Below are 84,903 nucleotides of genomic sequence, written 5' to 3' on the forward strand. Positions count from 1 at the left end.
CAACATTCGATTTCTTTGATCATTCCTTTGGGTAAGCGGGAGACATGGACGAGGATCGGTTCTTCCCTTGTTCCATCATGGATGCCCATCGATAAGGCAATGGTTCCATTTTCGTACACTTTGAACCCATCTTTCGCCCATTTCGTGTTGAAGAATTTCTTTTGTTTGTATGGGTAGCGAGCATGATGAAGTCCTTTTTGAATGGCGGCGTGTGCCGATTGTCGTGCGAAGAGATACTTGTGGCAAACGGCTTGAATCGACTGGCTGTGAAGATGAAAGCGGCCTTTTGTTTGCTTTTGCAGCTCGCTTTTCGAGATGCTGCGCTGCGGCCGTATTGTAAGGAAGTATTCTTTCGCGAGCCGAAGACACTCATTCCAAACGCGGGCTGACTCCCGGTTGCAGGTCAACAGCCGCTCGAGATCCCTTTTCGATGCACGAAAGGAGATTTTTTGACCGCGAAGCATCGAGATTCCTCCCTTTCCTTCCAGCTTGTCTAAGACGATTATAGCACATATGTTCTATTTTAAAAAGCCCAACACCCGATTCATCCCCCACCTACACGTCGCTTAGAGGTGGGAGACTTCTCGGTGAATGTGTTAAATATGCAGTTCCCACTTTTCCTCTATTAGCTCTTTGTTAGACAATATTTGTCTTCTCGTTTCATTTAAGCGAAAACCATTCTTTTCATACAACATTCTTGCGGACTTCAACTCGCTATTTGTCCAAAGGATGATCGTTTCGTAGCCTTTTTCCTTGCAGAAATCGATGGCTCTTTGCAGCAATTGCTGTCCGTAACCACCACCTCTAACGCCTGGCTCAACAAGAAACAATCCGAGCTGCGCAACTTGGTCGCTTACTTTTTTGATGCTGATCGAACCTTTTGGTTTTCCCTTCACCTCTAAAATCCAAATGTTTTCTTTACTGTCAGACCAGTTAATAAACAGACAGCAGCAACATTCTCTTGAAATATCTATTCCGTAAACGGATCACACAATGCAAACTTTATCCAATTCATCCTCCCAATCACTGCTTTGGACCCTCTTTTTTAAGTACCGTTTTCACTTGTTCCTATCCTTTAAGTTCAAACCAGAGCGGCTCGTGTCAACTACATCTCGAATCCCAGAACTCTATAGAGATACTAAACAATTAAGCTAACGACGCGATTAACTATATAAATGATTAACTTTTTCAACATAACAATGATTCTTCAATGTACAAAAACGGTATTGCGTCAGTTTGGTATCACCTAGGTTCCATGTCGAAAAAATGAACCTCCCCCACCTACACTTCGCTTAGAGGTGGGAGACTTCTCGGTTGATATGTTAAATCAGTTTTGTATAGTCTGTTCTATCAATTTTAAAAATTATGTAAAAACAGGTATCTGTCTTCTAACGTTTGTCCATCCGCAAACATTTTTAGAGAATATACTGCACAGTAAGAACGCAAGAAAGGAGGGAACAAAATGAGAAGAAGAAACCAAAACGAAAACACCAATGTGAACGTCGACGTTACTACTGATTTAGAAAATGACGTGCGAAATCGCTCTGAAGCAGACGCAGATGCAGATGTACGCAATACCGATCGAAATACAAATATTGCTCGTGCAACTGTAACCAATTCCGGAAACGCTAGAGTGGACATTCGATTAAACAGCAGAAGCAATGCCCGCACGACATCTGCTCAAGACCAAGATAATGATCAAAATCAAAACACGGATGTTGATGTAGATCTTTAAACGCTAATGTAGCTTGAATTAGTAAAACAAATGGGGGTAGGGTATCAAAATCCTACCCTTAAATTAGGGGAGGTGAAAATAAAATATGGAAGAGAAAAAAGGAAAAAAGGAAAAAAAACGATATACCCTCCATAGTTGGGAATCTGCTCTAAAAAATAGAAGTGAAGAGCGAGTAAACAGCCAAAATGTTTCTGATTCCCGTGCTCTTGATGAAAATCAAATCAAAATAAAGAATGGAAGTATTAGTTCCATTGGTCAAAGCGGGAACTCAGATGTCGATATTCACTTAAACGTACATGTGGACACAACTGCGATCGCGTTTGCAATTTTATGCTCATTACTTGCAACTAAACAGATGAATATTGGGGAATTTAATGAGGCAGTTAGGAAACTTGAACATCTTATTAAGAGAAGAGATTCTTTTATTATACATTCCCAATGATATTTCTAAACGTACACTCATTGCATGTGATTTTGTTTCTATTAAAAAACATATTAGTTCCATCCCAGTAAGAAAGCTTGAAGTTAATAAATGGGGATATAACTATTCAACATAAAACCCAACAACGTGAAACAAGTGAATGGGGAGCATACACTATGTTAAATGAGCGTTTACGTAAAATCCCCTCCAAAACTAGGAGGGGATTTTCATGTTACTTCACATCGTACCCTTGCTCTTCAATCGCCTCTTTCAGTTGTTCGACGCTTACTTTTGTTTCGTCATAATCGACATCGACTGTGCCTTCTTGTAAATGTACTTCGACATGTTTAACTCCTTCTAGTTCCGTTAAAGCGTTCGTTACAGCCATTTTGCAGTGCCCGCATGTCATTCCTTGCACATTTAATGTAATGGTCATCATTTATTCCTCCTTTGTTTTCTTCGTGATTATATTTTCACGCGTTTCAAACGAAGCGCGTTCGTTACAACGGAAACAGAGCTGAATGCCATCGCAGCACCGGCAACCCAAGGTTCCAATAGTCCCATAGCGGCAACTGGTATGCCAATAATATTATAAAATAGTGCCCAGAACAGGTTTTGCCGAATGTTTTTCATTGTTCGCCGGCTCAGCTCAATCGCTTTCGGAATGTGCGCCAAATCGCCACCGACGAGTGTCACATCGGCCGTTTCGATCGCAACATCCGCCCCTGTGCCAATCGCCATGCCAATATCCGCCTTCGCGAGAGCGGGAGCGTCGTTAATGCCATCGCCAACCATTGCTACTCGTTTTCCCTGTTTTTGCAGTTCCTCCACGATATTTGCTTTGTCTTCCGGAAGCACTTCGGCATAGATACGATCTATATGCACTTGTTTCGCAATAGCTTCTGCCGTACGCTGATTGTCTCCTGTCACCATATACACGTCGATTCCCATTTGTTTTAATGTTTGAATCGCTTCTTTAGAGCTTGCTTTGACGGTATCGGCCACAGCGATGATGCCGACCAATTGTCCCTCAACGGCCACAAGCATCGCCGTTTTCCCTTGTTTTTCAAGCGATACCATTTGATCTTCATGCATGTCAATGTGAATCAAACGTTCCTTCATTAGTTTTCTTGTTCCGACAAGAACGGTTTTGCCGTCGATCGTCGCTTCGATGCCATGCCCCGTAATGGCTGAAAAATACTCTATCGGTTTCAGAGAAATTCCTTGCTTTTTCCCATATTCCACAATCGCATGAGCCAATGGATGCTCTGATGCACTTTCAGCCGAAACCGCATAACTTAACATCCCTTCTTGGAACTCTAACACATCGGTCACTTCCGGCTTTCCTTTTGTTACCGTTCCGGTTTTATCGAGCAGAACAGCATTGATTTTATACGTCCCCTCTAGATATTCACCCCCTTTAAAAAGAATTCCTTTTTCCGCCCCTTTACCCGTACCGACCATAATCGATGTCGGCGTCGCAAGTCCAAGCGCACAAGGACACGCAATGACAAGAACAGCAATGGCCACCTCGAGCGCCTTTGGCAAATCGCCCGGTGCGACAAAGAAATACCATGCAATAAATGCAACGCAGGCAATTCCTACGACAATCGGAACAAAAATGCTGGAAATGACATCAGCCATCCGTTGAATCGGTGCTTTCGATCCTTGCGCTTCTTCGACAATTTTAATAATATTAGCAAGCGCCGTATCTTTCCCCACTTTTTCTGCCCGAACGGTCAGCACCCCATTTTGATTCATCGTAGCTCCGATGACGGAATCCCCTTCTTTCTTATCTACTGGAATCGATTCACCCGTAATCATCGATTCATCTACTGTGGAAGCTCCAGCAATGACAATACCGTCTACCGGTATTTTTTCACCTGGTTTGACAACAACCGTATCACCGATTGCCACTTCCTCAAGTGCAACCCTTACTTCTTGCCCATTGCGAATAACAAGCGCTTCTTTGGCCTGCAGGCTCAACAGCTTGGAAATCGCTTCAGTTGTCCGCCCTTTTGCCAGCGATTCAAAGTATTTGCCGACAAGGACAAGCGTAATAAGTACGGCGCTTGTTTCGAAATACAATCTCGGCATATAGTCCGGATTTCCTAAAGCTTTGAACGCTTCATACAAGCTATAAAAGTAGGCCGCTGACGTTCCAAGCGACACTAACACGTCCATGTTCGCACTTTTGTTCCTTAGCGCCCGATATGCTCCGACATAAAAAGGACCGCCAATATAAAACTGGACAGGTGTTGCTAATAGAAGTTGAAACCAAGGATTCATTAAAATGTGCGGCATTGGTAAACCTATACGAAACGGCATATGGGCCACCATCGTATAAAGCAAAGGAAGCGATAAAATGATGGAAATAGCCAATCGCCGTTGTTTTTGTTTCAGACCCGCTTCCCTTCGACGCGACTGATCATCTCCTTCGTTGCGAATGTGTCCCTTGTACCCAAGTTTGTTGATTTTCTGTAAGATGTCTTCGATATGCACAAGACCTTCGTTGTATTCGACAACAGCGCTGTTCGTCGCTAAGTTGACAACGGCACTCGCCACACCTTCCACGCGGTTTAACCCTTTTTCAATCCTTGTCGCACAGGCGGCACACGTCATCCCTTCAATATCAAGCGTCACTTTTTCCGTTGCCACACCGTAACCTAACTTTTCAATTTTCTCTTGAATACTGCTGATGTTTTGTTTCGCTGGATCGTATTGGATCGTCGCTTTTTCCATCGCTAAATTGACGCTCGCTTCCACTCCGTCCATTTTGTTTAATACTTTCTCAATCCGGTTAGAACAAGCCGCGCACGTCATCCCTGTCACCTTTAGCGTCACCAATTTTTGTTCGCTCATAAAGCTTTTCTCTCCTTTACTTCGAGAACTGTTTAATGACATCCATCAGCTCACGAATCGATTCTTCTCCATTTCCTTCACGGATCGCCTTGGCGAAACAATGATTGACATGGCGTTCTAGCAAGTTCAATCCGACTTTATTTAGAGCGGCTTGGATCGCAGAAATTTGCACTAAAATATCAATGCAATACCGGTTATCTTCAACCATCTTCTGCACGCCGCGCACTTGTCCTTCAATTCGCCTTAAGCGTTTGATGAGACTTTCAATCTCCTCTTCCGTTCTTGGAACCATTTTTGCATTTACATTATTATCTTCACAGTGGTTCACTGGTATCACTCCTCTTAATCGTTCTAATTACATTATACCGGTAATGGGTATGTAAATGCAAATCGAACAAACTCAAAATACGATCCAGGGGTATCTTACTTTTAAGAAACCCAATAAAAACTTTTTCACATGAGTAGGCTGAGGCAACGTCCACATCTTTTTGAGAAAGTTTGATAACGCAAATCTTGTGTACTCCTGTTCATCATGTCTGATTATTTTTGACCTTTTGCCAAACAAAAGCCAATAAAAAAATAGACAACATGCTCATAACAGCTTTTCCTTGCCACGTCCAGTTCATCACTTGATAGACCGAATATGCCTCTAAAAGCAATGCCGGCACTTTTCCGAGCGAACTAGCAACCAGAAAGATTAGCCAAGACGTTTGACCGATGGCGGCCACAAACGTCACCACTCCCGACGGCACAAACGGAAGGAGCCGCAGCGATAAAATGAGGAAAAACGCTTCTCTCCCTTTTGCCTCAAGCAGCTTTCTTCCTTTCGGATAGGAACACAGCTTCGCGTCGGCCGCTTTCTGAAAACCTTTCCGATATATCCAAAAGGAAACAAGCGCGCCCACTGCCTCGCCAAGAAAAGAGACAAATGTGCCTTTCCAAAAGCCGAATGCCGCTAAATTGGCGGCCGTTAGAAAAACGCTCGGGACAACCCCTAAAACGCTAATAACAATATTGAGCAAGATACTAATGAGGAATGCGCTGTTTTCATATGTTTCAAATAGTGAAACGAGTTGCTCTTTCATTCTTTCGTTCCCCCATACGTTCATCTTCTGCAATCTTTGTTGCATCGAGCTTTGACCTTGAAAACAAGCTTCTTTCACGATATCGGATAGAACCATCCTTAGTTGCTTCGATTTCAGTTACAAAAAGCAATATCCAATTAATGGTTTTTATGCTAAAGTAGAAGTATAACACCACAAGACAATTGAGATCAGTCATCCCATTTTCCCAACGGACACTCCACAAAATTACGGGTTTAAAAAGCTTCATTTCCATTTTAGCGCAAAAATCCTTTACACGTCCGATGCACAGCGTAGGCAAAAAGTCATCATTTTTCAAACATTGGGGGTACAAAATGAGACTCATATTGTATTGGGGCGTCATCGTCCTTTCATTCGGCATATCGTTGTCGGTCGGTCTTTTGCAACTGAAAAGAAAGCAACAACTTTTCCGCTCCTTTTTCTTGGCGTTTTTCGTCAACACGGCAATTTTGGCAGGTGGGGGCATTTGGTGGTTTTTCACCGAGACGGACGGGCTCAGCCAAGGCCTTGGGGTGCTGTATTATGGTGCCGCAGCAGCCATCATTGCGGTTGTCGACTTGATTGTGTTATCCGCCCTTAGAAAAACATCCACCTAAACTTCAAGCTCTTTTCATGACATTAGTTTACAAAACTTTATATTTCTTTATAGACAGCTTTTCATTTTTACTTGGAGTTCCGACCCCTAAAGCAATGGCGGCTCCGACACAGCTAAGTAAGCAGCCTGCCACCAAATAAATGGATGGATTGGATTCACCAATTACCACTGAAGCAATCCCGCCAACGGCCGGAAACAATGCCACCATATATCCGCTTTTTGCTGCACCCTTTTTCTCTACAAGTTTTAAATAAAACAACCAAGCCATAAACGAAGCGATGAAAGCCAAATATAGCAAAGCAGCCAAATAAGTAGCGGTTGTTGGCAGTATTAATTTTTGACCTTGAAATAGAACAATCCCCCCCATTAATACACTGCCAGCCGTAAAACCGATCGCATTCGCATAGATAGGATTAACTTTGAGTTTAGCATTTCTTGCCGAACTCGCATCACCGATCGCTGTAAGAATCGTACCTAAAAAGGCGAGCGCCATTCCTTTTAAATAGTTCTGTGCTTGAAAATGATGTAAGGTCGGGTAAAGGACGACACATACGCCTAATATCCCCAGCATTCCTCCAAGAAAAATCCGCACATGCAGCTTTTCTTTTAAAAAAATACGAAGAGCGATTGGAGTTAATATCACTTTTAATGAAAAGATTAATGTAACCATAGCGGCAGAACTCAAAATGGTGGCGTAATAAAGACATAAATAACTTAATGCAAAGTTACATATACCAAACACGATAATAAATAGAATATCTTTTCTTCGAGGTCTTCCTTTTGGGTTAACAAACAAAACAAGAATTAAAAATAAAAAAGCCGCTATCACTAAACGATATGTCAATGATAGCTCTAAACTGACTGGTGTCCCTTGAATTTTTACGGCAATAAAATTAAGTCCCCATACTATTAAGCAAAATATATACATAAAATACGTCATGTCGCTCCCCCTCCCTGTTTCGTTTTCCTTTGTTTATAATCCCCATAATCCCCCTCTTCAGTCACAACGACTTTTCCTCACTCCTGAATAAATAACACATTTCTTACCAAAAATAAATACTTCCTTTTCTTTCGTAAAACCGATCTTCTCCGCGACACGAATTGATGGTATATTATTCGGGTCAATAATGCTGATAAGCTTATTTAAGCCAAGTTGACCAAATCCATACTCTCGGCACGCTTTTGCCGCCTCGGTTGCGAGCCCTCTTGACCAATATCGTTTATCGATGTGATATCCAATTTCTACTTCTAGCCGGCTATTGACTTGTTGGTTCACAAGCCCGCAATCGCCAATTACCTCGTTCGTTTCTTTCAAACAAACCGCCCATAACCCGTAGCCGTCACTCTGATACCTTTCTTGATTTCGGCGAATCCACTCTCGTGTTTGTTCAATGGTAAAAGGCGCCGGATAAAATTTCATCGTTTCCTCGTCGGAAAAAATGCTATGTAGGCTTGAAAGATCGTCATCCTTAAACGGTCGCAATCTTAGTCGCGATGTTTCGAGTATAAACATGTTTAATTATCCTCCTCTTATCTCCATTTTATAACAATTAATCTCCTTTATTAAACACATAAAATACAGAAGATTAAAAAAGTGAAGCAGAGGTCTTTATCTACAAAACCCGCAACAACCGCACGATTTTTCTGTTTTTTTGTCACATTATGCGCTTTCCGAGGAAATAGGAAATTTTCTACTCTCTCTGTCTACGAGGCTGTTTAGGTATTCTCGACTTCCCTTGCAAAAAATAAAGATTATAGATTACTTTTATGAGCGAGACATATATAATGATGTATGAAGAAGCAAGCATCCGCTCCAAGTAATGGAGCCGGCTCTGCGCGTTGGACTTCTTCATCGTTGGTGGGCAACGATCTTGCTTTCTAGGGTTCGAATCCCTAATAACGCATCTCTGTCCTAAAGAGCAACGCGCAAACCGATGGCCTTGCGGGTTCAGACCTCCGCCATTGGATTGCTGCTCTTTAGGGCGGACACATCATGAAAGGGGGACGCCTCGTGATTCAAAGTATATTCGCTATCATCGGTCTCATTGCCATATTAGTTTTCATCGTATCACTTCTGCGAAAAATATTTGTGAAAACTACCATTTACGAGTATGAGCGGGGGTTAAAATACTATAAAGGGAAATTTCAAGAAGTGCTTCAACCTGGACAATATTGGAGCAACAGCTTGACCACTTCGATCGAGGTGATCGACATCCGGCCGGCTGTACTCACGATTGCATCTCAAGAAGTGGCGACACAAGACAATATTTCGGTAAAAATCAGCCTCGTGTCCAGCTATGAAGTTGTGGACCCTTATGCGGCTACGATTAAAGTTCATAACTATTATGAGAACTTATATTTGACATTGCAGCTTTCTCTCCGGCAAATAGTCGGTTCGATAAAGCTGGATGAGCTTTTGGAAAAAAGAACGGCCATCGGCGAGCAGTTACTAGAATTGAGCCGCTCCAAGGTAGCTGAACTCGGCTTACAGCTTCATTCTGTCACTGTCAAGGATCTCGTCCTTCCGTCTGACCTAAAAAAAGCTTATATGCAAGTAATCAAGTCACAAAAAGAAGGGCTGGCTGTGCTGGAGAAAGCCAGAGGCGAAACCGCGGCATTGCGAAATCTTGCCAACGCCGCCAAAATGATAGAAAACAATCCAATGCTTCTGCAGCTTCGATTGCTACAGACTGTTGGCGAATCTTCAGGCAATACAGTCGTCATGAGCGCTCCGAATGTTCCGTTTCTTGTCAACGGGAAAAAAGAAAAAACGATGACGGACCAAAACGAATAAGCGAATGACATAGCACTTCAAAAACAGTCGCCATCCTGTTTCGGTGATGGCGATTGTCATTGAATTTTAGTAATATGCGTCGCTTGCCCCCAAACTTCCACAAAAAACGATTCGTTCGATGCCATGAGCAATTCTTCCATAAATGGCAGGCGCGGCGCATAAATAAAACTCCCGCCCACTTTGAGCGATGTCAATATTTCCATATACTTCTGAGCGTACGTCGTAAAATCTCCATCCACTCTTAAGTGATGGTGCATAAAGTGGTTCGAAAACGCCATATGGGAAATAATCGTACCCCACGTATCTGGCTCTAACACACACTCCAGCCAATTCACATTGAACAAATAGCCCCCTTCTTCCACATTGCGGTCGGCCCCGTACGCCTCATATCCATTCTCCCTAAGGAAATGAACGAGATGGGCTTGTGAACCGCATCCTAAATCTAAAATGGGCTGCTCGATGCTTTCAAGGTCGATATGCAACAATTCGATTTGAAACTCTGGACTGTATTCCGCGCATTTCACCTCAAACAAATAAGGTGCGTCCATATATTTTTTGAATATTTCCGTCCCGTTCGACGCGAATAAAAATGACCGCAAGTTTCGGTAATGGGAACGAAACAATTCGCGAATGTCACGATCGGAAATGTCCTGTTTTCTTGCTAGCAAACTCATCCGGTCAAATAAATCGTCATAAATATGTTCCAGCTCGCGGCAATCCTCGAAGCGAAAATTTAAATATTGATTCACATCGGTAAACAATTTAACGGTTTTGTCGGCAGCGTATTGGAGTAACCGCTCATACGTACCGTTTTTCTTTGCCTCTTGAATGAACATCGCAATCTCTCCAGCCCGATGCTTTAAAAGCTTCGCCGTTTCCGGGGAAGGCGACAATATAGGCTCTCCTTGCATCGACTCGTAAAAAAGGCTTTTATTCCGATTATGAAGCAGTTGCTGATCGATCGCATTTTGAAAATCAGAAAAAGTAAACATGTTTTTTCCTCCTATGTCAAACTAACACAATTCTCAAACTACATTAGTCTATCTTGATCAGTATTGCTAACTTTCATTCTTCTCTCTACTACTTTTCTAGTTGGAACTATGCGATTTGAGAATGCCTGTCTCACAAAAAAAGCAATACGTGCCGAGTATCTTCTATGTATTCACTAAAACATTGTTGATCACTAATGTTTCCTCCTTCTTAGACCCCTTAATTATTTGTGACACTCTCCTAATTTATATACTTTTGCTCAAGGTACTCGCGGTATCGAGTAAAATAAATAAAGCATTGAAAGATCAAAGCTTTCAATGCCTTCAACAGAGAATGCGACTAAGGAACAAATTCATTGGAAAATGATCATGATGATCGAAATAAATAAAACCACCAACGCCATTCCCGCGGCAACGAACCACGCCCGATAGTTGCGATTCGTTGTTTTTCGAAAGTGTCCCGCTAAAACACCCGCCACAAAAACAAACCAATGCCAAGGAAGGTACAACATTAACAACATCCCTAACGCGTAATCGTTTGGGTCGTTGAACATCGGTATTTTCAGTATACCAATGAGAGGAATACATAAAAGAAACACAGCTATATTTATAAGCGGAACATAAAGCATAAAAATCCATTTTCCCGTTTCGCTTTTGTGTACAAGGTTCATTGTAATCCAAAAATGAAGGGCGCTTGTCAACAAGAGACTAACTATAAAAACAATGCCCAATAAATCCCCATAATCATTTGATGAATAGCGGGATCCATTGTCCACATATACCCACACGTAGTAGAAACATAACGATACAAATAAAAATCCTGCAGAAATAAAAGCAATGTAAAACGTCCGGACAAAATTCATGGGACACCTCTTCTGCTTCTTCTTGTTGCTGTATGTACTTTATTTATACTATAAACTTCCTGGTCGCAAAAGACGATATTTTGTGCTAATCCAACATCTTCAATAACCTCTCTTACTACCTCAGCAACCGGAAATCCCATGTACTTACAAACTGTTCCTAAGATGCGGCCAATCATACATGCAGAAACATAAAACCGCACAAACTAGATATCGGAGGTGTTGTCCATGGAAAAAAATGCTTTTAAAAGCGATGTGAAAGAATGTGAACTGCCTACAGAAAGAAAGACACAATTTCAGTCGAATTCAAGCGATGATAAAGAAATGCAAGGAGATTATTACGATTTATACGAGGATGACCGCCTCTAAACACTGTGCTCCATTTTTCATGATAGCCGCCTTTCAAAAAAGGCGGCTTTGTTTATCCTTTATCAGCACGGCGCATAATTAGGATTGCCATGTCGCTTGCAGCCAAACAAATAGCAGTCGCTCTCGATAATCGGTTCATACTTCCATACAGGTTGTTCCCCCTCCATGATTCGCTCCACCAAATTCTCCAATACAGCGATGTCTTCTTTTAGTTCATTGATATACTCTTCTTTTCTTCCATATTCCCATTCTCCGTCATCAGCGAGGGTCGCTTTCATTTCATCTAATTTATGATGAATGATAGATTGGGCGATTTCCTTCATTTCATCGCAACGGTCCAACTGCTTGAGCGCAAAAAAATAGGGCGCTATATCGTCTATTGTATAATAAAGCAACTGGAGTTTGTCGTAAATGGCGCGAAGAGAAACATAATCCCCCATGATATAATAAATATGGGCGACTTCAACCTCTACACCTTCCTCCACTTCTTCATTCATATCCAATAGGCGTTTTGCGAGTTGCCGGGCCTCCTCGCGTCTTCCTAGTTGAGCTAAAGTGACACCATAATTCAACAACGGATACAAGCTTAAGTCCGCTTCCTTTCTTTCCAAGTTCGACAAACTAAAATGCTCCGCTGCTTTTTCTAAAAAGCCTGTTTTATAATAACAAACTCCTAAGTTGTTCAAGTTTTGCCAAGTTGGTTGAATGGCGACCGCCGTTTGCAGCACTTTTTTAGCTTCGCGATAACGGCCGCTGGCTGCATAAATTTCACCTAATAAACTGTATGGAATGTGCGATGACGGACGATATTGAATCGCTTTTTGCAGAAGTCTAATCGCTTCTTTTTCTTTCTTCCGCCATACGCCTTCTCCTAACGACTCCCCTTCATAATAATAAAAATACGCCAAATTATTGAGTGATTGTATATGAGGTTGAATGGCAGCCGCTTTTTCAAGTTGGAAAAACGCACCCGCAAAATCGTTGATTTCCATTAATGCAATCGCAAGTTCGTTTCGTAAGCAAGCATTGTCAGGCTCGTTCTGAAGTTGTTTCTGTAATCGTTTAACTAGTTCGTTAAAGTTAGTCACTCGCATTTCTCCCCATTTGCATATTTCTAAAAATGTCAAGCCTATCTCTAGATTATTGCCACATAAAACAACAAGTTCAGCTATGTGCCGAACTTGTTGTTTTCATTTAGATACTTGTTAGCAACATCATTGTTTCAGCCATATAATCCAAAACGACATCCGCTACGAAATCGAAAGGCTTTCCCCCTTCTCTTTTCGATACAATGGCTTTCCAGCTGCTTTTGCGATGGCTGATAGTATACGTCTTTCATTGTTTAATATAACGATAGTTGTATTCGTTATAGCTCCTTCGAATGTTCTTGCATACTTTTCATACAATTGCTCTTCGATTTCTTCTGCATAGTTTTCAACGACGAGCGCCAAAATATAATACGGCCTTTCCGGCATCGCCTTTATCGTTTTTTTCACCAAATACGCTTCCATAATTTCTTCATGCTTCTCTATCTGCTCCAAGCACGCTGCGATTTCCTCTTGCGATTGATCGTGTGAAACAAAATGGTCATCTACCGATATACGTTCCATCTCCTGTTCCACTTCTTCTAATGTTTCCAACCAGCGCACATATCTTTCTCTCGCTCGTTCAAAGTTCTTTTCGTCGTCGCTCATGTCATAATACCAACAAATCGTTTCTAAAGCGGGCTCACGGCACTCCCAACTTAGTTCTGCTGCTCGTTCCAGCAATTTCAGTCCTTCTTCTTTCTTGTCTTCCACCAAGATTTTTCCTAACGCTAAATAAGCGAGCGCGGTGTCTTCATTAGCCGGAAATGAATGAATAATCTTCTCGTACATTGGAATTGCTTCGGTTGTGCTCTTAAACTTCTCAGTCAAAACCGCTTTTTCTAGCAACGCATTTAAATCGTCTACTTCTGTTGCGGCTAATTCCTCTAATCGCTTTCTTTCATCGCGATATTGCGCCACCTGTTCTTGCCATTCTTCTTCATTATACTCTTTCCACATTTGATCAAAATGTTCCAGAATTTGCTCGGCATTATTGAAATAAAAATGGAGCGCTTGTTCTTTGCCAATTTCCACAAGCTGTGGCTCGACATGTAAAGAGGCGAGACGGTCTTTTAAGCTCGGATGTGTATCCGTCACGCTGCTCTCTTCGGCCAATTCTTCGTTTAAGTAGCTTAAATACCTTTCTTTGTTTATCTCCCGTATTTTTCGAGCGAAATCCGAATATGGGTGCGGTACTGATCCATCGATGACGGATTGTTCAAATAATTCATCATAAAAATCCCGATAATAGTAAGGGCCCGTCATTGCTAAAACGCACAGCGCCTCAGCTTTGTCTTTATAGCTTGTTACTTGAGCCGCTGCTCGGTCCGCTTCATATTCTTGCTGCCTAGCTAATACAAACGTGTAAGCGTCATAACGCGGACAGTACCACTTGAAGAACCACCGGAACAAAAACGTACCGAACTGTTCATTTTTCTCTAGCGAATATAAAAGCCTTTCCCACGTATACCGAACCCGATATATTTTGGCGCCAAAAGCCGTATCCGCATGCGAAATATGAGCCAGCTCGTGGGCTAACACCGCTTTAAGCTGTGCAGGAGTCAATGTTAACAATAAAGGAAGCCCTAGTATGAGCACGTTTTGTTTAGGACCGAATAAACCAAATTTCGGAATTTGCGTTACCGCTGCATTCAATTCGCTAGTAAGTACGACCGCATGGATTTTAGGAGTTTTCATTTTTACGCGTAAATCTTCCAAAATGCGAAACAGCTCGATGGCTTCCTGTTTTTGTACATAATATCCTGCTGGCATCTCCATTCTAAACAGCAACGCTTTTAAAATGAAAAACGATAAAGACAGTGTTAGCACGAGTAGCTTTAGTCCTCCAAACGTGAATCCGTCTTCTAAAAACATCGATATCGAAACGCCAAATAAAAAAATAAAGATGCCTAAAAACACGAGAACGTAGCCATAACCTAGACCCGTAAGTCCAAGCACTTTAAGACGGTATAAATTCGGTCGACGAGACGCCTCCTTTTCGAGTTCGTTTACTAAAGCTATAAACCTTTCTTTTGTCATTATTTCCTCCCCCGCCATTGAGTATTTCAGTTAATATTATATATGACTTCAACTTGACGATAATAGACTACCTTTATTGGTAATCATTTGAATAACACGCTTCTAAAAGTTGAAGCGTCATACATGTATCAATAAGCTTAAGAAGCAGGGTGTTTCTTATCTATTTTCAAACCATTGTTGAACCGCTTGGAACAATGCGACCCCATTTTCGATTAAGTTCAAAACGTCTTCGATGGAAGTTTCGTCAGGATCACAGCGCTGCACATGCTTATAAAATCTTCTCCGACATGCTTGGTGTACATTTCAACAGTCCGCTGAACGGTGGATTTCGCTTCTTCTTTTACATTCAAGACATCGATTACCATTTCATCCCTCCCAAAAAAAGCAACATACCTTTTGTACAATGTAAAACCCCGCTCTTATCGGAGCAGGGGTAATCTTATATTTTCTATTCTTTTTTCTATTGTTTCTTTTCTTTCTCCTCTTTTTTCTCTTTTGTCTTGTTCTCCTTTCAATTGCCTTTTCTCATTTCTTCCTTTGCAATCTTTTGTGTCCTCTTTCTCTATTTTTGAATGTTCTTTCGGCCAACGACTCCTCTTTTCTTTTTCACGATTGCCCCGCTGTAGATACTTTTTTTCGGATTCAAAATCAAAAATGCCCCTTTTTGTTTTTTCGTGATGATCGTTATGACTGTGTTGTCGCTGTTGAAATTTTGGCAGTTCTACTTCTTTAGCATTGTGCTTCTTCTCCATTTCTGTTTGCATCTTCGTTTCGTTTTTCTCCACTTCCGGCTTCTTCTCATTCATCGGTTTTTTATTATGTTCCATTTGTTGTTTATTATTTTGCTGTAGTTGCTGATTTTGCTTCGGGTGTTGTTTATTTTGTTCTGACTGTTGTTTGTTTTGGTCTGGCTGTTGTTTATTTTGTTCTAATTGCTGTTTGTTTTGGTCTGGCGACGGTTCAATCATTTTTTTAATTTCTGCAGCTGATTTCTCTTTAATTTCTGCAACAGGCACTCCTTTGTTTTCGGCAATCGCTAATTTATTTGGAGAAACCCCTAATTTTTTCGCCTCATCATGCGTTCGTTTATTCATTTGAATAACTGCGACGGTCAAGTTCCTTTTTTGCTCGACGGTATGAATGGTTTTATCGATCTGTTCGTCGACCATTTTGCTTCTTTTGTTGAGAGGAGTGACGGAAATGATAACATCTCGCTCGTTCTTTAAATAGCCGTGCTCTTCACTTCGATCAATGATGTCTTCCATCACATCAACCAATTTTTTGTCTTTCCAATGTTTGAGTAAACGAATGATCGTTTTCCCATCTTCGTTATATGCTCTGATGTCTGTAACCGTTTGCATATTGTCAATCGACATTTCAATGCTTGGATTAATGTCGAGCGCTACATAAGCGTAAGCACTGTTTGTACTAAAGTTCATTAAGAACGGAATAACTATTAATAACAAAACTAGTGCGAAAGCAAATCGAGGGGTTTTTCGAACCCATAATATTCGTCCTACGCTTCTCTTTTCCTCTTGATGTGGTGAAAATGAAATCTCTTCACCGACTTGGTGCTCTTTATCTTTTTTCACCTTCAAAAACTCGCCATCAGAGGTCATAACGATGTAATAACGTTTACCCGCTTCCATAACAATTCCATTTTTCATTTTTTCACCCCCTTTAAATATTCTTTCAAATAAATATAATCTTCTGAAAGAAGAACGACGAGCGCAATTAAATATTTTCGGTTTCTCTCAAGTGTTTTCCGACTTACATCAACTAAATCGGACACTTCCTTAATAGGAAGCTTTTTTTTATCAAATAATTGCCGTTTTAAATTTTCATGCTGTAAAATCGTTTTCGCAATCTGTAACGTTGTCTCCCTCGTGTCTTTATGCTTTGGAGAATGTTCGGTTAAATCAAGCATTGTAATCCCAAATTCCTTTAGCTTTTCAGCATAGTGGCGGATTTCTTCTTTTCGCTGCTCTATTTCAATTTGTTTTTGATATTGTTCGCTCGTTGCTTTAATTTCATATGGATTTTCCATATCCTCTTCCCGTTCATCGAGCGAATAATTGTCATTCCTTTTTTCTTTTCGAATGTAATCAATAACACGGCGTTTAATGACCAAGCTTGCGAAAGATAAAAAACGGCTCCCTTTATCAGGTGTATATTTTTCAATCGCTTCGTTAAAAGCAATTAATCCGATACTAAACTCGTCATCATATTTCGGTTCAATTTTCCTTTTGCATACTTCTGAAACCTTCGTTGCGATAAACGGTTTGTATTGCTCAATAAAATCATCTAATTGATCGACGTCTCCATTTTGGAATTGCTCAATGACCTGTTCGATTTCATTGTCTTTTCTCTTTCTAAACAAACTGCGAAGCATTTCTTCACCCCTTGCCTTCCTTATGATATTCGTAACGCCAGCCATTTTTATGGGGGTGTCGCCATCAACTTTCATAAAATCAGTATACATCAAAAAAGCCCTCTTTGAGAGAGGGCTTGCTTGGTAATTATTTGTCATGTTTGTTTTCTTTATGGTTACCGTGCTCTTCGCTTTCGTGTTTATTTGTTTTTTTATTCTTAAACTCCGTTTTTTCTTGAGGTTGGCGTTGCTTCGCATGTTGTGTTTGAACTTCTTTGTGCGTTTGTTGACTATGTTTTGGTGCTTCTTCACGCGTTTTTTCACCGCGTTTTTCAACTTCTTCTTTTGCTTTTACCTCGCGTTTTTTAGCTTCCTCTGAGGCTTGCTCTTTATGCGTGTTTGCCCCTTTGTGCTGTTTTTCTACTTTTCGAACAGGTTCTTTGCTTACTTCTTTTACATCTACAGCAGTTTCAATCGTTGTTTCCTTTTGAGCATCTTCTGCATCCGTTTTTTCGCTAGTTTCTGTTGCTTCTTTATCCTCTTTCACTTGGTCTTGCTTCTTATTCGAAAATTCCGTCTTTTTCTCTTCTAACTTCGCTAGCTTTTTCTCAAACTGCTCTACTTTTTTATCATCGCCGTTTGTTTTCGCTTCTTCTAACGCCGCCGTTAAACGTTTTTCTTTAATCATTGTGGCAATTTGTTTAGGGTGAAGACCGTTTTCTTTCGCTAATTCTCCAAAGCCTTTTCCATCTTTTACAGCAGCAGAGATTTCCTCTACCGTTTTTCCCGTTGCTTCCGCTAATGCGACAATTTTGGCGATTTCGCCATATCCAAATCCTTGATCGCGCAAAGATTGAACAACCTTTTCATCGATACCTTTGACAACATTTGCGACCGCTTTCGTTGTTTCTTGCGTTTCCTCTAATGCTTCTTTTGTTTTTTCATCTAAGTCTTCAGAAATCGCTTCCTCTGACTTCTCATCGACATTTGCTGTTTCCTCTAACTTATCCGTTAAATCTTCTTGTTTTTCACCTGTTAATTCGTCTTCATGAACCGCTTCAGATACCTTTTCTTGCGATTGCGCAAGTAATTTCATATATTCTTCCACTGCTTCTTTCACAAATTCTTGCTTTTCTGCCTCTGTCATCACTTTCGCTTCCGCAAGTCGCTCTTTGGCAAATTGAAGCAATAGCTCACTTTCTTTCTCAGAATCGCCTGTCATCGCTAACTGCAAATCTTCTAAAATCTTGTCAAACGTATACAGAAAGCTGTCAGGCGTTGTTCCTGCTTCAGATGCAGAAATTGTTGTCGCAGTTTGTTGTTCCGTGCTGACATTTGATCCTGTTGCCGTATCGTTGCCATCGGCAAACGCATGGGTTCCGCCTAAAATGGATGTGAGTAGCACACTTGTTGCTAAAACATTTTTTACTTTTAGCATTTTATTCACCTTGTTTCCCTCCTTGTTTGTTTCCGAGAATATACTTCGCATGCGTTTTATCGTTTTGTGAGGGCCAAGCCAAAAAAAAATTTGTGGATGATGTCGAATCTCGCAACAACCTGCATGTCGCTAGTAATATTGTCGGTTTCGTGCTTCTTCAAGGAACTTATAGATGCGAGTATGTAGAAGCTTTTAACTATATTAAGGCAAAATAGAGGGAACTTTTTAGAGGAACATCATCAATGGGGGGATTTCTCGATTACCAGTCTCTTCAATACGGTAGAAATACTGCTCATCTTCATTTAGTTTACAACATGAAAACAATCGGAAAAAGATGGCCGTCCCTTAAGCGAGCAACACTATTTGTCGCTTGCTCAAGGAACGATACGTAATAATTAAAGATCTTTAAAAACAAATTCACGGTATTTTACAAACCCGTGCTTTTTATAAAAGGCTTTCGCTACCTCATTATCGACCCAATAGTCTAATTCAATTTTGTCAATTCCGTTGGCTTTGGCCATTTCATATATCGCCTCCATCAATCGGGAGCCGTACCCTTTTCCTTGATGGCTTGTGACAATGCTGATTTGATGCACATATATGGATTTACGGGGCTTCCAAAACGGGTTGTCGTCGTAATCTCTCATTTCCAGCCAAGCGTAGCCTACCGGTTCATCGTCCTCTAATAAAAGAAAAACGAAATTCGGTTGGTCAATAACAGCTTTAAAGAAATTTTTCATACTTTCGTAATCATATTCTTTAAAATAGTTCGGATATAGATTTACATGTAGATCGTGTACATGTTTATTCAATGCGGCAATTAGCTTGTAATCGTTAGTCCGGCTTATTTTCATTATTTCTCCCCCCTTTTTCTAAGTTATTACTTAAGATTGCGTTGTAACATGGCAAGAAAAGACTAAAAATATTCTTTTGCCTTGCATCAACCTTATCCTATTCATAAAACTCCTTCATCTTTCTTCCATGGTCTTTTCTTTTGTGTTAGGCTAAGTACAAACCTATACAAAAAAACAACAAGCGCGGATGCTTTGTTGCACAGTTTGTGTATCATTCCGCTTCTTGATAGCGAAACGACCCATAGCAACATCCACATCTTGTTGTCTTTTTTGCGTTTATTCTTCAATAGGCTCCGCTTCTTTTTTCATATACCCCATCGCAAGCCAAGCGTAAACTAATGCAATAACAAAATAGATAAAGCCGGAAAGTTTCAAATGGAATAGCTTAAAGATGATATCAAGTATCATCGGCAACGACAGAGAATAAATGCTTAAGCTGTATAACCGGCCAAAAGATAGACGAATTTTTCGAATGCTAGAAATAATGGAGTTAATGATTGCTAAAAACAGCGCGCTAACCATTTTTCCGATAAAAAATGCAATCCAAGCAACCACCGCAATAATTGGGGCCAACCATTTTAAATGTGGGAGAAAATTAACGACATCTTGCTTAGTAAAAGCTACATCTTGAAATTCATTAAACGAAATAATCCTTGTTTCCGCCGAGTTTCTCTTGACAATCATGCGATCCTTTAAAATAAGCATGGCCGATTCGTATTGATTTAAGGCATCCTCCGTCGTTTTTCCCGTCGTGTCAATAATCGTTACTTCATCTTTCGAACCGCGCAAGATGATCGGCATTTTCCCCTTTACGTCTAACTCGCCATTTTGAAATGTAAAATCAGGCATATTGTTGGATAAATCGGTCGTAAAATTTCCAATGCTTCGATTGAGTTGGTACCCAATAATCACACTGTTGAGCGTTCCGAAAAGCAACGTAAATAAAAACAAATATAAAAAGGCTCTCCCTACCCCTTGCGCGATCATATCTGGATAACGCCTTATATCTACCACACTATAGCTCAGTTTTTTAAAAAAGTTCATATGATGCCCTCCTTCAAATTCGCTGCCATAATAATTTCAATTCTTCTTTTCAACATTCATTTTTGTCCTTCCGTTTATTGCGCTATTTTTGTCCGGAATAATCGCATGCCTAACGCTTTGAACCTCCTTTTTCAACTTGGTTTGATTTACCAATAGAATAACATGAAACCACTACTGTTGATACAGTAAATACTAACGGACAAAAATGAAAAAAGTTTCATCAAAGTTGGTAGTGCATTGCCCCCATCTAGCCGTTTATATATAATGTGCGCACCCAACCGGCTCGAACGCATAATATGGCCGCTGTTGCACAGCCTAAACATAAAAGGAAAGGTTTGATATATGAGAAAGTGGCTGATGATTTTATTGATTTTTAGTTTATGGACTGTTGAATCCTTAAGCACCCCTCTCTATACGGCCAAAGCTGAAACCACGCCCCCTCTATATGCCAAATGGGGCCGGTTAGCCGTTCAGAAAACAAAAGAAAAATACCCAAACGCCAAAATAGTCGACTATCTTCACGTAGGCCGCAAGCAAGGAGCGAATGTGACAAGCGAAAAATTTAAGCTATGGCTGAAAACAGATCGTAAAGAATTTGGCGTATTTGTCACGATTACTTTCAACACCGCCACTGAACAAGTGATTGGCATCACCTTCCAAGAAACGCCAAGATAAACGGCGCGGTCAAATCGCCGCGCCGTTTTCGGTTCGCTCAATACGAATAAATAAAATCATTTACTCTGATACTTGCGATTGGAATGAACCTCCCCCACCTACACTTCGCTTAGAGGCGGGAGACTTCTCGGCGGGTTATGTTAATTGTCAATTTTGTGCAAATTTTATTTATTAATGGACAATATCGACGTTCTTTTCCCGTTTTATAGCCCAAATATAAAGAAGAATACCAATTAATATGATCACGCTGTAAGCCGCGGGCCCGAAATAGATCGGCATACTGATCTCTGTAATTCGGACTACTAAGTAATCGATGCCGAATTTTAAAAACAAAATTACTAACGGAACTTGAAAGCCAACGAGCGATATATAATTAGAAACAAAGTTGGACAATACGCCAACAATAATCGTCAACACAAAAGCGAGTATATAAATACAGCCGACCGTCAACAAAATATATTGGAGAAACGTAAGGTGAAACCAGAATATTTCGTAAGAGAAAACGGAACTGATATCCGCTTTAAAAAACAAATGGACATCATTTCCTCGATACAACATAAAAAATAGAGCGAGTTCAAGCGATGTTACCAATCCCGCTGCGATCAATGCAGCCCATAGCTTTAGGTGAAATAAGCGGCGGCCTGTCTTGCTTGCATATTGCAACAACACGATATGCTGGCGGCGATCTCTTAGAAAGATCGGCGACACAACAAACATAACACTAACCGTAATCAAAATCGCCATGTTTCCTATAAGCGATTGATAATTGTCTAACACTTCACTAGACATGATATGCCCAGATGTTACAACTTCTTTTGTTCTTTTATATTCCTCTTGCGTTAGTGGCTTGTCGAAAGGCCAATCCCATTTATGCTCATAATATTCTATTAAACTTTCCCGCGCTTGAAGCTCCCAAAATAAATCTCCCTGATCTGCAAACATGATTCGCCCCACAAGTTCGCCTATCTTCGGATTTTCCCGGTCCACTTCACGAAATTTCGCATACGTACCGATCCCCGCTTGCACGTACTCGGGCCGCGCCTGCAAATAGGCGTCCGCTTCTTTTTTCCTTTTTTCATACACCGCTTTAAAATGGGCAAATTCTTGATCGTTCATCATATATCCGTATTGCCGGATCATCTCCTTGGTCACTCGATAAGAATCCAGAGCTGGCCGGCCGTTTGGAAAATGGGTAAAGTCAAATTGAAGAAATAGATAATAAAAGAGAAGGCAAATAAGAAAAAGCAAGCAAACGATTTTCCATTGAAATAGTTTTTTGAGTTCATATAAGATGATTCGCATACAATCTCTCCTTAATGAATGGGTTCTTTTTTAAATTTGAGCAAAGTAATAGCCATTGCCGCTGTCAGCAAGACGATCCATACAATAATTGTCATTGGAACATAATTTTTAGGAAAGAACACATTCCAGCCCATGAACCAAAGATGCGGATTTAAAACTAGAGAAAAAGGGGTGTATATTGTCCAAAATAATGCTAAGGACGACTTAGGCATGATACCCGGTACAAAAACAGCAACGCCAAATCCGATGGCAAATAAAGCATAAGCGACATAGTTGTTTTTGCACCACATAGAAATCACATAGGCGACCATTGCGAAAAAAAGCTGGCAAATTATAAAAACGACGACAATCAATCCAAGGTAGGCAGCAAACGGTAATTTCCACCAGGAAATATACGGAAACGAAAACTCACGGTTAAAAAAGCTGCTAACTGGCACATGCCAAAGACCGCTATAGTCAAACAGAAGAAAATAGACGGATAAACTAGGTCCGACAATGGTGGTGCTCACACATAAGGCGGCGACTAAGCTGGCGGCTAACTTATCAACCATGAGTCTTCTTCCTCTTTTTGAACTATACGCCGTCAAATGGGTGCGGTTTTGAAATTCGTATGTCACGATATGCGCTGTTATCAGTACGACTAAAACCATCGTCTGAAAAATCATGGACCGCATCAAGTCTTTAAACAAAAGCGCATGCATCCGATATATCATGCCGAAGAAAAACAATGTTTTATGCTCTCCGTTTTGAACCAGTTCGTCAAGACGCTCGCCCAATTTTCTATAATAGTGCCTCGTATGTTCTGCCGCGGCTCCTTTTAAACCGTACCCGCGAATATCAGACAGCGCATTTTTTGACAAATCTAGCTTGCGATAAAAGTCGTCAATGTTCGAGATCGACTCATAATAGTTTTCAATCATTGCCGTCTCCATCATTACATGAAACTCAGCCTTGTTGAAATTCTCCCTATTTTTATATTCAGACGGCGCAAAGAAGTCGTTCGCGCGTTTGTATGTTTTACCGATTTTTTTGTTTGTCAGTTCGTTCATTTTTTCTAACTTCGCTAAATAGTAAACTCTCAGTTTCGCAAACATTTTTTCATCAATTTGATAGCCAAACTTGTCTACTAGTTCGTTTGTCACCTTTAATTCGTCGCGAATACCGGCATGTTTATAGAGAAGCGAAAAGTTTAGAAATAAAAACAGCGATATTAATACATAGACAACTGGCGACCGAAATGCTTTTTTCAACTCCAGCTGCCAAAGGCTCATAGCGCGCCCTCCCCTCGCATCTCGTCGCGATATACATACAAAAACACATCTTCAAGATTCGGCTTCACCGCAGTCCATGCAGGTTCCGGCGCTCCTTTAGCAACAAAGCGAACTTTTAATAAACCGTCCTCTTGTCTTTCGGATAACGGAAAAACGCGTTGTTTCAATGTAGCGACTTGTTCGTACGAAATGACCGTTTCATATACGACGCCTTCCATCATTTTACAAATATGCAGGATCCGATCTTTGTATAAAATTTTTTGATCTTTAAGCATAATCACTTCATTGGCAATCGACTCGACGTCAGATACGATATGCGTTGATAAAATCACGATGCGGTCCCTTCCTAATTCCGACAGCAAATTGCGAAAGCGCACGCGCTCCTTTGGGTCAAGCCCCGCCGTCGGCTCGTCCAATATTAATATTTTTGGGTCATTGAGCATCGCCTGTGCAATCCCGACACGCTGAATCATTCCGCCGGAAAACTTTTTCATTTTTTTGGTTGCTACATCGTCAAGGGCGACTAGTTTTAATAATCGATCGATTCGTTGCTCGAGCGTTTCTGGATCAATCCCCTTCAGCGCCCCGATATACGATAAAAATTGCTTGGGGCTAAAGTTTTTATAATAGCCGAACTCTTGCGGCAAATACCCTAAAATTTCCCGATATGATTCGCCTAATGTGCTAATGTTTGTTCCGTTATATAAAATCTCTCCTTTGCTCGGAAAAATTAGCGTCGCCAATAGCTTGATCAACGTCGTTTTTCCCGCCCCGTTCGGCGCGAGCAGCCCGTAGATTCCGCTCGAAAACTCTAAATCAATATCTTTCAGCGCTTCAAAGTTACCATAGTTTTTACTAACATGATTGACGACTAGCATATTACACCACTCCTTCTGTTGTTCTTACTTGCATCATGTTTTTCAATTGTTGAATGTAGACAAAAATAAGGGTAATCACAACGACGAGATAGATCGAAATAGAGATCTGATTTAAAATGAACAAATAAAAATGTTTGCTCCAAATAAACGCGCTGCTATTCAGGAGCACCCAACCGGTTAGCAACAATAGCCTCACGATTCGCAAGCGGCGACCGAGTAAAATAAATAACGCCAACACGGCAAACAGAAACAGGCCTGTTGCTGATATGAGAAATGCTTTAATGAATGAAATATAGTTATAAGCCATGACGGTTGCCGCAATCATCAATGTATTGACGGCAAAACAAAACACGCTAAAAATCAGCATTCGAAGCGAGGAAAGTTGAAAAATATCGTATTTGCACGTCATTTCAAGCTCGTATGTGCGATTGTCCCACATGCGATAAAAAGAGACGGAACAAACGAGCAAATACAGAAGCGGCGATGCGACAAAAATAAACGTATATATATTTTCCGCTTCGATATGCTCACGGGCGTGCAGCCCCATCGCTAAAAGCAGCGCCGTCCCCAAAATAACGAGAAAGAATAGCTCTGTATAATTCGGCAATAAAGTATAAAATCCAAGCTGTCGATAGAGCGTATATACTTTGCGAAAAAACGGCTCTTTATCAGGCATTCCCTTTTGCACAATAAAATGGACATGTTTGGCAATCTCTTCATCGCTCGGAAAGTCCAATTGAAATCGTTCTTTATTCATGGGCATCACCTATCAATTTTTTTATTTTTCTTATCGTGCTATAAAATTTTGTTTTTACCGTCGATTCGGTTAAACCAGTAGCCTCGGCAATCTCTGCAAAAGTATATTCACCAAACAGCTTAAGGCGGAACACTTGCTGGGCAGACGCTTCCAACGCATTCAAAGCCGCCAAAATCCGCTCCACTTCCTCCTTGTATTCTAATTTCAGCGTAAAATCTTCTTCTTTTCCCAGTTCGCCATCGATCTGCACCGATGTTTGATGCTGCCGATAGTATTTGGAACGGTAATAGTTAACGATTTGATAAGTCGCAATACGGTATAGCCACGTTCGAAATGACGATTTTTTCTCGTCATACGAATGGATTGAACGCAACATACTAATAAACGTCTCTTGTGTTAAATCCATTGCCAACTCTTTGTTTAACGTTTGCTTGTAAAGATAAGTGTACAAATCCTTATAATAAAAGCTGACGAGTTGGTTAGCGGCATCACGATCCGATTTTTTTACTTTGGCAATCCATTTCTGTACTTGGTCCATTTGTTTCGACTCCCACTTCTTCCCTTGGCAAAGCTTTCATTCATATATTCGCAATTTGTTAGAAAATAGTTTTAGAGTTTAAAAAATTTGTTTAAAATACATCAAAAATCTCTATAAAACTCCAACATCCCTTTTTAAAAAAATGTGATCATTTTGATAATATAACCAAACTATATTTGTTTGCTCATTGAGTCACTACGATTAAGGAAGCCAACTGCTACTTTTTCTAAGATGTGACTTCGCTTTCTGTACAATATAAAAATAACCTAGCAAACAGAAGAGCCACAGTTTCAATAACGAACACACGTGCTATAATATAGTAAAGCAAACTCTTACAACACTGAAACAAGTGTATAATTGTATCGCTGCAAGGAGGAGAACGGATGAACCACAAAATGATTGAAAAAGACCCATTTCAAGTAGTCGGAGTCAAACGAACCTTCTCATCAAGCAACGGAGAACACGTGACAGGCATTCCGAAACTGTGGGAAGAAGTTCATCAAGATGGAACGATTGATTTATTATTAACGCTGAACAACGGCTCGTTAAAAGGAGTGCTTGGCGTATGCGCTTCAAGCGGCGATGCGGAGCAAACGATCGATTATTGGATTGCTGTTGAACACAACGGAGATGCCCTGCCCGATGGACTAGCCAAATTTGAAATCCCGTCATCCAAATGGGTCGTGTTCGAGGTGCGCGGCCCGATGCCAGAGGCGATGCAAAAAGCGTGATGCCAGAGGCGATGCAAAAAGCGTGGGCGTATATTTTTTCCGAATGGTTTCCGACACAACCTTACCAATATGCGGGAACGCCGCAACTCGAGGTATATCCGGACGGGGACCCGTCGAGTCATGATTATCGTTCAGAAATATGGGTGCCGATTCGATAAATAAGCATTCAACTAGAAAAAATGAAAGGGGCTTCTTTGTCAAAGCGGCTCCTTCATTTATTACGCGCCCGTTTTGCTAGGTGACACACGCATAAAATCGCTTACCTCCTTCCCATACTATCAGCAAGGAGGTGAGCGTAATGGCGGAAAAAGTCGTAGCGGTCCGCAAAAACGGCGATGGCGATATTGTAGAATTGAAGCTGTCTTCGGGGCGGGTTGTCGATTACAAGCAGGCGCAAGTGATGGCACAAAACGGTGAAATTGAAGGTGTGAATACGTTTAGAGGAAAGGACGGCGACTTGCATCTTCGCAGCAACGCCGACGGAGACCCAAGCAACAACCTCGACAATTTGCCGACGTTTTAACAGAAAAGAGCCTATAACGGCTCTTTTCTTACAACTTATTTGTCTGGGCTAACTGGGATTGAATATACGTTCTCGTTTCTTCCACGTCCTCCACATCCCTTTTTGGAATAATACATGCGCTCACCGCGCTATTGTACAAATAAAAGTAACCTTCACTTTCCTTAAAATCTTTTATGCCCGACCAGCTTACTTTCGTTTCGCCGCACGAGGTTGAATCAACAACTCCCTCCTCTGTCATGACGAGGTGATGTTCCCCTACCAATCCTTCGTTATTTCCATCCCGGATCATTCTTTTGGCGTTGCGGGCTACAACTCTATAAAAGTAATTCGGATAAAACACGATCCACAAAAGTCCCATAATAAAAAATGTGGTTAGCAATCCTAACAAAGAAAGGTTTCCGATTTTGGAAAATACGTAGGCAAGCAAAGGAAAAATAATCGGTGTCACAAACCGCTGCATATTCAATGTCCTCTGAGCGGCTTTAGAGTTTCTTACATGAAACAAATTAAAGTTGATATAGTCTTCTTCTGTTAGTCGATAACGAATTTCCATTTTGTAGTTTCCTCCATGATACTTAATGTTCAACGACAGTCCAAACGGTCACGTTCGGCCAGGTGTTTTGCCAATTTTTTTTGCATAGGCGTTCCTCGTAAATTTGCATCAGTTTTTCGGATGCGCGGAAATGTGGAGTGGGTCGAATGCGCATGTTGATGGCATCATCTACTCCCCACGGGGCGGCCAGCACAACGTCGCCATTTTCGTTGAGCGCTACCCCTAGCGCTGTCGCGGTTTCAGGAAATTTTGCCATTGCATCAATCGATGAAAAATAAGGAGCCGAGCCATTGACGATGTGCATTCTTGCTTGATTTTTTACCGACCATGGGAGGCCGGGAATCAGATTTCGCAACTGCCTTTCCCATTTCTTTTCCTTCTCTTCTTCCGTATGGATGCGATCAAAATAAATGACATCGATATCGGGAAGCGGCGTTCTTTTTGGAAAGCCGTGCAACACATCCCAAATTTTTGCGCGGACAAAGCCGGCACACACCCACCAATCGGGCAAATGCAACGATTGTACCGTCCGCAATATTTCCAGCATCCACTCGTCTTGCCGAATCAATTTAATAATGTCCTCTTCATTTTTTAATACTGTCAATGGATCTCCTCTCCCTAAAAGCAAAAAAACATTCACGCCCGCACTTACTTGTTCAACTAAGCATTTCTTATGTTTTTCAATTTTAGAAATGAAACGAGTACATATAACAAGCAAGCAGCCATAAAAAGAACAGTAAAATAACGGCCCCCTGTCGTTGGAGAATTAGCTACTACAGCCCCCAACCCAAAAAGCAGTACACCAAACACGAAATAAAACACGATCAGTTTTTTGACGTTATATCGAAACAGCAAATAACCTGTTAAAGTTACAAGGTAAATCAAACTTAGCACCATCAATATAGGAAAAATCGGTTTGAATTTGGCCGCATATATAAAATGATCAAGCTGCGAGATGTCCTTGCTGTTTTTGATGGAACCGTGAAGCATTTGCGAAAAAATCGCCGAATACTTCCATTCCCAAGGCAAATCTCTCAATGCACTTCCTTCATACCACGAAGCCAAGGATGAAAACACAAAAAGGAAAAAAGCAAGAACGTACTGTAAAATAAACCGCACTGCACCGTTCCCCCTTCTGATACAATTCGCTGGCGAACCGTAACCAATTTTTCAATCCACTACCATTTAAACATAAATGCATAAAAATCGGCAAGGAGATTTGATGTATACAGCTTGCGATCTAAAAGAACACATATTTTTTACTATAACCTTTTCTTTTGGAAATACTGTAAATAATCATATAAAAATGAAAATTGGACACCTATGAGAAAGGAGCAGCAAGCGATGAACTCTTTCGAAAATTCTTCTGTACAAGAGACCATGGAACGGATTTGGCGCAACACGTGCGGAACATGGGAAAACTGCAATGTATCAAACGTTCAATCATTTTTATCTGAGTGTTTCGAGCACAACATTGACCCGCAATACTGCATGGATTGGATTACACAACATACGAATGAAATTCCAAATGCATCAGCAATTTTAGACGAAGCGCAAGAATGGGTGAATGAACATACATCAACCGGCTCGCCTCTCTCTGGCCGTGGCCAAGCAACAAATGAAGCATAACGGGCATTATAATGGGAGCAGGACGCATCTGCTCCCTTCCGTTCACTAAAACGCAAATGATGTCTAACAGCAAAGGCAATGAAAACAAGGAGGAGGAATGTTTATGTGGATTATCAAGACACAACATAAAAGTGGAGACGGGACCACAGTAGCGCTCGAACTCGAAAGTGAAGACGGCCAGTTCGATGTGAACGTAAGATGGGACGGATATACGGAAGTGCACATCTATTCCTTAACTGAAGAGAATCGGGAGCTTCAAGACACTTTTCACACATGTGACTTAAATGAATTAATCGAAAGGTTGCGATCCTTAAACCAAGTGTGTGATGTATTTTTTAATCAAAGTGAAGCGAAATAAATCAAAGGATAGAGTTCATATATGCCATGTCTCTATCCCTCTTTATTTATTCTAATAATAGTTCTTGTCCTTTTCTTCTAACTTTCAAAACAAACTCTTTCGCTTACGTTTTAAATATGTACACTCTCTTCATTTCACACACCTTTTACAACAATCAAGCTACCCGTTTATCACTATCACTTGTATCACGATTCCCGAAATGCTCAGGCTATGACAACAATTTGGCCATGTAGTATTCGTCGACATATTGTCCATTGATGTTCAATGAATGACGTTTCACTCCTTCTTGTTCAAACCCCATTTTTTGTACAAGGAAACCGCCTGGTGATTGTCTGCCACAACAGTCAGCTCTAAGCGATGAATCCCTTTCGTGCGCGCCCATCGCTCCAATTCCGTAAACAGCATTGTCCCGATTCCTTTTCCTCGATAAGAAGCAAGCACACCAATGACAATATATACGATATGTTGATTCCGCCTTGCGCGCCCGCCTCTTGCCACTAAATAGCCGGCTAATTCTCCCTCTTCTGTCTCGGCTAGCAGAATCGTTGTATTTTCCTCATTTTCGATCGCCTCGAGCTGGCCGCGCTGTTCTTTCAGAGTGAGCCGCCGTTCGCTCGGCTCAAATAACAAATAGTCCGATTCGCGCTCTACTTGTAAAATCAAAGCTGTCAAACGTTCAGCATCATCAACCGTTGCATGGCGGATGTTCAAGTTCCTCCCCTCCCTCCAAATATTCTTTTGCCAACTCCGCGCTGCGATAGCGGGCTAACGCCGTCTTCGCCTTTCGGAATCCCGCTTGGATATAAAACGGTTCGTTTTCCTGTTGTCGAAATGAGATGGACACATGAGACCGATTGAAGCTGCGCTAGCAAATCTCCCACAATCGCCTTCCCAATTCCCTTACCTTGATAATCACGATGAACGATTACATCATAAATCGCCGCATTAAACACCCCATCGGAAAGAGCGCGTCCAAATCCGACGAGAAGACCATCGAAAAATGCCAGCGCTACAATATTGCTTGCTTGAAAAACGCGCTGAATGATCGTTTCCGTATGCCTCATCCAACCAACCGATTCGTATATTTCTTTCATTCGTGTCCAATTCACATCCGTTAAATCACGTTCTATATGTACTTTACCCGGCATATCCTCACTCCCCATCTTTATTCGAATCAAGCAGTTGCGTCATTCTTTCTAACTTTCTTTCTATGCTTTTCAATGTTCGATTTTGAATGATGATGTTTACAAAGAAAAGTAGCAGTAGTCCTGTAAGCAACATAATGAAAACAATAGGTAATAGCGAAAACTAAAAATCAGCAGCCATTCCTTCGTTCGCCATTAGCTCGTTCCTCCTTCACATATCATTGTGTCTTTCAAAAAATTCGACATCATTCGTTTATTCCCTCCCTTTTTGGTTGCATCTTCCAATGGGGACTCGTATTATTCTATATAAAATACATAAGAAAGGATGTTGTACAATGGCAAAACAATTGCCGCCTGGTCAATTCGAAACAGACAAATGGCCGATTCTCCATGAAGGAGATGTATATGAATTTGATGAAACAACATGGTCATTTCGCCTCTTTGGCGACGTAAAAGAGGAGAGCGTTCTTTCATACAAACAAGTAATGGAGTTGCCTAAAACAATCGCAACGATTGATATGCATTGTGTCACCACTTGGTCGAAGTTTGAAACAACGTTTGAAGGAATTGCATTTCGCGAATTTTTACAGTTTGTAGAGCTTCATCCAGACGTAAAATATGTAAAACTGTATGGCTATTTGAATGGCGATCCTTTTGGTTACTCGGCGAACTTACCCCTTGAAGCGCTCATGGGAGATGATGCGCTCTTTGTTTACCGCTGGAAAGACAATCATTATGATTGGCAACATATTTCGCCCAAGCACGGCTATCCACTTCGCTTTATTCCACCGGCATCCTTTTACTTATGGAAAGGAACAAAGTGGACTTCAGGGATTCGCTTCATGAAAAAAGACGAACCGGGCTACTGGGAGGAACGCGGATATTCGATGACAGCAAATCCATTCAAAGAAGAAAGATTTTCTGTATAACTCTTGGCGAACCCCTCCTTTAGGTGCGGGGGACTTCTCGGTAAATACGCTAAATAATAAAAGGGACCGCATTTTCAAACAGCGGTCCCTTTCGCTATGCTCATACATGATTGGTTGTCGTTTGCTTTTGCAGCCACGGACGTAACCGGAGAAACAGAAGCATAAAAACGAGGGTGATGATCGCACCTTTTATTGCGTTGAACGGCAAGATCGCTGAAACGATGAGCGCTTTCGCTTCTGGCGCACTCATTGCCGGCATGCCGAGAAAAATCGTATAAGCCGGCAAAAAGATGTAATAGTTTAACACGCTCATCGCGACAGCCATCACAATCGTGCCGCCGACCAAGCCAGCCATCATTCCTTTTTTTGACGTCATTTTACGGTAAAGATAGTATGTTGGTAAAATAAATGTCATTCCAGCAACAAAGTTGGCAATATGTCCGACCGGAACACCGGTAGCGCTGCCAACAAGAAAATAGTTTAACACGTTTTTCAGTAATTCTACGAGCGCCCCAGCGAGCGGTCCATATAGCAAAGCAGCTACTAACGCCGGCACATCGCTAAAATCAACGAGTAAAAAGTTAGGAAATGCCGGAAGCGGAAAGTTTAGCAGCATCAGCACATAGGAGATGGCGCTAAACACTCCAATAGACACAAAGGCGCGTACATTCATTGCTTTCATATTCATTCTCCTCTCCTTCTCGTGATCCATCCCCACAAGAAGAAGGCTGCCGACTTGAGCATAGAGCCATGGCTACCATAAACGAAAATCTTCACATTAGTAGTGAAACAACACGAATTTTTTAATAAAAAACCCTTAAGCGTGAATGCTTAAGGGAGAAAAATAGGCATGCTCAAATAGACGTTCAAGCGCCTGACCGAACGCCGGCAAACCTTCATCTTCTCCCATCCAGACTATACTGTCGGCTCCGGACTCGCACCGGATCCTGCCTTTTCGGCTCGCGGGCTAAGAAGCGTGAGCGCTTCATCACCGCCGGTCGGGAATTTCACCCTGCCCCGAAGATGAATCGTATATTTTACATATTTACTATACAATTTTCCTATCGTTCCTGTCTATTGAAAAGTTTTTAACCCGAAAAAACTGTATTACAACAAAATTTTTCCTGTATGCGATAGTTTTGTGATAAAATAAATCCGGAAAAATTTAGCGAATCGTAAGGAGATGGAAAGAATGAAACAAGAAATTATAGAGCGTTTTACCAAATATGTGAAAGTCAATACGCAATCCAATCCCGCTAGCGATACGTGCCCTTCTACTCCTGGCCAGCTTGAACTGGCACATATGCTAGTCGAAGAGTTAAAAGCCATCGGCATGGAAGAAGTGACGATGGACGAAAACGGGTATGTGATGGCAACATTGCCGGCAAATACGGATAAAGAGGTGCCGACGATCGGATTTTTAGCGCATCTCGATACGGCGACCGATTTTACCGGTGCGAATGTCAATCCGCAAATCGTCGAAGCCTATGACGGCGGCGACATCGTATTGAACGAATCGTTACATATCGTTCTATCTCCCGCTGATTTTCCTGAGCTCGCTAATTACAAAGGCCATACGCTCATTACAACAGACGGCACAACGCTTTTAGGGGCCGATAATAAAGCGGGCATTGCCGAAATTATGACAGCGATGGCCTACTTAATTCAACACCCGGAAATTAAGCACGGCAAAATTCGCGTTGCCTTTACGCCTGATGAAGAAATCGGCAGAGGACCACACAAATTTGATGTCGCTGCTTTCGGAGCAAAATATGCTTACACCGTCGACGGCGGTCCGCTTGGAGAGTTAGAATATGAGAGTTTTAACGCGGCGCAGGCAAAACTCACATTTAAGGGGAAAAACGTCCATCCTGGTACAGCGAAAGGAAAAATGATCAACTCGATGAAAATGGCGATGGAATTTCATGAACAATTGCCAAAAACGGAAGCGCCAGAGCATACAGACGGTTATGAAGGGTTTTACCACTTGCTATCTTTTGAAGGTAATGTAGAACAAACAACACTTCATTACATTATCCGCGACTTCGACCGCGGGACATTTGAGGAAAGAAAAGAAAAAATGGAAGAGATCGTCGCACAGTTGCGAGAAAAATATGGGGCAGAACGAATTGCGCTTGATATTAGTGACCAATATTACAACATGCGCGAAAAAATTGAGCCTGTAAAAGAAGTGGTAGATATTGCGTACGAGGCGATGAACAATTTAGGCATTGAACCAATTATCAAACCGATTCGCGGTGGTACGGACGGTTCGCAGCTTTCATATATGGGACTGCCTACTCCTAACATTTTTACAGGCGGCGAAAACTTCCACGGCCGCTATGAATATATTTCCGTTGATAACATGGTCAAAGCCGTAAATGTTATTATTGAAATCGCCAAACTGTTCGAACAGAAAGCATAACAAATCCCTTCTCTCTTCGCCCCTTGCTTACCGACAGCGAAAGCGGGGGATTTGTTGACCGATCAATCATCCCCCGTTTCAAAGGAGGAATCTTCTCACGCAAAATGATAAATTTCTTGTGATTCCCCTTTATTTAGGATTATAATGAAAGTGAATGACATAGAATAAAGGTAGGACATTGGCCGCTACCAATGTCCTATTCATACACAGCTGCTGCAAGAAGCGCAGTGGCCCAAAATGCGGATAGTAACCTACCCTTACTTAGGCCGAGCGGGGTGGGTTACTTTTTGTCTTTTGATACAGAAATAATGGTTACCACTAATGATGCAAACGCAATCATTAACGTTAAAGCATCGGTAATGGTCATCATCAAAGCCACCCCCTTTCTATAAGGGAGTGACCACCGCCCACCCTACAATAGCCGTGCATGTTTATTATATCATAGATTACCAAAATAGGAACATATATTCTTATTTTAGTTTCAATTACTTAACTGTACTATTCCTAAAAAAGCCGCTTCGTCACAAAGCTTGCATGTTCCCCTCATATTATCATCTTCCGTTCAATACAGCCTTTTTGTATAACTTTCCTGAAGCCGTTCCGTGATTTGTTCCGCTGTCATATCGGGCAGCTTCGCATGTGCATGCAGCATATTCGCCGCTAGCGGCAACGTTTCCCGCTCCGGCCAAGAATCCGCATCCCAAAGCCTTGAACGGATTAAAGATTTAGCACAATGAATAAAGCATTCCTCCACTTCAACGCCAATCCCTATTAAAGGATTTCGACCTTTTACCGCCATTTGTGCAAGCAAATGTTCATCCCGCACTAAACAAGCATTCCCATTCACCCGAAGCGTTTCCCCTAAACCAGGAATGAAAAACAGCAGACCGACTTTCGGATTGGACAAAATATTGCGCATCGAATCCATTCGCTTATTGCCGGGACGTTCCGGGATGATCAAATGCTTTTTATCTATTACCTTTACAAACCCTGGCATATCGCCGCGCGGAGAAGCATCGCAGCATCCCGATTGATCAGAAGTCGCGATGACGATAAAGGGAGAAAGCGATATAAAACGCCGGCAGTGCTCGTCTAAATACGAAATCACCTTTCGCTTCACCAATTCGCTCGGTTGGCCGATCAATGAACGCAGCTCTTCCTCCGTTGTCACTTTATGCTCAAACAACATTCTCACTCCTTGCCGAATTATGAGATTAACTTTTTTACTTCAACAAAGAATCATCATTTCCTACCCGATATATTTCAATGGTTACAGAATTGGTATATAATGTATTTGGAAACATTTACTATTACTACAGGGAGGCGGGGATTTTTTGCGTGACGAGCAACTGAATCAATTAGAACAAAAAATGAAAACGTTAGAAGCAGAAGTGATTTTCTTAAAAAAGCAAAACCAAGAAATTTTAGATCAGCTTTCGGCCCTTCGGCAACGAACGAAAACGCCGACAGAAGTAACCGTCAACAAGCAGAAGCGTCGTCCTGCTTCAGCTCATTCTAAAAAGGAGAAAAAACCAGTCGATTGGGAAGTGCTTATTGGCCAAGTATGGCTTCCGCGTATTTTCGTTTTTGTTCTTCTTTTAGGCATCGTTTGGGCGTTTAAAGTGGCGAGCACTATCGGATTGTTCGGTCCGGGGATAAGATCATTGTTAGGATTTATTGCCGGAGGCGCTCTCATTGTATTGGCTGAAAAACAAATAAAGCAAAATAGGCGTGCGTTAGGTCTCGTTCTTTATGGCGGCTCGGTTTCCATTTTCATGTTAACCACTTTCGCCGTCCATGTGTTGTATCATTTTATCCCTGCATCCATTGCTTTTATTTTAAACATTATATGGATTGCGCTCGGCATCTTCTTATCAAATAAACATCGTTCACAAGTTTTAGCGATTTTTGTAGGGATCGGCGGCTATTTAATTCCATTTTTATTAGAAAGCCAGCATCATAATTTATATTTGTTCGCTTCTTACGAAGTGCTGCTTTATTTCAGTTTGCTGCTCTTTTCTTTGCAAAAACGCTTTGTTTGGCTATATATCGCTTCTGCCGGATTGTTACACGCCGCATTTTTTGCTTATATTGTGATTGGTTCATTTAGCGCTCACTCAAATGCCTTGGCGCTTAAAATATTTGCTGTGGCCATTTTAATTCAGCATTTGCTGCTATTTGTTGCCTTTCTAAAGAAAACATTATATATTCGCGAGCAAATGTCCACGCTGTTTGCGAGTTTCGTCTTGTCTATTATGTGGGTGTTTGCCGCATTTGATCACAATGACGGGATCATCAATTTATCTCTAACACTCTTTTTGGCGATTTACGCTTATATTGCTTATTTATTTCATCAAAAAGATTCCGATAGGCAGAGCATTGCCCTGTCAATTGCCACTTTTTCGCTGCTAACTCTCTTTATTCATCTGTTTGATTCGGAATATATCGCTTCTTTCGTATTATTAGAGGGGGCTATCGCTCTTTTCCTAGGAATCAAATTGAAATCGGTTCTGCAGCAAATTTCCGGTGGATTTGTTTGTATCATTGGTTCTGTTTCGGTATTGAGCGATTGGATTCACGAAATCGTTTCTATTGAAACGCTGCATTGGACCGTTGAACTAGCAACTCTAGGGTTTCTTATGAACGTGTTCAAACGGTTCCCTTTGAAAAATGATCTGCAAAAAATTCCGTTCGCTTCGTTTATAGCGGTGCTATTTTTATTCGTTTCCCAAATCAGCGTGGTTTTAACCCAATCGTTTAGCAGTCATATACAACAAATGGCCCTGTCTTTTACTTGGGCTGTCTTTGCTGTTCTCAGCGTTGTTTTTGGAACGATGCGAGCGAAAAGATCGATGCGCCTGTTAGGGGTAGTGCTGCTTTTCTTAACATTGCTGAAATTAATTTTTATTGATCTTCCGATCGTTTCTTTACTGATACGTTCCATCCTATTTATTGGACTTGGCGGCATCGGAATCTTAATGTCTCGCATGTTTTACAGAAAAAGCTGATCTCCTTCCCCGCTTTCCTATAGCGAAAGTGGGGATTTTTTTAATTCCCTTACCAGCACTGCCGAATTCCTTTTTGCACCGATAAAAGCAAAAATCTCTCATCATATTTCCCGTATGGAAATCTCTTTTTTTCTAATAATAAAAATATCAAAATGTTTCTTACGAGGAGTGTATAACGTGAGAAAGCATCTGCATTGGAAGGCTCACCTCTTTTTACTGTTGATCGTCATTGCTGCTTTTATTTGGTCAGCAATCAAGCCTACAAATTACGGAACATGGATACTCGAAGTCAGTCCAGCGGTTGCTGGTTTAATTATTGTAATTGCCGTATACAATCGCTTTCCGATGACTACGCTTTCCTATACCATCATTTCTGTTTTGGCGATCAGCATGTTCATCGGTGGACACTATGTATATTCCAACGTCCCCCTTTTCAACTGGATTAAAGATGCTTTTCATCTAGAGCGAAACAATTACGACCGATTTGGCCATTTTCTAAAGGGCTTGTTTGCCATCGTTCTGCGAGAAATTTTACTGCGTAAAACACCGCTGACCAAAGGCCTATGGCTATCGACGATCGCTGTCAGCATAACCCTTTCAATTGCTGCTTTATATGAAATCATTGAATGGGCAGTAGCCAAGATCGTGAAGCAAGCGAGAACCGTTCACGATTTCCTAGGAACACAAGGCGACCCTTGGGATACCCAATGGGACATGTTATTTTGCCTCGTTGGCTCGATTGTAGCGTTGTTTATTTTCTCAAAGTGGCACAACAAGCTTTTAAAAAATATGGACAAAAAATGATTCTTCCCGCAAATCCCAATTTCTTATCTGGCGTTTTTTTCGATGCGTGGTAAAATAAAATCATGCACGAATTTGACTAGTAAAGGGTGTATGAAGATTGGTGACAAAAATATTGATTGTAATCGCTGCCTACCTTCTCGGCTCGATTCCGTTCGCGCTTGTGGTCGGAAAAGTCGGGTATGGCATCGATATTCGCGAACACGGCAGCGGAAATTTGGGAGGCACGAACACCTTTCGCGTATTAGGAGTCAAAGCGGGGCTAATTGTAACGATTGGTGACATTTTGAAAGGAACGTTGGCAGCAAGCCTCCCTGTATTGTTTGCCGCGGACATTCATCCGCTCCTTGTAGGAGCATTTGCGGTCATTGGACATACATACCCGATTTTTGCCGGTTTCCGCGGCGGAAAAGCGGTTGCCACTTCTGGGGGAATCTTATTGTCTTATTCGCCATTTTTATTTTTCACTCTCTTGGCGGTTTTCTTTATTGTTCTGTATCTTTCAAAGTATGTATCTCTTTCTTCGATGCTTGCGGGAGTGTATTCCATCATCTATAGCGTTTTCTTTACCGATGATGTCCCGTTAATGATTGCTGTTTCTTTATTGACTGCATTCGTTTTTTACCGCCACCGCGCCAATATTAAGCGAATTATCAATAAAACAGAGCCGAAAGTAAAATGGTTATAATGGCAAAGGCTGTCTTCATATAGACAGCCTCTTTTGACGCATTAATAGAATCAAATTACCATATTTGAGGAAAGGAGTTTCACTGTTGCAATTACCTGATGCATTCGTTGAAAAAATGAGCAAGCTCTTACAAGAAGAGGCGTCTCGCTTTTTCGCAACCTACCAGGAAGAAAAAGAAAACGGGTTGCGCTTCAACCCGCTAAAAATGGACCGGGACACATTTTTAAAGCTCGTTCCGTTTGCGCTGTCTCCTGTTCCGTTTTGTCCAACCGGCTTTTATTATGGTGCCGAAGCGCAGCCGGGAAAGCATCCGTACCATGCAGCCGGCCTTTATTATATTCAAGAGCCAAGCGCTATGTTCGTCGCCGAGACGCTGCGGCCTAAGCCCGGAGAAAAAGTGCTTGATCTTTGCGCCGCACCGGGCGGCAAAACGACACAACTGGCGGCAATGATGGAGAACAAAGGATTTCTGCTCGCCAATGAAATTCATCCGAAGCGCGTCAAAGCTTTATCGGAGAATATAGAGCGATTCGGCATCACAAATGCGCTTGTGACAAACGAGACACCGGAAAAGTTAGCGGACCGTTTCGAAGGATATTTCGATAAAATTTTAGTCGATGCCCCTTGCTCGGGGGAAGGAATGTTTCGAAAGGACGAGGAAGCGATTCAGTATTGGAGCGAAGAACACGTTCAACAATGTTCCGTCAAACAACGGCACATTTTAGATTGCGCCTACCGCATGTTAAAGCAAGGCGGTATTCTCGTTTACTCGACATGCACATTTTCTCCAGAAGAAAATGAGCAAACGGTCGAAGCCTTCCTGCAGAAATATAGCGATCTTAAATTAATATCGATTGAAAAATCAAACGGCATCCAATCTGGAAAGCCAGAATGGACGATAACTGGTATTAATGAAATCAAAAGTACGGCGCGGCTTTGGCCTCATCACCTAAAGGGGGAAGGCCATTTTGTTGCTAAAATCCAAAAAACCGCTCCTTCGGCCCATTGGAATGGAAAAAATGCCATATCCAACGTTTCGAAACAATCGTTGCGCGATTATCGGACGTTTGAAAAAACCATTTTAAAAACGGAAATCGCAAATACGATTTATGCATTCCAACAGCATCTCTTCGCCTTGCCCGATGATTGTCCGAATTTTGACGGATTAAAGGTTGTGCGGGCTGGCTTGCATTTAGGCGAATTGAAAAAACAGCGGTTTGAGCCAAACCACGCGCTCGCCTTGGCGTTAAAAATAGAAGACGTGTTGCATACCGTCGATTTACAAAGCAGCAGCGCTGAATGGAATAAATATTTGCGCGGCGAAACGCTCATAACGAATGGTGACCGCGGCTGGGTCGTTGTCACAATCGACGGCTATCCGCTCGGCTGGGGGAAAGAAGTAAAAGGAATCGTCAAAAATTTTTATCCGAAAGGGCTTCGCGTTGTATAACAGCCATATGCTAAAAATGACGGATAAGCCAAAAGCGCTAAGATGTTGATCATCTTAGCGCTTCTATTTGTACAGTCCTGTATGCGGTTATTTATTTGGCACTGTTAATGTAAAAACGATATGGTCATGCTGCAAATCAAATTGTTTGGCAGCAATGCGGTAGCCATTTTTAAAGCGGATATTCGCAAGCGCAATATAAACCCTGCTTTTATCTGGATTAATGACCACTTCTTCCGGCAAATTCGCATGCTTTTGCAAATACGCTAGCGCATAGTTAACAGGAAGCCTCAACTCTCCCAATGATAAATCGGGATCGCGCAGTTCCAGATTTCCCCCATGCACTACTTCCGGGATGAACGAAACGGTTAAGTCGACCTGCCTTCCGAAAATGGGAACTTTGCTCGTCAAATACACGCGATCGTCAATCCAAGCATGGTATGAAAGCGGGCCGTTCTTCGCCTTTTCCTTTATATAATTGTTAATCATCACATTGACATCTTCTTTCGAGGCATATACAAGAAACGTGGCCCCTTTTGTCGCCTTCGGGGCTGGAATCGCCTCTTTAGGCGCACGAAAGACGAGAAACAACAAACTCGCCAACATCACAATGTTAACCGCAAGTAAGGCAAAAAAAGCTCTTTTCCACTTCATTGCTGTATACTCCTTAGCAATTGCTGATATACCCGTTCAGCAATTAATTGATATCCTTGTTCGTTCGGATGAAATTGATCACTATAAAGTAAATCATCGCGATTATCAAATAAATCTTTAATCTCCACAAAAACGGTATGATCGTATTGACGCAATACCTCTTTACTTCCGCCATTCCAAAAATCGATCACTTTATCGATTTCCGGAATGGCTTGAAGCGGGCTTGAAAATGGATTATACAATCCGATAAGAACAATCGTAGCATGTGGATTGAGCGACCGCAACGTCCCGATCAGTTCATGAAGTTTGATCGCAAAAACTTTTTGTTTCTTTTCAAATAATGAATATGTTAAATCGAACAAATGGGAACGAACGATTTTCATCACATCGTTGCCGCCGATCGTAATTAAAATGACATCTGCTTCTTGCACCGCTTGTTCATTCTCTCTAATCATATCATTTAGCTGTGAAATTCGCAGCCCTCTTTTGCCAAGGTTCGTCACGTTCACCGATCGGATTCCCTTATAGGAGAGCAGTTTCTCTTTGACATCTGAGACATAGCCACCGTTGTGATCGCCATCTCCTACCCCTTCTGTCAACGAATCTCCCATGGCTAATATGTTCAAATCTTTTGGAACAAAATCGTTCGGAATGGTTAGACGGTTAGGTAACCCCATTTGGCGAAACGGCGTGCTGACAGCATTCATCGCTTCTGCAGCCGAACATGCGACACACAAAAGAGAAATCAAGTAAATCATCACCCATTTTTTCACTAGTCTCACCTACCTGTTGAAAAAGGAAAACAGGAAGAGGCAAAAATGTGCCAACATTTTTGCCTCTTATGATGATTGTAAAATTTTAATGTGCTCTAAAATTTGTTTATACGGAACATCATTCATGCCATTATAATATTGTACCACTTTTCCGTTTTGGTCCACGAGATAAAAATCAGTACCATGAATCACTTGGGTTTGGTTCGCAGGTTTTTGCACAATAGTTTTAAAATTTTTTTGAGCAAAATCCTCGATTTCCCGTTGGCTATATCCCGTCAATAAATGCCAATGGCGAACGTCAGCGTGAAACTTTTCAATGTACGCTTTTAGCTGTTCTGGTTGATCGTTTTCTGGATCCACGCTAAAGGAAACAAATTCAACTTTCAGCCCTTCTTCTTTCGCCATTCGTTGCAATTTGGCCATATTGGCCGTCATTGGCGGACAAACGTCAGCGCAACGGGTAAAAATAAAGTTAGCCACCCAAATCTTTCCTTTTAGATCGTTTAAGCCAAATTGCTGGCCATTTTGATCGGTAAACGTAAATGGAGCAATCGGCCAGTTTTGGGCATTCGGAATTTTTTTGCCGCATGCAGCTAGCAGTACGATGCTAAGCAACATAATAATTCCAGCTTTTTTCATCCCTAAATTCACCTATACTTTTTATTTTATCAAAAACTCATTCTATTAAGTACATAAACCCAATCGCTCCCGGTCCTGTATGGATCGAAACGATCGGCGTCGTATAAACGATATCGGTTTGTTCATAACCTGTCGCCTCGATAATCGACTGCCTAAGACGCTCAGCTAAAGAATAAGCATCGGCATGGGCGATTCCGATTGCGCGAATCGTTTTACCCGCCGCATCTTCCATCAATCGTTCCGTTAAATATTTGACGATTTGCGAATAGCTTCGCGCTTTCGCAACAGGTGTATAGATTCCGTCAACAAGCGCAGCGATCGGTTTGATATTCAATAGCGATCCAATTAAAGCTTTACCGCGTCCAATGCGCCCGCCTTTCACTAAATTTTCGAGTGTGTCAACCGTTACATACAAACGGGTGTTTTGACGCACTTCCTCAAGACGCTGCACAATTTCCGCCACACTTTCTCCTTCCGCCGCCTGTTTCGCTGCTTCAAGCACTTGAAACCCTAATGCAAGCGAAATAAACTGCGAATCGATGACCGTTACGTTGGCGTTCGCCATCGCCGCTGCCTGCTCCGCGGAGTGTATCGTTCCGCTTAATTGGCTGGCCATATGAATCGAAATGATATCATATCCTTCCTGCCCTAGACGATTATATACTTCAAGAAATTGCCCGACAGCCGGCTGGGAACTTTTCGGCAACTCGCTTGATGCGCGCATTTTTTCCATAAACTCGCCAGGTGAAAGATCGACGCGGTCTGTATACATTGTGCCATCAATCGTAAATGTAAGAGGAACTACCTCAATTCCATATTTTTTTAATATTTCATCGGGGAGATCCACCGTTGAATCGGTTACAATCTTTATTTTGTTCATCATTTCACTTCCTAGTTTGAACCTTATTGACCATTATACAATGAAACGTAGGAAATGCCTATAAAAAATGCAAAAAAAGTTGCTTTGCCGAAGCAAAACAACTTTCTCATATTATGCATTGTTTTTTAAAATATCTGTCTTAAAAATCTGTTCATAGATAGGCCATTTTAGTGCTTTTTTTAGATAATCTCTAAACGAATAAACTGAACGACCTTCGTGCGACCGATATACTTTCGCAATAAACGTTTCTAAACGCATTTGAACCATAAATCGATAAGTGCTATCTTCCTCCAATACAGGAATGTCGATAATTTTTACCTTCTGTCCATAAACATTCTTGAACTCCAGGCTTTTAAATAGCAAAATATCAATCCTCTTTTTTGACCGATTTACTCTTATTATACACGAAATAGATGCGAAAGTATGTCGGATTGTGCGAAAGATTAATAATTTTTTTGCCGAAAAAACACGATAAAGAGATCGGATTATATCAGCAAATGGAATAAATTCGGATCTTTGTTGACCTCCTGAAAAGGAAAGCCTTTTTTCTTCATCCGCTCAATGAGCAGCGCATAGTCTTCGCGGCGCTTCAGTTCAATCCCCACAAGCGCTGGACCATTTTCTTTATTATTTTTCTTTGTATATTCAAACCGGGTTATGTCGTCCGTCGGCCCTAACACTTCATCCAAAAATTCCCTTAAAGCCCCCGCGCGCTGCGGGAAGTTGACGATAAAATAATGTTGCAGTCCTTCGTAAATCATCGAACGTTCTTTAATTTCCTGCATGCGATCGATATCATTATTGCCTCCACTAATCACGCAAACAACCGTTTTGCCGCGAATCTGTTCTTTATAAAAATCTAAAGCCGCCACTGGAAGAGCCCCAGCTGGTTCCACAACGATCGCGTTTTCGTTGTACAGCTCCAAAATCGTCGTGCATGCTTTTCCCTCCGGTACAACAACAATATCATCGATCAACTCCCTGCATAAAGCAAAGGTCGTTTCGCCGACTGTTTTCACTGCCGCTCCATCAACAAATTTGTCAATTTCCTCTAAAGTGACAACGCCCTTCTGTTCGATTGCTGCTTTCATCGACGGGGCGCCCGCCGGTTCTACTCCAATCAGTTTGGTAGCAGGTGAAATGCTTTTCACATATGTACCAAGCCCCGCCATAAGCCCGCCTCCGCCGATGCTGGCAAAGACGAAATCAATTGGCTCCTCACAGTCATTTAACATTTCTACTCCAATCGTTCCTTGCCCAGCGATGACATATTCGTCGTCAAACGGGTGAATAAACGTTCTTTGCTCGCGTTTGGCACACTCGATCGCCTCATTAAAAGAATCGTCAAATGTGTCCCCGACTAAAATAATATCGACCATTTCTTTTCCAAATAACTGAACTTGTGAAACTTTTTGCCTCGGAGTAGTCGCTGGCATATAAATTTTTCCGTGCACCCCTAGCGCGCGGCATGAATAAGCCACTCCTTGAGCATGATTGCCTGCGCTTGCACACACGATGCCGCTTTTTCTTTCTTCGTCCGTCAAATGCTTCATTCGATTATAAGCGCCGCGAATTTTAAATGAACGTACGACCTGCAAGTCTTCTCGTTTTAAATACACGTGACAACCGTAACGTTCCGACAAGAGCGGATTTTTTTGCAGCGGGGTATGATAGACTACATCTTTCAACGTATGATGTGCAATTAAAATGTCTTCCACATATACAGTTCCTTTTTGTCGTTTAAGCTGCTGTCCCATATTCCCTATTCCTTTCCATCACGTTTTTTTAATTTGTAAATTATATCACAATTTTCAAAAAAGGAAAGGGAACTTTCGAGAAATTTATAAAAAATTCAAAACATAGACAATTTTATTGATCTCTAAAACGAAACGACGATCATTCCTTATGATCGTCGTCTTCGTATTCTTCGGCGAATTCAGTAGCCCATCTTCCATCGTCCAACCAATTTCTCGTTTGGCGCATTCTTCCGTCGAATATCCGATTTTCCATAAATAGATGGAAAAATGGTTCTCCTGCTGCCACAGCAAGCGCTGCATAAAAAGAGGCGTAAGCCATATTAGCGGTCGGCTGAATTAGCAAATAACTAAAAAACCAAATAAGCCCAAACGACAAAAAAAGATCGGCAATGGAAGCAATCCAGTTTCCTGTTCTCGGAAGCACAAATATGTCGCCTAGCACATAGGAAGCAACCGCTGTTGCCAACGTAATGATTAAAATAAAGGAAAGCGGCGCATTAAAAATGGTGAAAATCGAAAATAGTACAGTCCCCCATAATGCGAATTTAATCAACAACGGAATGACATGTCTCATAATATCCCTCCTATTGTTTATTTATTGTTATCGTGCCTTATCATCCTTCTCTCTATTCCACATATCCAAAAAAGAAAAGCGTGTTTCACTTGAAGTGAAACACGCCTAACGCTTGCGTTCATATACAAGAAACGCATAATCGTATGGATTTTTTTCATCTTTCGGTCCTTTTTCGCTTGAAACGAGGCACCAATCGGCCTCTTGAAATGGCGGGAAAAATGTATCTCCAGGAAATTGCGCTTCTATTTTCGTGATATATAGGCGATCAGCAACCGGCAAAACCGCTTCAAACAACTCGGCACCGCCGATGACAAAAATTTCATCGTTCCGTTCCGCGGCCATTTTTTGAATATCGTCAATTGAATGGATTACGATACATCCTTCAGGCTGGAATGAGCGGTTACGGGTCAGGACGATGTTGTCCCGCCCTGGAAGCGGACGACCAATCGATTCAAACGTTTTCCTTCCCATCACAATCGGATGCCCCATTGTCACTCGCTTAAAATAAGCAAGATCTGCCGGCAAATGCCATGGCAACTTATTGTCTTTTCCGATGATGCGATTTTGATCCATTGCAACAATAAGCGAAATCATTCCATTTTCTCCTTTACACCGCAACCGTTGCTTTAATATGCGGGTGCGGATCATAATCAACGATTTCAAAATCTTCAAATTGGTACTCAAAAATTGAAGCAGGCTTCCGCTTAATCACCAGCTTCGGAAGCGGGCGCGGCTCTCGAGACAGCTGCAATTTTGCTTGCTCGATGTGGTTTGTGTATAAATGAACATCCCCACCCGTGAAAATCAACTCTCCGACTTCTAAGTCGCACTGCTGGGCGATCATATGCGTAAGAAGCGCATAACTTGCAATATTAAATGGCAATCCTAAAAATGTATCGACGGAACGCTGCTGCCACATGCAAGACAGTTTTCCATCGGCTACATAAAATTGAAACGCGTAGTGGCAAGGCGGTAATTTCATTTTGTCAATTTCGGCGACATTCCATGCACTCACTAGCAAACGCCGCGAGTTCGGATTTGTTTTAATTTGTTCGATGACTTCGCTAATTTGGTCGATAGTCTTTCCGTCCGCTCCTTTCCATGAGCGCCATTGCGCTCCGTAAACCGGCCCTAATTCTCCATTTTCATCGGCCCACTCATCCCAAATTGTCACTCCGTTTTCTTGCAAATAGCGGACATTTGTATTGCCGCTTAAAAACCATAGAAGTTCATATATAATCGAGCGAATATGTAATTTTTTTGTCGTCAATAACGGAAACCCTTTCTGCAAATCAAAACGCAGCTGACGGCCAAATACGGACAATGTTCCGACACCTGTACGGTCATCTTTTCTTACACCATTTTCCAAAATATCTTCTAGTAATTGTAAATATTGCTTCATCGTTCTCACCTCATTTTCTATCATAAACGAAAAAGAACTCATTTTCGAGTTCTTTTCGTCAATTGCTGTATAAATTCATACGTCTTCGGTGCCGCGTCTTTTAAATGGGCGCGCGTTTCATCGTTATAGTAGTAATAAGCGAACGATTCAGCGAAATATTCCTCAGGATAATTGAGAAAATAATATTGATGCGGGAACAACTGGGCTGCTTCTTTGTGCCAAATCGCCAAAAAAGCCGGCTTTGCATGAACATGGCCGAAAACGATATAGTCCACTGAATGAGCAAGCTCATGCAACTCTAAATTGATAGAACCATGCCCTTTTCCTTTGTCGCTATAACCGATTTTAGCTAACACAAGATGAGAACCGCCAATTCCCGGCACATCGTCCCATGTCGCAAGCGGCATATATCCCCGCGGCGTTTGCCCGCGCAAATAGCGGACCGATGGCTCATCAGTAAGTTTTCCGGTAAAAAGTTTAATATAAATCTGTTTATGGGCAATTTGTTTTAATAGAGGCGGATCAATGTGTGCTAGCCTTTCTATCATCTTTTTAGCTTCTGAATGGTCAAAAGGTTGGTCCGGCAAAATAACAATGTCCTGCAAAATAGAATGCGAAGGAACGTCTGTTACAGAAAGAGAGCTCGCCCTTAGCAAAACACCATGCGTATTTGGATACGGCGCAAATGAAAGAAGCGGAATGACAGCTATGACTAGAGTAATCAAGCTGATAAAACGTTTCATAGGTCATTCTCCTGCCTTTATGCACAATCTATCATACTAGAAAGCTAGCAAACTTCTTTTATCTACTATAACACGCGCAAAAAGGCAGAGAAATGAATAAATGTAGGAAAAACAGGAAGATTACAATATTCCACTTTCCTTGATATTAGAAATCGCTTGTCTCAATTTAGCCTCATCTTGAACGAGCGCAATGCGGACAAACCCTTCCCCTGTCGGTCCAAACGCTTGGCCCGGCGTCACGACGACGTGCGCCCGATCCATCAGCGCGTAGGCAAAATCCATCGATGTCCATCCTTTAGGAATTTCGGCCCATACAAACATGCTTGCTTTTGGACGCTCTATCTTCCAGCCGATCGAGGCAAGGCCGTCAATGAGAAGGTCGCGGCGAGATTGATAAATTTTCCGGCTTTCTTCGCAAAATGCTGCTCCCTTTGTTAACGCCGCCGCTGCCGCTTTTTGAATCGGCAAAAATACACCATAATCTAAATTCGATTTAAATTGGTTGAGCACCTTGATGATTTGCGCATTTCCGCATGCATACCCAATCCGGCAGCCAGCCATATTATAGCTTTTGGAAAGCGAATTCATTTCGATGCCCACTTCTTTCGCCCCAGGAACCGATAAAAAGCTAATCGGCTTGTGGCCGTCATAGTAAAGCTCGCTATAGGCAAAATCGGAAACGACGATAATATCATACCGTTTGGCAAATTCGATCACTTCTGCAAAAAAAGAATCAGTAGCTAGCGCCGGAACCGGATTTCCTGGAAAGTTAATGATCATCATCACCGCTCGTTTCGCTACGTCTTCTGGAATGGCACGAAGATCGGGAAGAAACGCGTTCTCTTTGCGAAGCGGCATAAAATACGGCTCGGCTTGTGCCATGGCAATCCCGGTCGCGTAAGCGGTATAGCCCGGGTCAGGAACTAAAATCAAATCGCCTGGATTGGCGAAGGCCATCGGCAAATGAACAAGCCCATCTTGCGACCCCATCAAGCACGTAACTTCTTCACGAGGGTTTAATGATACACCATGCTCTACTTTATAATAGTGCGCTACCGCTTCATGAAATTCACTAGTCCCTTTCAACGAATAGCCATATGTATCAGGCTGGCTCGCGTAAAAAGCGAGCGTTTCTCTTACAAAGGACGGCGGCGGCAAATCTGGACTGCCGATGCTTAAATCAATCATTTCGCATCCTTCAGAAATTTTTGCATTTTTATAAGCGGCTAATTCGCTGAATACAGAAGCTCCAAACGCTTTCATACGTTCTGATGTTTTCATTTTGATTCCCCCAAAAATCTCTTTCTTTTTCTTATTTTTTTGATATATATTATGAGTATAGGGAATATTCCCGTACAACCTTACACAATACTAGTGTAGCATATTTTCATCATTATTCTACATAGAAAGGGTAGGTTGAAAAGATGAATGCTATCTTTTTTGGATTAAGCTTATTGACAATCGCCTTCTATATTTATAGCTGCGTTGCTGAATCATGAAAAAACTCGCAGGTTGACTGCGAGTTTTTTATTACTTCTTTGCTTTTTTGCGAGCGGAGTCAAGTTCGTATGCTCCTGTTTCCGTTTCTGTCGTTCCTTGTCCTTTCACATAAGGAGCGCTAAGGCCTGTCTTGGATGGATCTTTTTTTCGCTTAGGCACCGTTGTCACCTCCGCCTTTAACGTTCCCTTCCTGCTTTCCTTCTATTCCTCCGCTAATTCGATCGTAGCAAAATGAAATTTGGCGGTTTTTCGCACATACACTGAAAAGCCAAACCGCTGAAATTTTGCGCTTTGCCAATGGTCTTTCAGCACGACCCGCTGCCGTGCCACGCGTTTGGCGTGATATATGACGTCTTCGGTTAACTCTGTATAAAGCGCAAATGACTTAATGCCTTGAATACCGTCCGATTCAACAATCGATTGCTCAAACATCGGATCAAAATAAACAACATCAAACGAACGATCAGGAAGAGACGACAAAAAAGAACGATAATCTGCATGAATCACTTGAATGTTTCTCATCGCCTCGTTCATTTGTACGATTCCCGAATCCCACTGCCGCAGCCCCTGCTGAACTAAATACGCAATGTAGCGATTTCCCTCCGTTCCAACGACTTTACCGCTTTCTCCGGTCACTACGCTAGCGACAATGCTGTCCGCTCCCATTCCTAGCGTACAATCTAAAAACGACATTCCATGTTGCAGTTTCGTTGCTTCTAAAAACGGTTCTGATTCTCCGCGTAATATCCTTTTGACGCGAAACATCGCCGAGTTCGGATGAAAAAAGAATGGTGAATTGCTCGTACCTGCAGGATGCATTTCTAGGCGGTTTTTACCGACGACAAGAATGTCATCGCCATATTGTTCTTGCAGCGCTTCTACTGACATTTTCCGCCGCGGTACATACGAAATGGCAAGTTCAGCTGCAATTTGCTTCGCTTTTTCAATCATATTCTGGTTCGTTCTTCCAGCAGTAGTAACAATCATCGGACCCCCTCCATGAAAAAAGGATGCCTTGAAGACATCCTATTAGCAGTGCGCTTCTAATGCGCTCATAATATTTTCCATGACCGCTTCCATGGAGTTCCCTTCAATTTCATGGCGCGGAATGAAGTGAACGACTTCTTTTCCTTTTAACAACGCCATCGATGGAGAGGATGGCTCGATTCCAACGAAATATTCGCGCATTTTCGCTGTCGCCTCACGATCTTGACCAGCGAACACCGTTACTAAATGGTCCGGTTTTTTCTCGCTGCGCAAGATCGCTTGTGTCGCCGCTGGACGAGCCAGCCCCGCCGCGCATCCACAAACGGAATTGACGACAACAAATGTCGTCCCTTGAACGTTTTCCATAAATTCCTCTACTTCTTCGCTTGTTGTCAACTCGCGAAATCCCGCACGAACTAGCTCATCACGCATCGGTTTCACAAGCTGGCGCATATATTCCTCATAAGCCATTGACATGACAATCCCTCCAAACAATTTCTCAATGTAAACAGAATACTATTTCGTTACAAAAAAATCAACGAAAAACAACAATGTTCGGCGTACACGCCTTCTCTCATAACAAGCCTGCTACTCTGCAAATATAACCGCTATAAAAACGAACTACCTGTAGCATTAGTGAATTTTAGGAGTTTTCACCAATGTACAGGCTATTAACTACATTCCTAATAAAACTCTTGCTTTATCGTAATAAACTGAAGAATGATCGGCGTACCTTTAGGTGGAACATCAATAGATTTTAAAATCAGCTTTCCTTTTTGAACCTCATACAAGTTTTTAGGCTGTAGCACTCCGTTAATAAATAAATTAATTAATGACACTTTTTTTGGATCCAATATTCCTTGATCTCCATATTCTTTCAATTCGTCTTCATTCGTGTAAACAGTTTTACATCCATCTGATATCGCGTTGTATTGATAAGTCTCGACTTGCAACACTTGAGGCGGAATTTGAAAATTTACACGAAAATGAATCGTTGATGTGCTGCTAATCCAGTCATAAACCTTCGGAACTGCAATCACATGTCTCTGATATTTCCGTTTTTTTGTCATTGATACCACCTAAAATGAAAAATAAGATAGGGCATAACATTATAAAGGATTCCCTTTCTCTTTATACCTAGTTGATTATTATTTTCCTGAATAAGAACAAGGTAATCCGCAATAAAACCATGTTTTTACTTTTATATACAGATTTTTAGCTTTCGGCATTCGAGTTATTGTCCTTCGTCTATCTGTAAATTAGAAAAGCTATTTTTTCATCTTTATGAATCCCTTGTTCCATTACTAAAATAAATAGCGCTATCTCTTACAACAACCATAATCCAATAAAAAATACACTTTCAGTTTAACCCCTATATTTTTATGCAAAATTAACCAATAAAGTGAACATTGACATGCAAGGAGGCATATTAAATTCAATGGAACTAATGCTCATATCCATTTTGGATTCTTTCGAAATGTGACAATTGGCTAAAACATCTTATATTTGTTGCTCATATAATATTTTAAGAACGTTGCTGGCAATAAACAAGCAGCGTTAACAGATTTGCTTTAGATTTCAGCTTTTTTGATTTATTGCCAGCGATATTCAAATCGAAAAGAAAGGTGGAAACGCTTCATGGCTCTTCAACTAATGAAGCTTTTTGTTTCGGCTTCCACTGCAACAGACGCAGCACCGGTTAATACGAGATTCTTCTATATTACAACAGCAGAAACAGCGGCAGGCGCTACATTAACTATCGATGCAGCAAGTTTTCTAGCCGACGACGGTTCGGCCGTTACCGCACTGCCGGCTTTAGCTACAAACAATAGCTATTACAACGTCTATATTAACGGAGTTTTACAAATGGATGGAATCTCAACCTATACGCCGGGCGCTACCTCTGTCGGATCGCTCGCTATAACCGTGCCGGCCGGTGGGGCTTCAATCCCAGCGGGAACACCAATTGTTTTAGAGATCGTTCAGTTCTCTGCTACATCTACAACAACTGTTACGACCTAACCCATTCCTATAATGAAATGATACTGAATACAACAAAGCGCGACGGCTTACCGTCGCGCTTTGTTAAATTCCTGGACATTCGGAAAGGACGATATAACTCCTTATATCATCATACACAAAATATTATTTCTCCAACTTTCTACTTTCTGTCATTTGCTTCCATACCGATCCTTTCGCTTCCTCGCCGCCTTCGATTCGTTCAATCGCCATTTTTACTTGCATGCTGACTTCGAATTCCGGATCATTTTCAGCCGCTTTCAATGCTGGAAGCGCTGATTCATCACCTGTTTCATACAAAAACATCGCCGCGCGCCAACGAACCAGCTTGCTTTCGTCCTTGAGCGCTTCAATCATGACCGGAATTGCCTCCGGATCACCAATGTCAGACAAACAGTCGCCTGCCGTACGCCGGACGGAAACCGCTTTATCCTTTAATGCTTCATATAAATACGGCAGCACTTTTTTGCCGCCAATCATCCCTAAATAAGCAACCGCGAGGCGGCGAATCGACACTTTTTCATCTTTCAGCGCTTTTGCCAATACTGGCAAATCCGCTTCGCCCGGTTCCGCCATTTGCTCTAGCGCCGCGTAGCGTTTAGTCCAATCTGGATTATCCAACATGTCCTCGGTCACCTTTAGGCTCACGCGCCGCTGTGTTTTTGCCTGTTCGCCTTGGCGAAACATTTGTACGATTCTATTGAGCCGTTCGGGCGGGTAGGCAGCGGAAAGCTCTTCGACGACCTCACGTCCGATATCTTCCAACGCCCCGTAGCGAACCCCTTTTTCCACCCACTTCCGCTCAAGCACCACATTGCCGGCATATTTTTGCGCTTCCTGCACCGCTTCCATGAACAGCGCTGGCAATCCGAAACGCTGTTCTCGCTCCCCATCGGTTAGCTTCACTTGCATCGGCAAGCCGTAAAGCATTTGTACATATACTTTTACTTCGCCAAAATGCTCATTTAGCGACTGCTTTCTGCCCTGGCTTTCTCCAACCTCTTCGCCAAATGCTTCTCGCACTTTTTGCAAAATTTCCTTCCAATCATATTTCGGATTTCGTTCGATCGCTAAAAAATCGGCAACATGGTAAATCCCCTTAACCCCATCAATTTTCATAATTTGTTGCAAAATAGGCGGAGCTGTATGGATATTGTCTAACTTATAATTATGGCTTTTGCCAAACGGCAGCTCTTCATCCAACAACACCTTCATCGTATTCGGGCTCGGAGTTGGTTCAATGGCTCGAATGCGCAAGATCTTTTCCTCCTTTTATTACGTATTATGTAAAATCAGATGGGTCAACGTTTCCATTCCATTCTTGGTAAAATTGCCGCAAAAACTGTTCCATAAATTGATGGCGCCTAACGGCTAACATTTTCGCGCTTTCTGTGTGCAGTAAATCTTTTAACTTAAGCAGCTTTTCGTAAAAGTGATGAATCGCTGTACTAGGACCATGGCGGTATTCTTCTTTTGTCATCGTCTCCCTGACCGAAAGCGCTGGGTCATACATAAGGTGCCCCCGATGGCCTGCATACATAAACGCCCTGGCAATGCCAATCGCTCCAATCGCGTCGAGACGGTCGGCATCTTGCACGACCTTTCCTTCGAGCGTCCGCGGCGGTTTTCCGTTTCCCCCTTTGTAGGAAACCGTCGAAATCGCCTCGATCACGCTCTCTCTTTCTTCAGTTCCCATAGGAAAGCGCGCTAACCACTCCCTTACCAACCTCATTCCGATTTCTTCACTTCCGACGATTTTCTCATCAGCTACATCGTGAAGAAGTGCTGCCATCTCCACAACAAATACATTCGCTCCCTCTTGTTGTGCCAGCTGGCAGCCTAGACGGCGGACGCGGTCAATGTGCCACCAATCATGGCCGCTCGAATCGCGTTCTAGTATCGATTTTACATACTGTTCTGTTTCGCGAATTATTTGTTCTTTTCTCATGATACTCACCGACAAAAAACCGTCTTTCCCATAAAGGAAAGACAGCCATTCTTCCTACTTTAATAATTTTTCGATCTCTTCTTTTAAGTCGCTTGGTTTCATCTTCGGAGCAAAGCGTTCAATCACATTTCCGTTTCGATCGACTAGAAACTTTGTGAAATTCCATTTAATTGCTTTCGTGCCAAATACGCCGGGTGCTTTGTCCGTTAAATAATCAAACAGCGGGTGGGCATGTTCTCCGTTCACGTCAACTTTTGCAAACATCGGGAACGTGACGCCATAATTCAGCTCACAAAATTGGGCAATTTCTTCTTCCGCTCCTGGCTCTTGGTTTCCGAATTGATTGCATGGGAAGCCGAGCACAACCAACCCTTTATCACGGTACTCTTCATATAATTCCTGAAGCTCTTTATATTGCGGTGTGAATCCGCATTTGCTGGCGGTATTGACGATTAACAATACGTTCCCTTTGTACTCGGCAAGCCTTTTTTCTTCTCCTTGAATCGTTTTGACAGAAAAATCGTAAATGCTCATCATTCTCACTCTCCTTATTCTAATAATAAAAGAATGGAGAGCGATTTTTCCACTTTTGCGCCCTGCAACGGTCAGAATGCACGCAGCTCTTGAAGCGATTGAAGCATATAAGGCACCATCGCAAGCACATCATCAACATTCTCCTCGCGAATAAGCCGACCAAATTGCACTTCAATTTCGTTATGCCAATCACTTTCTTTATGATCACGCCGCAACGTTTGACGAATGATCCGATTTTCTCCCCAAATGCGCAACAAAGTCTTTTCAATCAGCGGACATGTCGTTTCTGGCTGCTCTACAGGCATGAAAAACGCAATCGACAGCGCGCAGCCAGGCTGAGATGATTCTTGAAGCAATTCGCGGGCAATTTGCTCCAATTCCATTTCTAGTGTTACCTTGCATAATATAGGTGCGTTTTCATCGGCACGCAAGCGAAATGCAATCTCATATGTTCTTGAAAAATGGGCTAAATCGACTAGATCACGGCGGTCGACGACTACGAGTGTATTCTCTAAATCCAGATCATAAATCGCGCCTTCAATAACGGTTTTTAAATTATCAAAAGCAGTCGGGTCAAACATCGGTCATCCCCCATTTTAAAACAAACCAACCGCATTTCCATGTTCATCGATGCCCATGTTTAACGCTGCCGGCTTTTTTGGCAGTCCCGGCATTGTCATAACATCGCCTGTTAGAGCGACAATGAATCCAGCGCCAATCGAAGGCTTGAATTCACGCACCGTAATAATAAAGTCCGTTGGCCGACCTAATTTTGTCGGGTCATCGGAAAGCGAATATTGTGTTTTAGCCATACATACCGGTAGACGATCCCAGCCAAACTCCGCAAACTGCGCCATTTGTTTTTGTGCCTTCGCAGTGAATGCCACATCTTTCGCTCCATAAACGGTGCGGGCAATTTTGCGAATTTTATCAGGAAGCGGCTCGTTCACGTCATATAAAGGAGAAAATTCGTTTTTCCCTCTTTCAATGATATCGAGCACCTTTTCGGCAAGGTCCATTCCGCCTTCTCCACCTTTTGCCCATACTTCCGTAAGCGCAACTGGATAATGATGTTCACCGCAAAAAGCTCTAAGTGCTTCAATTTCTTGCTCCGTATCTGTAACAAAGCGGTTAATCGCCACGACAAACGGTAAACCGAATGCCTGAATCGTTTCAATGTGCTTTTGTAAATTGCTTAAGCCCGCTCGCAGCGCCGCAACATTTTCGAGATGCAATTCCTGTTTGGAAACGCCTCCGTGCATTTTTAATGCGCGAATCGTTGCCACGACGACAACCGCCGCCGGCTGAATTTCCGCAACGCGGGCTTTGATATGAAGAAACTTTTCCGCTCCTAAGTCGGCGCCAAAACCAGCTTCTGTGACAACGTAATCCCCGAGCTTCTGCGCCATCTTTGTCGCAATGACGCTATTGCAGCCGTGAGCGATATTGGCAAATGGACCGCCGTGCACAAGCGCTGGTGCATGCTCAACGGTCTGCACTAAATTCGGTTTATATGCGTCTTTTAACAAGAGCGTCAGCGCCCCCTCAACCCCTAAATCGCCGACCGTTACCGGCTGCTTGTCCACATTATAAGCAACAACAATGCGGGAAAGCCGCTCCTTTAAATCTCGCAAATCTTTCGCCAAACAAAACACAGCCATAATTTCCGAAGCGACGGTAATATCGAAACCGTCTTCACGCGGCACTCCTTGCGTCGGACCACCGAGGCCGACAATCACATGACGCAGCGCGCGATCGTTTAAATCAACGGCCCGCTTCCAAACAATGCGGCGCACATCGATGCGCAACTCATTGCCGTGATGGATATGATTGTCAATGAAAGCTGCGAGGGCATTTGTCGTTGCTGTAATCGCATGCAAATCTCCGGTAAAATGAAGATTGATTTCATCCATCGGCAATACTTGCGAATAGCCGCCGCCAGTTGCTCCTCCTTTGACTCCCATCGTCGGTCCGAGCGATGGCTCACGCATGGCGATGATTGCTTTTTTTCCAAGCTTATGCAACGCTTGCCCCAATCCTACTGTTACCGTCGATTTTCCTTCTCCGGCAGGCGTTGGATTGATCGCCGTGACTAAAATTACTTTTCCGTCAGGCTTCTTCTCCAGCCGTTTCATCACATCGAGCGAAATTTTCGCCTTATAATGACCGTACGGCTCCAGTTCTTCTTCCAAAATACCGAGGTCATCGGCGATGTCTTGGATTCGTTTTAATTTTGTTTCTTTGGCAATTTCAAGATCTGTTTTCCACTTCGTCGTCGCTGTCATCGTCTTTCCTCCAGTAATCAGAACTTATATGTATTGGTGAATCTATTTAAAATGACGCTATATTTATAGCTTTTTCACCGTTGTTGAAGGAGGCTGCTATATATGCGCCTATCTATCTAAACCATTTACAGGCGTCAAATTTTGCCCGCTGGCATTACAAAAATGCAGTACAAAAACTTTTGTATCCATCCCTATTTTAGAAAATCTGAGGGATTTCATACAAGACAATTATACATTACCGAAAATAAAATAACGGAGTATCAATACTTATGTTAGCCGTTGTATTTATTTTATCATTCAGAGAAGTGAGAAAAAATTAATTGAATAAAATTTGTAATGTTCTTATAATTAAGTTATTTAAAAAATTTGGATTGGAGGATGAGACTGTTGCCGATTAATATTCCAAAACACTTGCCAGCCAAAGAAATATTAGAACAAGAAAACATTTTCGTCATGGATGAAGAACGGGCGTATTCGCAAGATATTCGTCCGCTAAATATAGTCATTTTAAACTTGATGCCGCAAAAAGAGAAAGCGGAAACGCAGCTTTTGCGCTTGCTCGGTAACTCCCCGCTTCAAGTAAATATCACATTTTTGCGTCCGGAAACGCATGAGGCAAAAACAACAAGCCAATATCATCTCGATCAATTTTATACTACCTTTCCTCACATTCGCCATCGCAAATTTGATGGGATGATTATTACAGGTGCGCCTGTTGAGCATTTGCCGTTTGAACAAGTTGATTATTGGAATGAACTTGTCGAAATTATGGAATGGACGAAAACAAACGTCACATCCACGTTACATATTTGCTGGGGCGCGCAAGCAGGGCTTTATTACCATTATGGAATTCCAAAATATATGCTGCCGCAAAAATGTTTTGGGATTTTCGAACATACATTAGAGGTGAAAAATGTAAAATTGCTGCGCGGGTTCGATGATGTGTTTCGCATTCCGCATTCCCGTCATACCGATGTATTGCGCGAAGATATTGAAAAAGTGACGGAATTAACGCTTTTGTCAGCATCGGAGAAAGCAGGGGTGTGCCTTGTTGCTTCCAACGACGGAAAACAAATCTTTTTAACAGGTCACCCAGAATATGATGCCACTACGCTGCGAGAAGAATATGAGCGTGATCTCTCGAGAGGGTTGCCGATCCACATTCCAGAATCATATTTTCCGAACGACGATCCGACAAAAGAGCCGTTGAACACGTGGCGCTCTCATGCCAATTTGTTGTTCGTCAACTGGCTGAACTACTATGTGTATCAGGAAACGCCGTACGTGTGGGAATGAGTGTATTCTAAATAAACTTCATTGAGCAAAACCTTATAACATCAGTGGTTTTCCACTGGTCTCTCTGAATCAAATTTACTTATCTTTCTCCATTTAACTGGAATGCGCGGTCAAAAATGCGGTCGTATAAAAATTTATCAGCAATAAACAAGTTTTGCGTCTTCCTACAAGCTTTGGATTCGTATTAAAACAAAGGGAAGCATTTTGAAAAAGCTCACAAAAAGGGGGTTTTATGGAAAACAAAAAATGCGGTAAATGCGGAAGCACCGAATTTGCCGAGGGGACAGATTATATGCCTATAAAACTAAATAAGATGTCGCTAGGTGGTTCTAATAAAATTTATACCTTTTGTTTAGAGTGTGGAGAAGTTTATTCAATCCGTATTGAAAATACTACTATTTTCAAAAAACAAACTTAACTGTATTAAAGTTGAGCTGCCCCTCAAATAATGAGCATTGCTTTTAGAAAAAAGGGAAACCTTGATAGTTTTGGTTTCCCTTAATTAATTTATTACACCGTAAACTCAAATCCTTTTATTGGTCTCCCCTGTTCTTTTTCATTTAACTCGTCCAAAATCCCCCCTCTTCCTCCTTTGGTCGTATGTAGGAAAAGTGCACTAATAACTAAAAACGTATGATAACTGCCCAAAACGCATAAAAAAAGCACGTAGCGGAACAATTAGAAATGGGAAGTGCCCAACCAATGTCCAAACGATGAACAGGGAAAGCTTCCGTCCACGACACCAATAAACTACATAAACATAAAATGGAGGCAGAAATGACATATGAGAGTCATCATTGATTTTCAAGATCTTGTTGAGGGAAAGTATGAAACCGTTCAATCGATCGAAAGCGACATGTCCTCTGAAGACATTGAGTTTTTCGTAAAGCATGCATCAGAACCACTCGTTGTAGAAGGTATTGAGGAACACACATATACGCATTTTAGTTCTTCTTTCGTTTTAGGGCACGATGGAAAATTAGTTTATCGGATGTTGCTAAGAGAAATGTAGCAGACGCTAAGCCGTAAGAATATCTCATTGTAACAATAAAAGCATGTGACATCGAGTACATCACATGCTTTTTTACCTTCACATTACCGACCTAGTGATCTCCAGTCTACTTTTTTCTCTGTCAGCTGTCTTGTACATTTATTGTTGCTGTTATTTTTTTTGATCAAGTTAATAATTTGTGCTCTCGATTTGTTTTTTGTCAAATTTGTAGGATGGTGAAAATGATACGTGCAATTCTGTCGATAAAAATGCCCCCCTAATTCATCTGTTCGTCCTGAATGAGCCGATACATCGGTGACTCCCCCAAACAGCAATGCCGCTCCTAATGTAAAATGAATCAGTCTCTTTCTCATCTTTGTCCCCCTTGTTGATTCTTCACTGCACCTTCATATTTATATCAAAAATCGATTAATTTGGAAACCTTTTCGTTCGCTAAAACTTCTTATAGGTCGACAAAAAAAGTCAAAGGGTTCGACAAGAAAAAAGAAGAAATAGAAAATAAATGTTTCAACATAGAATGAAAGGGATGGAGAACAAATGAGATCTGAACGAAGAAAACAATGGAAAACTCATTGGAAAAAGTACAAACATTTATTTAAAGGATCACGCATGGAGCGGCGAAATAAGTGGCGCCATAAATGGGAAGATAAATATATTGCTAGTTAGCGCATCACACAAAAGAGGAACGCGTTACTTGCGTTCCTCTTTTGTGCTTTTATACGAAATCTCTTGGCGTCTTCATCATTTTTATGGATTCCCCACTCTTGTCCATAACATTTTGGCTATAGAAATAATACGATGTAATAACTTGAAAACAGGAGGTGAAGATATCAATGGGATACGGCGGTAATAACGGGTTTGTGTTGATCGTTGTGTTGTTCATTTTATTAATTATCGTTGGTGCTGCGTTTATGGGTTACTAATGTAGCACAAGGAGGCGTGCCCCTCTAAAGGCGGGCACGCCTCTTTTTTATTGCTTCCGTAGCATAAATAACCACATAAATGTAAGTGCTTGTTTTAATTCTAATGATAATCCGGAAAGCAATTGCTCGCGCACTCCTTTTTTATACACTCCTTGCCCATCTACCAACTCCCAACCATTCTCTTGTGCCAATTGTTCAAATTCCCACGGCATCATTGTATTGCAAATGACGGGCTTTCCGTACAGCCGCGGATAGCTATTGGTGCGCGGTGCTGCTGTTGGTCCAAGCAAACCGACACATAAATAATGGCCTTGCTTAAGTATTCTTCTCATTTCATTTAACGCTTTCAAAGGCTTCTGTGTCCATTCGAGGGAGTTAATCGCCATCGCTCCCGAAAACGTTTCATCCGCAAACGGCAAGTTAGTTAAATCCCCTTGAATGAATCTCAAACTCTCGTGTTCTCCTCGCGCTTTTGCCTTTTCGATCATCTCACGTGATAAATCAACCCCAACAACACGATAACCTGATTGGCACAGCTTCCAAGCCCCGTATCCGTCACCGCATCCTAAATCAGCTACCTCACTTCCTTTCGGTATGTACCTAGACATGAAAGGAACAATTGTTTTTCTGCTTCCATGCTCCCACATTTCTTCACTGCTTTTATTCCAAAATTCCGCCCGTTCATCCCATTGTTTTTGTGCTTCATTATGCCAATTGAACCGTTCCATTGTTTACACATCCTTTGAATGAAAATATCGGTAGAGGGAACAATAAATTTGTAAAAGGGAGTGATACTAAAATGAACGAACATGAAACATTTGTAGCCATCCAAAAAAACCATGAAGGTACCATCATCAACTTTAAAACTTCCACAGGCCGCGTGCTGTCGTACCGAAAGGCAATGATGGAAATTGAGAACGGAAACGTTAGCGGGGCATACGTGTTCACAGACGAAGACGGTCACTCTTATATTAGCGCAACCCCCACAGAACATGCGACCGGCTCTCTAGAGAATCTGCCAACCTTTTTCTAACATTTTCTATGAAAGGAAGATATCAATGACAAAAAAATTTAACGAAAGAGGAAGCAACAACCAAAATTCACCTGCTGGAACGCAAAACACAATCAGCGGCGACAACAGTAAAGGAAATAAACGAAATAAGTCACAAAACGATAAAAGCGATTCGCACGAATAATCTTTGAAATGTAAAATTTCTCAAGACGCGGATCAAAACTCGATGCCCTTTACGGCAGAAACTCCTTCACAATAGTCGTGTTTTATCGCCTGCATGTTGGTGACAATATCCGCTACATCCGTTAACTCTTTTTTAGCCGAACGGCCTGTAATAACAAGATGGAGATGCGAGGGACGCATACGGATGAGTTCAACCACATCCTCAACCGAAAGAACATCGTCAATCGGAAAGCGATCAATCGCTAACGCATTATTCAGTTCGTCCAATATAATCATATCATACGTTCCGGACATAATTTTTTCTTTTGCAAATTGCCATGCTTTTTTTAATGCCTGACGATGTTCTTCCGGCGTTTTCGTCCATGTAAACCCGGCTCCCATTTGAGACATTTCAATCCCTAGCTTGGCCATCATGATGTGCTCGCCATACGTCCGCTCTGGAGATTTAATAAATTGAATAATCGCTACCTTTTTTCCTCTTCCAGCCGCTCGTAATGCCAATCCCAGGGCGGCTGTTGTTTTTCCTTTTCCATCCCCCGTATAGATAATGACGCGTCCTTTATGCTGTTTCAACCGGATCACCTTCTAATTCGTGAAACCATTGAATTGCTTCACGCAATCTTACTACCTCCCCAACAACAATGATCGCTGGGTGAGAAATACAAGCGCTTTTCGCCTTTTCCTCAATATTTTGCAGCGTCCCCACAACCGTACGCTGCCTTGCAGTCGTTCCCCATTCAATAATGGCTGTTTTTGTTTCAGGCGACTTCCCATGCTGAATAAGCTGCTGACAAATATAAGACAAATTTCCGATTCCCATATAAAAGGCAATCGTATCGCTGCCGTTCGCTAACGCCTGCCAATTAAGACGATCTTCCCCTTTTTCCTTTCGCCCATGTCCCGTTACAATCGTAAAAGAAGTCGCTATGTTGCGGTAGGTGACAGGAATACCAGCATAAGCAGCGGCTGCAATTCCCGCTGTGACCCCCGGAACGATTTCAAAAGGGATGCCGTGTTTCGCTAATACTTCTGCTTCCTCCCCACCTCGCCCGAATATGAACGGATCGCCTCCTTTTAACCGTACGACCGTCTTTTCTTGCAACGCTTTCTCCACGAGCCATTGATGAATTCGTTCTTGAATAGTTCCGTGTTTTCCCGGCTCTTTTCCGGCATAAATTAATTCCGCCCCTTTTTTCGCATATTGGAGCAATTCGTTGCTTACAAGACGATCGTAAATAATAACGTCCGCTTTTTGTATGCATTCCATGCCGTAAACCGTGATCAGTCTTGGGTCTCCAGGTCCTGCGCCGACTAAATATACTTTTCCTTTATTCATGCTTATTCACCACCTTGCGATACTTTCGCGGATTCAAATGTAGCCATATTTAACATATTAGTAGCGAATTGTAACAGAGGGAACGCAACGGACGCACCACTTCCTTCGCCGAGGCGCATATGTAAATCAAGCAACGGCTCCTTCCTAAGCAGTTGCAGCGCCACCCGATGCCCTGGTTCTTGTGAGCGATGACCAGCGATCATATAATGTACGACGTTCGGATGAAACAATCTAGCAACTAAAGCAGCGGTTGTACAAATAAATCCGTCAAGCAAAATCGGAATACGATTTTCTGCTGCTGCTAACATCGCACCTGCCATCGCCGCAATTTCTAGACCGCCGATTTTCGCTAAAAGGTCAAGCGGGTCTGATGCATCGGGACGGTGAAGTTCAAGCGCTCGCTCAATGACTTCTCTTTTATGCGCGAGCACCGTTTCGGAAATTCCCGTTCCTTTGCCGACAAGCCGCTCGACAGTTTCTCCGCTTATTGCCGCTAAAATGGCGCTTGCTGCCGTTGTATTGGCAATTCCCATTTCACCAACAATCAAACAGCGAATACCTTCTTGTATCATTCTATGTGCTTGTTCATAACCGACAAGCACCGCCTGCTTTGCTTCGTCTCTTGTCATTGCTTCTTTTGCGCAAAAATTATCCGTCCCGTATTTGATTTTTTGCGAAATAAACCCTTCCGTGGGAATATCGCTTGCCACCCCAACATCGACAACGGCAAACTTAGCACCAATTTGACGGCTGAAGACATTAACCGCTGCACCGCCGCTTACGAAGTTCAAAACCATTTGCGCCGTCACTTCTTGCGGAAAAGCGGAAACTCCTTCTTCGGCCACGCCATGGTCGGCGGCAAATACAAGCACGCCGGGCGGGGTGACTCTTGGGGCATGAGAACCTGTCATTTTTGCCAATTCAATCACGATTTGTTCTAGACGTCCAAGGCTTCCAGGCGGCTTTGTCAGCTGATTCACATGATGTTCTACTTCGCGGCCGACTTGTTCATTCAATGCTGGAATATGAAACATGTTATACCCTCCCTTGAAACTCCCTCATTTTTTGTTCAATCACATCCAGTTGCACATAGCTCTTCACACAATCCGCTAACCGATCAAACGCTCGCTCGCGCATCATTCGATATGAAGGACGATCATATACAGGTACAAGCCCTTTTTTTCGGCGAATTTCATTTAATAAATGACTGCGAAAGGAATCGTTATGGAAAATATCATGAAAATACGTCCCGAATATTCGCTCATCTTCTGTTTTGCACCCGTCTACATGGCCGCCCATATCAATAAGCGGAATATAACCTTCGCAAGCCGCTGAACGTCCCATATGAATTTCATATCCTTGGACTTGGAATCGTTCATCAGCAAACATTAATGTTCCTTCGGAGAGCACCGTCGTTTTGTCTTGCGTGAGCGTCGTATCAATCGGAAGAAAATCTAATCCCTCAAGATGATGAATGGTTGTCTCGACACCAAATGGGTCACAAATACATTGCCCGAGCATTTGATAACCGCCGCAAATACCGATGATGGCTGTATCATCTTGTTCATAAAGCCGCTTAAGCTCGCTGCCGATTCCGCTTTCCCTTATATAAAGTAAATCCTCAATCGTATTTTTGCTTCCGGGCAAAATGAGCACATCTGGCTTCCCGATGTCCTTCGCTCTTGCCACAAAACGAACGCTGCAGTCTGGCTCTACGAAAAATGGATCAATGTCCGTAAAGTTCGAAATGCGCGGATATTGTACAACAGCGATATCAATGTCCTTTGTTTCATCTTTTTGGGCCGACAATTGTGCAAGACGAACCGAATCTTCCGCATCAATATGTAAATGTGGCATATATGGAACAACACCGAGCACCGGCACATTTGTATACTGTTCAAACCAATCCAATCCAGGCTTTAGAAGCGACAGATCCCCGCGGAATTTGTTAATAATTACACCGATCACCCGCTTGCGATCCTCTTTTTCTAGCAGCTGCAACGTTCCTACTAAACTCGCAAACACACCGCCGCGCTCAATGTCGCCAATTAAAATGACAGGTGCGTTAGCCATGCGAGCGACGCGCATGTTCACAAGCTCTCGGTCATTCAGGTTAATTTCCGCCGGGCTTCCCGCTCCTTCAATGACAACGCGATCGTATTCATTCATCAACTTGTTTAGCGAGCTCTCAATCACTTGAAGTCCCTTGTAAAAAAACTCGTTTCGATACGCGACAGCTTTCATGTTTCCATACGGTTTCCCGTGCAACACAATTTGCGATTCATTTTCACGGCTCGGTTTAATTAAAATCGGATTCATATCAGTCGTCGCTACCACACCTGCTGCCTCCGCTTGAATTCCTTGCGCCCGGCCGATTTCCTTTCCGTCGAGTGTGACATAGGAATTGAGTGACATGTTTTGCGACTTAAACGGAGCCGTTTTCCATCCTGCTTGTGCAAAAATGCGGCAAAAAGCGGTTGTAATGATGCTTTTTCCGGCATCCGAATGCGTTCCTTGAAACATAAGCGGCAGCGCTCTAGCCATGTTGCTTCCTCCTTTCGCATTCCGCTAGCCAATTTTTCACCATTTCCGAACAGGACGGAAAATAAAAATGAACATAACCCGCAACAAGGTTGTCCTTCATATATCCATCCTTTTTTGTTCCACGCAATCCCTTTGTTTCATAAGCAAAATTTCCTTCATCTAAACGCGTAAAGGTTGAATAATGAAACTCATGGCCTTTTGCAACAAGCTCTTTCGAAAGTAAAAAATTGTCTCCCCAGACTTCACGATAACCAAGCGCGGCCAGCTTCGGATGCATACGGACCTTCCCTGGAATGACGCCAACCATCTCGTAAAAGCCGCCGTCCGTCGTCTCAATGCCTTCTGACAAAAACATAAACCCACCGCATTCAGCAAGCGTAGGAAGCCCGTTGTTGATCGCCTGTCTCACAGATTTTTTGACATGTTCTTGCTTTGACAATTGCTCAGCAAACTCTTCCGGAAACCCGCCGCCGATATACAGTCCGTCAACGTCTTCTGGCACCGTGTCCCCGGCCAGAGGTGAAAAGAATCGAAGTTCGGCACCGTATGCCTCAAGAAGCTCTAAATTTTCTTGATAATAAAAGTGAAAAGCAGCATCTTTTGCGATCGCAATGCGCACATGATGCGTTGTATCAACAGATAAAAAAGAATGTCCGATTTCTAAATCAGGAGCTTCCGCTAATTGCAATAACGCATCCAAATCCACCGTCCGTGCGATCCGTTCCCCAAGTTGCGCGAAAAAACGATCCAGTTCGCCGCGTTCAATCGATGGAACAAGCCCTAAATGCCGTTCGGGGATATGTAAATCCTCATGCTTTTGTAAAAAGCCAATCACCGGAATACCGCATTCCTGTTCAATCGCGGCTTTTACTAAACGAAAATGCCCTTCGCTGCCGACGCGGTTGGCAATCACACCAACGATGCGCACGCGTTCATCCAACAGCTGAAACCCGCGAACGACAGCGGCCGCGCTGCGCGCCATCCCGGAACAGTCGACGACTAACAGCACAGGGCTTTGTGTAAGGATGCTAATTTCCGCGGTTGATCCTTCGATGCTCGTTGCTTGCTTGCCGTCAAAAAATCCCATCACTCCTTCAATCACCGCAATATCAGCGCCTTCGCATCCCTTTTGGCAGATGGCTTTTACAATGTCTTTTCCGCCCATCCAGCTATCCAAATTACGCGATGGCCGTCCCGTTACAGCAGTGTGATATGTTGGATCGATATAATCTGGACCGCACTTAAATCCTTGAACCGTATATCCTTTTTTCTTTAACGCCGCCATAATGCCGATTGTAACGGTCGTCTTGCCGACGCCGCTTCCCGTTCCGGCGATGACAATTCTTCGCATCACTATTCCCCCTCATCAAGCACCGCAACCGAAATGGTGACGTTTCCCGACTTTTTTTTCACTAGTGCAAGCGTATCAGCCCCGCTGTATAATTTGGCAGCCGGCTCACTGACGCCGTATGCCCCTGTATAGCGGTAGACCGTTTCCGAAGGCTGCTCCATTTTCACTTCATTTAATTGCTCCCGCTTATAGTATACAAATTCCCAGCCGTATTTTCGTGCAACTTGTAAGATTCCTTCCTCATCTTTTTTCAAATCGATCGTACATACTGCCTTTACACTTTTTAACGAAAAACGAAGCTCTGCTAGTGTTTCGATGATGACGGCTTCAATCTCTTCCGCTGGCGTGCCTCGATTGCAGCCGATGCCAAGAACAATCACTTTTGGACGATACAAAACACCGTTTCGCAAAATCGCTTCCTCGTCTTTCGAAAGAAGGCGATGGGTTACAACGAGAGCCGCGTCTGGTTTCGCAGCTAGTGCCGCATTAATAGATTCATACACCCGAATGTTGCTTGGGAGAGGTGTATCGTACGTCCACCAATTTCGCTCGCCCGATTCTTGCACAATCGCTACGTGCTGTTCGTTCACAACCGCGGCGCTTACCGGCGTCAGCTTTTCATCTGATTCCCATACCCACCCGAACGATCTTCCAAATAAGTCGACCGCTATCGTTTTTTGCACATCGGAAGCCGTTGTGATGACAGGATGGGCTTGTAATAGATGTGCAACCTGGCGAGTCAATTCATTCGCTCCGCCAAGATGCCCCGACAAGACACTAATGACGTGCTCTCCCTTATCGTCGATCACTACAACCGCTGGGTCTGTCTTTTTATCCTTTAACAATGGCGCAATCATGCGTACGACCGCTCCAAGTGAAATAATAAGAATCAATCCGCGATACGTGGAAAAAAGTGAAGGCAGCAAACATCGCACATTGCCTTCAAATAAATGGATGCCCTTTTCTTCTTCATCTCCCTGGGCAAATTTGTTCGTATAATATACACGAGTATCGGGCAGTTGTTCACCAATTTGGCGAGCGATGTTCACTCCATGCTTCGTAATCGCAACAACGGCATACATTCTACTTCTCCCCCTGCCTATATCCGTGCGTAAACGTTTTATCATAAAGTTTTGAACGATAAGAGCGTTCCGCAATCGCTGGGTCGAGCGCCCGTCCAGCTAATATGAGTGCATGTTTTCGGATCCCGTTGGCACGCATATCTTCATTAAGCGTTCTAACGGTCGATCGAACCACTTTTTGATCAGGCCACGTCGCTTTATACACAACAACAACGGGTGTATCCTCGCTCCAGCCAGCTTCGATCAGCGCTTTCGTCACTTTTTTCGTCAACGTCGCGCTTAAAAATAACGCGAGCGTACAATCATGTTTCGCCAACTCCTCAAGCTTTTCCTTCTCTGGAACAGGGGTGCGTCCTTCCGCCCGCGTTAAAATCACCGTTTGTGTTAAATCGGGAACGGTTAGCTCGACCTCGGCCGCGGCTGCTGCGGCAAATACCGAGCTCACGCCCGGAACGATTTCCACATCAATTTGTTCCTTTTTCAATAATGCTATTTGTTCAAGCGTAGCCCCGTAAATCGAAGGGTCGCCTGTATGGAGGCGCACCACCTTTTGACCGCTTTTCACTCGCTCGACCATCAAATGAACAATTTGCTCTAAATACATGCCCGCCGTATGAAACACGTCCGCTTCCGGTTTCGCATAATGAAGTAAGGCTTCATTGACGAGCGAATCGGTATAAAAAATGGCATCCGCCTCTTGCAACAATTTTAGTCCTTTCACCGTAAGCAACTCTGGATCCCCTGGGCCGGCTCCAACAATATATAGCTTCATTTTCTCACCACCATCAGTGTTAAATATTCAAGCTCCACTCCATCAAGCTGCTCTACATTCCAAATGATTTCTTCACTTGATGTCACTTTGGTCACAACGGCGGCCCTTTGCACTAAATCAAGTTCGCGCAATAGCCGAAGCATCATATCGATCACTTTTGCTACTTTAATAAACACGACACAATCATGGGTTTCAATCGCTCGCTTCATCTCCTCGTAATCATCGCGCGCCGGAATGATGGCGACATGTTCATTGCCATCAGCAAGCGGAAGTTGAAGGCGAGCCGCCGCTGCGTTGACAGACGAAATCCCCGGAATCACTTCCGTCCGAACATCCGGATAATTTGTTTGCATTGTTCGCATAAAATGAATAAAGGTGCTATATAAAAGCGGGTCTCCTTCTGTCACAAAAGCAACATTTTTTCCTGCCGAAAGATGCTCCCACACACGTTCGGCCGTTTCATTCCATTTTTCCTCTAAAACATTTTTTTCTTTCGTCATCGGAAAGACAAGACCGAGCATTTCCTTTTCTCGCGGTGAAAAGTATGCCTCGACAATTTGTTGAGCGTAGCTTTTGCTGCCACGCTGCTTTTTCGGGTAGGCGATCACATCGGCTTCGTTTAAACAGCGAAACGCCTTGACCGTCAATAGTTCCGGATCTCCTGGACCAACGCCAACGCCGTATAACGTTCCAATCATTGCTTTTCTTCCTTTCTATAAGCCGAAATAATATAAATCGGATTTAAGGCATCAAAACGGGTCAGTTGTAAAATCGGCTTGCTTCTAGACAATTGCGCCAACGTAATATCGACATGAAAACCTCGTTGCTCAAGCCCAACAACCGCTTCATGCAGCGTTTCGATGGTTACGGCATTGATGACGATTCGTCCTCCTTTTTTCAGACGTTCAGAGCAAACATTAAGCAACCGATCCATTTCTCCCGATGTGCCGCCGATAAAAATCGCATCGGGGTCAGGAAATTCATTTAGATGTTCTGGCGCCCGGCCATGAACGAGAGTAAAGTCCGCACGGAATTTTCGCATATTCTCTTTGCAAATGTTGATATCCTGTTCATTTTTCTCGATCGCAAATACCGCTCCCTCGCGTGCGATTTTCGCCGCTTCAATCGCGACAGAACCCGTACATGTGCCGATATCCCAAACAACGCTCGTCTCATGCAGTTGAAGGGCGCTAACGCTTAAAATACGAATCTCTTTTTTTGTAATTAATCCTTTTTCCGGTTTGCGTTGCAAAAACTGGTCGTCATCAATCCCGAGTGACCAAACAGGTCCCTCTTTCGTTTTCTGCAAAATGACAATATTTAATGGAAGAAACTCGGTTTGCGCCATCTCTTCCAATTCAAAAAAACGGCACCGTTCCTCTTCGCCGCCGAGATGTTCTCCGACAAACGCACGGTATTCCGTCATTCCATACGAAAGTAAATAGTTTGCAATCTGGTCTGGCGAATTCGTTGCATCGGTTAAAATCGCCACTTTATGGCGCCCATCAATCCGCTGAGCGAGGCCCTTCATGCTCCGGCCGTGCACGCTTATGACGTATGCATCGTGCCAGCTCTCCCCGATTTTCGCAAATGCCCATTGAATCGAACTGATCGATGGGTATACTTCGATCGGAAGTTTTCGAGATAAATAGCTTCCGATTCCATAAAAAAGCGGATCACCTGAAGCTAAAACAACTGTCCGTCTATCTTCATTACGCAACCGCTCGACAAGAGAGGAAAGGCCGTTTTTAATTACTACCTTTTCTCCTTGGTAGTCAGGAAAAAATGATAAATGACGCTCACCTCCTACTAATAATTCACTTTCATAAATCCAACGTTCGTATAAAGAAGGCAAGCTTTTTGTTCCGTCTGCGCCAATACCAATGAGTTTAATCGGCTGCATCTGTTCGCACCGCCTTTCCTAAAAGTTGTCCACTCATCGTATAAAGCGATGTTTCAATGACAAGGCCGCCGCCGACCTCTTTCAACGCAGAACGGCAGCAGCACTCGCATAATTTTTCAAAAAACAACGTGTTTCCTGCCTCTTGCATGAGATCCCCAACTTGCGATGCCGTGTTCGCTTCCCGTACGGAACGAACGAGTTCGCAAGAAGCACCTGCTTCCTCGGCAATTGCTGCTAGAAAATGAAAATCAACAGGTGCACTCTTCGAATGAACCATCATGACTCCTTGGGCGATTTTAGAAAACTTCCCCATCATCCCAACCATCGAGACCGTTTTCATCCCCTGTTTTTTGCATTGTTTAAGCGTAAAACCAACAAAATCTCCCATTTCGATAAACGCTTCTTCCGGAAGATGGGTATATTGCTTCATAGCATACTTTTCACTTCGTCCCCCTGTTGTAATAACAACATGATGACAGCCTGTTGCTTTAGCTACTTGAATCGCTCGAACAATGCTTGCGCGGTAAGCCGATGTCGAAAATGGCACGACAATGCCGCGCGTCCCCAAAATCGAGATGCCGCCAATAATACCAAGCCGGGCATTTAGCGTTTTTTTCGCGATTTCTTCTCCATTTGGAACGGAAATGACGATGCGGATCCCCCTCTCAACCCCATATTGTTTGAGAACATAGTCCGCTGTTTCCATCATCATTTTGCGCGGTACCGGGTTAATGGCTGCTTCGCCTATTGGTACCGGTAAGCCTGGCTTCGTAACGCGCCCAACGCCTTCGCCTCCATCTAACTCAATGTCGTCACCTGTTGTCCATGAGACGGTCGAAATGATTTCGGCTCCATGCGTCGCATCAGGGTCGTCGCCTCCATCTTTGATGACGGCAGCCGTTGCCGAGCCGCCATTTATTTGGCACCGTTCTACCGCAAACGTGACCCATCGTCCAATCGGCAAATAGATCGTTGCCTCCGTTTGCGGGACACCGGTAATGAGAGCAGTCAATGCCGCTTTCGTCGCCGCAGTAGCGCAAGCACCTGTCGTATATCCTTCGCGCAATGTTTTGTTTTCCATCGTCTACCCTCGCTCCGCTAAAATCGAAAGCGCATTAAGCGCTGCTACCGTGACCGTGCTTCCTCCTTTTCGGCCGATGTTCGTAATAAACGGAACATCCAATTTCGCCAATTCTTCCTTTGATTCTGCTGCCGATACAAAACCAACCGGCAAGCCAATAACTAAACCAGGACGCGCTTCTCCCTCTTTAATTAAACGAATCAGCTCAAGCAATGCCGTTGGGGCATTGCCAATCGCAAAAATGCCTCCATCCGCCTCTTTAACGGCTTTCCTCATGGCAACAATCGCCCGCGTTGTATTCAAGCGTTTCGCTTCTGCGATCACATCGGGATCGGAAATGTACACATGCACACTCCCGCCAAATTTTTCAATCCTCGCTTTATTGACCCCGACTTGTACCATTTGTACATCAACCACAACCTTTTTACCTGCGCGAATCGCCTCAATCCCTGCTTTGATCGCGCTTGGATGAAATAATAAACTTTTGCCTAACTCAAAATCGGCCGACGCATGAATCACGCGTTGAACGATTGGATATTGTTCCTGCGTAAAATGATGCTCTCCGATCTCTTCGTCAATGATTTGAAAACTTCGTTCCTCAATCTGTTGCGGCTGAATCGTAACAGGACGAAATTCCGTTCGAAAATCCATTCATAAAACCCCTTTCATTGATTAATCAATAACGGCACACGCTGACGCAACGCCGCTACTACATCTGAAAACTCCGAATATATCGTGTCATACTGGATGGTTGGTCTGCGAATCACAATCGTCTCAATCCCCAGTTCTTCAGCGGCGGCGATTTTTTCATCGACAAACCCAACTTTGCCGCTTTCTTTCGTCACGAGAAGCGTCACACCAAAATGTCTGAAAAGCGCTGTATCCAATTCCTGCGTAAACGGCCCTTGCATCGCTACAATATTTTCTTGAGGAAATTTGAGCTCTTCACATTTTTCCATATTGTCCTTACGGGGAAGCATGCGGGCGATGATGCGCACATCCGGCAAATGAAGCAGCTTTTTTGCAAAAATATGCAGCGTTTTGCTTCCGGTTGTCAGCATCACCACTCCCTTTTTTGTTGCTGCAAGTTCAGCTGCTTCCTCATAGCTATCAACAAACGTAACACGTTCGTAATCGACTGGAACGGACTTTCGCTCATAACGAATATAAGGAACATTCGCATCGTTCGCTGCTTTGATGGCATTTTTTGATGCCTCTTCCGCAAAGGGGTGACTCGCGTCTACAACCGCTTTGGCCTGTTTCATATAAATCAATTTCGTCAATTGCTCTGCTGTTAATCTCCCAAGATGAACCGATAAACCAGCATGTTGCAATTGCTCCGCTGCATGTTCGGTTACGACCGTTGCCATCACGTTGTATCCTGCTTGTTGAATCTCAAGCGCTAGCTGCCTTGCATCGCTTGTTCCCGCTAAAACGATAATCATAACACGCCTCCTTAATGATGGTGGTGATGATGGTGATGGTGTTCGGCCATATGAAGCCGATATTGGCACAAATCGCAATTCATCTTGACAGCTTGACCAAGCGCTTCCTCTAAACGATCCAGCACAATCGTCTGCAGTTTCGGATGAAACCCGAAATACCCAGCTAAAGCAAATTCAACGTGCGGGTAGCGGCTACGAAACTCCGATATTTTTTCTTCCAATCTTTTAATCAGAACACCAGTAAATAAAAAGTATGGCAAGATCACAACCTTTTTGGCTCCCAGCCTGATGCATCGATCTACCCCTTCATCTAAAAGGGGATTGGTCACCCCCATGAAAGCGGGCTCCACAAGTGAGTAGTTGGTCCGTTCCCAAAAAAGCCGGGCAATTTTATATAAATCGCTATTGGCATCCGGATCGCTCCCTCCGCGCCCCAACAGAAGAATGGCCGTACCGGAATCAGGCGTTTCCGCATCCTCGCCGATTTCTAGCAATCTTTCTTTTAAAATTACAAATGTTTGTTCATGAATTCCGATCGGCCGGCCATACGTAAACTTCACGTGCGGATATTGCTTTCTTGCTTCATCAATCGCCGCTGGAATATGCAACTTCGAATGGCCCGCAGCAAGCAAAATTATCGGAATGACAATCACTTCATGAGCCCCTGCCGCCACACACCGCTTCATCCCTTCTAACATTGTCGGCAAACCAAACTCTAAAAAACATGTTTCAATATAGTAACGAGAATCGATTTTGGAACGAAGCTGCTCGACGAACTGAAAGACTTGCTCATTTCCTTCCGCATCGCGGCTTCCGTGCCCAACAAATAAAATCGCCTTCATGCTCTTACCTCCTATTCCCCGCAAGCAGGCACCTCAATTTTTGATTTAGAATTTGCTTCCTGATAGACAAATCCGCTCACTTGTTTTACCCGTTGGAAAAATTTATGGAAACGTTCATTTGGATGTCCATGCTCCTTATATTCTTGAATAATGCGAATCACAGTCGGAACGATTTCGTGAGGCGGGATTCCCTCAGCAACAAGTTGCCCTGGATGTGCATTTCTCCCAATCGTTTTCCCGCCTAAAAATAGGTCAAATGCCCCTTTTCGGTACACAATTCCAATATCTTCTCGCACCGCTCCGTAACATGCCATTCCGCAGCCGTTAAAGCCAAGCTTCAACTCTTTTGGCAACGCAAGCCCATTCAGTTGCTCATGCAGCTGTTTGGCATAAGGAATGGCATCCGTTTTTTCACCGTCGCAAAAATCGCACGCTTTTACCGTCAATACATCGCCAATCGGCGCAACAATAAGTCCCGCTTCTTTCAGTTTTGCGATCACATCATCGGGATTTGCGGTTGGAATTTCTAATTTCAAATAATGATCCGGCGTATACATCATCTTCCCATCGCTTCCAGCAATGTTTGCAATCGCTATCATTTGCTCTGGAGCCAACACTTTATTCGCTACCCCTGGACTGACCGCCAATTCTAAAATATCGGGGAACGTTTCTTGTTGTTCGTTTTGCCGAACAGCGATTTTCTGCAACGCTGCTTCGGCTGTGCGGCGCACTCTTTCGGCTTTTACCTGATCAAGCGCCCACGGCTCCGCTTCTTTTCGCAGACGTTCGTGCGGTTTTAACGGTTGTTCTAATGCGTCCAGTGTATATTTTCGCTGGTATCCGCGCGGGGTAATCATCATTCCGTCATGCACGAAAGTAGATGAATTACCAATAATGACGGTTGTCAACATACCGATTTCGTATTCGAGCATATGCTCTAAATCGGTAATGACAATTTGTTGACGGGCACGGTAGGCGCTTTTCACCAAGCCAACCGGCGTTTCAGGGGAGCGATAGCGTAAAAGAATACGCTGCGCTTCGACAATTTGCCGCGTTCGCCTTCCGCTTTTTGGGTTATAAAGAGCAATGACAAAATCGGCCATCGCGGCCGCTTCAATCCGTTTTTCAATCAGCGTCCACGGCGTTAAATGATCGCTTAGGCTAATGGTGCATGCATCATGCATAATGGGTGCTCCCAACAACGCACCGCATGAATTGATGGCAGAAACCCCTGGAATGACTTCAACTTCCACTCCGCTTTCTTTCGTCCAACCTTTTTCAATTAACACTTCGTATACAAGCCCAGCCATTCCGTATACACCCGCATCGCCGCTCGAAATAACAGCGACTTTCTTGCCCCGCTCTGCCCATTTCACCGCTTCTTGTGCCCGGCTCACTTCCTCTGTCATCCCGGTGCTGATAATCGGTTTGTCCCCTATTAAATCAGAAACAAGATCGATGTATGTTTTATAACCAATCACGATATCGCTTTCTTCAATCGCTTCCCGCGCCCGCTTTGTCATATGGTCGACACTGCCTGGCCCAAATCCGATAATCAGCAGTTTTCCGCTCACTTTATGCTCCTCCTTTCCATGTTTCAATCATGATTGTGATACCTAGCCATATACTGTACAAGCTTGTGATCGCTCCAAACAGAAAAAACAATGAATCTCGTATTCTCGCCTTCATAAATCCCCATGATAGACAGAAAGTCATTCCAATGGTTGCGATTAAAAGTCCGACCACAAATAAACTGAGCTGTAATGCTGCGACACTCATGTCTGCTTTTCCCGCGGTATGCGTTAAAATGGCAAGCTGCGTCGGGCTTTCGACGCCAATTCCATGGATAATGCCTATAATAAAAGCGCTGATCCAACCGAAGCGAAACAACGAATGCGAATGATAGAAGCTATCGTTTCTTTGAAAGCGACGCAATATCGTGCCGATCAACTCATAAAGCACCTTGATTCGGCTTTTCATTTCATTTTTGTAAAGAAGTGAAAAGAGCATCACTCCCCCAAGAAAAATAAGAGTGCACCCAACCATTGCTTCGATCACACGGGTCATTCCACTCGGCAGATGAAACCCGATAAAAATTGCAATCATCCCCATGAAAAATACGATAAAACCATGTCCGAATGCATACATGATCCCTAACACCACTTGCCTTTTGCGATGTGACTCACTTCCTACCATATCGGCAATTGCTGCGACATGATCGCTATCCATTCCATGCCTCATTCCTAAAAACACAGCCATCATCACATATGTCATCAATTCCAATTGCCTCTACCTCATTTCCCTAATTTTTGAATTCCTAACGAAGTAGTTGAGTTTCCTGAAAAAATAAATCCTTGTTCTTGTTCGTATTGATACGTTATCGCTTCTTCTAACGGCTCGCCATTCATTAAGTGCTGCTGTACTAGTTTCTTCCCTCGCTCTGGGGTGATTGACTTGTACCAAATTCCTTCCGGATACACAATGACCACACACGCATCTTCGCAACGACCGTTACAGCGCGTCCTTGTCGTATGTACGTCGCAATCAAGTTCAAGCCTTGCAATTTCTTCGCGAATAGCGCTTGTGACCTCTTCTCCTCCTTTTCGCATGCAGCTACCGCCGTTGCAAATCAATACGTGATGCCTCGTTCCTGTTAAATTCCATGTTGCCATATCAATCCTCTCCTTTTTCCAAAATAAAAAGCACCTCTATAGATAGAGGTGCAGAAAAATGCATACGGGAAGCCTAAAAATGCACGTAAACAGGCCTTTATGTATACGATTCCCCCGCACGTCTACCTATAATCCCGTAGGTATCCGTCCGAGCAAATAAGGCAGGTCTCCTGACTTAGAATCATCGCTTCATTGCGCCTTCCCGAAGTTTCCTTCAGTGACATGATGCAATGAAACTCCTCATCACAGTGGCGGGTACCGTGACGGCTTTTCACCGTACTTCCCTTTTAAGCCTGTCCCACTAGAGAAAGGCACCTTACTTGCTTTAGCAAATTATTCAACTGTTAAGTTTATCCTCCACAATGATATGACGAATTTTCTAAAAAAGTCAACCATTTTTATTTTTCGAACAGTTTTGTTTTAGCAACAACAACTCCATCGCTATCGACATACACATGCGCGCCCGGCTCCCAACGTACGCCCCCGAATTCAAGAACGCTATCGCGCGCCCCTTTCCCTTCTTTTTTGCTTTTGACAGGGCACGTGCCAATCGCGACCACGCCAAGCGGCATTTGCGCGATTTCGGCTGAATCGCGAATGCAACCATGAACAATGACGCCCGCGAGACCTCGTTCACAGGCAATTTGTGCCAGACGATCTCCAAGCAATGCACAATTCCGTGACCCTTTTCCATCGACAACCAAAACCGTTCCCGCTGGAACCGTTTCAAGCGCTTCACGAACGAGCACGTTATCTTCAAACACATCAACGGTCGCAATCGGGCCAGAAAACTCGGTTTTTCCGCCGTAAGACTGCAACCGCAATTGGCAAACCTGCAACTCCTCCAAAAATTGATCGCACAAATCCGCTGTTTTCATAACGAAATCCCCTCCCCCTTGTTCTCATTTATAACCATTTGACACGCATCGTCAAAAATCCTTCTAACACGCTCAGAAGAAAGAGGGGCTAGATTTTAATCGAAGCAAATTACCGCTTCTTTCGCCATCTTTGCACGCCGTATAAGACTCCTGCCAACACTATCGCAGCAACTGTATAAGAGATCAATCGATGTTCTTCTAATTTGTGCACTTCGACGTTCTTTGTCGGCACCTTCCCTTTTCCTAATTCGTTGACATCGTGTTTCGCCTCGGCCAATGGTTTGATAAGAGAACAAATGTTTGTAAATAAATCTGATTCACCGTATGCGTAAACGAGATATTTCTCCCCTACTTCAAATGGATAGCCACAATCGGCGTTGCTAAACCCCGTGTAAACGACGACGTGCGTTTCATCGACTCCTTTCCACGTTCGCTCAACCGCCAACACAACGGCCCGCTTCGGCCACTTACCAAGTCCCGGCTCCTCTATTTTCGTCTCGTATATTTGCACGACTTTTCCAGCAAAAACGGCTTTGCTTTCAGCAAACGCTTCTTTTGGAGAAACGGGAGGCACACAGTCGCAAGCGTAGGCCGGGGTTTCGGAAAATATAAAAGACAAAAAAACAAACAACAACAAACTGCCCCAATAGTTTTTCATCCTATCACCTTTTCTTGGAATTAGACGAACAAAAAGAGCATTTGTTACAAGTTTACATAATAATATTATAGTATAATAATCTAAACGGTGAGGACTATTGCCATTTTCAATTAAATCAAGTATAATTCGTCGAAAACGAGTGAGGAGGAACGGTTTTGTTTGAGATTGTCGAATATACACGCCATCCTTTTACGATCACCACAGATCCAGCTCGCATTCAAATCGATCGTGTTTGTAAATTTCTAGCGCAGTCATATTGGGCAAACAAAAGAAATCGCTCGACGATTATCAAGTCCATTCAGCATTCATTATGTTTTTCTCTATTTCATGAACAGACACAAATCGGATTTGCTCGATTCATTACAGATGGCGCCACGTTTGCGTATTTATGCGATGTCTTTATCGATGAAGCATATCGCGGAAACGAGCTTGGCAAATGGCTGGTGCAATGCGTGTTGCAACACCCTGATGTGGCGACCGTCCGCCGCTTTTTGTTAGTCACAAAAGACGCCCACGGGCTGTACCGACAATTTGGATTCGAAGCATTGCAAGAACCGGAACGATATATGGAGATATTTCGTGAACAGTAATGTTTTCTATTGTTAACAAGGGAGGAACGCTAAGTGTTTGCGTTGAATCGTGACAGCTTTTCCCTCTTCCTCCTTCTTCAAAGCTATTTTACGGCGTAAAAAAGGCGTCAAAGAGTATGTATCGGTGACAAAAGCACGATTACGGATCCAGTTAGGAAATGACACGTATGACTTAGAAGAAGGCGACTCCATGTATTACGAAGCGGATGTGGAGCACAGTTTTACCAATATCGGCAATGCAGACTGTCATTATTATTTAGTCATTGATTCCAACAATGCTCATTTATAGAGATTCCACTATTGTAAACAACGCTTCCCCCTTCCGCGCGTTGCGGAAGAGGGAAGCATTATTTAGGCTGAAAGGCAAATGATATTTTCCGTTCTTGTTCATTCCAGATTAAATAGGCATCAAACGTTTTCTCGCCTTTTTTAAACCCTTTGATTAAATCCGTTTTTCCGTTCGCAAGCAGCTTTTTGATATTTGTTTGCGACAGTTTTTTGCCGAGAATCATTTTGGAAATGGTGAACGAGCATTTCGTTTTGGAGAAATTTGCACAGCCGTAAAACTCTCCTTTGTCAATCACTGCGCCGCCGCACAATTTACATGTGCCGACTTTTTTGCCAAGCGTCGCTTTCGATTTCGTCCGCTGAATCGCAGCGGTATCCAACCCGGCAAAATCCCAATGCTTGGACATTTCGATCGCGTCTTGAACAATTTTTTGCGACAGCTTCTTCACCTGTTCCATAAAGGCGGAGGCGGACGCCTTTCCTTCGCCGATTTCGCTCAGGCGTTGCTCCCATTTTGCCGTCATTTCTGGCGAGGCTAAAATTTTGTCGCCGATCGCTTCAATCAGCACTTTTCCTTTGTCTGTGACAAAAACTTGGTTTTTCTTTACTTCAATATACTTTCGCTCTTTTAACATCGTAATGATGCCCGCACGCGTCGCTTCCGTGCCGAGCCCTTCCGTTTTCGCCAGCACTTTCTCCAATTCTTCATTTTCTAAAAACTTGCCGGCCGTTTTCATCAGCGTGATCAGCTGCCCTTCCGTATATCGCTTAGGCGGCTGCGTTTGCCCCTCTTTGACGCGGACGTTCGCCACTGTTCCTGTCTCTCCCCGAGCCAGAGGCGGGAGCAGCGCTAAATCATCTTCCTCCCGCTGAAAAATAACTTTCCGCCATCCTTCTTGAATTTGTTGTTTGCCTTTTGAAATAAACGATGCACGTCCGTCTACAAGCGTCATCACCGTCGTATAATCAAAAACCGCTTCTTCGTAATGCGCGGCAATCAATCTCCGGACGATTAAATCATAAATCTTCCGTTCCTCGCTTGATAATTTCGCAGGATCAACAACTTGTTCCGTCGGAATAATGGCGTAATGGTCCGTCACCTTTTTTTCATTTACATAACGTTTATTATGTAAAACTGACGATTTCGGCAGCGGAAACAACGGTTGATAGTCAGCATATTGGCTCAACTTTTGCAAAATATCGGGAAACGTTTCCGCTTCTCCTCTCGTAACATAGTTGGAGTCGGAGCGGGGATATGACACGATTCCTTTTTGATATAGCTTTTGTAAAATATCGAGCGTCTTTTTCGGCGAAAATTGATAGAGCTTGTTCGCTGTCGCCTGAAGCGACGATAAATTAAATAAAAGCGGCGGCTGATACTCTTTGCGCTCCGTCTTCACTTCCTGCACAATCGCCTGCTTGTTTTCGCAAAAAGCGGCCACTTTTCGCGCCAACTCTTCATCTTTCAAGCGCGTTTCTTGATCATGAATCCATTTTCCCTCGTACTGTTTGCCGTTCATATGGAAAGTCGCGACGACCTCCCAAAACGGCTCTGGTTTAAAATTCTCGATTTCTTTTTCCCGCTTGACGATTAATGCTAACGTCGGCGTCTGCACTCTCCCGGCAGAAAAAACATCGTTCATTCCTTTTTGTTTTAACAAGATACTGTACGCTCGGGATGCGTTCATACCAACAAGCCAATCGGCGCAAGCGCGCGCATATGCCTCCTCAAACAAGGAGCGCGTTTCCTTTTCATCTAATAGTTGACGAAATCCTTCATAAATGGCCTTTGGCGTCATCGATGAAATCCAAAGCCGTTTCATCGGTTTTTGGACACCGCTCATATGAATGATATTGCGGACGATCAGCTCCCCTTCCCGCCCAGCGTCTCCCGCATGAATGATTTCCGTCACTTCCGGCTTTTTAAGCAACTCCTTTACAATTTGAAATTGTTTTGCTTTCGCCTTTTCGACTTCATACTGAAAACGCTCTGGAATGATCGGCAACGCTTCTAGTTTCCATCGTTTCCACTCAGGGCGATACCGCTCAGGAGGAGCCAGCTGCAAAAGATGGCCCACCGCCCACGTCATATACGCTCCTTTTGGAAAGAGTTCGTTTGGCAAAATTTCAATATAGCCTTGGCGTTTTTTCGTTTGAAAAATCGATGCCAACGTTGCACCTTGATCCGGTTTTTCAGCAATAATAACTTTCATGCTTCTTTCTCCTTCACGAGTTGGTTTCCTAAAGAGTAATCATTTGATTTTTGAACATACTACCTTATATAGCGGAAAAAACAGGAAAGGAAGTTGTGAAAAATGAAACGAATTGTCTATACGTTGCTCATCCTATTAATGATCGTTCCGGTCAATATAAAAGCAGCCGAAGTCGGCACGAACCCAAAGTATACTTGGAATCTAAATGATATTTATTCATCGCTAGATATGTTCAACAAAGACCTCAACAAAGCCGCTAAAATGATACCGCTACTATCATCCTACCAAGGAAAGCTGAATAGTGAAAGCAATATAGCCAAACTATTTGCATTGCAAGAAAAAATAGCAAGAACGCTCGAGAAACTTTCCCTTTACGCCCATCTCAAACAAGATTTAAACATTGAAGATCAAACGGCAGCCAACTTAAAAGCAAAAGTGGAAACAGTCGCATCCAATTACGCATCGGCAACGTCATTTATCGAACCAGAAATTTTGTCGCTGCCTAAAAACAAATTAGTCAAGTTTCAAAAAAGCAAACGTTTAAAAGGGTATGCTCGCTATTTTGAAGAACTGCTTGAACAAAAAAAACACACGCTTTCAAAAAAAGAAGAACAGCTGCTTGCGAAGCTCTCCCCAATTACAAGTGATGCTGAAAACATTTACAACAACGCTTCGCGCGGTGATTATACCCCGCCTACCATGAAAACGGCGAATGGAAAAACGATACAACTCACGGAAGGAAACTATTTAAAAGCGCTTGAAAACCCAAATCGGGCGTATCGCAAGCAAGCATTCCAAACGTTTTTTAAAAGTTATGAGGTCATCCAAAACACGTCTGCCGCGACTTTATACGCTTCTGTCAAAGCGGATGAATTGTATGCAAAAGCACGGAAGTACAAGTCCAGGCTTGATGCAGCGTTGTCTGCCGACGATGTTCCGAAAAAAGTATTCACAAATCTCATTGCTATAACGAATAAGCATTTACCATCGTTTCATCGCTATGTTGAACTGCGAAAAAACGTGCTGAAGGTCGATCGCATCCATAGTTACGACATGTATGTTCCACTTGTTCCCGAAACGGTTGCCAATCAAATGAAATTTCCGATTGACAAAGCTCAATCAACGATTCTGAAAGGGTTAAAACCGCTCGGAAATGACTATGTAAAACAGGTTCAAGACGCGTTTAATCATCGCTGGCTTGACGTATATCCGCGCCCGAAAAAATATACAGGCGGATACAATACAGCCGCATATGATACCCATCCATATATTTTATTGAACTATGATCATTCATTGGACGGGATGTTGACAATCGCTCATGAGATCGGCCATGCGATGAACTCGGTTTATACAAACCAAAAACAACCGTACCGCTACTCGGGCCAATCGATATTTACAGCGGAAGTCGCTTCTACCGCCAACGAATGGTTGATGCTCGACTATTTAACCAATCAAGCTAAAACAGATGAGGAAAAACTATACCTACTCAATCAACAAATCGATCAAATACGCGGTGCATTATATACGCAAGTGATGTATTCAGAATTCGAACAAGCCATTCACGATCGAGTGCGACAAAGCGGCAGCTTAACCGCTGAAGAGTTAAATAGCCTTTGGCTTCGTTTACTAAAAAAATATTATGGTCCTGCTTACGCTGTTGATCCTGAAGCTGCGCTTGGTTGGCTGCGCATCCCTCATTTCTATGACGCTTTTTACGTATATAAATACGCAACATCGCTGGCAGCATCGTTTGAGCTTGTAAAGCAGATGAAGGAAGATCGTACCGGTGCAGCCACAAAGCGCTATTTACAGTTTTTAAGCGCCGGTACATCCGATGACCCGATTGAATTACTGAAAAAAGCAGGAGTGGATATGACATCATCAAAACCACTCGACAATCTTTTCACGTATTTCGATTCACTTGTTCGCGAAATGGAACAAATTTTACGCAAGCAAGGAAAGTTATAAAAAAGCAAAAGGATGTCCCGAAAGTATTCGCATAACGCTCGCTTTCGGGGCTTCTTTTTGTCGAAAAAACCAAGAAAACGGTTCCCTTTTTAATTTAGAATTTTATAATAACAGTGTCGAAACTACCAGTTGCAAGGAAATATATTTAAATTAAGTTAAAATACGTATTATAAATCAAAAATAGTAATTTGGAATAAATTATGTAAAAATGAAGTACATCTTTCGGTAAAGAACCTTAAAAGGAAAAAATGGTAATTATTTCACATGTATACAAAACCTTTTTAAGGTAAAATTTGTTATGATACTCTTATAAATCATGGGGAATATGGAATAATGAACAAGAAAGTACTCAAATTCCTTATAAGCTTTACGTTTGTTTTAAGTTTATTTGGAAATACAATAGGAGTAGAGAAAGTTAATGCTTGCTATCCCGCGTATAAATGCATGTCTAATGCAGTCATTCCTAAAAATATACCCTAATTTATGAGAGCAAAGACAGGAGAAAAGGCATTTTGATTGGTGGAGTGGTACTTGGAGCAACTGGATTCATTGGTACTCCTGCAGCTGTTTTCTCTTTTGTTACAGGGACATATTCAGCTTACAAAGAGACATACAAGTCCTACTTGTCCTTTAGGATGTATATTAAAAAAAGTGATAAGAAAGGATATAGATTTAAGGTTAAGACCGTATTCTATAAGGACACAAACTTTAAAGGAAAGACTAAAACAGTTTATAGTTATGAGGAATAAGGAGTGAGGATGATGACTAAGTATTATGTGTTTCATTTTTTAACACATTCACCGAGAAGTCTCCCACCTCTAAATGGAATGTAGGTGGGAGATGAATCGGGCGTTTTGGCTTTTCTAAACAGAACGTATGTGCTATAATCGTCTTAGCCAAAATGCAGAGAAAGGGAGGAATGACGATGCTCCGCGGTCAAAAAGTCGCCTTTCGTGCCTCCAAGAGGGATCTCGAACGGCTGGTGGCCTGCAATCGGGAGTCGGCCCGCGTCTGGAATGAGTGCCTCCGGCTCGCGAAAGAATACTTCCTTCAACACGGCCGCCGCATCTCGAAAAGCGAGCTGCAAAAGCACACGAAAGGTCGCTTCCATCTTCACAGCCAGTCGATCCAAGCCGTTTGCCACAAGTATCTCTTCGCGCGCCAATCAGCCCAAGCCGCCATTCAAAAAGGACTTCACCACGCTCGCTACCCATACAAACAAAAGAAATTTTTCAACACGAAATGGGCGAAAGATGGGTTCAAAGTGTACGAAAATGGAACCATTGCGTTATCGATGGGTATCCATGATGGAACAAGAGAAGAACCGATCCTCGTCCATGTCTCCCACTTACCCAAAGGAACGATCAAAGAAATCGAATGTTGTTATAACCATGGTTGGTATTTAGCCATCACCTACGACGACGGTCAAGAAGCAAAAGCGTATCAACCAGGCCGTTCAGCCGGTGTCGATCTCGGTGAAATTCATACGATCGGCGCCTTTTGTGAAAACGGCCAAGCCCTCTTGATTACAGGGAGAAAGGTGCGTTCGCTTCATCGACTCCGAAACAAGAAACTCGCCGAAATTCAACGACGACAAGCCAAATGCCAAAAAGGCTCCCGTCGATGGAAGAAATACGAACGAGCCAAACGATATCTCTTATCCAAATCGGAACGCCAGCTGCGGGATGCGCTTCATAAAACGACGAAGCAATTCGTCGACTGGTGCCTCGCTCAATCCGTGTCGGACGTATACATCGGAAACGTCGAAGGAATCCAACGAAACACGAGAAAGAAAAAGAAAGTCCACCGGAAGCAAGCACAAAAACTCTCGAATTGGTCCTTCGGGAAAGTCAAGCAATATCTCGCTTATAAATTAGCCCAACAAGGTATTCGTTTGAAAGAAGTCGACGAATCGTACACGAGTCAGACATGTCCTGTCTG

The 84,903-nt window shown here is 42.9% G+C and carries 98 protein-coding genes, 3 pseudogenes and 2 riboswitches; of the genes and pseudogenes, 29 read left to right on the forward strand and 72 right to left on the reverse strand.

Features of this window, described 5'->3' with window-relative positions; genetic code table 11:
* Positions 1-464: pseudogene (locus N667_RS0111565) on the reverse strand (RNA-guided endonuclease TnpB family protein); the annotation flags it as partial.
* Positions 465-596: 132 nt separating this feature from the next.
* On the reverse strand, positions 597-974 hold the full coding sequence (locus tag N667_RS18635) for a GNAT family N-acetyltransferase (RefSeq protein WP_084279156.1): 378 nt from the start codon (positions 972-974) through the stop codon (positions 597-599).
* 488 nt (positions 975-1,462) lie between these two features.
* On the opposite strand from N667_RS18635, the gene N667_RS0111575 reads away from it, so the two are divergent.
* On the forward strand, positions 1,463-1,735 hold the full coding sequence (locus N667_RS0111575; protein ID WP_035098817.1) for a hypothetical protein: 273 nt from the start codon (positions 1,463-1,465) through the stop codon (positions 1,733-1,735).
* An 85-nt stretch (positions 1,736-1,820) separates the two neighbouring features.
* The gene (locus N667_RS20200; protein WP_051530039.1) at positions 1,821-2,177 is read left to right on the forward strand and encodes a hypothetical protein; all 357 of its coding nucleotides are present in this window, start codon (positions 1,821-1,823) and stop codon (positions 2,175-2,177) included.
* Between the two features lie 211 nt (positions 2,178-2,388).
* On the opposite strand, the gene copZ is transcribed toward N667_RS20200, so the two are convergent.
* The 4 genes from copZ to N667_RS0111600 form a co-directional block, all read right to left on the reverse strand.
* Positions 2,389-2,592 (reverse strand): copper chaperone CopZ, encoded by a 204-nt coding sequence (gene copZ / locus N667_RS0111585; protein WP_027409728.1) that lies wholly within the window; start codon positions 2,590-2,592, stop codon positions 2,389-2,391.
* 29 nt (positions 2,593-2,621) lie between these two features.
* Complete coding sequence (locus N667_RS0111590) at positions 2,622-5,018, reverse strand: heavy metal translocating P-type ATPase (RefSeq protein ID WP_027409729.1); 2,397 nt, start codon at positions 5,016-5,018, stop codon at positions 2,622-2,624.
* A 16-nt stretch (positions 5,019-5,034) separates the two neighbouring features.
* On the reverse strand, positions 5,035-5,346 hold the full coding sequence (locus N667_RS0111595; protein WP_027409730.1) for a metal-sensing transcriptional repressor: 312 nt from the start codon (positions 5,344-5,346) through the stop codon (positions 5,035-5,037).
* A gap of 202 nt (positions 5,347-5,548) precedes the next feature.
* Positions 5,549-6,103, reverse strand: coding sequence for a TVP38/TMEM64 family protein (locus N667_RS0111600; protein ID WP_027409731.1), 555 nt, complete (start codon positions 6,101-6,103; stop codon positions 5,549-5,551).
* Positions 6,104-6,435: 332 nt separating this feature from the next.
* Here N667_RS0111600 and N667_RS0111610 point away from each other — a divergent pair, with 332 nt between their 5' ends.
* On the forward strand, positions 6,436-6,717 hold the full coding sequence (locus N667_RS0111610; RefSeq protein ID WP_027409733.1) for a hypothetical protein: 282 nt from the start codon (positions 6,436-6,438) through the stop codon (positions 6,715-6,717).
* Positions 6,718-6,744: 27 nt separating this feature from the next.
* Here the strand turns inward: N667_RS0111610 and N667_RS0111615 are convergent, their stop codons facing one another.
* Together N667_RS0111615 and N667_RS0111620 are read right to left on the reverse strand one after the other, a co-directional pair.
* Entirely contained in the window at positions 6,745-7,656 is a 912-nt protein-coding gene (locus N667_RS0111615; RefSeq protein WP_027409734.1) for a DMT family transporter, read from the reverse strand.
* Positions 7,657-7,713: 57 nt separating this feature from the next.
* Positions 7,714-8,229 carry a GNAT family N-acetyltransferase gene (locus N667_RS0111620; protein ID WP_027409735.1) on the reverse strand — a complete coding sequence of 172 codons (516 nt, stop codon included), beginning with the start codon at positions 8,227-8,229 and terminating at the stop codon, positions 7,714-7,716.
* A gap of 498 nt (positions 8,230-8,727) precedes the next feature.
* Between N667_RS0111620 and N667_RS18640 the strand changes: the two genes are divergently transcribed.
* Positions 8,728-9,510: a slipin family protein gene (locus N667_RS18640; RefSeq protein WP_051530040.1), complete on the forward strand. Its 783-nt coding sequence runs from the start codon at positions 8,728-8,730 to the stop codon at positions 9,508-9,510.
* A gap of 56 nt (positions 9,511-9,566) precedes the next feature.
* Here the strand turns inward: N667_RS18640 and N667_RS0111630 are convergent, their stop codons facing one another.
* Together N667_RS0111630 and N667_RS0111635 are read right to left on the reverse strand one after the other, a co-directional pair.
* Positions 9,567-10,502, reverse strand: coding sequence for a class I SAM-dependent methyltransferase (locus N667_RS0111630; RefSeq protein ID WP_027409736.1), 936 nt, complete (start codon positions 10,500-10,502; stop codon positions 9,567-9,569).
* 350 nt (positions 10,503-10,852) lie between these two features.
* The gene (locus N667_RS0111635; protein WP_027409737.1) at positions 10,853-11,362 is read right to left on the reverse strand and encodes a hypothetical protein; all 510 of its coding nucleotides are present in this window, start codon (positions 11,360-11,362) and stop codon (positions 10,853-10,855) included.
* 225 nt (positions 11,363-11,587) lie between these two features.
* On the opposite strand from N667_RS0111635, the gene N667_RS19810 reads away from it, so the two are divergent.
* Positions 11,588-11,728 carry a hypothetical protein gene (locus N667_RS19810; RefSeq protein ID WP_156936123.1) on the forward strand — a complete coding sequence of 47 codons (141 nt, stop codon included), beginning with the start codon at positions 11,588-11,590 and terminating at the stop codon, positions 11,726-11,728.
* 62 nt (positions 11,729-11,790) lie between these two features.
* Here N667_RS19810 and N667_RS0111645 read toward each other — a convergent pair whose 3' ends face one another.
* From N667_RS0111645 to N667_RS0111685, 8 genes are all read right to left on the reverse strand, one after another.
* The gene (locus N667_RS0111645) at positions 11,791-12,816 is read right to left on the reverse strand and encodes a tetratricopeptide repeat protein (protein ID WP_027409738.1); all 1,026 of its coding nucleotides are present in this window, start codon (positions 12,814-12,816) and stop codon (positions 11,791-11,793) included.
* A 162-nt stretch (positions 12,817-12,978) separates the two neighbouring features.
* Positions 12,979-14,853, reverse strand: a complete 1,875-nt coding sequence (locus tag N667_RS0111650; RefSeq protein WP_027409739.1) for a M48 family metallopeptidase — start codon at positions 14,851-14,853, stop codon at positions 12,979-12,981.
* Positions 14,854-15,071: 218 nt separating this feature from the next.
* A complete protein-coding gene (locus N667_RS19815) occupies positions 15,072-15,218 on the reverse strand; it encodes a hypothetical protein (RefSeq protein ID WP_156936124.1) in 147 nt (48 codons plus the stop codon).
* A gap of 54 nt (positions 15,219-15,272) precedes the next feature.
* On the reverse strand, positions 15,273-16,520 hold the full coding sequence (locus tag N667_RS0111660) for an anti-sigma factor domain-containing protein (RefSeq protein ID WP_027409740.1): 1,248 nt from the start codon (positions 16,518-16,520) through the stop codon (positions 15,273-15,275).
* The gene (gene sigI, locus N667_RS0111665; RefSeq protein WP_027409741.1) at positions 16,517-17,245 is read right to left on the reverse strand and encodes an RNA polymerase sigma-I factor; all 729 of its coding nucleotides are present in this window, start codon (positions 17,243-17,245) and stop codon (positions 16,517-16,519) included. The genes N667_RS0111660 and sigI overlap by 4 nt, the downstream gene beginning before the upstream one ends.
* Before the next feature lie 127 nt (positions 17,246-17,372).
* On the reverse strand, positions 17,373-18,662 hold the full coding sequence (locus N667_RS0111670) for a DUF5667 domain-containing protein (protein WP_232223966.1): 1,290 nt from the start codon (positions 18,660-18,662) through the stop codon (positions 17,373-17,375).
* 395 nt (positions 18,663-19,057) lie between these two features.
* Positions 19,058-19,516 carry a GNAT family N-acetyltransferase gene (locus N667_RS0111675; RefSeq protein WP_027409743.1) on the reverse strand — a complete coding sequence of 153 codons (459 nt, stop codon included), beginning with the start codon at positions 19,514-19,516 and terminating at the stop codon, positions 19,058-19,060.
* A gap of 276 nt (positions 19,517-19,792) precedes the next feature.
* The gene (locus N667_RS0111685) at positions 19,793-20,560 is read right to left on the reverse strand and encodes a DUF1189 domain-containing protein (protein WP_027409745.1); all 768 of its coding nucleotides are present in this window, start codon (positions 20,558-20,560) and stop codon (positions 19,793-19,795) included.
* A 342-nt stretch (positions 20,561-20,902) separates the two neighbouring features.
* Between N667_RS0111685 and N667_RS0111690 the strand changes: the two genes are divergently transcribed.
* Entirely contained in the window at positions 20,903-21,235 is a 333-nt protein-coding gene (locus N667_RS0111690) for a YqzG/YhdC family protein (protein WP_027409746.1), read from the forward strand.
* Positions 21,236-21,406: 171 nt separating this feature from the next.
* On the opposite strand, the gene N667_RS0111695 is transcribed toward N667_RS0111690, so the two are convergent.
* The 5 genes from N667_RS0111695 to N667_RS0111715 are packed head-to-tail and all read right to left on the reverse strand — an operon-like array spanning position 21,407 to position 25,981.
* Entirely contained in the window at positions 21,407-22,537 is a 1,131-nt protein-coding gene (locus N667_RS0111695) for a hypothetical protein (protein ID WP_027409747.1), read from the reverse strand.
* A gap of 11 nt (positions 22,538-22,548) precedes the next feature.
* Positions 22,549-23,808 (reverse strand): ABC transporter permease, encoded by a 1,260-nt coding sequence (locus N667_RS0111700; protein ID WP_027409748.1) that lies wholly within the window; start codon positions 23,806-23,808, stop codon positions 22,549-22,551.
* A complete protein-coding gene (locus N667_RS0111705) occupies positions 23,805-24,686 on the reverse strand; it encodes an ABC transporter ATP-binding protein (RefSeq protein ID WP_027409749.1) in 882 nt (293 codons plus the stop codon). The genes N667_RS0111700 and N667_RS0111705 overlap by 4 nt, the downstream gene beginning before the upstream one ends.
* 1 nt (position 24,687) lies before the next feature.
* Entirely contained in the window at positions 24,688-25,443 is a 756-nt protein-coding gene (locus tag N667_RS0111710; RefSeq protein WP_027409750.1) for a hypothetical protein, read from the reverse strand.
* Positions 25,436-25,981: an RNA polymerase sigma factor gene (locus N667_RS0111715; protein WP_027409751.1), complete on the reverse strand. Its 546-nt coding sequence runs from the start codon at positions 25,979-25,981 to the stop codon at positions 25,436-25,438. Before N667_RS0111715 ends, N667_RS0111710 begins: the two co-directional genes overlap by 8 nt.
* Before the next feature lie 383 nt (positions 25,982-26,364).
* Between N667_RS0111715 and N667_RS18645 the strand changes: the two genes are divergently transcribed.
* The 3 genes from N667_RS18645 (at position 26,365) to N667_RS0111725 (ending at position 27,235) form a co-directional block, all read left to right on the forward strand.
* On the forward strand, positions 26,365-26,712 hold the full coding sequence (locus N667_RS18645) for a GyrI-like domain-containing protein (protein ID WP_269528354.1): 348 nt from the start codon (positions 26,365-26,367) through the stop codon (positions 26,710-26,712).
* Entirely contained in the window at positions 26,712-26,870 is a 159-nt protein-coding gene (locus tag N667_RS20340) for a GyrI-like domain-containing protein (protein WP_269528356.1), read from the forward strand. The genes N667_RS18645 and N667_RS20340 overlap by 1 nt, the downstream gene beginning before the upstream one ends.
* A 140-nt stretch (positions 26,871-27,010) precedes the next feature.
* Positions 27,011-27,235, forward strand: a complete 225-nt coding sequence (locus N667_RS0111725) for a DUF3892 domain-containing protein (RefSeq protein WP_027409752.1) — start codon at positions 27,011-27,013, stop codon at positions 27,233-27,235.
* Positions 27,236-27,263: 28 nt separating this feature from the next.
* On the opposite strand, the gene N667_RS0111730 is transcribed toward N667_RS0111725, so the two are convergent.
* The 3 genes from N667_RS0111730 to N667_RS0111740 all read right to left on the reverse strand — a co-directional run bounded on the left by N667_RS0111730 (position 27,264) and on the right by N667_RS0111740 (position 28,907).
* Positions 27,264-27,788: a YcxB family protein gene (locus tag N667_RS0111730; protein WP_027409753.1), complete on the reverse strand. Its 525-nt coding sequence runs from the start codon at positions 27,786-27,788 to the stop codon at positions 27,264-27,266.
* A gap of 22 nt (positions 27,789-27,810) precedes the next feature.
* Positions 27,811-28,335 carry a nucleotidyltransferase family protein gene (locus N667_RS0111735; RefSeq protein ID WP_084279188.1) on the reverse strand — a complete coding sequence of 175 codons (525 nt, stop codon included), beginning with the start codon at positions 28,333-28,335 and terminating at the stop codon, positions 27,811-27,813.
* A gap of 113 nt (positions 28,336-28,448) precedes the next feature.
* A complete protein-coding gene (locus N667_RS0111740; protein WP_027409755.1) occupies positions 28,449-28,907 on the reverse strand; it encodes a YjdJ family protein in 459 nt (152 codons plus the stop codon).
* Between the two features lie 225 nt (positions 28,908-29,132).
* On the opposite strand from N667_RS0111740, the gene N667_RS0111745 reads away from it, so the two are divergent.
* Positions 29,133-29,417, forward strand: a complete 285-nt coding sequence (locus N667_RS0111745) for a hypothetical protein (RefSeq protein ID WP_027409756.1) — start codon at positions 29,133-29,135, stop codon at positions 29,415-29,417.
* A 103-nt stretch (positions 29,418-29,520) separates the two neighbouring features.
* Positions 29,521-29,775 carry a hypothetical protein gene (locus N667_RS0111750; RefSeq protein WP_027409757.1) on the forward strand — a complete coding sequence of 85 codons (255 nt, stop codon included), beginning with the start codon at positions 29,521-29,523 and terminating at the stop codon, positions 29,773-29,775.
* A 208-nt stretch (positions 29,776-29,983) separates the two neighbouring features.
* On the opposite strand, the pseudogene N667_RS18650 reads toward N667_RS0111750, so the two are convergent.
* Together N667_RS18650 and N667_RS18655 are read right to left on the reverse strand one after the other, a co-directional pair.
* Positions 29,984-30,486: pseudogene (locus tag N667_RS18650) on the reverse strand (N-acetyltransferase family protein).
* Positions 30,461-30,923, reverse strand: a pseudogene (locus N667_RS18655) (GNAT family N-acetyltransferase). Before N667_RS18655 ends, N667_RS18650 begins: the two co-directional pseudogenes overlap by 26 nt.
* A gap of 332 nt (positions 30,924-31,255) precedes the next feature.
* On the opposite strand from N667_RS18655, the gene N667_RS0111765 reads away from it, so the two are divergent.
* Positions 31,256-31,849, forward strand: coding sequence for a molybdopterin-dependent oxidoreductase (locus N667_RS0111765; protein ID WP_027409758.1), 594 nt, complete (start codon positions 31,256-31,258; stop codon positions 31,847-31,849).
* 100 nt (positions 31,850-31,949) lie between these two features.
* Here N667_RS0111765 and N667_RS0111770 read toward each other — a convergent pair whose 3' ends face one another.
* Positions 31,950-32,531, reverse strand: coding sequence for an ECF transporter S component (locus N667_RS0111770; protein ID WP_027409759.1), 582 nt, complete (start codon positions 32,529-32,531; stop codon positions 31,950-31,952).
* 212 nt (positions 32,532-32,743) lie between these two features.
* A riboswitch (FMN riboswitch) is annotated at positions 32,744-32,878 on the reverse strand.
* A 163-nt stretch (positions 32,879-33,041) separates the two neighbouring features.
* Here N667_RS0111770 and pepT point away from each other — a divergent pair.
* The gene (gene pepT, locus N667_RS0111780; RefSeq protein WP_027409760.1) at positions 33,042-34,274 is read left to right on the forward strand and encodes a peptidase T; all 1,233 of its coding nucleotides are present in this window, start codon (positions 33,042-33,044) and stop codon (positions 34,272-34,274) included.
* Positions 34,275-34,554: 280 nt separating this feature from the next.
* On the opposite strand, the gene N667_RS20205 is transcribed toward pepT, so the two are convergent.
* A complete protein-coding gene (locus N667_RS20205; RefSeq protein ID WP_232223965.1) occupies positions 34,555-34,644 on the reverse strand; it encodes a putative holin-like toxin in 90 nt (29 codons plus the stop codon).
* 192 nt (positions 34,645-34,836) lie between these two features.
* Entirely contained in the window at positions 34,837-35,463 is a 627-nt protein-coding gene (locus N667_RS0111790) for a pyridoxamine 5'-phosphate oxidase family protein (protein ID WP_035098822.1), read from the reverse strand.
* 145 nt (positions 35,464-35,608) lie between these two features.
* On the opposite strand from N667_RS0111790, the gene N667_RS0111795 reads away from it, so the two are divergent.
* The 4 genes from N667_RS0111795 (at position 35,609) to N667_RS0111810 (ending at position 40,221) form a co-directional block, all read left to right on the forward strand.
* Positions 35,609-37,282, forward strand: coding sequence for a DUF2339 domain-containing protein (locus N667_RS0111795; RefSeq protein ID WP_027409762.1), 1,674 nt, complete (start codon positions 35,609-35,611; stop codon positions 37,280-37,282).
* 177 nt (positions 37,283-37,459) lie between these two features.
* On the forward strand, positions 37,460-38,086 hold the full coding sequence (locus N667_RS0111800; protein ID WP_027409763.1) for a DUF2238 domain-containing protein: 627 nt from the start codon (positions 37,460-37,462) through the stop codon (positions 38,084-38,086).
* A 100-nt stretch (positions 38,087-38,186) separates the two neighbouring features.
* Positions 38,187-38,771 carry a glycerol-3-phosphate 1-O-acyltransferase PlsY gene (plsY, locus tag N667_RS0111805; protein ID WP_027409764.1) on the forward strand — a complete coding sequence of 195 codons (585 nt, stop codon included), beginning with the start codon at positions 38,187-38,189 and terminating at the stop codon, positions 38,769-38,771.
* A gap of 85 nt (positions 38,772-38,856) precedes the next feature.
* The gene (locus tag N667_RS0111810; RefSeq protein ID WP_027409765.1) at positions 38,857-40,221 is read left to right on the forward strand and encodes an RsmF rRNA methyltransferase first C-terminal domain-containing protein; all 1,365 of its coding nucleotides are present in this window, start codon (positions 38,857-38,859) and stop codon (positions 40,219-40,221) included.
* 87 nt (positions 40,222-40,308) lie between these two features.
* Here N667_RS0111810 and N667_RS0111815 read toward each other — a convergent pair whose 3' ends face one another.
* From N667_RS0111815 to N667_RS0111885, 15 genes are all read right to left on the reverse strand, one after another.
* On the reverse strand, positions 40,309-40,872 hold the full coding sequence (locus N667_RS0111815; RefSeq protein ID WP_027409766.1) for a YpmS family protein: 564 nt from the start codon (positions 40,870-40,872) through the stop codon (positions 40,309-40,311).
* Complete coding sequence (locus N667_RS0111820) at positions 40,869-41,645, reverse strand: SGNH/GDSL hydrolase family protein (protein WP_027409767.1); 777 nt, start codon at positions 41,643-41,645, stop codon at positions 40,869-40,871. Before N667_RS0111820 ends, N667_RS0111815 begins: the two co-directional genes overlap by 4 nt.
* Positions 41,646-41,711: 66 nt before the next feature.
* Complete coding sequence (locus N667_RS0111825) at positions 41,712-42,284, reverse strand: SCO family protein (RefSeq protein WP_027409768.1); 573 nt, start codon at positions 42,282-42,284, stop codon at positions 41,712-41,714.
* A gap of 37 nt (positions 42,285-42,321) precedes the next feature.
* Positions 42,322-43,164, reverse strand: a complete 843-nt coding sequence (locus N667_RS0111830; RefSeq protein ID WP_027409769.1) for a DegV family protein — start codon at positions 43,162-43,164, stop codon at positions 42,322-42,324.
* A gap of 111 nt (positions 43,165-43,275) precedes the next feature.
* Positions 43,276-43,527 (reverse strand): YpmP family protein, encoded by a 252-nt coding sequence (locus tag N667_RS0111835; protein WP_027409770.1) that lies wholly within the window; start codon positions 43,525-43,527, stop codon positions 43,276-43,278.
* Positions 43,528-43,649: 122 nt separating this feature from the next.
* Positions 43,650-44,921, reverse strand: coding sequence for a threonine ammonia-lyase IlvA (gene ilvA / locus N667_RS0111840; RefSeq protein WP_027409771.1), 1,272 nt, complete (start codon positions 44,919-44,921; stop codon positions 43,650-43,652).
* Positions 44,922-45,060: 139 nt separating this feature from the next.
* Positions 45,061-45,495: a YndM family protein gene (locus N667_RS0111845; protein WP_027409772.1), complete on the reverse strand. Its 435-nt coding sequence runs from the start codon at positions 45,493-45,495 to the stop codon at positions 45,061-45,063.
* Positions 45,496-45,600: 105 nt separating this feature from the next.
* Complete coding sequence (folA, locus tag N667_RS0111850; RefSeq protein ID WP_027409773.1) at positions 45,601-46,089, reverse strand: type 3 dihydrofolate reductase; 489 nt, start codon at positions 46,087-46,089, stop codon at positions 45,601-45,603.
* A gap of 13 nt (positions 46,090-46,102) precedes the next feature.
* On the reverse strand, positions 46,103-46,897 hold the full coding sequence (gene thyA / locus N667_RS0111855) for a thymidylate synthase (protein WP_027409774.1): 795 nt from the start codon (positions 46,895-46,897) through the stop codon (positions 46,103-46,105).
* A gap of 38 nt (positions 46,898-46,935) precedes the next feature.
* Positions 46,936-47,640, reverse strand: coding sequence for an anthrax toxin lethal factor-related metalloendopeptidase (locus N667_RS0111860; protein ID WP_027409775.1), 705 nt, complete (start codon positions 47,638-47,640; stop codon positions 46,936-46,938).
* 120 nt (positions 47,641-47,760) lie between these two features.
* Complete coding sequence (locus N667_RS0111865; protein ID WP_409978187.1) at positions 47,761-48,927, reverse strand: LL-diaminopimelate aminotransferase; 1,167 nt, start codon at positions 48,925-48,927, stop codon at positions 47,761-47,763.
* 243 nt (positions 48,928-49,170) lie between these two features.
* Positions 49,171-49,299: a YuzL family protein gene (locus N667_RS19495; protein ID WP_084279181.1), complete on the reverse strand. Its 129-nt coding sequence runs from the start codon at positions 49,297-49,299 to the stop codon at positions 49,171-49,173.
* 42 nt (positions 49,300-49,341) lie between these two features.
* Positions 49,342-50,127: a class I SAM-dependent methyltransferase gene (locus tag N667_RS0111875; RefSeq protein ID WP_027409777.1), complete on the reverse strand. Its 786-nt coding sequence runs from the start codon at positions 50,125-50,127 to the stop codon at positions 49,342-49,344.
* A 42-nt stretch (positions 50,128-50,169) separates the two neighbouring features.
* Entirely contained in the window at positions 50,170-50,604 is a 435-nt protein-coding gene (locus N667_RS0111880) for a BrxA/BrxB family bacilliredoxin (RefSeq protein ID WP_027409778.1), read from the reverse strand.
* A gap of 206 nt (positions 50,605-50,810) precedes the next feature.
* A complete protein-coding gene (locus tag N667_RS0111885) occupies positions 50,811-51,197 on the reverse strand; it encodes a DUF4183 domain-containing protein (protein ID WP_027409779.1) in 387 nt (128 codons plus the stop codon).
* Positions 51,198-51,765: 568 nt separating this feature from the next.
* Between N667_RS0111885 and N667_RS0111890 the strand changes: the two genes are divergently transcribed.
* The gene (locus tag N667_RS0111890) at positions 51,766-52,149 is read left to right on the forward strand and encodes a DUF4183 domain-containing protein (protein WP_027409780.1); all 384 of its coding nucleotides are present in this window, start codon (positions 51,766-51,768) and stop codon (positions 52,147-52,149) included.
* Between the two features lie 123 nt (positions 52,150-52,272).
* On the opposite strand, the gene N667_RS0111895 is transcribed toward N667_RS0111890, so the two are convergent.
* The 5 genes from N667_RS0111895 to N667_RS0111915 form a co-directional block, all read right to left on the reverse strand.
* Entirely contained in the window at positions 52,273-53,403 is a 1,131-nt protein-coding gene (locus tag N667_RS0111895; RefSeq protein ID WP_027409781.1) for a conserved virulence factor C family protein, read from the reverse strand.
* Between the two features lie 25 nt (positions 53,404-53,428).
* On the reverse strand, positions 53,429-54,094 hold the full coding sequence (locus N667_RS0111900; RefSeq protein WP_027409782.1) for an HD domain-containing protein: 666 nt from the start codon (positions 54,092-54,094) through the stop codon (positions 53,429-53,431).
* 54 nt (positions 54,095-54,148) lie between these two features.
* Positions 54,149-54,628, reverse strand: a complete 480-nt coding sequence (locus tag N667_RS0111905; protein WP_027409783.1) for a glutathione peroxidase — start codon at positions 54,626-54,628, stop codon at positions 54,149-54,151.
* 71 nt (positions 54,629-54,699) lie between these two features.
* Positions 54,700-55,209 carry a hypothetical protein gene (locus N667_RS0111910; protein ID WP_027409784.1) on the reverse strand — a complete coding sequence of 170 codons (510 nt, stop codon included), beginning with the start codon at positions 55,207-55,209 and terminating at the stop codon, positions 54,700-54,702.
* Between the two features lie 15 nt (positions 55,210-55,224).
* Positions 55,225-56,913, reverse strand: coding sequence for a formate--tetrahydrofolate ligase (locus N667_RS0111915; protein WP_027409785.1), 1,689 nt, complete (start codon positions 56,911-56,913; stop codon positions 55,225-55,227).
* A gap of 387 nt (positions 56,914-57,300) precedes the next feature.
* Here N667_RS0111915 and metA point away from each other — a divergent pair, with 387 nt between their 5' ends.
* The 3 genes from metA (at position 57,301) to N667_RS0111930 (ending at position 59,221) form a co-directional block, all read left to right on the forward strand.
* Complete coding sequence (metA, locus tag N667_RS0111920) at positions 57,301-58,209, forward strand: homoserine O-succinyltransferase (protein ID WP_027409786.1); 909 nt, start codon at positions 57,301-57,303, stop codon at positions 58,207-58,209.
* A 232-nt stretch (positions 58,210-58,441) separates the two neighbouring features.
* Positions 58,442-58,627, forward strand: coding sequence for a hypothetical protein (locus tag N667_RS0111925; protein WP_027409787.1), 186 nt, complete (start codon positions 58,442-58,444; stop codon positions 58,625-58,627).
* Positions 58,628-58,993: 366 nt separating this feature from the next.
* On the forward strand, positions 58,994-59,221 hold the full coding sequence (locus N667_RS0111930) for a hypothetical protein (protein ID WP_027409788.1): 228 nt from the start codon (positions 58,994-58,996) through the stop codon (positions 59,219-59,221).
* 83 nt (positions 59,222-59,304) lie between these two features.
* Here the strand turns inward: N667_RS0111930 and N667_RS0111935 are convergent, their stop codons facing one another.
* Complete coding sequence (locus tag N667_RS0111935) at positions 59,305-59,574, reverse strand: hypothetical protein (protein ID WP_027409789.1); 270 nt, start codon at positions 59,572-59,574, stop codon at positions 59,305-59,307.
* 480 nt (positions 59,575-60,054) lie between these two features.
* Between N667_RS0111935 and N667_RS19500 the strand changes: the two genes are divergently transcribed.
* Entirely contained in the window at positions 60,055-60,144 is a 90-nt protein-coding gene (locus tag N667_RS19500) for a YjcZ family sporulation protein (RefSeq protein ID WP_035098833.1), read from the forward strand.
* Between the two features lie 47 nt (positions 60,145-60,191).
* On the opposite strand, the gene N667_RS0111945 is transcribed toward N667_RS19500, so the two are convergent.
* Positions 60,192-60,872, reverse strand: coding sequence for a class I SAM-dependent methyltransferase (locus N667_RS0111945; protein ID WP_027409790.1), 681 nt, complete (start codon positions 60,870-60,872; stop codon positions 60,192-60,194).
* 71 nt (positions 60,873-60,943) lie between these two features.
* Here N667_RS0111945 and N667_RS0111950 point away from each other — a divergent pair, with 71 nt between their 5' ends.
* Positions 60,944-61,177 (forward strand): DUF3892 domain-containing protein, encoded by a 234-nt coding sequence (locus tag N667_RS0111950; protein WP_027409791.1) that lies wholly within the window; start codon positions 60,944-60,946, stop codon positions 61,175-61,177.
* Positions 61,178-61,202: 25 nt separating this feature from the next.
* Entirely contained in the window at positions 61,203-61,340 is a 138-nt protein-coding gene (locus tag N667_RS20035; RefSeq protein ID WP_198020545.1) for a hypothetical protein, read from the forward strand.
* Between the two features lie 32 nt (positions 61,341-61,372).
* Here the strand turns inward: N667_RS20035 and cobO are convergent, their stop codons facing one another.
* From cobO to N667_RS18670, 18 genes are all read right to left on the reverse strand, one after another.
* Positions 61,373-61,918: a cob(I)yrinic acid a,c-diamide adenosyltransferase gene (cobO, locus tag N667_RS0111960; RefSeq protein ID WP_409978188.1), complete on the reverse strand. Its 546-nt coding sequence runs from the start codon at positions 61,916-61,918 to the stop codon at positions 61,373-61,375.
* Positions 61,899-62,675, reverse strand: a complete 777-nt coding sequence (gene cobA / locus N667_RS0111965) for a uroporphyrinogen-III C-methyltransferase (protein WP_027409793.1) — start codon at positions 62,673-62,675, stop codon at positions 61,899-61,901. Before cobA ends, cobO begins: the two co-directional genes overlap by 20 nt.
* 2 nt (positions 62,676-62,677) lie before the next feature.
* Positions 62,678-63,709 (reverse strand): nicotinate-nucleotide--dimethylbenzimidazole phosphoribosyltransferase, encoded by a 1,032-nt coding sequence (cobT, locus tag N667_RS0111970; protein ID WP_027409794.1) that lies wholly within the window; start codon positions 63,707-63,709, stop codon positions 62,678-62,680.
* 1 nt (position 63,710) lies between these two features.
* The gene (locus tag N667_RS0111975) at positions 63,711-65,219 is read right to left on the reverse strand and encodes a cobyric acid synthase (protein ID WP_027409795.1); all 1,509 of its coding nucleotides are present in this window, start codon (positions 65,217-65,219) and stop codon (positions 63,711-63,713) included.
* On the reverse strand, positions 65,212-66,570 hold the full coding sequence (locus N667_RS0111980; RefSeq protein WP_027409796.1) for a cobyrinate a,c-diamide synthase: 1,359 nt from the start codon (positions 66,568-66,570) through the stop codon (positions 65,212-65,214). The genes N667_RS0111975 and N667_RS0111980 overlap by 8 nt, the downstream gene beginning before the upstream one ends.
* A gap of 2 nt (positions 66,571-66,572) precedes the next feature.
* Positions 66,573-67,652: a cobalt-precorrin 5A hydrolase gene (locus N667_RS0111985; protein WP_035098839.1), complete on the reverse strand. Its 1,080-nt coding sequence runs from the start codon at positions 67,650-67,652 to the stop codon at positions 66,573-66,575.
* Between the two features lies 1 nt (position 67,653).
* The gene (cobM, locus tag N667_RS0111990) at positions 67,654-68,424 is read right to left on the reverse strand and encodes a precorrin-4 C(11)-methyltransferase (RefSeq protein WP_027409798.1); all 771 of its coding nucleotides are present in this window, start codon (positions 68,422-68,424) and stop codon (positions 67,654-67,656) included.
* Positions 68,421-69,122 carry a precorrin-2 C(20)-methyltransferase gene (gene cobI, locus N667_RS0111995; protein ID WP_027409799.1) on the reverse strand — a complete coding sequence of 234 codons (702 nt, stop codon included), beginning with the start codon at positions 69,120-69,122 and terminating at the stop codon, positions 68,421-68,423. The genes cobM and cobI overlap by 4 nt, the downstream gene beginning before the upstream one ends.
* Positions 69,119-70,327, reverse strand: coding sequence for a bifunctional cobalt-precorrin-7 (C(5))-methyltransferase/cobalt-precorrin-6B (C(15))-methyltransferase (locus N667_RS0112000; RefSeq protein ID WP_027409800.1), 1,209 nt, complete (start codon positions 70,325-70,327; stop codon positions 69,119-69,121). Before N667_RS0112000 ends, cobI begins: the two co-directional genes overlap by 4 nt.
* A complete protein-coding gene (locus N667_RS0112005; protein WP_027409801.1) occupies positions 70,314-71,408 on the reverse strand; it encodes a cobalt-precorrin-5B (C(1))-methyltransferase in 1,095 nt (364 codons plus the stop codon). The genes N667_RS0112000 and N667_RS0112005 overlap by 14 nt, the downstream gene beginning before the upstream one ends.
* Positions 71,409-71,411: 3 nt before the next feature.
* Positions 71,412-72,059 (reverse strand): precorrin-8X methylmutase, encoded by a 648-nt coding sequence (locus N667_RS0112010; RefSeq protein WP_027409802.1) that lies wholly within the window; start codon positions 72,057-72,059, stop codon positions 71,412-71,414.
* 14 nt (positions 72,060-72,073) lie between these two features.
* The gene (cobK, locus tag N667_RS0112015) at positions 72,074-72,853 is read right to left on the reverse strand and encodes a precorrin-6A reductase (RefSeq protein WP_027409803.1); all 780 of its coding nucleotides are present in this window, start codon (positions 72,851-72,853) and stop codon (positions 72,074-72,076) included.
* 11 nt (positions 72,854-72,864) lie between these two features.
* On the reverse strand, positions 72,865-73,695 hold the full coding sequence (locus N667_RS0112020; protein WP_027409804.1) for a sirohydrochlorin chelatase: 831 nt from the start codon (positions 73,693-73,695) through the stop codon (positions 72,865-72,867).
* Between the two features lie 11 nt (positions 73,696-73,706).
* Positions 73,707-75,269: a precorrin-3B C(17)-methyltransferase gene (cobJ, locus tag N667_RS0112025; RefSeq protein WP_027409805.1), complete on the reverse strand. Its 1,563-nt coding sequence runs from the start codon at positions 75,267-75,269 to the stop codon at positions 73,707-73,709.
* A 1-nt stretch (position 75,270) separates the two neighbouring features.
* Positions 75,271-75,969, reverse strand: coding sequence for a nickel transporter (locus tag N667_RS0112030; RefSeq protein WP_035098851.1), 699 nt, complete (start codon positions 75,967-75,969; stop codon positions 75,271-75,273).
* A gap of 20 nt (positions 75,970-75,989) precedes the next feature.
* On the reverse strand, positions 75,990-76,367 hold the full coding sequence (locus N667_RS0112035; RefSeq protein ID WP_027409807.1) for a (2Fe-2S) ferredoxin domain-containing protein: 378 nt from the start codon (positions 76,365-76,367) through the stop codon (positions 75,990-75,992).
* Positions 76,368-76,509: 142 nt separating this feature from the next.
* Positions 76,510-76,701: riboswitch (cobalamin riboswitch) on the reverse strand.
* 64 nt (positions 76,702-76,765) lie between these two features.
* Entirely contained in the window at positions 76,766-77,245 is a 480-nt protein-coding gene (gene rraA / locus N667_RS0112040) for a ribonuclease E activity regulator RraA (RefSeq protein WP_027409808.1), read from the reverse strand.
* A 109-nt stretch (positions 77,246-77,354) separates the two neighbouring features.
* A complete protein-coding gene (locus N667_RS18670; RefSeq protein ID WP_051530041.1) occupies positions 77,355-77,903 on the reverse strand; it encodes a hypothetical protein in 549 nt (182 codons plus the stop codon).
* Positions 77,904-78,058: 155 nt separating this feature from the next.
* On the opposite strand from N667_RS18670, the gene N667_RS0112050 reads away from it, so the two are divergent.
* Positions 78,059-78,493, forward strand: coding sequence for a GNAT family N-acetyltransferase (locus N667_RS0112050; RefSeq protein ID WP_027409809.1), 435 nt, complete (start codon positions 78,059-78,061; stop codon positions 78,491-78,493).
* A 124-nt stretch (positions 78,494-78,617) separates the two neighbouring features.
* Positions 78,618-78,782: a cupin domain-containing protein gene (locus N667_RS18675; RefSeq protein WP_198020546.1), complete on the forward strand. Its 165-nt coding sequence runs from the start codon at positions 78,618-78,620 to the stop codon at positions 78,780-78,782.
* A gap of 58 nt (positions 78,783-78,840) precedes the next feature.
* On the opposite strand, the gene N667_RS0112060 is transcribed toward N667_RS18675, so the two are convergent.
* Positions 78,841-80,994 (reverse strand): DNA topoisomerase III, encoded by a 2,154-nt coding sequence (locus N667_RS0112060; protein WP_027409811.1) that lies wholly within the window; start codon positions 80,992-80,994, stop codon positions 78,841-78,843.
* Positions 80,995-81,096: 102 nt separating this feature from the next.
* Between N667_RS0112060 and pepF the strand changes: the two genes are divergently transcribed.
* The 3 genes from pepF to N667_RS0112075 form a co-directional block, all read left to right on the forward strand.
* On the forward strand, positions 81,097-82,962 hold the full coding sequence (gene pepF / locus N667_RS0112065) for an oligoendopeptidase F (protein WP_027409812.1): 1,866 nt from the start codon (positions 81,097-81,099) through the stop codon (positions 82,960-82,962).
* 512 nt (positions 82,963-83,474) lie between these two features.
* Positions 83,475-83,711, forward strand: coding sequence for a hypothetical protein (locus tag N667_RS0112070; protein ID WP_027409813.1), 237 nt, complete (start codon positions 83,475-83,477; stop codon positions 83,709-83,711).
* 176 nt (positions 83,712-83,887) lie between these two features.
* Positions 83,888-84,903 (forward strand): RNA-guided endonuclease InsQ/TnpB family protein (locus tag N667_RS0112075; RefSeq protein WP_027409814.1); only part of this gene is annotated, 1,016 nt, incomplete at its 3' end.

Origin of the sequence: Anoxybacillus tepidamans PS2, assembly GCF_000620165.1 — a bacterium.
Taxonomy (GTDB): Bacteria; Bacillota; Bacilli; order Bacillales; family Anoxybacillaceae; genus Anoxybacteroides; species Anoxybacteroides tepidamans_A.

Excerpts from the sequence above, each read along its gene's own strand:
- N667_RS0111885 (WP_027409779.1), bottom strand. The coding sequence starts at position 51,197 with ATGACAAAAAAACGGAAATATCAGAGACATGTGATTGCAGTTCCGAAG.
- N667_RS20340 (WP_269528356.1), top strand. The coding sequence starts at position 26,712 with ATGCCAGAGGCGATGCAAAAAGCGTGGGCGTATATTTTTTCCGAATGG.
- N667_RS0112030 (WP_035098851.1), bottom strand. The coding sequence starts at position 75,969 with ATGACATATGTGATGATGGCTGTGTTTTTAGGAATGAGGCATGGAATG.
- N667_RS0111975 (WP_027409795.1), bottom strand. The coding sequence starts at position 65,219 with ATGGCTAGAGCGCTGCCGCTTATGTTTCAAGGAACGCATTCGGATGCC.
- N667_RS0111880 (WP_027409778.1), bottom strand. The coding sequence starts at position 50,604 with ATGTCAATGGCTTATGAGGAATATATGCGCCAGCTTGTGAAACCGATG.
- N667_RS0111770 (WP_027409759.1), bottom strand. The coding sequence starts at position 32,531 with ATGAAAGCAATGAATGTACGCGCCTTTGTGTCTATTGGAGTGTTTAGC.
- N667_RS0111890 (WP_027409780.1), top strand. The coding sequence starts at position 51,766 with ATGGCTCTTCAACTAATGAAGCTTTTTGTTTCGGCTTCCACTGCAACA.
- N667_RS0111815 (WP_027409766.1), bottom strand. The coding sequence starts at position 40,872 with ATGAAGTGGAAAAGAGCTTTTTTTGCCTTACTTGCGGTTAACATTGTG.
- N667_RS0112035 (WP_027409807.1), bottom strand. The coding sequence starts at position 76,367 with ATGGCAACATGGAATTTAACAGGAACGAGGCATCACGTATTGATTTGC.
- thyA (WP_027409774.1), bottom strand. The coding sequence starts at position 46,897 with ATGAAGCAATATTTACAATTACTAGAAGATATTTTGGAAAATGGTGTA.
- N667_RS0111670 (WP_232223966.1), bottom strand. The coding sequence starts at position 18,662 with ATGCTAAAAGTAAAAAATGTTTTAGCAACAAGTGTGCTACTCACATCC.
- N667_RS0111915 (WP_027409785.1), bottom strand. The coding sequence starts at position 56,913 with ATGACAGCGACGACGAAGTGGAAAACAGATCTTGAAATTGCCAAAGAA.
- cobM (WP_027409798.1), bottom strand. The coding sequence starts at position 68,424 with ATGAAGCTATATATTGTTGGAGCCGGCCCAGGGGATCCAGAGTTGCTT.
- copZ (WP_027409728.1), bottom strand. The coding sequence starts at position 2,592 with ATGACCATTACATTAAATGTGCAAGGAATGACATGCGGGCACTGCAAA.
- N667_RS0111945 (WP_027409790.1), bottom strand. The coding sequence starts at position 60,872 with ATGGAACGGTTCAATTGGCATAATGAAGCACAAAAACAATGGGATGAA.
- N667_RS19810 (WP_156936123.1), top strand. The coding sequence starts at position 11,588 with ATGGAAAAAAATGCTTTTAAAAGCGATGTGAAAGAATGTGAACTGCCT.
- N667_RS0111910 (WP_027409784.1), bottom strand. The coding sequence starts at position 55,209 with ATGTTTGACCCGACTGCTTTTGATAATTTAAAAACCGTTATTGAAGGC.
- N667_RS0111925 (WP_027409787.1), top strand. The coding sequence starts at position 58,442 with ATGGAAAACAAAAAATGCGGTAAATGCGGAAGCACCGAATTTGCCGAG.
- N667_RS0111790 (WP_035098822.1), bottom strand. The coding sequence starts at position 35,463 with ATGTTGTTTGAGCATAAAGTGACAACGGAGGAAGAGCTGCGTTCATTG.
- N667_RS0112005 (WP_027409801.1), bottom strand. The coding sequence starts at position 71,408 with ATGGAAAACAAAACATTGCGCGAAGGATATACGACAGGTGCTTGCGCT.
- N667_RS0111750 (WP_027409757.1), top strand. The coding sequence starts at position 29,521 with ATGTGGATTATCAAGACACAACATAAAAGTGGAGACGGGACCACAGTA.
- N667_RS0111600 (WP_027409731.1), bottom strand. The coding sequence starts at position 6,103 with ATGAAAGAGCAACTCGTTTCACTATTTGAAACATATGAAAACAGCGCA.
- N667_RS0111620 (WP_027409735.1), bottom strand. The coding sequence starts at position 8,229 with ATGTTTATACTCGAAACATCGCGACTAAGATTGCGACCGTTTAAGGAT.
- N667_RS0112010 (WP_027409802.1), bottom strand. The coding sequence starts at position 72,059 with ATGGATTTTCGAACGGAATTTCGTCCTGTTACGATTCAGCCGCAACAG.
- N667_RS0111715 (WP_027409751.1), bottom strand. The coding sequence starts at position 25,981 with ATGGACCAAGTACAGAAATGGATTGCCAAAGTAAAAAAATCGGATCGT.
- N667_RS0111675 (WP_027409743.1), bottom strand. The coding sequence starts at position 19,516 with ATGAAAATAAGCCGGACTAACGATTACAAGCTAATTGCCGCATTGAAT.
- N667_RS0111830 (WP_027409769.1), bottom strand. The coding sequence starts at position 43,164 with ATGAACAAAATAAAGATTGTAACCGATTCAACGGTGGATCTCCCCGAT.
- pepF (WP_027409812.1), top strand. The coding sequence starts at position 81,097 with ATGAAACGAATTGTCTATACGTTGCTCATCCTATTAATGATCGTTCCG.
- folA (WP_027409773.1), bottom strand. The coding sequence starts at position 46,089 with ATGATTTCGCTTATTGTTGCAATGGATCAAAATCGCATCATCGGAAAA.
- N667_RS0111695 (WP_027409747.1), bottom strand. The coding sequence starts at position 22,537 with ATGCGAATCATCTTATATGAACTCAAAAAACTATTTCAATGGAAAATC.
- N667_RS0112060 (WP_027409811.1), bottom strand. The coding sequence starts at position 80,994 with ATGAAAGTTATTATTGCTGAAAAACCGGATCAAGGTGCAACGTTGGCA.
- N667_RS0111765 (WP_027409758.1), top strand. The coding sequence starts at position 31,256 with ATGGCAAAACAATTGCCGCCTGGTCAATTCGAAACAGACAAATGGCCG.
- N667_RS0111950 (WP_027409791.1), top strand. The coding sequence starts at position 60,944 with ATGAACGAACATGAAACATTTGTAGCCATCCAAAAAAACCATGAAGGT.
- N667_RS0111905 (WP_027409783.1), bottom strand. The coding sequence starts at position 54,628 with ATGAGCATTTACGATTTTTCTGTCAAAACGATTCAAGGAGAAGAAAAA.
- N667_RS18670 (WP_051530041.1), bottom strand. The coding sequence starts at position 77,903 with ATGAAAAACTATTGGGGCAGTTTGTTGTTGTTTGTTTTTTTGTCTTTT.
- N667_RS0111980 (WP_027409796.1), bottom strand. The coding sequence starts at position 66,570 with ATGCGAAGAATTGTCATCGCCGGAACGGGAAGCGGCGTCGGCAAGACG.
- N667_RS0111700 (WP_027409748.1), bottom strand. The coding sequence starts at position 23,808 with ATGAGCCTTTGGCAGCTGGAGTTGAAAAAAGCATTTCGGTCGCCAGTT.
- N667_RS20205 (WP_232223965.1), bottom strand. The coding sequence starts at position 34,644 with ATGATGACCATTACCGATGCTTTAACGTTAATGATTGCGTTTGCATCA.
- N667_RS0111650 (WP_027409739.1), bottom strand. The coding sequence starts at position 14,853 with ATGACAAAAGAAAGGTTTATAGCTTTAGTAAACGAACTCGAAAAGGAG.
- N667_RS0112000 (WP_027409800.1), bottom strand. The coding sequence starts at position 70,327 with ATGCAGCCGATTAAACTCATTGGTATTGGCGCAGACGGAACAAAAAGC.
- N667_RS0111745 (WP_027409756.1), top strand. The coding sequence starts at position 29,133 with ATGAACTCTTTCGAAAATTCTTCTGTACAAGAGACCATGGAACGGATT.
- N667_RS0111735 (WP_084279188.1), bottom strand. The coding sequence starts at position 28,335 with ATGCTGGAAATATTGCGGACGGTACAATCGTTGCATTTGCCCGATTGG.
- N667_RS0111685 (WP_027409745.1), bottom strand. The coding sequence starts at position 20,560 with ATGAACTTTTTTAAAAAACTGAGCTATAGTGTGGTAGATATAAGGCGT.
- N667_RS0111985 (WP_035098839.1), bottom strand. The coding sequence starts at position 67,652 with ATGTATGCCGTTGTTGCGATTACGAAGCATGGAGTGAACATCGCTCGC.
- N667_RS0111825 (WP_027409768.1), bottom strand. The coding sequence starts at position 42,284 with ATGAAAAAAGCTGGAATTATTATGTTGCTTAGCATCGTACTGCTAGCT.
- N667_RS0111705 (WP_027409749.1), bottom strand. The coding sequence starts at position 24,686 with ATGCTAGTCGTCAATCATGTTAGTAAAAACTATGGTAACTTTGAAGCG.
- N667_RS0111935 (WP_027409789.1), bottom strand. The coding sequence starts at position 59,574 with ATGAGAAAGAGACTGATTCATTTTACATTAGGAGCGGCATTGCTGTTT.
- N667_RS0111845 (WP_027409772.1), bottom strand. The coding sequence starts at position 45,495 with ATGAGACATGTCATTCCGTTGTTGATTAAATTCGCATTATGGGGGACT.
- cobK (WP_027409803.1), bottom strand. The coding sequence starts at position 72,853 with ATGATTATCGTTTTAGCGGGAACAAGCGATGCAAGGCAGCTAGCGCTT.
- cobA (WP_027409793.1), bottom strand. The coding sequence starts at position 62,675 with ATGAATAAAGGAAAAGTATATTTAGTCGGCGCAGGACCTGGAGACCCA.
- N667_RS0112020 (WP_027409804.1), bottom strand. The coding sequence starts at position 73,695 with ATGAAGGCGATTTTATTTGTTGGGCACGGAAGCCGCGATGCGGAAGGA.
- N667_RS0111930 (WP_027409788.1), top strand. The coding sequence starts at position 58,994 with ATGAGAGTCATCATTGATTTTCAAGATCTTGTTGAGGGAAAGTATGAA.
- N667_RS0111630 (WP_027409736.1), bottom strand. The coding sequence starts at position 10,502 with ATGTTTACTTTTTCTGATTTTCAAAATGCGATCGATCAGCAACTGCTT.
- N667_RS0111725 (WP_027409752.1), top strand. The coding sequence starts at position 27,011 with ATGGCGGAAAAAGTCGTAGCGGTCCGCAAAAACGGCGATGGCGATATT.
- N667_RS0111615 (WP_027409734.1), bottom strand. The coding sequence starts at position 7,656 with ATGACGTATTTTATGTATATATTTTGCTTAATAGTATGGGGACTTAAT.
- N667_RS0111610 (WP_027409733.1), top strand. The coding sequence starts at position 6,436 with ATGAGACTCATATTGTATTGGGGCGTCATCGTCCTTTCATTCGGCATA.
- N667_RS0111635 (WP_027409737.1), bottom strand. The coding sequence starts at position 11,362 with ATGAATTTTGTCCGGACGTTTTACATTGCTTTTATTTCTGCAGGATTT.
- ilvA (WP_027409771.1), bottom strand. The coding sequence starts at position 44,921 with ATGGGACAGCAGCTTAAACGACAAAAAGGAACTGTATATGTGGAAGAC.
- N667_RS18645 (WP_269528354.1), top strand. The coding sequence starts at position 26,365 with ATGAACCACAAAATGATTGAAAAAGACCCATTTCAAGTAGTCGGAGTC.
- N667_RS0111590 (WP_027409729.1), bottom strand. The coding sequence starts at position 5,018 with ATGAGCGAACAAAAATTGGTGACGCTAAAGGTGACAGGGATGACGTGC.
- N667_RS20200 (WP_051530039.1), top strand. The coding sequence starts at position 1,821 with ATGGAAGAGAAAAAAGGAAAAAAGGAAAAAAAACGATATACCCTCCAT.
- cobT (WP_027409794.1), bottom strand. The coding sequence starts at position 63,709 with ATGTTTCATATTCCAGCATTGAATGAACAAGTCGGCCGCGAAGTAGAA.
- N667_RS20035 (WP_198020545.1), top strand. The coding sequence starts at position 61,203 with ATGACAAAAAAATTTAACGAAAGAGGAAGCAACAACCAAAATTCACCT.
- cobI (WP_027409799.1), bottom strand. The coding sequence starts at position 69,122 with ATGATTGGAACGTTATACGGCGTTGGCGTTGGTCCAGGAGATCCGGAA.
- sigI (WP_027409741.1), bottom strand. The coding sequence starts at position 17,245 with ATGCTTCGCAGTTTGTTTAGAAAGAGAAAAGACAATGAAATCGAACAG.
- N667_RS0111730 (WP_027409753.1), bottom strand. The coding sequence starts at position 27,788 with ATGGAAATTCGTTATCGACTAACAGAAGAAGACTATATCAACTTTAAT.
- rraA (WP_027409808.1), bottom strand. The coding sequence starts at position 77,245 with ATGAAAACAGCGGATTTGTGCGATCAATTTTTGGAGGAGTTGCAGGTT.
- N667_RS0111860 (WP_027409775.1), bottom strand. The coding sequence starts at position 47,640 with ATGAAACGTTTTATCAGCTTGATTACTCTAGTCATAGCTGTCATTCCG.
- N667_RS0111710 (WP_027409750.1), bottom strand. The coding sequence starts at position 25,443 with ATGAATAAAGAACGATTTCAATTGGACTTTCCGAGCGATGAAGAGATT.
- N667_RS0111660 (WP_027409740.1), bottom strand. The coding sequence starts at position 16,520 with ATGAAAAATGGAATTGTTATGGAAGCGGGTAAACGTTATTACATCGTT.
- N667_RS19500 (WP_035098833.1), top strand. The coding sequence starts at position 60,055 with ATGGGATACGGCGGTAATAACGGGTTTGTGTTGATCGTTGTGTTGTTC.
- pepT (WP_027409760.1), top strand. The coding sequence starts at position 33,042 with ATGAAACAAGAAATTATAGAGCGTTTTACCAAATATGTGAAAGTCAAT.
- N667_RS19815 (WP_156936124.1), bottom strand. The coding sequence starts at position 15,218 with ATGGTAATCGATGTCTTGAATGTAAAAGAAGAAGCGAAATCCACCGTT.
- N667_RS0111875 (WP_027409777.1), bottom strand. The coding sequence starts at position 50,127 with ATGATTGTTACTACTGCTGGAAGAACGAACCAGAATATGATTGAAAAA.
- N667_RS0111575 (WP_035098817.1), top strand. The coding sequence starts at position 1,463 with ATGAGAAGAAGAAACCAAAACGAAAACACCAATGTGAACGTCGACGTT.
- N667_RS0111690 (WP_027409746.1), top strand. The coding sequence starts at position 20,903 with ATGAGAAAGTGGCTGATGATTTTATTGATTTTTAGTTTATGGACTGTT.
- N667_RS0111900 (WP_027409782.1), bottom strand. The coding sequence starts at position 54,094 with ATGAGAAAAGAACAAATAATTCGCGAAACAGAACAGTATGTAAAATCG.